The sequence below is a fragment of the Pseudohalocynthiibacter aestuariivivens genome (assembly GCF_018457175.1).
Taxonomy (GTDB): Bacteria; Pseudomonadota; Alphaproteobacteria; order Rhodobacterales; family Rhodobacteraceae; genus Pseudohalocynthiibacter; species Pseudohalocynthiibacter aestuariivivens.
Genome location: NZ_JAGFNU010000002.1, coordinates 282,505 through 397,847, shown reverse-complemented (window position 1 = coordinate 397,847; position 115,343 = coordinate 282,505). Strand labels below are relative to the sequence as shown.

Here is a 115,343-nt window from a genome sequence, read left to right as displayed (position 1 = left end):
ATAATGAAATTTTATCAAAAAGTTATGCTGTCCCTCGGGACGGCAAGTGCACTCGTAAGCCCAGCAGTCGCGCAAGAGGCAATGACCCTGGATGAAAAAGTGAACGAAGCATTTGCTGCCTTTACCGGGCCATTTGTGAACCTGATTTTCGCACCGTTTCCAGGCACGAGTTTTCCATGGATTGTTATGTGGCTGGTTATAGCAGCTACGGTCTTCACGATTTATTTTTCATTCGTGCAGCTTAAGTTCTTCAAGCACGCGATATCGCTCGTCAAAGGCGACTATTCCGACCCGAACGATGCGGGCGAAGTCAGCCACTTTCAGGCGCTGGCGACCGCGCTTTCGGGCACTGTTGGCTTAGGAAATATCGCAGGTGTTGCTGTTGCAGTCGGCATTGGTGGACCGGGTGCTACATTCTGGATGATCCTTGCCGGTTTGATGGGAATGGCTTCGAAGTTCACCGAATGTACGCTTGGTGTGAAATATCGAAACGAATACCCAGATGGCACCGTTTCAGGCGGGCCAATGTATTACATTTCCAAGGGTTTTTCTGAACTTGGGCTGCCTGGAGGTAAGATACTCGCGATCCTGTTTTCGATCTTTTGTATCCTTGGCGCCCTTGGTGGCGGCAATATGTTTCAGGCCAATCAGGCACATGCTCAGATTTCAGGTATCACTGGTGCGTATCCAGGTTGGATTACGGGCGTGATCTTTGCTGCTGTCGTGTTCATTGTCATCGTCGGCGGTGTTAAATCCATTGCGCGGGTTACTGAAAAAGTCGTTCCTTTCATGGGTATCCTCTACGTTGGTGCATCGCTAGTTATCATTTTGATGAACTACGATCAGATCGGCTGGGCCTTTGGTCAGATCTTCAGTGGTGCATTCTCTGGTTTGGGCGTCGCTGGTGGTATGGTCGGTGCTTTGATCCAGGGTTTTAAACGTGCTGCATTTTCAAACGAAGCAGGCGTTGGGTCGGCAGCAATCGCGCACTCTGCGGTAAGAACGAAAGAGCCTATAACTGAAGGTTTTGTCTCTTTGCTCGAACCATTTATTGACACGGTCGTAATCTGCACGATGACAGCGCTTGTCATCACCATATCGGGTCAACTTATCTCGGATCCGGCTACTGGGCTTTACGTACTTGACGGTGCGCATATCGCAACGGTCGACGGGAATACGGGTGTCGCGCTGACATCTGCGGCCTTCGCATCGGCGTTTAGCTGGTTCCCCTATGTTCTGGCTGTGGCTGTGGTGTTGTTTGCCTTTTCCACGATGATTTCATGGTCCTACTATGGGTTGAAAAGCTGGACTTATCTGTTTGGTGAAGGTCAAACATCCGAGTTGGTGTTCAAGGTCATTTTCTGTGTCTTCATCGTTATCGGCGCGGCCGCCAATCTTGGTCCTGTGATCGATTTCTCGGATGCTGCGATATTTGCGATGGCAGTCGTAAACATCACAGCGCTTTACTTCCTGATGAAGCTCGTCAAGCAAGAGCTTCTGTCATATGTAGCGCGGCTTGCATCTGGCGAAATCAAGAAGTTTACACACTAAAATTAAGTGACAAGGCGGCTAGATTGCCGCCTTGTCACATACGGGAATTGTCGCAAACTGCCGGCATGAACGGCAGGGTATGCACAGTAAATGTGAATTCCGCTCCCTTCGGCCTGAAAGAGCAAATTCTGCACCCGTGGCACGGCTATTTCTGTTCTGTCTGGCAATGCCTATCAAGAAACCTTGAACAAACCAGCCGCACCTATGCCCCAACCAACGCACAACTTTGAGAAAAATGCCCGAGTTTCTTTTTCGTTGCGATTTGAAAGTGTTATTACCTAAGGCAGATTAGAAAAGTCTTTGGAAAACGGAGAGGGGCAGGAACCGCCCTATGCGAAAAAGCCACGCGAATGGTGCTGGGAAGCTCGTTGAAAACCGGCCATTCGTTATTGCATTCGCAACCTGTCGTGCGGCCGTTTCCGGGGTCATGATGGACGGCATTTTAAAATCATTTTTCTCGGTAAGGCGGGTTTTTATAAAGCCGGGGTTCATGCATTGAACGCTTATCTTAGTGTGTTTAAGATCTGCCCGAAGGTTTTCGGCCAGATGCATAAGTGCGGCTTTGCTGGCGCCGTAACCAATTGCGCCGGGAAGCCCCCTGAATCCGGCAAGAGAGCCGATAAGAATGATATGGCCCTGATCCTGTTCCAAGAGTTTTGGAACAGCTTGCCCTAGAACCCGCAAAGCACCTGTAAAATTAACATCAGCCATTGTGACCGCAGCGGCGCTGTTCCAATCCGTTGCTTTGACTGGTTCATAAAACCCGGCACAGTACACAACGCCGTCAAACTGGCCTATTTGCTCTGCCGCCGATTTAATGGAAGCCTCGTCCGTGACGTCAAGGGCGCAGACTGAAGCGTTCGGAAGTTCTTTTGCAAGCTCAATAAGCCGCTCTTCATTTCGGGCAGACAAGATGACAGACGCCCCTGAGTTCGACATTTCGCTGGCCAGAGCACGCCCCAGACCTTCGCTCGCGCCGATGATCCAGTATTTTTTTCCGTCAAACATTCAAGGCATTCGCCGGGCGCATAGTAGCGACAAGTTCAGCAACTTTTACACCAAATTTCCGCATTTCCGACTTGTTCAGGATGCTGCCGTTTTCCATGAGATACATCCAATCCGTTACATTCAGCACGTGGCCGCCAGCGTCTTCGGGAAGCCGAATGCGGTATCGCATGCGAACGGTTGCGCCGCTTTGTATGCCGTCTGCTGTTCCGATAACATCGTCAGCGGTTGCCCTAAACGATCCGTCGTTTCCTATTGTCAGATTCCACTTGCGAAGTTGTGTGTTGCCGCTGGAATAGTGAAATGACTCTGTCAAAGTTCCTGTTGCCCGATCCCACACGCCGTTCATGTCGGCGACGAAACGCGAATTGACGCGCCCCATAGGGCCATAGATGATGCCTTCGCACAGGATTGGTCCTGAAAGATGTTTCCGCAGGTCAAATGCGGGTGACGTTGCATTGTAATCTTGCGGTGATTGCGCAGAGAAGCCCAGCTTCTTGCTTATCACATAGACAAGTACGACTGCGGCAAAAGCCGCTGAAATCAGCTCCAATGCCATTGTGATTATCCTGTGCTCTGAATGGCAAAGTTGCCGGGGATGTTTGCGGTGCGATGTGTATGTTCGAGTTGCACGGCGATCAGAATTAATACGGTTAGAAGACTCGCTTTAAGCATGTACCAACTCCACTTGAACAACGTTTGTTTGGTCTACGGCGAAGGACGCAGCGCAGACCCCCAAATAATAGCGCCAGTTCCGGATGAACCTCTCGTCATGTCCGAGCTTCATGATCCGTGCGGACTGTGCCTCCAGACGTTCTGTCCACGCCCGGCATGTTTGGGCATAGTCGGCCCCGAAGGAAAAACTTTCTCGCACCCGAAGTCCCGCGCGATTCGCCTGTTCAGAAATCACTGCATTTGACAGCAGCATACCTCCGGGGAAGGTGTAGTGCCGGATATAATCAGAGCTTTTCGCGTAAATGTCGAAATAAGTGTCAGATACCGTGATAGCCTGTACGACGGCTTTGCCCTGTTCAGAAAGGCGATCTTTAAGGGTTTTGAAGTAAGTTGGCCAATAAGACTGGCCAACCGCCTCGATCATTTCGATCGACACAATGTTGTCGAATGTACCTTTGCAATCGCGATAGTCCTGAAGGCGAATTTCAGCACGCCCATCAAGGCGTGCATCTGCATAGCCTTTTTGACTTGGCGATATTGTAAGGCCTGTTACTTCACGCCCGGTTTCGGCTGCCCGCTCTGCAAAACCACCCCAGCCACATCCTATCTCAAGGGTTTTTTCGCCCTGTCCCAATTGCCCAAGAATTCGGTCATATTTTCGGTTTTGCGCGCGATACAGATCAGTGTCATCCGGGCTGAACAAAGCTGAAGAATAGGTCATACTAGGGTCGAGCCATAGCTGATAAAATTCGTTTCCAACATCATAATGCGCACGAATATTGCGGGAGGCGCCTTTGGTTGAATTTGCGCGCAGCAGATGATTGACCATGCGGAATTTCAGATTGTTCCAGAATCCTGCGTAGGCGTAGTTCTGGAACTGGTCGAGGTTAAGCAACGCGACCTTGATCATGTCTTCGATGCTCGGGGTGTCCCAAAGACCGGCAACATAGGTTTCACCAAGGCCGATATCCCCACGTGCGGCCGCCGCTGTTACAACGGACCAGTCGTGAATTTGCATTTCGGCATCGGGTGCGCCGGCTCCAAAGTCATAGATTTCACCTTCCGGGGTGTGCAGTCGCAGGCTGCCCGTGGATATCTGTGCGCAAGTTTCGAGAAAATCGTGTTTCACGCGTTTGGTCAAAAACAGCATTAGGAAACCTCCTCTTTTGGTGGTGCGGGACGGGTTCGGTAAGGCGCCGCCTTAAGCTTCAGCCGTATGGCCTGCAGGTAAATTAGCACAATTGTGCGTATCGCTCCAAAGGGGCGCCGCAGGTTTGAGCGCAGTATTGATAGGTTCGTTAAAGGTGTACGCGGTCCTGTCAGGGTTGCCGTTACGCCTTCTGGCCCGTTTCGATGAATAATCCGGATCGCGATCCGGTCCGGTTGAATGTCGAATGTAAAGGTGTAGTCACCGGCAATTTCCTGAAACGGTGAGACGTGGAAAACTTTTTCTGCGTGCAGTTTGTCAGTCTTTAAAATGGGTGCAAAATCAGGAAGGTGGCATAGGTAGCTGTGGCGATCCCCGAAGGTGTTATTCACTTCCGCGATTGCCGCCAGAAGATCATTCCCCTCCATCACAAGCCAGAAACTGACCGGGTTAAATATATATCCTAGAAAGCGCGGCTGGGTCAGTAAAAGCAAATCGTGCCCGTTTTTGAATTCAAAACCAGCTTTGGCAAGAACATCCCGGGCCCAGACAGCACCACGCCCATTGTTAGGCGTCCCGCCATGCGCGCTGTCATGAACAGATGCCAGATTGAATTTGTTCCGAGAGAAAAGCACGGGCCCGCATCGCGATTCAGGGGCGATCAACACAAAATCAACCCCATAGCGAAAGGCATTTTTGATTTGTCCCAACCGCGTATGGGTTGTGAATCCGGGGATATGTTCGGGTGACATGTTCATGCAAACTGCCGTTCTATAGATCGCGCGATGCGCACCGCGCTTGCAAAACCATCTTCATGAAATCCGTGCCGGGTGTACGCGCCCGCAAACCATGTGTTGTTTGCACCCTGAATGTTTCGCAGCACCTGCTGCGCAGCCAGCGCCGAACTGTCAAAAACCGGATGGCGAAAGGTTTTTTGATCATAAATCAACTGCTCGGGTACGTCGCGCGACGGGTTCAGCGAAACAAACAGCGGGTCAGCCTCGGGAATATTCTGAAGCCGGTTCATCCAGTAAGTTACACCAATTGCGGGTTCGGGCCGGGTTGTGTCGGCTTTGTAAACCCAGCTTGACCAGACGGCCTTTCTTTGCGGCATCTGCGCTGTGTCGCAGTGCAAGATCATCTGGTTGTTCTGAAACCTGACTGCAGAGAGTGCTGATTGCTCCGTTATTGTCGGGCGTTCCAGCAGTCGCAGTGCCTGATCTGAGTGACACGCAAAAATGACGTGGTCAAAGTTTTGGATCGGCGCATTTGCACAAATGATATGGCTTTGAATTCCATTGCGTGAAACAGCTTTCACAGGTGTGTTTTTGCGCAAAACGACACTTCTGGAGCGTAAGTGCCGCTCTAACCGACGCACGTATTCGATGCTGCCACCGTCAACGGTCCACCATTGATGCTGCCCGGAAGTCGACAAAAGCGCGTGATTGCGAAAAAACTGAACCAGTGCGCGCGCCGGAAAGCTTCTTATCTGGTCCGGGGAGGTCGACCAGATAGCGCCGCAGAGGGGCATCAGGTAGAATTTTTGAAACCACTGGCCCAAGCGCAGCTCATCCATCAACTCTCCGATTGTTGCACTATCGTCCGTTGCCATGGCTTCGGCATGGTTGTTGAACCGCACGATGTCCCGAACCATGCGCATGAAAGGTGGGCGCAGCATGTTTCTGCGTTGGCTGAGCAGTGCGCGCGTATTCTGAAGCCCGTATTCAATTCGCCCATTGTCGATTGAGGCGCCAAAGCTCATGCTACTTTTGGCAACGGGTACGTCCAGTTCGTTAAACATACGGGTGAGATGCGGGTAGTTCGCGTAGTTGAAAACGATAAACCCTGTATCAACAGGCTGGTCATTGTTTTTGCCTGCAATCACGGTTCGGGCATGACCGCCAAATTGCGGCGCTGCTTCAAAAACTGTGACGGCATGATGTGGTGCTAACAGATAAGCGGCGGCAAGGCCGGAGATACCCCCGCCAATAATGGCGATGCGCTGAGGTTGTGGTGGTGTTGCGTCAAGGGACATTTTATCTCCGTCGGGTGTTTCAAGACTATTACGGCGCAAAAAATAAAACAGATCAAAAATTGATCCATCTTTTCGCGGTGGCCGTAATGTGTGTATGCTGACGTTAACACATGACCCTTCTCCACCTGCATACAGGCCTCAAATATTAGAGGATAAAGCGGGTATTCGCCTTTATAAGGACAAAGCAAACGTGTCTAATCAGTCGACTGTCCAGTTTTCCGAACAGACGACATTGATGCTGGCTGTTCGTGACAATCGGGACAGGGCAGCTTTTGCTGCTTTGTTCGATTTTTTTGCTCCAAGGCTGAAAGGGTTTGCAATCAGGTCAGGTGCCAAAGGGGGACAGGTCGAAGATATCGTACAGGACGTCATGTTGACCGTCTGGCGCAAGGCCGATCAGTTTGATCCGCAGCGTGCACAGGTATCTGCCTGGATCTACCAGATCGCTCGCAATCGCCAGATTGACGTCATGCGAAAAGAAAACAAACCGGTTCCCGAAGAGCTGCACTACGAAGTTGAAGATGAACCCGACGCAGGTCAAATCCTCGCTGTAGAACAGGAAGCCGAACACCTTAAAAAGGCGATATCACGCCTCAAACCAGAGCAACGCGCTATGATTGAACAAGCTTACCTGGGCGAACTGTCCCATCAAGATATTCGCGAGCTGACCGGATTGCCACTGGGGACCATCAAGTCCCGAATTCGGCTTGGCCTTGAAAAATTACGACACGAGTTAAGGGGGATACGATAGTTATGGCTGATATCAATCATCATATCCCTGAATCGCTTTTGCAAGCCTATGCGACAGGGTCGCTCGTGCATCCATTTGCATTGGTTGTCGCTGCGCATATCTCGCTGTGTACAGAGTGCCGGGCAGGGCTTGAGGCGCATAATGCGGCAGGCGGAGCAATTCTGGAAAGCCTGCCTGACGAACCGGTGTCAGATGATCTGAAAGTCAGGATACTTGATCAGTTGGATGCGCCTTTCAAGCAGAAACCGGTCTATGAAAGGTCCGGTGTTTATCCGGGCCCAGTAATGGAAGCACTGAAAGGTGCAGCACCGCGATGGCGCCGCGTTGGAATGGGGGTGCGCCAGAGCATTCTGAGTGCGGGACAGGATGGCAGTGTAAGGCTTCTGTTTATTCCGCCGGGCCAGGCTGTGCCTGATCACAGCCACAATGGACTTGAACTTACTTTGGTCCTGCAAGGAAGTTTCAGTGACGAAACCGGCCGTTACGGGGTCGGTGATCTGGAAGTTGCTAATCAGGACCTCGAGCACACACCAATTGCTGATGCGGGCGCGCCGTGCATTTGCCTTGCGGCGACCGATGCGCCGCTTCGTTTCAAAGGTTTGGTTCCGCGAATTTTGCAGCCTGTCTTTCGGATATGAATGTGCAGCGCAGCAAGTTAAAAACCTGTCAGAAGCTCTGGCGCGTTTTACGCGTGCAGAACACTTTTAAATGAGGCGTGGAATTTGATTTGATCACAGGGCAGGGCAGCCGCTAAGCTTTTGGCGGGAGGACCCATCATGAAACCCCGCGATCCAATTTCACGCCTGCCGACACATGACGTAACGAATATGCCACCACATATGAGGGATCAGGGTCTCTGGGTGGATGACACTGCGTTGCGTGACTGGTTTGACGTTCAGGGCGGTGGTTCCCATGAGAAACACATGGCCCGTGTCGGGTCGTTGTGCGGGGCGGACGAAATCTTTGAAAAAGCCAATCAGGCAAACCGTTTCGGACCAGAACTTCGCGCATTCGACCGCTACGGGATGCGGATAAATCAGGTTGAATTTCACCCGGCCTACCACGACCTGATGAAGCTTGCGGTCTCGACCCAGATGCATAATTTTGCATGGCATAACGAGGGGAATGCCGGCCATCTGGGGCAGGCGGCGCTGACCTATATGTTCAGCCAGGTCGAAGGTGGTGTCATGTGCCCAATGGCAATGACCTATGCAGCGGTACCAAGCTTGCGCACCACCCCATCCATCAAAGCAGAATGGATGCCGCGCATCCTGTCGACGGATTATGACGCACGCGACATACCGGCACCCGAGAAAACGGGTGCGATGATCGGGATGTTCATGACGGAAAAACAGGGTGGCTCTGACGTAAGGGCCAATTCAACCGTTGCTGCGCCGGCCGGGGAAGAAGGCATAGGTCAGGCGTATTTGCTGACGGGCCACAAGTTTTTTTGTTCGGCACCGATGTGTGACGCTTTCCTGGTGCTGGCAAAAACACAAAGCGCAAGCATCTCTTGCTTTCTTGTTCCGCGCTGGCGGCCTGATGGTACGCGCAACAACCTGTTCATTCAGAGAATGAAAGACAAACTTGGCAACAAGTCAAACGCTTCAACCGAGATGGAGTTTCAGGACACTTACGGTGAAATGCTAGGCGAGGAAGGGCGTGGCATTCAAACCATCATAGAGATGGTTACCGGCAACCGTATCTATTGCGCAATGGCATCCGCAGGGACGATGCGACAGGCGCTTGTGCAGGCTTTGCATCACACGACACACCGCAGTGCGTTTCAAAAGCGTCTTATTCAGCAACCGCTTATGCAAAACGTGCTTGCAGATATGGCGCTAGAGGTTGAGGCGGCACTTGCGCTGGGTCTGCGTGTTGCACGTGCGATGGACCATGCAAGTGACACCGCAGAAGGGGCGTTGGCCAGAATTGGCACGGCTGTTGCTAAATACTGGAACTGCAAACGCTGCCCCGGTCTTGTTGCAGAGGCGCTCGAATGTCATGGCGGCCCCGGTTATGTCGAAGAAAGCATCATGCCGCGGCTCTATCGCGAAGCACCGCTAAATTCCATCTGGGAGGGGTCCGGAAATGTTGTCACGCTGGATGTTTTACGCGCGATCACGCGCGAGGCGGATGCGGTTCCTGCACTTTTAGACGAGTTGGAAAAGGCGCGTGGCAATGACCAGAACCTTGACAGTGCGATTGATCGCTTGCGCGCAGAATTTGATGACCGGGACGCGATGGAAAGCCGGATGCGCACCATAACGGAAATGATAGCGTTGACGCTGCAGGGCGCTTTGCTGACCCAACATGCTCCGACTAAAGTGGCAGAGGCGTTTTGCGCGTCTCGTCTTGCCCCGGGCTATCGCGGCGCTTTCGGAACGCTGCCGAAGGGGTGCGATACTGATGCCATTATAAGTCGCGCATTGGGTCGCGAAACGTGCTGAACCTTCGCTGTCTTGCTAACCCTTTCGAAATTTACATTTATTTTTGTTGTCTGAGCTTGAATTGCATCCGGTTTTCCAGTTCTTTGCTTAAACTCAGGCGAGGTGACGTTCTGGTTGCAGAAATTGGTCAGTGCCAACTTTGTGCAGTAAAATGTAAAGGCTGGGCGGGATGAAAGACTTCGGATCATTCGACTATATCGTTGTGGGGGCAGGTTCCGCCGGATGTGTTGTTGCCAACAGGCTTTCCGCCAATAAGCGCAACAAGGTTTTGTTGCTCGAAGCGGGGGGCAACGACAACTACATCTGGGTTAATATCCCGGTGGGCTATCTTTACTGCATCGGCAATCCGCGAACAGACTGGATGTTTTCAACGGCGGCTGAAAAAGGTTTGAACGGCCGCTCCATCGGGTATCCGCGTGGGCGCCTGCTCGGGGGCTGCTCGTCGATCAACGGTATGCTGTATTTGCGCGGGCAAGCGCGGGATTATGACGGATGGCGACAACTTGGCAATACTGGCTGGGGTTGGGATGATGTCTTGCCGTATTTCAGGAAATCCGAAGATCATTTTGCCGGGGCAGATGAGCTGCACGGTGCGGGCGGGGAATGGCGCGTTGAAGAACAGCGGTTGTCGTGGGAAATTCTGGATGCCTTCGCTGATGCGAGCGAGGCCGCGGGCATACCGCGCACCGACGATTTCAACCGTGGCAACAACGAAGGTGTGGGATATTTTAAGGTCAATCAACGCAGCGGTTGGCGGTGGAGCACATCAAAGGCGTTTTTGCGCCCTGCAAAAGGCCGGGACAACCTGACTGTCCTGACAAATGCGCAAGCTGAAGGCCTGATTGTGGCAGATCGAAAAGTAACCGGTATCCGGTTCAGGCAGGGTGATCAGCCTTGCATTGCGAACGCAAACGCAGAGGTGATCCTGTCGGCTGGCGCGATCGGGTCGCCGCAGTTGATGATGTTGTCAGGCATTGGCCCAGCCGCGCATCTCAAGGAACATGGGATCACTGTCGCGCATAATCTGGAGGGTGTAGGCGGTAATCTTCAGGATCACTTGCAACTGCGATGTGCCTACCGCGTAAGTGGCGTGAAGACATTGAACCAAAAGGCCAGCACGCTTTGGGGGAAGGCGATGATTGGCCTCGAATACGCGCTTTGGCGCAGCGGGCCAATGTCGATGGCGCCCAGTCAGCTTGGGGCCTTTGCAAAATCGGATGCATCGCTGGAAACCCCGGATCTGGAATATCACGTTCAGCCGCTGTCCTTGCCAAAGTTTGGCGAGGATTTGGACCCCTTTCCAGCATTTACCGCAAGCGTTTGCCATCTAAGGCCAGAAAGCCGCGGGCAGGTGCGTCTGAAGTCATCTGACCCGTTTGCGCATCCCCATATCGCGCCAAACTACCTGTCAACAGAAGGCGACAGGTTGGTCGCCGCACGGGCGATCCGCCTGACCCGTAACATCGTGTCACAAGCGCCATTTCAAAAATATCACCCGGAAGAAATGCGCCCCGGACCGGATTATGATGACGATGATCTGGTGCGCGCAGCCGGTGATATAGGGACAACCATTTTTCACCCGGTCGGAACAGCCAAGATGGGAAGTGATACGCAGGCTGTCGTCGATGCAGATCTGCGGGTGCACGGTATCGGGGGCTTGCGTATTGTCGATGCGTCAGTCATGCCGACAATCACGTCGGGCAATACCAATGCGCCAACGATCATGATTGCCGAGAAAGCATCAGACCTGATCCTGAAGGGGTAAGGTTGCGAACCGAACTGCGCAATCGTGCTTAAGCGGGCTATATCTGGATACCTATCCATCTCGTCGCGAGACATGAACCCGCAACACAAAGGACCGGTATTTTGCAGCTTAACCTTAAACAGCTTGAGACCTTTGTCTGGGTTGCCAATCTCGGAAGCTTTCGCAGAACCGCCGAAAGACTGAACACAACGCAGCCAAATATTTCAGCACGAATTTCAGCACTGGAAGCCGTTCTGAAAGTAAAACTTATGGAACGCGACGCAGGCTCTGTGCGACTGACAACCAAAGGTCAGGAATTGCTGGAACACGCGCGGCGCATACTTCGTGCCACGGAAGATATGATCGAGGCCTCAAACAATGCAGCACTTTTTGATGGTGTGCTAAGGCTAGGTGTTACCGAAATGGTCGTGCACACTTGGTTGCGCGAATTTCTTAAAACCCTGAAAGAACGATTTCCAAAAATTGTCGTTGAACTGACGGTGGATCTTTCGGTCAATCTGGAAAAAGAACTTTTTGAACGCTCGATTGACCTCGCGCTGCAATACGGTCCTTTCAAAGGTATGACCAGCGGCAGCGAAGACCTTGGAACTTACGCCATGATTTGGGTCGCCTCGCCCGCGATAGGTTTGAATTCCAAAACGCGTGTCACGATGAATGATCTGGCGAGTTATCCGATTCTGACCCATTCACGCGACACGCAGTCCTTTCTGGAAGTCACCGAACATTTTGCCTCTCGCCATGATCTTTCTGCGCGTCTGGTACCCTCCAGCAACCTTGCGGCGTGCCTTCACATGACGATGAACGGAATGGGCATCGCAACGATGCCGGAAGTTATGGTCGCGGGTGAACTTGCTTCTGGTGAGCTTTGTCAGATCGAATATGAATGGGTTCCCGAAAGCCTGCGTTTCCTTGCGCGTTATGATACCAAGAAATCACCAAAATACGTTGCAACAGCAGCGAGTATTGCGAACGAAGTCGCGACAAGATTCATCGACGACTTCGAACAGAAAAAGCATAGGAACAAAAAAAAGTAGGATAGATTTTTCTTATCCTATTAATTCAACAAAATAATTGGATTTTATTTATAAAGCTGTCTTACCCTGAAGCATACACTTCTTGAAAAGCTGGGTGAGTCTGTAAATGAAAAAACCATCAGTACGTATGGGCGTTGATATCGGCGGCACCTTTACCGACGTCATGCTCGAGGTTGGCGAAAAACAGTTTTCAACCAAGGTTCTTACGACATACACCGCGCCCGAAGATGCGATCATCGATGGGTTGACGCAGGTCTGCGATAAAGCGGGTATCCATCCCTCAGCGATCAAGCAGATCATCCACGGAACGACGCTTGCGACAAACGCCCTCATAGAGCGGCACGGCGCAAAGACTGCGCTGATCACAACGCAGGGCTTTCGTGATGTGATCGAGATGCGCACAGAGTCTCGCTTTGAGCAATATGATCTGAATTTGACCCTGCCGGAGCCGTTGCTACCGCGCCAGGCGCGATACACGTTGAAGGAACGCATCAGCGCGAAGGGTGAAGTTCTGATCCCTCTGAACCGTCCTGACATTGAAGCGCTGGTTGATGAAATCCGCGAAGCGGGCTTTGAAAGCATCGCGGTTGGGCTGATCCATTCTTATCTGAATGATACGCACGAAAAACTTGTCCGCGACGTTCTGGCTGAGAAAATGCCAAATACTATGGTGTCATTGTCCTGCGAAGTATCCCCGCAGATGCGCGAATATGAGCGTTTCAACACGGTCGTTGCCAACGCTTTTATTAAACCCTTGATGAAAAGTTATCTGGGGCGTCTGGAAGGGCGTCTTCAGGAACAGGGTGTGAGATGCCCAATCTTCCTGATGCATTCGGGCGGCGGAATTATTTCAATTGAAAGTGCCGCTGAATTTCCGGTGCGTCTTGTTGAATCCGGCCCCGCAGGTGGCGCCGTTTTTGCCGCGAACATTGCCTCGCGATATGGTCTGGACAAGGTTCTGTCTTTTGACATGGGTGGCACCACAGCCAAGATTTGCCTGATCAAAAACCAAACCCCTAAAACCAGCCGGGTGTTCGAAGTGGCAAGGACCTACCGTTTCAAGAAAGGGTCCGGTATGCCAATTTCGATCCCTGTGATCGATATGGTGGAAATTGGGGCAGGCGGCGGTTCGCTCGCGCATGTTGACGCGATGCACCAAATCCGTGTCGGGCCGGAATCTGCCGGGTCAGAGCCCGGGCCAGCCTGTTACGGGCGAGGGGGTGACAAACCCGCTGTAACGGACGCAGACCTTGTTTTGGGAAAGCTTGATCCGGATAATTTTGCAGGGGGGTCGATTTCGCTTAGCATGGCCAGTTCAGCGGCAGCGCTGGAAAAGGTTCTTGGCGAACCACTGGATATGGATGCCCAAACAGCGGCCTTTGGCCTCGCGGAGGTTGTTGATGAAAACATGGCAAACGCTGCGCGTGTGCATGCCGTCGAAAACGGTGAAGATTTAGCGAACTACACGATGATCGCCTTTGGCGGGGCAGCACCGCTTCACGCAGGCCGGCTTTGCGAAAAGCTGGGTGTTGAACGGTTGCTTGTTCCACCGGGGGCAGGCGTTGGATCAGCGATCGGATTTCTTCGGGCACCATTCAGTTTTGAGGCGAACCGTAGCGTCTATATGAAACTATCGGATTTTCAGCCGGATGTGATCAAATTGCTGCTTTCTGATTTACAGAACGAGGCCAGAAGCTTTGTGCGATCCTGTGATGCAGAGTCCGATATCCTTTCAGAGTTCAAGGTCTACATGCGTTACACGGGTCAGGGTTGGGAAATTCCAATCATCCTGACTGAAGAGCAAGCCATGAACCCAAACGCGGAAACCTTTCAGCATCTGTTTGAACAGGACTATGTGACGCTGTTTGGTCGTGCTGTCGAAGGTATGGACGTTGAAATTACAGTTTGGGCTGTGAACGCCACAACACCGCCAATGAAAGTCGCAGTGACCAAGGCGGCTGCAGAGGGTTCAGAAGCAAAGAGCCACAGCCGCCGCAGGATGTTTGATTCGGCACTTGGGGAAACGGTCGACGCTTCGGTCGTTTTGCGCAAAGACATGCTACCTGGGCAAACGACAGAAGGCCCGTCCGCGATAACGGAAGATGAGACAACGATCATCCTTCCGGTCAGCCGTCGTGCAATCATGCAGCCTGATGGTTGTGTTGATGTTGTCGCGAAAGCGTAGAGGGATACTATGACAAACAGATCAACAACAGTTTTGAATCAGGTCATGTGGAACCGCCTGATTTCAGTCGTTGAAGAGCAGGCACAGGCCCTTGTTCGCACGGCCTTTTCCACTTCTGTGCGCGAAGCGGGCGATCTTTCGGCTGGTGTTTATGACACAGAAGGTCAGATGCTGGCGCAGGCGGTTACAGGGACACCCGGTCACGTGAATGCCATGGCAGATGCGGTTGGGCATTTCATTCGTCGAATTGGTCGCGATAACATCTTTGAAGGCGACGTTTATATCACCAATGATCCTTGGGAGGGTACGGGCCACCTGCACGATATCACGGTAGTTACCCCTTCCTTTTACAAAGGTAGCCTCGTTGGTTTTTTTGCTTGCACAGCGCATATCGTTGACATTGGTGGTCGGGGCTTTGGGGCGGATGCCGCTTCGGTTTATGAAGAAGGGCTTTACATCCCGATCATGAAATTCGCCAACAAAGGCGAAGTTGACAAGACACTGATAAAAATTGTTCGGGGCAACGTGCGCGAACCCGATCAGCTTGTCGGAGATATCTACGCGCTTGCGACCTGTAACGAGATTGGGCATCGCCGCCTTGTCGAGATGATGACTGAGTTTGATTTAGCAGACCTGAATGGTATTGTTGCATTTATTCTTGAAAACTCACACCGCGCGACGATTGAGCGGATTGCAGCGCTACCGCGCGAGTCGGCCACGGGTGAGATGACTATTGACGGGTACAGCAAACCGATTGATCTGAAGGTGAAACTCGAAATCTTTGCGGACAAAATCACTTGTGATTTCACCGGAACGTCGGGTTTAGACAAGAAAGGGATTAACGTGCCTTTGGTCTATACCAAGGCCTACGCCTGCTACGCGTTAAAATGCGCCGTCGCGCCGGAAATTCCGAATAATGCGGCTTCGCTTGCACCGTTTGAGGTGACCGCCCCGGAGAATTCTATCGTCAACGCGCTTCATCCGGCACCCGTGGCGCTTCGGCATGTGATCGGTCATATGATCCCCGACACGGTCTACGATGCACTTGATAAGATTCTGCCAGATACGGTTCCGGCCGAAGGGGCAGGGACCCTGTGTAATTTTCAGGTTTCGCTTCGCCCGCGGACTGACGAGATGGCGCCAGATACAGCCGTCCGGGCAGAAGTCTTAACATTCAATTCAGGTGGTTCGGGGGCACGCCCCACTTCAGATGGGCTTAATGCAACTGCCTTTCCTTCAGGTGTCATGACGATGCCGGTCGAGGCGACAGAACACACAGGCCCCGTCATCATATGGCGCAAAGAACTACGCCCCGGCAGTGGTGGCGCAGGCAAGTATCGCGGGGGTTTGGGGCAGTACATGGAAGTTGGTGCAGCCGAAGGGCACGAGTTTGACTTTCAGGCGATGTTTGATCGGGTAGATCACCCCGCGCGCGGCCGTCAGGGCGGCGAAAACGGAAGCCCGACCACAATAGCGCAGGACGATGGCACCCCGATGAAAGGTAAAGGCAAGCAGTTTGTGCCACACGGGCGGCGGGTCATGCTCGCGTTTCCGGGTGGGGCGGGGTACGGCAATGCAAAAGAACGTGCACCCGCGCTGGTTCGCAGGGATATTGCCAGAGGGTATATTTCGCCTGAAGCTGCCAGGAACGACTACGGCCTGAGCGATGACGAGATAAACTCAGTATTAGATGCTGTGAAACGGGGGGAAGTTGTCTGATGGCCCAAAATGCGAAATTGGAAACCCCAAAAAAGAGCAGCTATGACGTTGTGATTGTAGGGGGCGCGATGCTTGGGTCGTCTGTCGCGTGGTTCCTGTCCAACAATCCCGATTTTGACGGTTCCATTCTGGTGGTTGAAAAAGACCCGACCTATGAGTTTACGTCAACATCGCACACGAACAGCTGTATGCGGCAGCAATTTTCAAATGAAATAAACGTGCGTATCTCACAGTTCGCAGCCGAGTTCGTGAAAAATTTTCGCGAATTCATGGGGGATGATCCACGTGTGCCAGATGTCCCTTTGCAGAGCTACGGATACATGTACCTCGCGGACAACGAAGATTTTGCAAATATCCTTCGGGAAAACCAAAAACTGCAGGCCGCATGTGGCGCAGGCACCAAATTTATGACCGTTGAAGAAATCAAATGTGATTATCCATTCTACTATTTGGATGACATTATTGGCGGCAATCACAACCTGATTGATGAGGGTTACTTTGATGGCAACACCCTTTTTGATTGGTGGAAACGGTCAGCACGCGAAAAGGGCGCTGAATACCTGACAAACGAAGTTGTCGCGATGACCAAAAACGCGGCTGGTACACGCGTTGAGAGTATTACCCTGAAATCCGGCGACGCGGTGACTTGTGGCACTGTCGTAAACGCATCCGGGCCGCGTGCCGTTCTGACATCACGGATGGCTGGCATCGAAATACCGGTGGAACCGCGCAAACGCTACACCTTTATCTTTGATGCAGAACAGCCGCTTGATCGTGATCTGCCACTTACGATTGATCCGTCTGGTGTACATATGCGAACGGACGGGGCGTATTACCTGGCGGGTTGTCCACCGGACGACGATCCGGCGGTCGACTATGATGATTTCGTTCAGGATTTCAGCATTTGGGAGGAAAAGGTCTGGCCCACCATCGCAACACGTGTTCCGCAGTTTGAAGCGATTAAGCTGATCAATTCCTGGGCAGGTCATTATTCTTTCAACACGCTGGATCAGAACGCGATAATCGGGCCGCATACCGAGGTCGGGAATTTTATTTTTGTGAATGGTTTTTCCGGGCACGGGTTTCAGCAATCTCCCGCAATGGGGCGGGGCACCGCAGAACTGATTGCCTATGGAGAGTATCGTTCGCTTAATCTTTCGCCATTTAGTTTTGAGAGAATTGTGCAAAATAAGCCGTTCGAAGAAAAGGCTGTGATCTGATGAAACTGGCGGCAAATCCTTTTACCCGCGCAATCCGCGAAAAGAAAAAACAGATCGGTCTGTGGATAAGCCTTAGCAGCAATTTCGCGGCAGAGGTTGTCGCGTCTTCTGGTTATGACTGGGTGTTGGTTGACATTGAGCATTCCCCGAATGATTTCTTTTCAGTTCTGGGGCAGTTGCAGGTTTTTGCAGCAACTAAAACAACCGCGATTGTCCGACCAGACTGGAATGATCCTGTTCAGGTGAAACGTCTGCTTGATCTCGGCGCCCCGGGGTTGTTGTTTCCCATGATACAGACGGTCGAGGAAGCTGAAAAAGCCGTGGCCTCGACTCGCTATCCACCGCGTGCAATTCGCGGTGTAAGCGGGGGAACCCGCGCAACCAAATTTGGCCGAGTCACCGATTATGTAGATCGGGTGGAGGATGAAACCACAGTGATCCTGCAGCTAGAAACCGCAGCCGCAGTTGGCCGCGCGGAAGAGATTGCTGCCGTGGATGGTGTGAGTGGCATATTCTTTGGCCCGGCTGATATCGCGGCTGACCTTGGCAAGGTTGGCAAACCAATGGACCCCGAAGTATGGGGCATCATCAAACCGGCAGCAAAAAAGTTGATAGAAATGGGCGTTCCAGTTGGTACCTTGGTGCTTGACCCGAAGTTTGCCGCTGAACTGCTTAACGACGGGTTCACATTTGTTGCTTGTGGAGTAGATACCTCGTTACTGGCAAACGCCGCTGATGACCTGCTGGCGCAGGTGCAGGGTGAATTGTCGTGATGTATGAATCACATGAAGTATGCATGGCAAGTTTATGTTAAACAAGAAAAAATAGAAGGTGCACATCGAATGAAAAAGATCGTTCTTACAGGTGCCGCTGGCCGTCTTGGTTCGTATTTGCGTGAACCACTGTTAAAGATGGCCGATGAACTGGTTAGTACTGACCTTGTTGATGACATCGGAACACTTTACGAGGACGAAACCTACGTGCGCGCAGATTTGGCAAATCTCGACGAAATACTACCGCTGCTTGAAGGTGCGGATATGGTGGTCCATTTTGGGGCAATTGGCGATGAATCCCCATTCGAGGTCATTCTTGGCCCAAACATAATCGGGGCTTACAACATCTGGGAAGCAGCGTTCAGAAACGGGGTGCGGCGGATTGTTTATGCAAGCTCTATTCATGCCGTTGGCATGCACCCTAAAACAGAATTTATCGGAACGGACGCCCCACATCGCCCTGATACGTTTTACGGCCTGGCGAAGTGTTTCGCTGAAGATCTGGCCAGCCTCTATTGGGATAAACGAGGTGTCGAGGCGGTTTGCCTACGCATCCTGTCATGTGCACAGGTGACAAACGCGCGTGCTGTTGGAAGCTGGCTGTCCTATGATGATCTGATCCATTTGGTTGAACGTGCAATATCAACGCCAGTGACAGGCTTTTCAGTTGTGTATGGTGTTTCAAACAACGACAGAGCGCCGGTCGACAACGCGAAAGCCAGTTTTCTCGGGTACCGGCCAAAGGACAATGCAGAGCAATTTGCTGCGAAGATTTTTGCAGAAACGCCACCGTTGGATATTCACGATGCAGGAAACATGTGCCACGGAGGTCCCTTTGCGTCTGTTGAGCTTGGGAATAGTGGCATGGCAGCACTAAACATCGTGGACGACAAGAAAACGAACTAGTCTTTAAATCGTCGCTTGCCGGAGGTCATGTTTTTGGCGAAGCTAGAACGGTTTCGCTCTAAGTTGGTTTTTCGTTAAAGATCCGCGTGAAATTCCTCTGTCAGATGCCGCACGACTTGCACGAGCGCCTCTTTCTCAGAGGCACCCGCCAGTAATGCCGCATCGCGAACCGCGCGTTGTTGGTCTGCGCTCGTTCCGTTCGCTAGAATTTGGCGCGCCGCTTCGATTTCGGCAACGCAATCCAGCACCTCTGCATCCTCGCGCACCAGTTCGATAAGTTCATCGATCAGTGTTTCAAAGGATATGACTTCGCGCCGCCCAAAGTCGATCAGCCCTTCGGATACGCCATATCGCTGCGCGCGCCAGCGGTTTTCCGCGAGCAGGAAGTTATCATAGAGACGCCATCGTTGGTTCCGGCAAGACAGGCGCCATAGCATCCGGGTTACGCATTGGGTGATTGCCGCAAGCGTGAGTGTGACCTCAAGGCGAGGGCAAACATCACATATTCTGGATTCAATCGTCGGAAAGCGGGCAGAGGGCCGAAGGTCCCACCAGATTTTTGAGCTGTCCTCTATCAGTTTCATATCGACCAGAGTCTGGACGGATCGCTCATATTCCGACCAGCTGTTAACCTTTGGGGGCAAACCGGTGCGGGGCAGGTTGTCAAACACCGTCAACCGGTAAGAGTTAAGCCCGGTATCGTCGCCCTGCCAAAAGGGGGATGACGTCGACAGTGCCAACAAGTGTGGCAGAAAATAACTGAGCTGGTTCATCAGATCGATTCTCAATTCCTGAGATTCGATTCCGACATGAACATGCATTCCGCAAATCAACATGCGTCGCGCAACGCCGCCTAAGTCGCGTCGCAGATCATTGTAACGTTCTTTGTCCGTATGGTGCTGTTCCTTCCAATCGGCAAACGGGTGGCACGAAGCTGCGATAGGTTTTAGCCCAAATTTGTCAGCGTGTTTGGCAACGGTTGATCGCAGATGCCGCAGGTCATCGCGCGCTTCACCGATTGTGTGGCAGACTTGGCTTCCGATTTCGATCTGACATTGAAGGAATTCAGGACTGACCTTGCCTTCAAGGTCGGATTTGCACGCTTCCATCAACCCGTCTGGTGCGACAGCCAGATCCAAGGTTTCGGCGTCGACAAGAAGATATTCTTCCTCGATGCCAATGGTGAATTCCGGGTCTTTGACGTTCATATTGCGATGCCTTTCTTGTGGTTTAGGCAGCAAAACAGGAAGACGCTGTTCAGGCAAGGACTAAGGCAAATAGAATATGAAACCAGCCAAGCAGGCTGACTTGATTTTTGCGTGTGTTTCCGAATTTTGACAAACCGGTTTATGCAGAACCGAGTTTTCACAATATTTGTTATCTAAATCAAACACTCCGGTGGGTGTCTATTGTAGTTTTGTTAGTTTTTGAGGAAGATTATTTTCTTCTCAGCATTCAACCGATGGAATATTCGAGAACTGTGATCTCGAAAACAGAATTTCAGAATTGCTAAAAGAAAAGATCAGAAAAACTTAAACTGTTTATATTGCTTTCCGTAACGTAAACTAACACAACTTAAGCGCGAAAAAGTAGGCTAAAAAACAACAAATTGTACATTTGTTTCCGATTTTCTAATAATTACAAAAAAAACGACTAATTGTTGCCCCAATTATAAGGCACAATCTTAAGGAGAAAGAACAGGGGAAATTGAGCACCTTCGGGTGTGGGTAGGCGAAGTGTATTTAAGTGGTTCTTGTAGCACTATTTTGATGAACAATATATGAGTTTGCGGAGTGTCCAATGAAGATTCTTGCAGTTGATGATGACGAAATTGCTCTGGAGCTGTTAACCGAATCTCTGAAGTCCGTCGGCTACAGCGATATCACCGTTGCAACCTCCGGGCTGTCAGCACTTGAAGAAATCGACGCCGCAACACGACCCTTTGATTACTTCCTTTTAGACATTCAAATGCCTGAGATGGACGGCATCGAATTATGCCAGCGCATCCGAAGAATGGCGAGCTACAAGACGTCTCCAATCATTATGATCACTGCGATGTCAGATCGGTCCTTTGTTGATGCAGCCTTCTCGGCAGGCGCAACCGACTACGTCACAAAACCATTTGACACGTTAGAGCTGAGCGCACGTGTTCGAATGGCAGAAAACCTCGTTCGCGAAACCCGCGTTTCAACAAACAATGTCTTCGCTGTTCAGTCGTTGAAAGCCAAGGTCGAAGACGCCCTGCGCTTTTCAATTGGGGACGCGATTACGATCGAAGATGTCCCGGGTATGATCGGCAAGCTTGCAATGGAAAATTATCTTCTCCAGCTCTCTCGAGGTAAAGTCTATCAGTCAATCGCGATTGGTTTTGCCATTGTTGAGATCGAAACAATTTTTTCACGGTCTTCACCAACAGAAATGCTTTACACCCTTACAGATGTTGCAGACGCGATAGCAGACAGTTTGAAGCAGTCTAACTATCTGTTGACTTACTGTGGGAGTGGCAAATTCGTCTGCGTCGCCGATAGGGGAAGCAGGGCTATTTCTCCGGATCTTGAAATAGCAATCCAACTCAGCATTGAAGAGATGGAAATTGCATATGACTCCGGGGCGCCTTGCGAGATAACGATTGCGATGGGGGAGCCGGTTACGTCTTCACTCTGGTCTTCTGGTAACGCGACTCAGCTTATGGAATCCGCACTGATATCTGCCGAAGACAAACGCCGCGCCTTGCAATTGGAAGCTGCAGGTGTTTCTGTTAGCAAAACTAAAAAAGGCTTTATGAAAGCTGGCTAACAGTGAAGTGCGAATAATGGATAGTTTCGAGGCCGATAAGCGACAGCAGCTTGACCGCGCGATTACGAATATTCGAGAGAAGTTTCTTCTTAACATCGATGATCGTATCGCGCTTTTTGATGATCTTCTTGCGCAGATCGAAACAGGCGAAGATACGGAAGATGCGCTGAAACAAATCAGTGCAAATGCTCATAAGATCAGTGGCGTCGCACGAACGCTCGGCTTTGCTGATCTTGGTCTGATGACCTCCAGGATAGAAACTGATTTTGGTAAGGCGCTTGCCGGCACCCTTTCAGAGAACACGATTAGTCCGCTGATCTCACAGGTGGAAGAGATGCTGGATCATCTGGTTTCTTTGAGTTCCGGAAACCGTGCCTGAAGCATAGTAAGATTTAGGCTCTAACGTAATCAGCCACTATTTTGATGTCGGTCCCAGGCTGACCTGATCTGGCTGCAAAGTTCCATTGGGTCAAACGGTTTTGTAATGACAGCAATTGCACCAAGTTCGATCAGTGCCCCTGTCGCAGCGTCCTGAGCTTTTGCGGTCATAAATATTGCCGGCACGTTTTCCATACCAGGAATATTGCGAAGTTTTTGCCAGGTTTCTTCACCGCCCATGACAGGCATCATAACATCCAGCAGAAACAGATCGGGCTTGTATTGTGGTGCAATTTCAAGTGCATCCATACCAGAGCTGCATTGTTCGACATTTAAGTTGCCTACGACCTCCAAAGCCATTTTCGCGATGATCCGAATATCATCATCATCATCGACATGAAGTATTTTTTGCAACTCGGCCATGTACGAGACTCTCCTATAACATTGCTGGTTAGAGACTAAATACCAGCGAGGCTCAACGCAAGCTAAGTTGTCATATCCAGAGGGTTCGGGCGCGAAAAGTTACTCTGCGGCAAGCTGAGCACGATCCTTCGGATTCTCCAACTCGGGGCTCTCGATTTTTGGCAGTTCAAAATAGAATGTTGAACCTTCTCCAACTGTGCTCTCAAAGTCGATTTTGCCTGCATGACGCTCAACAATTTCTTTCGCGATCGGAAGGCCAAGACCTGTGCCTTTACGAATGATGCCATCAACCGGGTCTGATTGTACAAAGCTATCAAACATTGATGCGCGTGCCGACTCTGGAATTCCTGGGCCATTGTCACTGACAGAGATGCGCCATTTGCGGCCCGTGTCTTTGAGATTGACTACAACCGTTCCATTCTTGGGCGAGTACTTCACAGCATTCGACATGAGGTTTGAAATCACCTGCATCAAGCGGTCAGAGTCACCAGATACGAAGGCGTCGTTCTCAATCCCGGTTGCAACGAATTTAACCTGATGCTCGTCACCATAACCTTTGTTCATAGTGGTGGCGTCCATAATGAAGTCCGAAAGCTTAACCGGACGCTTGTTGATATCCATTTTACCGGCGCGAATTTTTTCGAAATCAAGGATGTCGTTGACAACCTTCAGCAACCGTTCGCTGTTCCGGTCCGCGACATCGACAATTGCGGCGGCGCCTGGCTCAAGCACACCGGCGGCACCAGACTGCAAAAGGCGTAACGCACCCTTGATTGATGTAAGTGGCGTCCGCAACTCATGGCTAACGACTGAAACAGATTCCATTCTGGCGCGGTCTACTTCCTTACGCTCGGTGATGTCGCGAAGGACCGAAACAAAAACTGGAACATCGTCAGGGCCGACATAAAGACGTGTGTTGATTTCCACAAACCCCTTGTCGTGCAAGGTTTCGATAACAACAGATTCCTTTTCTCCATTGAAAAGGGGCTCGACATGTTTGCGGAACAAACCTTCTTCAAAGTTAGACGCTGTGTGCGTAATGCGTTTTGTGCGCGCGAGTTTAAGTGTCCACTCACACCGGTTCAGCGCCGTTTCGTTCATGTAAGAGATCCGAAGATCGTCGGTGTTGTAGATGTACACTTCGTCCTGAAGCTTATCCAACATAGATGTCAGATAACGATCTGCCTCAGCAAGGCGTGTTTCTGTTACGTCCGTTCGCATGGAGACATTTTTAACGTGATTACCATCTTCGTCATGAAGCGGTACAACAGTGCATTGCATGAACAGCGTTTTGCCTGTTTTCGTGATAGCTTTATGCTCGCCGCTCCAAACTTTGTTTTGTTTGACGGCTTCAAAAATATCGTTGAACACCGAAACCGCGCCGCTATAGGGGCTTGGGTGGATAAGTTCGTGCGTTTGGCCAATTATTTCATCGCGTTCGTATTCAAACGTTTTAAGGAAGTTGTCGTTCACGCTCAGGATTTTTGAATCCGGATCCGTGATGCTGACGATCGCATGTGCGTTCAGTGCGCGATCCTGAAAATAAATTTCCCGAGCCTGTTTATCCATTACCAGCGATTGAAGTTTTGCAATTTTTCCCCGGCGGGTCAGGGCAAGTACCAAGGACCCCAGCAACAAACCAAGAAGCGCAGCCGTTCCTATTGGAAGCTGGCCGCTGTAGAAACTCCAGGTTTCTGCTGCGACAAGAACGCTCCCAAAGCCTAGCGAATAAATTCCAAACGCAACACCAATAGCGAGCATTAAGACCCCAATTGCTATCTGATTTCGCCTGATGCTCTGTAACATTTTTTTTCCCATCGTCGCGTTTAGCCGAATGTTTCAAAACCCGCATTCGGTTATGCTCAAAACCTTTGATGTACTATCAGGTGGGAAGTCGTATTATTTTTTGACCCAATTGTGATTTTCTTTGGGCAAACGTCTTATTTAATTTGATCATGTTGGCTGGCAAAACCTTTAGAAATAAGGTTTTAGAAAAAATCCAAACCAATCAGCCTTGCAACGCTTCTTCGGCAACGCCTTTTTCGCCGATCTCGGTCCAGGACGGAATAGAAAAACTGAACGTGCTGCCCACGCCATATGTACTTACTACACTGATCTCACCGCCGTGTATTTCGACCAGGAATTTGCAGATCGAAAGCCCCAAGCCCGTGCCTCCAAAAGATCTTGTGACTGAAGAGTCGATCTGGCTGAAACGTTGGAACAAAGTTTTTTGATCTTTCTCGGTTATGCCGACACCGGTATCTTCAACGTAAAAATGGACAAAGTCACCCTTGGCCTTTGTGTAAATTTTTACAAACCCTCGGTCCGTAAATTTGATAGCATTTCCAACCAGATTAATGAGCGTCTGCCGCAGCCTTGTTTCATCTGCTAGTACGAATTCATTGTGGGTCTCTCTGAAAATTTCGATTTTCTTCGCACCGGAATGATGTTTGAACTGCTCTGCAACGGATTTAACGATCGTATCAACATCAATCCGTTGTCGATTGAGTTCCATCTTACCTTCTTCGATTTTCGAGATATCCAAAATGTCATTGATCAGAGCAAGAAGATGCTGGCCAGCGGTGTTCATTTGGCCAGCGTAATTTACGACATCATCAAGAAAGCCTTTAATAGCTTGTTTCAAATCATCTTTTTTAGATCGCGAATTTTCCAGAGCCGCGCTTAGTATTTTGTGAGATGGCAGGAACTCGGGCTTTGCCAAAAAGGAATTATATCCGAGTATAACTGTTAACGGGGTTCTCAGTTCGTGGCTGATATTATTAATAAAGTTCGTTTTTTCATTATTCGCTCGTTCTGCAGAATTTCTGGCGAGCATGAGTTCCGAAATATCAACCCGGAACCCAACGGTACTTCCGTTAGGTGTTTTACGTTCTGAAATTTTCAGCCAACGCTCGTTTTCAAGTTGTTGAACGACGACCGAGCTGGCGGCCCTGTGATCTTCTAACCTTTTTCGTATCCACTCTGTTTCATTTCCAATCGCATCAGAATATTGCCCGCGCCTGACACCTTCCCGGATAATGTCTTCAAACGGAACACCGGGTCTGAACATGTCGGCAGTTTTTGCATAGATCTGGCGATATTTTGAGTTGCACATTACAAATCTGTCTTGCTCATCATAAAGGGCGAATCCGTCATCAATTGATTCAATTGCCTGAACCAACTGTTGCTCTGCTTCTTCCTTGCGCACCCAAAAATTCCGCAAAGCGACCAACAGAAATAAAAACAAAGAGCCAAACAAAATGACGTCGCGCCAGGTTTTCAGATAGTTGTCCGCGTGAAGAGGCCAGCCACCCTTGGGTGCCAAAGCAAGTTGCCAAGACCCATAAGGAAGCGCGACAGGAAGGATGACCGGGTCGGTTGAAAACGTAGCTTCATCTCCAAAAATAACAGCCCCTTGTGCGCCTTTACCATCATGGCCCCGCAAGGCAATGTTTGCTGTTGCGATACCGTCAAGCAAGCCGGCGTTTTTGTAAAAGAGGGTATCGTCTACAACGATGGAAACAATCCCCCAAAAAGATTCAGAGTCACTTTCCTCATCAGAAATGAATACCGGTGTCCGTATGATAAAACCCGTTCCACCCTGTATGAGGTTGACCGGACCTGAGACAATTGGCATCCCTGTTTCCTGGGCCATTTCCACACTGGTTAATTGTGCTTCGGAACTACGGTAGTCAAACCCGATTACCGCAGAATTCTCGGCATAGGGATATACAAGTTTGACGACCATATCCGGTGCTGCAGCAATGTTAATAATATCCGGATTGTTACGCTTAAGTTGTTCGGCAATTTCAGAAAACTGTGATTGAGAAATGCCGGGGTTCGTAATAACTGCGACGACAAGCCCGCGCGACATCAATATCTTTCCGATAAGCTCACGCTCAAGCTGAGCGCGCAGTGTCGCGCCTTTTTCGATAAGAGAAATTCGAAGATCAACAACGGCATTTTTGGCATTCAACCTGTCAAGCGCAAAGCCAAAAGAAAGGATCAGACAACAAACAACAAAATAGAGCAGTAGATGCCCCCGTTTTCGCAAAAATGATCCCAGTGAACTCTTCATTCTTCCCTTTGCCGATACCCGCCTCTGGGTTGTAGAGCGATTGTTTCGAACTACGCTAGCATTAAAATATAAATCGGGGAAACAGTCTTAATTTTACCCCTCCTGAGGTTATTTTATGACCGTTTTGTTTTTTCCGCCTTTCTTTGCCACAATTGAGTTGGCAAAAGATGTTACGAAGATCTGTGAATTTCGCCTGTCATGCCCCGCTAAGTTGCAGAAATTTTGTACTATATAGATTTAAGTTTCGCAGAATTGGCTCACATAAATCCGCAAATTTTAATCTAGCCTTGCAAGGGCGAATGGAAGAAAAAGCCCGACACGCAGTGCGTACCGGGCCTTGACCAATTGCCGAATTTTGCAGCTATAGATTTGTATAAAGCAATTTCTGCGATTACTCCATAACGGGAATAGAGAATTCGCCGCCTTCTTTAATGCCCGATGGCCAGCGAGAGGTCACTGTTTTCGTACGGGTGTAAAACTTGAACGCATCCGGGCCATGTTGGTTCAGATCACCAAAACCGGATTTTTTCCATCCACCAAACGTGTGATAGGCAAGAGGGACAGGAATCGGAACGTTAACGCCGACCATGCCGACGTTGATCCGGTTCGCAAAATCACGTGCCGTATCACCATCGCGGGTGAAAATTGCTGTACCATTGCCATATTGGTTATCCATGGCGTAACCGATTGCTTCTTCGTAAGTTTTAGCACGGACAGTGGACAGGACAGGTCCAAAAATCTCTTGTTGGTAGATATCCATGTCAGTTGTCACGTTGTCGAAAAGATGCGGTCCAACAAAAAAGCCATCTTCATAGCCTTGCAAGTTGAAGTTACGACCGTCGACGACAAGTGTCGCACCCTGATCAACACCGGTCTCAACGAGGCGCAGAATGTTTTCTTTGGCGGCAGCCGTCACGACAGGGCCGTAGTCCACATCATCGCCAGCGGTATATGGGCCAACTTTGAGCGCTTCGACGCGTGGAACCAGTTTTGCGATCAGCTTGTCAGCCGTTTCATCACCAACCGGGACCGCCACTGAAATGGCCATGCAGCGTTCGCCTGCGGCCCCATAACCAGCACCCAACAGTGCATCCGCCGCCTGATCAAGGTCAGCGTCCGGCATGATGATCATGTGGTTTTTCGCGCCACCGAAACACTGGCAACGCTTGCCGTTCGCCGTGCTGCGCGAATAGATGTACTGCGCGATTGGGGTTGAGCCCACAAAACCGACAGCCTGGATGGTTTCGTTGTCAAGAATCGCGTCAACAACTTCTTTGTCACCATTCACAACCTGCAGCACACCATCTGGCAGTCCAGCTTCTTTACAGAGTTCTGCCAGCATAAGCGGAACTGAAGGGTCACGCTCTGATGGTTTCAGGATCATTGAGTTGCCGCAGGACAGGGCAGGGCCCATTTTCCAGAGAGGGATCATTGCAGGAAAGTTGAAGGGCGTTATACCGGCGACAACACCCAATGCCTGTTTCATCGAATACATATCGATGCCAGGACCAGCACTGTCAGTGAATTCGCCTTTCAGCATTTGAGGCGCACCAATGCAGTATTCAATTACTTCGAGGCCACGCTGAACGTCACCCTTGGCGTCGACAAAGGTTTTCCCGTGTTCGCGGCTTAGTGCCTCGGCAAGCTTGTCCATGTCGCGATTGATGAGTTGTACCAGTGCCATCATGACGCGTGCGCGTTTTTGCGGGTTCTGGGCGGCCCAGCCGACTTGTGCTTTGGCTGCATCAGCGACGGCGGCATCAAGTTCAGCTTTGGATGCAAGCGGCACCTTTGCCTGTACTTCGCCAGTGGCCGGGTTGAAAACATCAGCAAAACGTCCTGACGTGCCTTTAACGTGTTTACCATTAATCCAATGCGAAAGTTCCATGGAGCCCTCCTCCTTTTTAAATTTCAGTTGAGGATAGGCTTGCAATTTTGTAAGGAAAAGAGGTAGTTTTACAAAAGCGTTTTGCAAATTTGTTGGTATGGCGGTGAAACTACACTGGGATGACATGCGAATTTTTCTGGCGGTGGCGCGAACAGAAAGCCTTTCGCGTGCAGGAGCCGCCCTTAAAGTCGATCCTGCAACTGTTGGTCGGCGTGTTGCAAGATTGGAAGAAGATCTTGGCGCAACCCTTTTTGCGAAGTCGCCGCAAGGCTATCGGTTGACCGAAGATGGGGAGCGGCTGCAACACCACGCTGCGCGCGCCGAGCAAAGCCTGACAATGGCGGTCGAGGATTTACGCGGGCAGGCGGGGCAATTGACCGGTAGCATCCGCATCGGGGCGCCTGACGGCAGCGCGAACTACCTGTTGCCCCAGGTGTGTGCTGAAATTTGTGATGATAATCCGGGGCTTGAGGTGCAGATCGTTGCGTTGCCAAGGGTGTTTAACCTGTCAAAACGCGAAGCGGATATGGCCGTTACGGTGTCACCTCCAACAGCCGGTCGGCTGCTTGTTCAGAAAGTCTCAGACTATCGCTTACATCTTGCTGCCTCGGAAAGCTATCTTGGGACGCACCCACCAATCAACGCTGTGGCTGACCTGAAAAATCACCGTGTCATCGGGTATATTTCGGATATGATTTTTGACAAGGAACTGGATTATCTGGGCGAGTTGAAGACGAACACTGCGACGCTCACCTCAAACTCATTCTCGGTCCAGTTCAACTTCGTTCGGCAAGGCGCAGGGGTGGCGATTGTGCATGATTTTGCGATTCCCTCGACCACGGGAATACGGAAAATATTGACAGACCAGATAAGTTTAACGCGATCTTTTTACCTTGTGCGCCACGCTGATGACCGCCGGGTAGAGCGATTAAACCGTTTTGCAGACCTTTTAGGGCAGGGGATTCGGCGCGAAGTGACGCGATTAGAAGCGCTTACTTGACAGATCACAAATGCGCGGCGACGCTGAGGTAAGAATTTTTGCATCAGGAGGTTACGAATGCTTGTTCATCAGATACTCAAATCCAAAACCGGACAGGACGTAGTTTCTATCGAACCGGGTTCAAAAGTGTCCGATGCTGCAACCATTCTGTCAGAGCGAAAGATCGGGACGGTCGTGGTGTCCAAAGATGGCAACAAAGCCGAAGGCATTCTTTCAGAGCGAGATATAGTGCGAGAGTTGGGCAAAAGAGGGCCGAGCTGCATGTCTGACAAGGTGGACGACTTGATGACCCGCGATATCGTAACTTGCGCACCCGGTGACAAGGTGGATGCGATTTTGCAGATGATGACCGAAGGCCGGTTCCGCCATATGCCTGTTTTGGAAGGCGGCAAAATGATCGGAGTAATTTCGATCGGCGATGTGGTCAAAGCGCAATTAGCAGAACTTGCAATGGAGAAGGAAGCGCTTCAGGGCATGATTATGGGTCACTGATTTACAACGTTTTTGCTGCGTTGCCGAATGCTCTTGCAATCCTGTTCGCAATATTGTTGCGTGCGGCGAGCAATAAAGGGGCGCCACTATGCGTATCGGTCTTTATCCTGGAACGTTTGATCCGGTCACACTTGGCCATCTGGATATCATTCGGCGCGCGGCGGCTTTGGTTGACCGCCTGGTGATTGGTATTGCCATTAATCGTGATAAAGGGCCTTTGTTTACGCTTGAAGAGCGTGTGGTGATGATTGAAGCGGAATGCGCCGAGTTGATGAAGACAACGGGAATTGAGATTGTTGCGCACCCTTTTGAAAACCTTCTGATTGATTGCGCTCATGACGTTGGTGCGCAAATCATCATTCGTGGCCTGCGCGCTGTCGCTGATTTTGAATATGAATACCAGATGGTGGGCATGAACCGTGCACTGGATAACACCGTAGAAACAGTTTTTCTAATGGCAGAAGCGCGCCATCAGGCGATTGCATCGAAACTGGTCAAAGAGATTGCCCGTCTTGATGGTGATGTTTCGAAATTCGTTCCGCCCGAGGTGAATCTGGCATTGAAGTCAAAGTTTAACAATGGCTAACAGAATACTGTTTTGAAAAGGAAAAGTGGAAATATCGTTCCATTTTGTAGGATGCTTTTCAGGTTAGAGATATTTTCCCATCTCAACAGCAGTGTCTGCCATACGGTTGGAAAAGCCCCATTCATTGTCGTACCACGCGAGAACGCGCACCATATTGCCGTCCAAAACCCGGGTTTGATCTGTCGCAAAAATAGATGAGTGCGCGTTATGGTTAAAATCCATTGATACAAGCTTGTGATCGGTAATATCCAACACACCCTTGAGCGGCCCTGCAGCGGCATTGCGCATCGCTTCATTGATTTGATCGGGTGTCACGTCTCGTCCCGCATCAAAGGTAAAGTCTACTGCGGACACATTTGGTGTCGGCACACGGATTGCGACGCCATCAAGTTTTCCGTCGAGTTCGGGCAGGACCAACCCGACCGCGCGTGCAGCCCCCGTGGTCGTTGGTATCATTGAAAGCCCGGCCGCGCGCGCACGATAAAGATCGCGGTGCATCGTATCCAGAACGGGTTGGTCACCGGTATAGCTGTGCACCGTTGTCATGAACCCGCGTTTGATACCAAAGGCTTCGTGAAGAACTTTCGCGACTGGAGCAAGGCAGTTCGTGGTGCAGGACGCGTTTGATACGATCTCGTCATCGCCGTTCAGGGTGTTGTGATTCACGCCATAAACGATTGTTTTATCGGAACCCTTTGATGTGGTGGATACCAGCACCCGGCTTGCGCCATTCTTGAGATGGACCACCGCATCGTCTTTGTCGCTAAATAGGCCTGTGCATTCCAGAACGATATCAATATGCCCCCAAGGCAAGTCTGCCGGGTTTCGCAACGCTGTGACTTTGATTGGGCCATATCCAACGTCAATGGAGCCGTCTGTTGTTTTAACTTTGACTGGGAAACGGCCGTGGACCGAGTCGTACTGTAAAAGATGTGCATTGGTTTCGACCGGTCCAAGGTCATTGATTGCGACAACTTCGATGTCAGTACGGCCGGATTCAACAATTGCGCGAAGAATGTTCCGGCCAATTCGCCCAAAACCATTGATTGCTACTTTAACTGACATGACGCGATCCCTTTTCTTGTTGGCATCGCAGTTCCGTGCGCTACCTGAAAATGTTATCGCTAACATGTGTATTTAATTCAGAAGGTCAACCGCAAAATGAGCGGCTTATCGCCAGAATGCTACAAATTCAGAAAGTTCAGCGAATTTTTTGCCGACAAAAAGCGGGATGCCCCAATGGAGGAAAAAGTAATCAACGACAAAAAGCGCGATTATCAGGAAACCCAAAACCAAGGCTATAGAATTAGTCATAGGCATTTTTGGAGACAGATATTGCCCCCGTCTCCTCTTTTTAGAGGCGCCCCATTGCCGCTGCTACGTCTGCCATGCGGACAGAAAAGCCCCATTCATTATCGTACCAAGCCAAAACACGAACGGTGCGCCCACCGATCACTTTGGTTTGTTCCGGTGCGAAGATACAGGAATGGGGAGTGTGGTTGAAGTCAATAGAGACCTTGGGTTCCGGATCATATGACAGGACAGATCGCATATGACCCTCCGCAGCTTCACGCATGACTTCGTTCACATCGTCAACGGTGACGTCTTTGCTTGCCTCAAAGGTCAGATCAACGGCGGATACATTCGGTGTCGGCACCCGCATTGCTGTCCCGTCAAGCTTACCTTTCAGGGCTGGCAGGACCTCGCCAAGTGCAGCGGCTGCACCAGTTGATGTCGGAATTATTGCCATCGCAGCAGCGCGTGCGCGATAAAGGTCTTTGTGGCGTCGGTCCAGCGTGGGTTGATCACCGGTATAGCTGTGGATTGTGGTCATGATACCGCGTTCGATACCGATCGCTTCATGCAGTACCTTAGCCAATGGTGCGAGACAGTTCGTTGTGCAGGATCCATTTGAAACTATGGTGTGTTCGGCAAGCAGATCACGGTGGTTTACGCCAAAGACAACGGTTTTATCGACATTTTTAGCAGGGGCCGAGATCAGGACTTTCTTGGCGCCGCGCTCGATATGTGCGGCCGATTTTTTACCATCGTTAAAGTTGCCTGTGCATTCCAGCACAACATCGACACCCGTCCAGTCAAGCTCGTTCAGATCATAGGTGGAAAACATCTTGATTGGGCCACGCCCAACATCAAGCATGCCTTCGTCGGTTTTAATCTCGTTTGGAAAGCGCCCATGTACAGAGTCGTAGCGCATCAGGTGCGCCGCAGTTTCAAGCGGGCCGGTGGCATTCACTTTGACAACCTGAACATCGTTGCGCGCGCTTTCGGCAATATGAGCCAGGGTTGAACGGCCAATCCGGCCAAATCCATTGATACCTACGGTGACAGTCAAAGCACGCTCTCCTTATTCAGTCGCGCAAAACATTGGTGCGCGGGCCAGAAGTTGCGTCTGATATAGACGCGCGAAAGAGGCGCGCCAAGGGAAAATCCGTTGTGTAACAGACTGTTAGCGCAAACCTATGCGGATGGGTCTCCTGTTAGCGATACCGCTTCGGATGGAATGGAACCAAAACGCGACGAGAAAAAGGAATGTTTCTGAAATAACAGTGCGCCAGCCCCGGAACGACTCACTTCGCTAGAAACAAGTACGGCACGCGATTTTGGCGCGTGCCGTACTGTCGATTGAACTGATTAACGTCAGAGAAGTGACTTAACTTTTTCGGCCACGGCTTCTGCTGTGATGCCGAATTTTTCGTACAGCACCTCTGCAGGGGCGGAAGCGCCGAAACTGTCCATACCTACGAATCCGGCTTTGTTGTTTTTACCGCGTTCTCCTGTCAGCCACTTGTCCCAGCCCATTTGGACACCCGCTTCGACAGCAACACGTACGGGACCACCGGGAAGCACGCGTTTGCGATAGCGTTCTTCCTGCGCCTCAAACAGCTCCATGCAGGGCATAGAGACGACGCGGGTGCCAATACCTTCGGCTTGTAGCAGGTCACGCGCGTTCAACGCGATTTCCACCTCAGAGCCGGTCGCCATGATGATCGCCTGACGCTTACCCTCGGCATCAGCAAGAACATAAGCGCCCTGAGAGGTCAGGTTCTTGGTTTTATGCTCTGTCCGAACGGTTGGCAGGTTCTGGCGAGACAGAGCAAGGACAGACGGCGTTGTTTTTGTGCTGATTGCGACTTCCCATGCTTCTGCTGTTTCTATGGTGTCAGCAGGGCGGAATACATAGGTGTTCGGTGTCGCGCGTGAAATTGCCAGATGTTCAACCGGCTGGTGGGTTGGTCCGTCTTCGCCAAGACCGATAGAATCGTGGGTCATAACAAAAACGGTTGGAATTTTCATCAGCGCAGCCAGACGCATTGCCGGGCGGGCGTAGTCTGTAAAGCACATGAAGGTGCCGCCGTAGGCGCGGATACCACCGTGCAGCACCATCCCGTTCATTGCCGAGGCCATCCCATGTTCACGGATTCCCCAGTGCAGATAACGACCTGCACGATTTTCAGGAAGGAAAACCCCAAGATCGGCGGTTTTCGTGTTGTTGGACCCGGTCAGGTCGGCCGATCCGCCAACAGTTTCGCCCATGATTGGGTTGATCACGCCCAGGGCCAGTTCACTAGATTTCCGCGTAGCGACCTTTGGCTGTTCTTCAGAAATCTTCTTTTTGAGCGCTTTGATCGCCGCTGACAGTTTGTTCGGCACATCCAGCGCGTAGGCGCGGTTGAATTCATTTTGCTTATTTTGCGAAACAGAGGCGAAACGCGCCTCCCATTCAGCGCGTGCTGCACCGCCGCGGCTGCCGATGGTTTCCCACTGAGATTTGATATCTGCGGGGACTTCAAATGTACCAGCGGTCCAGCCATAGGCGGCTTTAGCGTCAGCGACAACTTTTGGGTCGGTCAGTGCGCCGTGCCCTTTTGATGTGTCCTGTGCGGCGGACCCAAGTGCGATATGGGTCTTGCAGGCAACCAGGGCAGGTTTGCCAGTTTTCTTTGCGTCGGTCAGGGCGCGGTCAATCGCATCAGGATCATGGCCGTCACACTCATGGATAGACCAGCCAGACGCGGCGAAGCGTTTCAGCTGATTTGTACGGTCCGCGATGTCCACGGTGCCGTCGATGGTGATGTTGTTATTGTCCCAAAGCACAATCAGCTTAGAAAGTTCGTGTCGTCCAGCTAGGCCGATCGCTTCCTGGCTCACACCTTCCATCAGACAACCGTCGCCAACGATGACATAAGTATGGTGGTCTACGATTTTCTTGCCGAAACGCGCGCGCTGGATTTCTTCTGCCATAGCGAATCCAACGGCGTTGGTTATGCCTTGGCCTAACGGGCCAGTTGTGGTCTCAATACCTGATGCGTGGCCGTATTCCGGGTGGCCAGCAGTGCGTGCGCCCCATTGGCGGAAGTTTTTGATTTCTTCCAGCGTCATGTCGGAATAGCCGGTCAGATGCAGCAGCGAATAGAGCAGCATCGAACCATGCCCTGCTGACAGGATGAACCTGTCACGGTCGGGCCAGTTTGGCGCGGATGCGTCGAACTTCAGATGCTTTTCAAACAGAACAGTGGCCACGTCGGCCATGCCCATCGGCATTCCTGAATGGCCCGAGTTGGCGGCGGCAATGGCGTCCAATGTCAGCGCGCGGATTGCGGCAGCTTTCATCCAATGAGAAGGGTGTTTGTCGCGAAGGGCGGAGATATCCACGGTGCGCTATCCTTTGGCTAGAGCGAGATTGCGCTCGTTTCTTAGCAGTGTTCCCACGAAGTTCAAGCTAGGCAACTACGGCTAAGGGTGATTTAGGGGCGAAATTCACAACTTCCTTGGCTAAAATCTAATCAGACAGGCCGCATGTGCGATTCGGGAGCCATCCCGGTTGCATCCGTTTCGTACAAACGGCACAAAGAATAAAAAGGGGATTGGCAGTATGAGCGACATAGCAGATCTCGAACGCCGTATCACTGCGGCGCTGGACAGGATCGGACAAAGCGTTGAGGCGATTGACCAGTCAGAGCCTGGCACGACAGATGACACCGAAGAAGTGGCACGTCTGAGTGAAGAGCTTGAGGCTGAAAAAACAGCGAATGCCCAATTGCAGGAACGGTTGCGTACAGTACATGAAAAGCTGGAAGCCAAGATTGCAGAGCTTGAGACGAGCAACAGTCAGTTAACAGAAGAGCTCGCCGCCCAAACCACCGGTTTGCAGCAAATGAAGCAGGCAAACGCCCAGATGCGTGAGTCAAACCAAAAGCTTCGTGACGCAAATCAGGAAGGTGTCGGGGATTCGCATCTCATCAACAAAGCTATGATGGCCGAGCTTGAGGCGCTGCGCGCGACACAAAGCAGCGACCGCGCAGAAATGGATGCAGTTCTGAACGAGTTGAAACCCTTTGTCGGGGAGGACGCGTAATGCCAGATGTAAATGTTTCCATTGGGGGTCGTAATTTTGAGGTGGCCTGTCAGGAAGGCGAAGAGCATTTCCTTCAATCGGCAGCCAAGCTTTTGGATACTGAAGCATCGGTTTTGACCGATCAGATTGGCCGGTTGCCAGAATCCCGTATGCTATTGATGGCGGGGCTTATGCTCGCTGACAAAACAGCAGGTGTTGAAGAACAGCTCAGAAGCCTGAAAGAAAAACTGGAAACCCAGGATATCTTGCTTGAGGAACTGCGCAATAGACCTGAACCAGAACCCGAACGAGTAGAGGTTGCGGTTATTCCGCCCAACGTAGTGGATACGCTCGCAGAAATTGCTGCGCGTGCAGAAGCGCTTGCTGAACAGGCAGAGGAAAGAGTTGGCTGATCTTCCGTTGATTGCTCTGAACGCGTTGCCTGCGACAAAGCGGGAATGATCCAATAGAAAAGCCCGCCGGGAAGGCGGGCTTTGTTCTTTTCAGATTTTTGCGCAATCAGGCGTTGGCTTCGCGGATCTTTTCTGCCGCTTCCTTGTTGAAGGTGATACCTTCTTTAGCGAAAAGCGCGTCCAATTCGCCCGACAGGGTCATTTCTGTCACGATGTCGCAACCGCCGACGAATTCGCCCTTAACATAGAGCTGCGGAACGGTCGGCCAGTCAGAATAATCCTTGATACCCTGGCGGAGCGCTTCGTCTGCCAGAACATTCACATCGGCAAACTCAACACCCATGAAATTCAGAACGCCCGCAACGCGGCTTGAGAACCCGCATTGCGGCATTGATTTTGTGCCCTTCATGAAAAGGACAACTTCGTTATCTGTAACGGTTTCTTTGATTTGCGTGTTTGTGTCTGTCATGTTCTTCTCCGATGTCGTCGGGGTGTTTGGTGTGTAAGTCGCGCCCTAATTGCGATTACGGCGGTTTTTTGGGTTTTTGTGCGTGTCATCATCTTTCGAGATAGGTTCTGCAATGCTCAGATCAACAGATCCTGTTCCAAGTCGTTTGCTAGCAGGCGGTGTGTCTACGTGGTGGCGGGACAGGGGGCGGTAGATTCCCCGTTTTGCCCAGATTTCGTAGAGCGCTGCCGCTGCAACCATCAGGATCAGAACAATAAAGAACCAACCCCAACTCATTTCTTAGTCCTTGGTGTCTTAGGAGCAAACGCCTCTGCGTATTTTTGCGGATCGCGGGTCACATGTGTGATGTGTTGTTGTCCACCTTCGAAGGTAGCAGAACCCCCGCCTTCTGCGATAATATCACCTTGACCGGACTTTGTTCCGCGCCGCGCCAATCCTGATTTAGGTCGTGTGAGTGCGTAGATAAACGTCGCAACTACGGCTGCTCCAAGTCCAAGGAATATGATCCAAAAGGTACTCACTCTGGCGCTTTCGTCGTCAGCGCAAGTGCATGCAACTCGCCATTCGCCCCATCCATTTTACCCTTCAGCGCTGCATAGACAGCGCGTTGCTGCTGCACGCGGTTTTGGCCACGGAAGCTTTCGTCGATAACCTCGGCGGCATAGTGATTCCCGTCGCCGGCAAGATCAGTGATTGTGATCTTGGCGTCTGGAAAGCTAACGCGTATCAGGTCTTCGATTTCCTGAGCTTGCATGGCCATGTGTCGTGTCCTTTGTGTTCTGCCTCAAGATGTAGAGATGCAATCGCGCCCTTGCAAGGTCAGGCGACTGCGCTTGCGAAAGCAGACCGATAAATTCCTGACAATTCTGAAAGCGGCGCAGAGGTGCCGTCAATAGAGACATTGTGGCCACCAAACCGGCCAACGGCCTCTACGTGTACGCCTGTTTTTCCTGCTTCGGTGATCAATGCTTCGGCCTGATCAAAGTTGCAGGCAACCAGATAGCGCGCCTGATCTTCACCAAACAACTTTGCCGTATCAGCAGCATCCAGAGAAACACCAACGCCTGCCGTCTCGGCTATTTCAAAGGCTGCAACAATCAGGCCGCCATCGGAAAGGTCAGTGCAAGCTTTGATGTAATGGCGATTGTCGCGGATGAAATCACCGTTACGTTTCTCGGCATCCAGATCAACGTGCGGTGCGTCTCCGTCTTTGCGGTGGAAGACCTCGGCAAGCAGTGCGGATTGTCCAAGGTGGCCTTTGGTTTTGCCAACAAGCAGCGCAACGTGACCTTCCCGCGCTTCGCCTGCGATGATGTGATCAATATCATCAATCAGGCCCACGGCACCGATCGTTGGTGTCGGCAAGATGCCAGTTCCATCCGTTTCGTTGTAGAGGCTGACGTTTCCGGATACGATCGGCATATCAAGTGCGCTGACTGCTTCACCAATACCTTTAATCGCGCCCACGAACTGGCCCATGATTTCCGGTTTTTCCGGATTACCAAAGTTCATGTTGTCCGTCGTCGCCAAAGGCTTTGCGCCAACCGCTGTCAGGTTACGGTAGGCTTCGGCCACGGCTTGTTTGCCGCCTTCCGTCGGATTGGCCATAACATAGCGTGGCGTCACGTCAGAGGTGAAAGCCAACGCTTTGCGGGTTCCGTGAACACGGATTACACCTGCGCCAAGCCCCGGCAATTTTATCGTGTCGGCCATGACCATTGTGTCATACTGTTCAAACACCCAGTTTTTCGCGGCATAGTTTGGCGAAGCGAGCAGCGCGCGAAGCCCGTCAATCGGGTCAATCTCGGGCACATCGTCCAGCGGGGCTGCGCGCGGCGTTTCGACCCATGGGCGGTCATATTCGGGCGCTGTTCCGGACAGGGCCTTAAGCGGCAGGTCTGCTTTGACTTCGTTGTTCAGCATCACGACAAACCGGTCTTCGGCGATAGTTTCGCCGACAATCGCAAAATCAAGGTCCCATTTGTCGAACACGGCTTTTGCTTCGGCCTCAAGTTCTGGCTTCAGAACCATCAGCATCCGTTCCTGAGATTCTGACAACATCATCTCATAGGCGGTCATGTTTGGCTCGCGCGTTGGTACTTTTTCCAGATCAAGCCGAACGCCAAGATTGCCTTTGTCACCCATTTCCACGGCGGAACACGTAAGACCAGCTGCGCCCATGTCCTGAATGGAAATCACGGCTCCCGTCGCCATAAGTTCCAGTGTTGCTTCCATCAGGCGTTTTTCGGTGAACGGGTCTCCCACCTGAACGGTTGGGCGCTTTTCCTCAATCGTGTCATCAAATTCGGCAGAGGCCATTGTGGCGCCACCAACGCCATCACGCCCGGTTTTAGCTCCAAGATAAACAACCGGCATTCCAACGCCGGACGCAGCAGAGTAAAAAATCTTATCCGTATCAGCGAGGCCTGCAGCAAAGGCGTTGACCAGACAGTTGCCATTGTAAGCGGCATCAAAACGCACTTCACCCCCAACCGTGGGAACGCCAAAACAGTTACCGTATCCACCGATGCCCGCAACAACACCATTCACCAGTTGCCGTGTTTTCGGATGCGATAATTCTCCGAATGAAAGGGAATTCATTGCCGCGATTGGTCTTGCGCCCATGGTAAAGACATCACGCAGAATGCCGCCAACTCCGGTAGCAGCCCCCTGGTAGGGCTCAATATATGAAGGGTGGTTGTGGCTTTCCATTTTGAACACCACGCATTGCCCGTCACCAATATCAACAATTCCGGCATTTTCGCCAGGACCGCAAATAACTTGTGGGCCAGTCGTAGGCAGGGTGCGCAGCCATTTCTTTGATGACTTGTAGGAACAGTGCTCGTTCCACATGGCAGAGAAAATACCAAGTTCTGTAAAACTTGGTTCTCGTCCGATTGTTTTTAGAAGCCGCTCGTATTCATCCGGTTTCAGACCATGTGCGGCGATCAGGTCTTTGGTGATGGCTGGCTCTTGCATGAAAAGGTTGTCCCCTAACGGCATTGGATGGCGCATCTCATAAGGGAATGCGCCTGACGGGGAAAGAGCCAAAGAAGCACAGGGGTTTTGTAAGGGCGAAAAAAAAGGCCGAGCTAAAAGCTCGGCCGAAGTCCAACAGGGAGGTTGAAGTGATGAGAGAATGCTCAATCACCGACTTCGATGCTTGATTTATGGGCGGAGTGTGTTTCTTTCAAGGGAAAAAATGCCGCACAGCAGCAATGCCGCTATGCGCCTATTGCATAGCGGCGTTTTCAGCGATTTTTCGTTGGTTCTTGCGATAGGTGATAATTTCATCCTGAACAAAGTCACGAAACGCAGCAATGCGCTGTGATTGGCGCAGTTCTTCCGGGTAGGCCAGATAGACTGGAATCTCGTTTGATTCGATTTCGGGCAGTACTGGAATAAGTGCTGGAAAATCTTCAATCACATAGTCCGGCAAAACGCCGATACCAAGATGATGCAATACCCCTTGAAGAACGCCGAAGTAGTTATTCACAGTTAAGAGCGATGGAATATCATAAGTCAAAAGACGCTGAACAAAGCTTGAGCCAGCGGAAACCTGAGCGCTTGTCGTGCTTTGACAAAGCAGTCGGTGCGCGTGCAGATCCTCTAGTTTTTCAGGAACGCCAGTTTTCTCCAGATATTCTTTGGAGGCATAGAGTTTCATTTTTACCGTCATCAGACGTTTGCGAACGAGGTCAGCCTGACTTGGTTCTTTCATCCGGATCGCAACGTCTGCTTCACGCATCGGCAGATCGAGCACCTTTTCCTCAAGCATAAGGTCGATTTTGAGTTCGGGGTACTTTCTGTAAAGATGGGGCAGGCGCGGCGCGAGCCAGAGCAAGCCAAATCCGGTGGTGGTCGTGACACGCAACTCGCCAAACACTTCTTCTTCGCTGTCGCGAATGCGCGCGGCCGCTGCGTCAAGCCGTTTGTTCATGGCATTGGTCGCATCAAACAGGAGTTCACCTTGCTCGGTAAGAATCAGCCCACGGGCGTGGCGATGGAAAAGAGTAGCGTTCAGGCTTTCTTCCAGAGCACGAATCTGCCGGCTAACCGCAGATTGAGACAGATGAAGAGCCTCACCAGCATGGGTTAGGCTGCCTGCGTCTGCTACCGCGTGAAATATTCTTAGCTTATCCCAATCCATACTTTCCGAACCATATACAAAATCGGCCAAAATGTTGGCCAGAGTTTCAAACTGCGACTTTTAGCGCCAAAACACCAAAATCGAAACAAAATTCGCTTTGTAGGTCACTAATTATGACCTATTATCCGTGTTAGAATATATCCGATGGAGGTGCGCGATGGGTCGCCAAAATGTAAGTCTTAAGGACCGCTTTGATCTGAATAAATCGCCCGTGTTGCTAAATGGGACACAGGCATTGGTTCGTCTGGTTTTGACTCAAAAAGCACGGGATGCGGCCGCAGGGTTAAAGACTGCTGGTTATGTCACCGGATATCGTGGCTCCCCTTTAGGAGCAGTTGATCAGCAGATGAGCAAGGCCAAAAAGGTTCTTGATGCGGCTGACGTTCGGTTTGAGCCGGGCCTTAACGAAGACCTCGCAGCCACTGCGCTCTGGGGAAGCCAGCAGGCCGAATTGCGTGGCGAAGGCAAATATGACGGCGTTTTTGGGCTTTGGTACGGCAAAGGGCCGGGGGTCGACCGTTCCGGCGATGTGATGCGTCACGCGAATATGGCCGGTACATCACCAAACGGCGGTGTGCTGATGGCAATGGGTGACGACCATACCGGCGAAAGCTCAACCACATTGCACCAGTCTGACTGGGCGATGGTTGATGCCTATATGCCAATCGTATCCCCTGCGGGAGTGCAGGAAATCCTGGACTACGGGCTTTATGGCTGGGCGCTTAGCCGGTTTGCAGGTGTTTGGGTTGGACTCAAGACAATGAAAGACACTGTCGAGGCGACCGCCGTCATTGATGGAAATCCAAACAGAATGAATTTTGTGATACCAGAATTTTCAACACCCGATGGTGGTTTGAATATTCGGCTGGCTGACACACCGGTTGCCCAGGAAACCCGGATGATTGATTACAAGAGGTTCGCTGCAGAAGCCTTTGCTAAAGCGAATAAAATAAATCACCGTGTCTGGGGTAAGTCCGGCGCAAAAATAGGTTTTGTCGCAGCAGGTAAAAACTGGCTTGATCTGGTTCATGCGCTTGATCTGCTGGGCCTGGATGCCAATGAGGCCGAAAGACTGGGTATTACGACATACAAGGTCGGGCAGGTCTGGCCGCTGGACATGGACGGTTTTCATGATTGGGCCGAGGGGCTCGACCTGATTGTTGTGGTAGAGGAAAAACGTAAACTGATTGAAGTGCAGGTTAAAGAGGCGATCTTTGATGACCGGCAAGGGCGGCGCGTCTATGGCTGGCACAAAGAGGGAGAGGAACTGTTCCCAACGCGTTTCGCGCTTGATCCGATCATGATCGCTGGAAACCTCGGAAAAATACTGGTCGAGGAAGGCCGGGGGACAGATCGAATTAAGGCCGGTCTTGAAATGCTGAGCGATGCAAAAAAGGCCGACAATGCCAAGGAAATCGCCTCGCGCTTGCCGTATTTTTGTTCAGGTTGTCCGCACAACTCTTCGACCAAACTGCCAGACGGAAGCCGTGCATATGCGGGTATCGGCTGCCACTACATGGTGCAATGGATGGACCGTGACACCGTGGGTTTCACGCAGATGGGGGGCGAGGGTGCGAATTGGGTTGGTGAAGCGCCATTTTCAAAACGCGAACATGTGTTTCAGAATTTGGGCGACGGTACCTACAATCACTCAGGCATTATGGCGATCCGGGCAGCTTTGGCGTCAGGCACGAACATTACATACAAAATCCTGTTCAATGACGCGGTTGCAATGACCGGTGGCCAGACCAACGAAGGTGGGCTGACTGCGCAAAGAATTGCCCGCGAAGTCATGGCAATGGGTGCGAAAGACATCGCATTGGTCTATGACGAGAAAGAGGATGTTGATTTTGCGGCATTCCCAAAAGGCATACGCATTCACCCGCGCGAAGAGTTGATGCAGGTTCAGAAAAAGCTACGCGAAGTCAAAGGTGTATCCGTCATCCTTTATGTGCAAACCTGTGCTGCTGAAAAACGCCGCCGCAGAAAACGTGGGCTGTTTCCAGATCCGGATAAGCGCGTCTTTATCAACACAGATGTATGCGAAGGCTGTGGGGACTGCGGAGTGCAATCAAACTGCGTGTCAATTGTTCCGGTCGAAACCGAACTCGGCCGTAAGCGGGCGATTGATCAATCGTCCTGCAACAAGGATTTTTCCTGCGTAAACGGGTTTTGCCCGTCTTTCGTGACGCTTGAGGGAGCCAAACCGCGCAAACAGGCAGCAGCAGAATTCGAGATTCCGAGTCTGCCGTTACCAAAATTGCCCGAGATTGAGCAAACACATAACGTGGTGATCACAGGCGTCGGCGGCACGGGCGTTGTAACGATCGGCGCAATCATGGCGATGGCGGCACATATCGACGGAAAGGGTGCCGGGATGATGGAAATGGCCGGTCTGGCGCAAAAAGGCGGGGCAGTCCACATCCATTGCAGGCTTGCCAACACCCCGGCAGACATCAGCGCGATCCGGGTTGCGACCGGTGAGGCAGACGCGGTCATTGGCGGCGATCTGGTTACCACAGCCGGGGCAAAAACACTTGGTTTGATGAAAACCGGCCGCACAGGCGCTGTCGTCAACAGCCACGAAATCATGACGGGGGATTTCACGAAAGACACAGAATTCCGCTTGCCGACAGATCAGTTGCAACTTGCACTGGAGGCGCGCCTGCAGGGAAACCTGCACCTCTTTGATGCGTCTGAAATTGCAAAACGCCTGCTGGGGGATTCGATCTTTTCAAACATGATGATGCTTGGTGCCGCGTGGCAGCGTGGCTTGGTGCCACTTAGCTATGAAGCAATACTCGACGCAATCGAGTTGAACGGCACTGCGGTTGAGGGCAATAAACGTGCCTTTGAACTGGGTCGCTGGGCCGCTCACGCCCCTGACGAGGTGGCAAGCTTGGGCAAAAGCGATATTGTTGAACTTCCAAAAACACTGGACGAAAAGATAAATTTTCGCGCGGATCATTTGATAGCGTATCAGTCTGCCCAGCTGGCAAGGCGGTATCGCAAGTTTGTTGAAAGAGCGTCCGAACCAGCACTGAAAGAAGCTTTGGCTGAAGGATATTACAAATTACTGGCCTACAAGGACGAATACGAAGTCGCGCGTCTGCTGCTGGAAACTGAAGCCAAAGCAAAGACTGAATTTGAAGGCGATTTCAAACCGCAGTTCCATCTCGCACCGCCAATATTTGGCGGTAAGGGTGCGAACGGGCGGCCAAAAAAACGCGAATTCGGGGGCTGGATGGTGCGGGTCTTCGGCGTTTTGGCACGCCTTAAGCGGCTTCGAGGAACTCCTTTTGACCCTTTCGGTTATGCTGCAGAAAGAAAAATGGAACGCGCCCTGATCCGCCAGTACGAGGCGGATATAAAAGAAATTCTGGAAAAAGTGACTTCAGAGACTCTGGAAGTTGCCATCGCGCGCGCGCGCCTACCATTGGATATCCGTGGTTTTGGGCCGGTCAAAGTAGCAAATGAAGCGAAGGCTGCGAAAAGACGTGAAGAGCTTTTGGCAATGTTCAGGGCAGGTGGGGCCCCGATGGAACAAGCAGCAGAGTAGATCAATCTGATTTGCCAACGTCCTCAGATGCAATTGAAGAAAAGGCACAGTGGATTTCCTGTGCAAAGCGACGTATGAGCTATCTTAAATCGGGCTCAGACCCAGAGTGATTAAGTTTGAACTCCGAAAGACGCAAACACGAGGCTGAAATGGCGGTCGGCATATTTGATTCTGGTCTGGGCGGGTTGACCGTGATGGAAGCTGTGACAAAACGGCTGCCAGATGTTCCGTTTGTTTACTATGGAGATAATGCCCATGCACCTTATGGGGTGCGGGATGCCGACGATGTTTATGAATTGACCTGTGCCGGGGTCCAACGGCTGTGGGATGCCGGGTGTGACCTTGTGGTTTTGGCCTGCAATACGGCCTCTGCGGCGGCGTTGCGGCGGATGCAGGAAAGCTGGATCCCCACAGATAAACGTGTACTGGGCGTTTTCGTCCCGTTAATTGAAGCGCTGACGGAGCGGCAGTGGGGTGACAATTCGCCCCCACGTGAGGTCGCGGTGAAGCACGTCGCATTGTTTGCAACACCAGCAACCGTTTCAAGCCGTGCGTTTCAGCGTGAACTTGCGTTTCGTGCGATTGGTGTTGATGTCGAAGCACAGCCCTGCGGTGGGCTGGTCGATGCCATTGAAGAAGGTGATGAAATTTTGGCGGAAGCGCTGGTCAGAAGCCACGTAGAGGCGCTGAAACGCAGAATGCCAAACCCCGAGGCCGCAATTTTGGGCTGCACTCATTACCCGCTTATGGACGCCGCGTTTCAAGAGGCATTGGGGCCGGATGTCGCTGTTTATAGCCAGGCAAATCTGGTCGCGGAAAGCCTTGCAGATTATCTGACACGGCACCCAAAGATGCTTGGGGAAGGGCAGGAGTCCGCCTTTCTGACCACAGGGGATGCGGCGCGTGTTTCTAACAAAGCCACGCAATTCCTGCGACGAAAAATCGCGTTTCAACCCGCGTGATTGCGGACCCGCCTTTTTATCCCTAATTCTCTACAGAATGCGCAATTTAGAAATGCATTTTGTACAAAACGCACGAAAGTCCGACATGACTCATAAAATCGCTATTCTTGGCGCTTCTGGTTACACCGGTGCAGAACTGATCCGGTTAATCGCAACCCATCCCAGCATGGAAATTACTGCGCTATCTGCTGATCGTAAGGCGGGCATGCAAATGGGAGATGTTTTTCCCCATCTACGGCACTTGTCATTACCTAAACTTGTCAAAATTGACGAGATTGATTTTACGCATGTCGATCTCGTGTTTTGCGCTTTGCCGCATGCAACGAGCCAGGCCGTCATAAAAAAATTGCCAAGTAAAATTAAGGTTGTTGACCTGTCCGCTGATTTTCGGCTGCGCGATCTGGCGGAATACGAAAAATGGTATGGTAAACCCCATTCCGCACCTGAATTGCAGGGCGAAGCGGTTTACGGGCTGACCGAGTTTTACCGTGATGACATTTCAGCGGCACGCCTTGTGGCCGGAACCGGGTGCAATGCGGCAACCGGGCAGTTTGCACTGCGGCCATTGATTGCGGCCGGGATAATAGATCTCGACGAGATTATTATTGATCTGAAGACCGGTGTCAGTGGTGCGGGAAGGTCACTGAAGGAAAACCTATTGCATGCCGAGTTGTCTGAAGGCGCGCATGCTTATGCAGTGGGTGGGGCGCATCGGCATCTGGCAGAATTTGATCAGGAGTTTTCGGCAGTGGCCGGACGGCCTGTCAAAGTCCAGTTTACGCCACATCTATTGCCTGCAAATCGGGGAATTGTCGCGACGGTCTATGTAAAAGGCGATCCGAAGGTCATCCACAAGACGCTCGCAGACGCTTATAAGAATGAGCCCTTTATCGTAATGCTGCCATTCGGCGAACATCCGTCGACACGCCATGTACGGGGTTCAAATTTCTGCCACGTCGGCGTTGTTGGTGACCGTATTGCGGGGCGGACGATTGTCATAGCTGCACTGGACAACCTGACCAAAGGGTCATCTGGTCAGGCGCTTCAAAACGCAAACCTTATGCTTGGAGAGGATGAAACCGCCGGGTTAATGCTGGCCCCGGTTTTCCCATAAAGATATGAAATCACTTAAAAAAACACGCAGAATTCAGGTTATTTTGGTCGCGGTCGTGGCGCTGGCGTTGTCGACTGCCCTGATCGGTTACGCAATGCGAGATGGAATAAATTTTTTCCGATCACCTTCGCAGGTGGTCGAAACGCCTCCGGTTGAGAGCGAAGTGTTTCGCCTAGGTGGCTTGGTCGAAGAAGGTTCGATTGAACGCGGACAGGGCGAAGTCATCCGGTTCCGTGTGACCGACGGTGGTGCAACGGTTGACGTGGTTTACAAGGGTGTGTTGCCTGATCTTTTCTCGGAAGGTCAGGGTATGATTGGCACCGGCACATACATGAATGGTGTCTTTGAAGCCACTGAAATATTAGCGAAACACGACGAAACCTATATGCCAAAAGAAGTTGTTGATGCACTGAAGGAGCAGGGCGTTTACCAGGAACCGGAGTAAACGGAGTCTAACGCAGCGAACTGTGAAAAAGGCGTTCGTTAACCCAGGTTGAACATCCTCTGATGCGAATTTAGCAACGGAGGCACTATGCGAACCGCCAAAGAAATTGCAGAAAGCATCGTCGCCCGTGAAGGCGGCTATGTGAATGACCGGGATGACCCAGGTGGCGCGACCAAATTTGGCGTAACCCTTCACACGATGCGCAGACTTGGCATTGATCTGACTGGAGATGGGCAGGTCACAAGTGTTGACGTTGCGCAGTTAAGTCGCCGTCAGGCGGTTGATATTTTTCTGGAACACTACTTCAAACGCCCCGGGATTGATAACCTACCTGCGCAAATTCAGGCCAGCGTGTTTGATATGCATGTGAACGCAGGCGCAAATGCGGTTAAAATCCTTCAACGTTTGCTCGTCGAAATGGGGCATTCTGTACAGGTTGATGGGATTATTGGCTCAGAAACGTCACGCGCCGCAAATGCAGCGCAACAGTCCGCACAAAACTTCCTTAATGAGGCCTACGGGATCGCCAGGCGAAATTACTATTACAGCCTTGCTGACGTGCGCCCGAAAAGCCGCAAATACGCGCGTCGAAGGGACGGTGGAAAAGGGGGATGGATCGTCAGGGCCGAAGAATTCATTTCCGCAAAATACCACCTTTCGGCACAGAAACATCAGGAAAGGACAGCAGCATGGGACTGATTGGAAATCTGTTAGAGCTGGTTTTTGGGGGAGGCCGAAACGTTGTTCGTGAAACGGCTGAGGTGTTTCGCGAAAATGCAGAGGCCGGTGCTAAAAGAGATGCCGAAGCGCAAGAGCGCGCATTAGACCAACTTGCGAAAGAATTCTCGGATCGTGAAAAGGGGCGGTTTGACAGGGTTATGGACGGCGTGAACCGGATGCCACGTCCGGCTATGGCCTTTGGAATACTGCTCCTCTTCACCCTGTCGATGACAGACCCTGTTTGGTTTGCTTCCCGAATGCAGGGCCTAAGCCTGGTGCCAGAACCGCTATGGTGGCTTTTGGGCGCGATTGTGTCGTTCTATTTCGGTGCACGGCATCAGTTTGTCGGGCAGGAGTTTCAGCGTTCGATAGCACAATCTCTGGCCCGCGTGCCGCAGGTTGTCGAAAACAACCGCGCATTGCAGACGCTTGCAACGCAAACCAACGGTGTCGCCAAAACCGATTCAGAGCAAAGTTTCGAATTAGGGGCTATTGTCGCGTCAAATAATCCCGCCCTCGAAGAATGGCGCCGCCTGACAAAGTTGTGACATTTCGCGCCATTTGGTGTTGCGCAATTCGGTTGGCCCGCCTGTCAAAGCCGCCTATGATCGCCTCATGTTTATTGAACTTGGCCATTTCGCACTGATACTCGCCTTCGCCGTTGCTATCGTGCAAACGATTGTTCCAATGATCGGGGCGCAAAAGGGATGGTCAGGCTGGATGGCGCTGGCGGAACCGGCTGCGACGGTTCAATTCTTGCTGATTGCATATTCCTTCGCTGCATTGACCTACGCTTTTGTCAGTTCGGATTTTTCATTGTTGTTGGTGGTCTCAAATTCCCACACAGCAAAACCGCTGCTTTACAAAATTTCGGGCGTTTGGGGGAACCACGAAGGGTCAATGCTTCTTTGGGTGCTTATCCTGACGCTATTCGGGGCTTGTGCTGCTTGGTTTGGAGGGAATCTTCCGCCAAGTTTGCGAGCACGGGTTTTGGCGGTGCAATCATCAATTGGGGTCGCGTTCCTCGCGTTCATCTTGTTTACCTCAAACCCGTTTATGCGTCTTGCGGTTCCACCGATGAATGGTCAGGATCTGAACCCGCTGCTGCAAGACCCTGGTTTGGCCTTTCATCCACCGTTTCTGTATCTCGGCTATGTTGGGCTATCGATGTCCTTTAGCTTTGCCGTCGCGGCACTTATCGAGGGCCGTGTTGACGCCGCTTGGGCGCGTTGGGTGCGTCCCTGGACACTTGCAGCCTGGGTTTTTCTGACCATCGGCATAGCGCTAGGCAGTTGGTGGGCATATTATGAACTGGGTTGGGGCGGTTTCTGGTTCTGGGACCCGGTTGAAAACGCGAGCTTCATGCCATGGCTGATCGCGGCGGCGCTGTTGCATTCGGCGATCGTAGTGGAAAAGCGTGAAAGCTTAAAAAGCTGGACGATTTTGTTGGCGATCCTTGCCTTCGGTTTTTCATTGATTGGTACATTCATCGTACGTTCGGGCGTTCTAACCTCTGTCCATGCTTTCGCGAATGACCCGGAACGTGGTGTCTTTATTCTGATCATTCTGGGTGTTTTCATGGGGGGCGCGCTTACCCTTTACGCGGCGCGCGCGGGTGTCATGGAAGCGAAGGGTGTCTTCTCCGTCGTTAGCCGGGAAAGTGCGTTGCTGCTAAACAACATCCTGCTGGCCGTTGCGGCCTTTGTGGTGTTTGTAGGAACGATCTGGCCCTTGGTGGCAGAGCTTTTGTTTGACCGCCCGCTTTCTGTTGGCCCACCCTTTTTCAATCTGGCTTTTACACCGTTTATAGTAGCACTTGCCGTAGTTATGCCGATTGGTGCGATCTTGCCATGGAAGAGGGCCTTGATTGGTCGCGCAATGCAAAAACTATGGGGCATTCTGGCCCTGTCTTTTGCTATTGGTGCTTTGGTCTGGGTTATGCAGACTGAAAGGTCGATGCTGGCACCGGTTGGGATTTTCCTGGGTGTCTGGTTGGTCTCTGGTGCTTGCGTGGATTTATGGCTGCGCAGCGGGCGTGGTGCGATTGGGGCGCGTTTTGCACGGATGTCGAGACTGCCGCGTGCGGATTGGGGAAAAGCGGTGGCGCATGCCGGGATGGGAGTCACGATCTTTGGAATTGCGGCGTTGACAGCCTGGGATATCGAAGACATTCGCGTTGCGAATATTGGCGAGGGTTTCACCGTTGGGAAATATGAGATCACACTAGAAAAGGTGGAGCAGGTTCAGGGACCGAATTATTTCAGCACCCAGGCTGAAATGACGGTGACTCGGAATGGTAAGCATGTCTCAACACTATTCCCCGAAAAGCGAGTTTATCCTGTGGCGGCGATGCCAACAACAGAAGCTGCAATCGACAACGGTGTGCTGCGCGATATCTATCTGGTGATTGGGGATGTGCAGGACGGCGGAGGCTATGCGGTGCGAACCTATATTAAGCCATTCGCAAACTGGATCTGGGCTGGCGCAATTATCATGGCGCTTGGTGGCTTTCTCAGCCTGAGTGACAGGCGCTACCGTGTGGCTGCGGGGGCACGCAAATCAGCGGTACCCGTCGCGGCGGAGTAGGTATATGAAACGGATCATTCTTGTATTGGTCTTATTGGCGAGCCCGATCTGGGCTGTGGAGCCAGACGAGATGCTTGCTGATCCGGTTTTGGAAGAACGTGCACAAGCGCTTGATCATGAAATCCGTTGCGTACAGTGCCAGTCTGAAAGCATCGCCTCTTCTAACGCCGATTGGGCGCGGGACGCACGCTTGATGGTGCGGGAGCTTGTTTCAGGCGGCAACACAGATACAGAGGTTCTTGATTTCTTTTTGGCGCGTTATGGTGATGTTGTCCTGATGCGCCCCAAAAGTGACGGTGCAAATATTATTCTATGGATTGCAGGCCCTGTGATGCTTCTTTTGTCGCTTGGCGTAGGCGGCCTGTATCTGCGTCGTAGGCGTCAAACAGTGGTGCAAGCCCCCCTGTCAGAAGCAGATGAAGCCCGGTTACGGGAAATACTGGAAGAGTGACGTCAGGTAACTGTTTCTAGGGCCGTACGTCTGGATATAAATCCAATCAGATATGGGAGATTGCTGATGAATTACCAAACCATTCGTCTGACAGTGCGTGATGATCTGGCTGTGCTGACTCTCAATCGACCCGACGTCATGAATGCGCTGAACACGCAAATGCGTGCGGAAATTACCCATGCGGTGAAAGAGGCGGAAAAAAATGCGCGGGTGCTTGTGATGACCGGCAAGGGACGCGCCTTTTGTTCCGGCCAGGATCTTGGCGATGGTGGAAGCGCGGCCAATATCGATTTGGAACGGACCTTGAGGGACGAATATGTACCGATGCTAAAGGCGATCTTTGACTGCGCGATTCCCACGATCGCCGCCGTAAACGGTGCGGCGGCAGGGGCAGGGGCCAATCTTGCCTTGGCCTGTGATGTGGTCATCGCAACGGAAAGCGCTGTATTCCTACAGGCCTTTGCACGGATCGGGCTTATCCCGGATGCTGGTGGCACATATTGGTTGCCGCGTCAGATGGGTTCCGCCAAGGCAATGGGTGCCGCACTATTTGCAGAGCCGGTTACAGCACGTCAGGCCAGTGACTGGGGCATGATCTGGGAAGCGGTGTCAGACGAAGAGTTTGCAGATCATTGGTATGGGCGCGCTGCAAAGCTCGCGGCGGGGCCAACTGTGGCCTACTCAAACGCTAAAAAGGCAATCCGCGGGTCATTTGACAACAACCTTGATGAACAACTGGCTCTTGAGGCGCATTTGCAAGGGGAATGCGGTGAGACCCGGGATTTCAAGGAAGGTGTTCTCGCATTTCTGGAAAAACGGCCAGCACGCTACGAAGGGCGTTGAAAATCGGTCGGTCACTGAAAGAATGAGCCAGGAAGAAAACGGGTTTTAAAATGATTTTCTGGACATTCGCAGGCCTACTCTTTTTCTGTGTGGTTCTCGAAAGCCTGACATCGTGGATATTTATAACGCGCTCAAGGAAAAACCATCCAAAGCTTTGGCACCATGCAGGATGCCCGACAGTGATGGGGAATGGTGATTTGGTTCGCGCCTGGCCGTTAAACAAGTATCTTCTGTTCAAGCGTTTTGAGGAAATACCAGATCCTGGCGCCGTTCAGTTTGCCCGAAAAATGCGGCTTCCGGTTGTCGGAACCTATCTCGCTGCCATCGGGTTGGCCCCAATCGCTATTGCTATCATGATCGTTTTTCACCCCTAGGAGCGGGTTCGGTGCATAGCAAGGAACGCAGAGTCATCTGTAAACTTATAGAAACAGAAATGAAAAGGCCGCCAGAAAGGCGGCCTTTGTTCTATCAACGTTCTTCGACATCCACATAATTACGCTTTGTGTCGCCAAGATAAAGCTGGCGTGGCCGGCCGATCTTCAGTTGTGGATCGCCAAGCATTTCTTTCCACTGCGAAATCCAGCCAACGGTGCGCGACAAAGCGAAAATTGGCGTGAACATCGAAGTGGGGAAACCCATCGCATCCAGAATAATGCCAGAATAGAAATCAACGTTGGGGTAGAGCTTTTTCTCGGCGAAATAGCTGTCTTCCAATGCAATCTTTTCCAGTTCCTTCGCGACTTTCAGCGTCTCGTTGTTTTCAACACCTAGAAGCTCCAAAACTTCGTCAGCGGATTGTTTTAGCACTTTGGCGCGCGGGTCAAAGTTTTTGTAAACCCGGTGACCAAAGCCCATTAGGCGGAACGGATCATTCTTGTCTTTTGCCCGCGCGATAAATTCCGGAATGCGGTCAACTGTGCCAATATTCCTTAACATTTCAAGACATGCCTGGTTTGCGCCACCGTGCGCTGGCCCCCAGAGACATGCGATACCAGCAGCAATACAGGCAAATGGGTTCGCGCCCGAAGACCCGGCCAGACGCACTGTAGAGGTCGATGCGTTTTGCTCGTGGTCGGCGTGCAGTGTGAAAATCCGGTCCATTGCGCGCGCCAGGATCGGATCTACTTCATAGTCTTCCGCCGGAACGGAAAAACACATCCGCAGGAAGTTTGACGCATAGTCCAGGTCGTTGCGCGGATAAACAAAGGGTTGTCCAATCGAGTATTTAAAAGCCATCGCCGCAATTGTCGGCAGTTTTGCGATCATCCGGACTGAGGCAACTTCGCGTTGATACTCGTCGTTGATATCGGTTGAGTCATGGTAAAAGGCAGACATCGCGCCAACGACCCCGACCATTGTCGCCATTGGATGCGCATCGCGCCGGAACCCACGGAAAAAATTGTGCATCTGTTCGTGCACCATCGTGTGGTTGGTGACGCGTGCCTCAAAATCTTCAAGCTCGTCGGCGGTTGGCAGTTCGCCGTAGAGCAGCAGATAACAGACCTCTAGGTAATGCGATTTTTCTGCAAGCTGATCGATAGGATATCCGCGGTGCAGCAGTTCACCTTTGTCACCATCGATGAAGGTAATTGTTGAATCGCAAGACGCGGTCGAGGTGAAGCCAGGATCATAGGTGAAAACATTGCCCTGCGCATAGAGCTTGCGAATGTCGATTACATCTGGTCCGGCAGTGGGGGAATAGATCGGTAATTCTAATGTCTTGTCGCCGAAACTCAGCGTTGCGGTTTTCTTATTTTCGGCCATGTAATTCCCTCTCATATCGCCCAGACCGCGGATCGGGTGGGCTCTTTGTTTATCATTTAGTGCGCTTTTGCGCTTATCGCGTCTTGCAACCGCGCAAGGGTTTCTTCGCGCCCTATCACGAGCATAATATCGAAAACGCTCGGCGACACAGCCCTTCCGGTTAGTACCGCCCGAAGAGGGGCTGCTAGCTTTCCAAGTGTAAGGTCATGCTGCTCAGCGGTATGCGTCACTGCGGCTTCCAAGTCGTCTCGGGACCATGTAGCATTTTGCAGCTGCGGCGTCAATTCAAACAGTATACTATGGGATACATTATCAAGCGATTTCTGTGCTTTTTCATCGGGGATAAACGGACGTGATCCTAAAACAAAATGAGCTTTATCAATGAGTTCGCCAAAGGTTTTGGCCCTTTCCTTTACACAGTATAATGCACGACTGAGCGCAGTCATTTGATCCGCTGTGAGCGGTTGCTCTTCTTTTGCGTCCAAATAAGAGGCGATTTCATGCAGCAGTGCAGCATTTTCTGTTTTTGCGATGTGCTGACCTGAAAGATTTTCAAGTTTTTTGAAATCAAAGCGGGCAGGGGATTTGCCAATTCCCTCCAGATTGAACCAGGATATTGCCTGTTCGTCTGTGAAAAACTCGTCATCCCCATGGCTCCAGCCAAGGCGCGCCAGATAGTTGCGCATGCCAGCGGCAGAATACCCCATCGCCTGATACTCTCCGACACCTAGTGCGCCGTGGCGTTTTGAGAGTTTCTTGCCATCGGCACCGTGAATAAGCGGGATATGCGCCCAGACAGGCACATCCCACCCCATCGCATTGTAGACCATCGTCTGACGCGCAGCGTTAGCCAGGTGATCATCCCCGCGTATGATATGGGTCACTCCCATGTCGTGATCATCAACAACAACTGCCAGCATGTAGGTCGGTGTGCCATCTGAACGTAAACAAATCATGTCGTCGAGTGTGCTGTTTCGAAAAGTGACACGGCCCTGCACCCGATCATCGATCACGGTTTCCCCTTCGCGGGGCGCTTTGACGCGAATGACAAATGGCGCATCCGGGTGCGTTGATGGATCTGCGTCCCGCCACGGGCTTTGAAACAGCGTTGATGTCCCTGCTGCTTTTGCCTGTTCACGAAAGGCAGCGATTTCTTCCTGGGTAGAAAAACACTTGTAAGCATGGCCGGAGGCAAGCATCGCATGTGCAACTTCGGCGTGGCGGTCTGCGCATTCAAATTGGCTAACGGCTTCACCGTCATAATCCAGCCCAAGCCATTCCAGCCCATGTAAGATTGCTGCGGTTGCTTCTGGGGTAGAGCGTGCCCGATCAGTATCTTCTATGCGAAGCAGAAACTTTCCGCCGCGACCACGCGCATATAGCCAGTTAAACAACGCCGTTCGCGCACCACCGATATGCAAAGATCCAGTGGGCGACGGGGCAAAACGGGTAACGACTGGGCGCTCTGACATTGGGCGTTAACTTTCTGGAAACCAAAAGGAGATTAGCGTTCAGGCTGTTTTAGTGAGACCGGAGGCTTAGGACAAGGGTGCGCCGCGTTCTCAACCCCTTTCATCTGTTGGCGACGCAAAGGGGGTATTTGTTTCCCTGGACCCCGGTTTGTCTGGGTGTTGGAATTGGTACTTACTTTGGTTTGTCAGAAGAGCCACAGGGTATCGCCTTTCTTTTGCTCACCCTCGGGGTCCTGTTTTTGCTGGGCCTGGCGCGCCTGTCAAACGAAGAAATGTCCCCCGTAATCCTCAGCCTTGCGTTGATACTTGCCGGTGTGGTTGTGGCGGGGGTTCACGCCCACAGAGCAGACGCACCAAAACTTGGATTTCGGTATTACGGACCGATTGAGGGCCGGGTCGTTAACATCGACCGATCACAAAGCAATAAGTTACGGATAACACTCGATCATGTTGTTCTGGAAAACGTAACGCATACCCCGCACCGGGTGCGTGTATCGCTCCATGACAGAAACAGCATCTTTCTTGGCGAAATTGGCGCAACAGTCATTTTGACGGGGCATCTTTCGCCACCACAGGGTCCGGCAGAGCCGGGTGGTTTTGACTTTCGACGCAAGGCGTGGTTCGAGCGCCTTGGTGCGGTGGGATACACGCGCAGCCCAGTTCTGGTTCTTAGCCCGCCGACGCCCGGGAATGCCGCACTGAAGATCAGAAAGCTTCGGCAAGACTATTCGCACGCCATCCAGAACGCGGTTCCAGGTGAGGCGGGCGCGTTCGCGGCTGCGATCATGACCGGGGACCGAAGTGCTATCAGCACCGAAACGATGGAGAACCTGCGCCGCTCGAACCTTGCACATCTGCTCGCGATATCGAGGCTTCACATGGGTTTGCTTACGGCTTTTGTATTTGCGTTCCTACGGTATGGGTTGGCACCGTTACCATTCTTAGCGCTGCGGCTGCTGGTCAAGAAAATCTCGGCGGTCGCGGCACTTTGCGTTGCGACAGGGTATCTTTTGCTTTCGGGCGGAAGTATTGCAACGGTGCGCGCCTACATTATGGTCGCGGTTATGTTGACTGCCGTTTGTTTTGACAGGCGTGCGCTGACGTTGCGGGCTGTGGCCGTTGCAGCGATGATCGTGCTGGTTCTGTATCCCCAAAGCCTGATTGGCCCGGGTTTCCAAATGTCATTTGCCGCGACAACCGCGCTGGTCGCTGTTTTTGGAACACTACAGAACTGGCAGACTTGGAAGATTCCAAAAGCGTTGCGTCCTGTTCTGGCGTTGCTTGTGTCCTCGGCCGTTGCTGGCGTTGCAACCGCGCCAATTGCGGCCGCGCATTTCAACCAAATTGCGCAGTATGGGCTGCTCGCCAATCTGCTTACGGTTCCGATGATGGGTAGTGTTGTGATCCCGTCTGCGGTTGTTGCGTTGCTGCTAACGCCATTTGGGCTTAGTTGGGTTGGCCTTGTCGTCATGCGGCTTGGGATAAAGTGGATTCTTGCTGTCGCGGATTGGGTGGCAAATCTGGAAGGCGCGGCCATTCAAATCGTAACGCCGGACCCTATCGTTCTGCCGCTCATTGTACTTGGTGCATTGTTTCTGGTTCTGTGGGCTGGAAAGCCGCGCTTGCTCGGAATTTTGGGCCTTGCCGCTGGCTTTTTCCTTTGGGCAGAAACTGAACGACCTCAGTTGTTAATATCAGAGACGGGTGGCTTGATTGGGCTGATGACCGATCAGGGGCGCGCACTGAACAAGCCGCGAGGCGACGGTTTTACTACGCTAAGCTGGCTTGAGAATGATGGCGACGCCGCAGATCAGGACGCGGCATATGCGCGTAGAGGTTTTGAATTTTCTGAGAATGGGACACGCTTTACGCTTGGCGGTGTGGCGTTTCTTCATCTCCCTGGTAAAGCGGCAACACCGCATATTGAAAGCGCATGCTCTGGCGGTCGATGGGTAATAACCATGATTGCCCAGGAAAAGCCGGGCGGAGATTGCGAATTTCTGGATGCGGGTTACTTTGCTCAGAACGGCAGCATTGCGATTTATGTAGAGCCGACTGGCGTAAGGCGCGTCACGGCAGCAGAACGCGCTGGAAACAGGCTTTGGACCCGGCGTTGATGTGCCTAGTAGGTGCGGATCAATCCGACGAGCCGTCCCTGAACTTTAACCTGGTTCTGCGGCAGCACACGCGTTTCATAGGCTGGGTTCGCCGCTTCAAGCGCGATCATATTACCTTTGCGACGGAACCTTTTGAGAGTCGCCTCATATCCTTCGATCAACGCGACAATGATATCCCCATTATCAGCGGTGTTCGTTTCCCGAATAACGACAACATCACCATCGTTGATCCCGGCGTCGATCATCGAGTCGCCTTTGACTTCAAGCGCGTAATGCGGGTCTTTGCTTGTTAGCATCTGGCCCGGGACCGCAACACTGCGGGACGCTTCGCTTATCGCTTCGATCGGGACACCTGCAGCAATACGCCCTAAAACGGGCAGCTCAAGGGCATGTGTTTTTTCAATTTGCATCGCCAAAGCGGGTGTCGCTTCAGGTTTGTCACCTTCGATCACCCGAGGTTGAAACCCTGTTCCGCCAAGAGTTTCGGGCAGTTTCACGATTTCTATTGCACGGGCACGGTGGGCAAGTCGCCGGATAAAGCCACGCTCTTCCAGCGCGGTGATCAAACGGTGAATACCTGACTTTGATCGGAGGTCCAGCGCCTCTTTCATTTCGTCAAAAGAAGGTGGAACGCCATCGCGCTGTACCCGCTTGTTGATAAAACTGAGCAATTCCAATTGCTTCTTGGTAAGCATCTCAATAATCCTCTCGCCCGAATACCCCATGTTCCTCATGGGTGTTCAGGACATGTTCTACCCATGTTCCCTTTTTGTGTCAACATTTCTAATGGAAATACGCTAGAGCAGCAGGTAGCTGACCATTGCTCCAACTTCTTTTGCCGGATCATGGGGTTCACGTACCAAAAGCGCATTGGCGTCTGCCAGAACTGTTAGCAGGGAACTGTCCTGACGCGCAAAAGCGGTGATTTCTCCGTCACTTACCTTGGCACGCATATAATGTTCCCGAGGGCCGTTTTGGCCCAAAGGCGCGGCGAGCTCTGCTTTTAACAATGCTGCGGGTTGTTCCGGAAGCCCCTGTAGTTTGCGCAAAGCTGGTAAGATGAAGATATGACCACAAACCATTGACGAAACCGGGTTTCCCGGCAAGCCAACCATTGGGGTGCGAGAAAGTTTACCCGCCATCAGGGGTTTTCCGGGGCGCATGGCCACCTTGTAAAATGCGCGTTCCATTCCAAGATCGGTTGCAACTTTCCCAACAAGATCGTGGTCACCGACCGAGGCTCCACCGATTGTGACGATAAGATCAGCACCTTTGGTCAATTCAAATGCTGTGCGGAGCGAACCTTCTGTATCGCTTGCAATCGGAAGCATACGAACCTCAGCACCGTGCTGTTCGAACAACGCTTTCAACCCGAAACTGTTCGATGCGATGATCTGATCCTGATTTGGAACATCGCCTGGCATGACCAGTTCATCACCTGTCGCAATCAGCGCTACGACAGGTCGCCGTGCCACAGGAACAGCAGGAAGGTTCATCGATGCAAACAGGGCAACATCGCTGGGCGAAATGAGACGGGGCGCCTTGATTGTATCACCTTTGCTGAAATCAGCACCGGCAGGGCGAATATAATCTTTCTGATCCAGTTCGTGTTTCAAGGTGATGACATCACCGCTTCGATTGACATCTTCCTGAATGATGACGCGCGTCGCACCGGTTGGAAGCGGAGCGCCGGTAAAAATACGCACTGCCTGACCCGCTTTAACGACCCCGTCAAATCCGTGTCCGGCCGCAGATTCCCCGATCACTTTGAACATTGCGTCTGGTTCTGCCTCAACACCCATAAGGGCGTAACCATCCATTGCCGAGGCTGCGAATGGCGGCTGACTACGGTTTGCGGTTACCGGCTGGGCAAGAACGCGTCCACAGGTTGCTGCCAATGGTACGATTTCAGGTTCAAGCGGTTCAAAAAGAGATAAGACCCGTTCAAGCGCCTCAGCGACAGTAATCATTATTTTGCCTCGTAACGCCCTGATTTTCCGCCTTCTTTCAGGATCAGGCGGACATCGGAAATGACCATGGACTTATCAACGGCTTTTACCATGTCATAAAGGGTCAGCGCGGCTGTCGTAACCGCTGTAAGGGCTTCCATTTCAACGCCGGTCTGGCCGGTTGTTTTTACGGTTGCCTCGATCATTATACCTGGCAAATCACTGTCTGGTGAAAGCTCAACCGCAACTTTCGTTATGGGCAAAGGGTGACAGAGCGGGATCAGTTCAGAGGTTTTTTTCGCCCCCATGATACCGGCAAGTCGTGCGACTCCAAGAACATCGCCTTTTTTCGCTCGACCTTCTATAATAGTTTCAAGGGTTTCACGTGACATCTTAACGTAACCAGCCGCAATAGCAACGCGCGTTGTGACGGCCTTTTCAGACACGTCGACCATATGGGCGTCACCCTTGCCATCAAAATGGGTCAATCCACTCATCTACATCCCCCCGGGCATTAACGGGTTCGCGAGCAGCGCACGAGTCGCCGTAGCCACATCTTCCTGCCGCATCAGGCTCTCGCCAATCAAAAACACGCGCGCCCCGTACCGCGCCATATCTGCAAGATCAGCGGGCGAATTCAGGCCGCTCTCAGACACAAGAACCTTTTCGGCTGGCGCGAGACGCGACAGGCGCCGTGTTGTGTCGAGCGATGTTTCAAATGTTTTGAGGTCTCGATTGTTAATACCCAACAGCGAAGATTTAAGCGTGGCAGCGCGGTCAAGTTCTTCCTCGTTATGAACTTCGACGAGAACGTCCATATCCCAGCCTATGGCTGCATCTTCAAGTTCGGTGGCCTGGGCGTCACTTACGCTGGCCATGATGATCAATATACAGTCCGCGTGGAGCGCGCGCGCCTCTGCGACCTGATACGGGTCATACATGAAATCTTTGCGCAAAGCGGGCAGGGAGGTCGCATTTCGCGCGGCCGTAAGAAAGGCGTCAGCCCCCTGAAAGGACGGTGCGTCGGTCAGAACACTCAAACAGGTCGCGCCGCCCGCCTCATAGGCTTTTGCAAGCGTAGGCGGGTCAAAATCCGCGCGGATCAGGCCCTTGGACGGGCTCGCTTTCTTAATTTCGGCGATTAAACCATAACCAGTGTGCGTTGCCCGTACCAACGACTGCGCAAATCCGCGCGTTGGCGAAGCTTCGCGTGCGGCTGCCTCGACCTCGGCAAATGGACGCTCGGCCTTGCGCGCGGCGACTTCTTCAAGCTTGTAAGCTTTGATCTTATCAAGAACGGTTCCTGTCATTGGGGCTCCGATGTAATGTGCGCAAGGCCAATAACCTTGGATTTGGCCGCGCCTGAATCGATAGAAGCCCGGGCCATATCGACCCCTTCTGGGAGATCATGCGCCACTCCGGCTACAACAAGTGCTGCGGCGGCGTTAAGCAAAACGGCGTCGCGATACGCGGAAGGCGCACCATCAAGCAGCGCGTTAAACGCCCGCCCGTTTTCTTCGGGCGTGCCGCCAAGGATTGCTTCAAACGGATGAAGAGGTAACCCTGCTTCTTCGGGGTGTAATTCACGGTCAAATACCGCGCCATCCTCAAGCGCGGCGACCCAGCTTGTGCCTGCGATTGACAGTTCGTCTGTTCCGTCAGCGCCATGCACGAGCCATGCCTTTTCAGATCCGAGTGCTAACAATGTTTCGGCCATTGGCCGAATCAGATCGCGCGAAAAGGCCCCGGTTAACTGGCGTTTCACCCCGGCAGGGTTGGTCAGCGGGCCAAGAATGTTGAAAATTGTGCGCGTGCCAAGTTCTGTGCGGGTCGGCATAACATGCGCCATTGCCGGGTGGTGCATCGGGGCCATCATAAATCCGATGCCGACCTCCTTCAGGGCGCGCTCTACAACTGGCGGGCCAACCATGACATTGATGCCAAGCTGACCAAGCGCATCAGCAGCCCCTGATTTGGAGCTCAGGTTGCGGTTGCCGTGCTTTGCAACACAGACACCAGCACCAGCCACAACAAACGCTGTCGCAGTGGAAATATTCAGCGTGCCTTTGCCATCCCCACCGGTACCGACAATGTCCATCGCACCTTCGGGCGCATTCACAGCAAGGCATTTAGAGCGCATTACGGCGGCGGCAGCGGCAAATTCCTCAACCGTTTCGCCCCGCGTACGCATCGCCATTAGCAACCCGCCAATCTGGCTGGGCGTTGCTTCACCTTCAAATAAAATCTGAAAGGCGATCTCTGCTTCGGCGCGCGTCAAAGCCCGGTCAGCGGCAGCGCCGATAAGAGGTTTTAATGCGTCGCTCATGCGGCCACCTTTACCGTGTTTAGAAAGTTTTGCAGCAACTTATGGCCATGTTCTGAAGCAATTGATTCCGGGTGAAACTGGACACCGTGGATTGGTAGCGACTTGTGCCTGAGTCCCATGATCGTCCCATCTTCAAGCCATGCGTTCACCTCGAGGCACTCTGGCAGGCTTTCACGTTCAACGACAAGGGAATGGTATCGTGTCGCTTCAAACGGCGAGGGTAGCCCTGCAAATACGCCTGTTCCAGCGTGGTGCATCGTGCCCATCTTCCCATGCACGATTTCGTGGCAGCGCACAACTTTGCCACCGAAGGCTTCGCCAATCGTCTGATGGCCAAGACAAACACCAAGTAATGGGATTTTGGTTTCTGCTGCCGCCTCGGTCAGGGCAAGGCAAATGCCTGCCTGCGCGGGATCGCAAGGCCCGGGTGACAAGAGAATCGCATCAGCGCGCATGGCCATCGCCTCTTGAACATCAAGAGCATCATTTCGGCGTACAACAACTTCGGCACCAAGTTCGCCTAGATAGTGAACAAGGTTGTAAGTAAAGCTGTCATAGTTGTCGATTAGGAGCAGCATTGTCCGGCTTTCATCAATTAGGGGTGAACACCCGCTTCAGTCGAGGTATACATGTTCAGAGTGCTGCAATAGGGTCAAGACCTGAGCGGTATGTGAATTGAGCAGAAACAGACGGAGAATGCTGTGGGACGCGGATTTATTTCAGGTATTTTGTGGGGAACCGCAATCGGTTGCTTTTTGATGGTGATCGTTTCTCAGTTGGCAGATTTACCACCCGGCGTGGCCGGCGCGCCGCAGGCGCGCGAGGTGGAAGTGCCCGCAGGGTCCGAATTTGATCAGGCAAAACCCGAGACGGAACCAGTGGTTCCGCAAACCGAACATGTGGAAGATATTGCTACCGGGCCAAGCCTGTCGCCTCCATTGGTAGAAGAAGATCGAAGCGCGCCAAGCCTGGAGCAGGAGTCTGTCGCCGCTCCGAGTGAAGTGAGCAGTCCTCAGGCCAGCCTTACGGTGCCTGAAGAAGGAGCGTCTGAAACCGGCGTAAGTGTTGAACAGGATAATGTTGCAAATCAGCCGACGGTTTCTGCGGTTCCGGTGACACCGGCAGAAACTGCGGTTCCGAATGTTTCGAACGAATCTTCTGAACCGCCATCTGTGACGCAAGTTGAAGAGGAAATAGATCAGGAAACCGTACCAGCCCCTGAAGTTCAAGAGGCTGTGATTCCACAGATCGAGGAACCTTCCGTTTCGGAAGAAGCTGCAAGCCAACCTACGGATTTGCAAGAAGGCGAAGACATCGCCGTCGTACAGCCTGAGATCAGTGAGGAGCCGGCACCTGAAATTGCTGAGCCTCAAACCCCAGAGGTGAGCGAGGCACCAACTGTTGTTGATCCTCCCGTTATCCGTATGCCAGTCCCCGAGATCAGCGATCTGGCGCCAAACGTGACAACAAACAGACTGCCTCGTATCGGAGAAGATGCGGACAACACAGATGAAACAGCCAGCGAAGCAACGGAAGAATTGCCGAAAAGCGCTTTGGAGGCAAACTCAATTCCTTTTGAGAACCCGGACAATAAACCGCTATTCTCTATCATATTGATAGACGACGGGAACGAAGGCATCGACGCGGATCTGGCCGCGCGTTTGCCGTTTCCCGTTAGTTTCGCTGTGGATGGCGCGCTGCCCGATGCGGGCGCACGTTCTGCACGCTACAGAGAGGCTGGTTTCGAGGTGATGTTGTATCTTCGGTTGCCCGAGGGTGCGACCAACAGCGATGTGGAAATTGTCCTACAAAGTGCGCTCTCAGCCCTGCCTGACGCGGTTGCGGTGTTTGACGCGGGACAGATCGGGTCTGACCGAAACCGGGCACAGCAGGTTGCGCAGATACTTGCCGAAAGCGGCCATGGTCTTGTTGCCCTCAGCAAGGGTTTGAATGCGATCGAACAGGTCGCAGCGCGAAACGAAGTTCCGGTGGCACTTGCCTTTCGGGAATTTGACAGTAACCGCGAAAGCGGCCCGGTCATCCGGCGCTACATGGACAGGGCAGCGTTCCGCGCTCAGCAGGAAGGTTCGGTTATTATGGTTGGACATCTTTACAGTGACAGCATTTCCGGGTTGCTGTCCTGGGGCTTGGAAGACAAGGCTGCCAACATGGCAATCGCACCCATCTCGGCTATCCTGAAGTCACAATCTTAGACTGGCGCGGAATGGCGTGAATGATGCGGCTATGAGGTGTTGCTTGGACAGTTAATCGCGCCAGAACAATGCGCTAATCAGTTGTTTGTGGTGCGGGTAAAGCGGCCTGCGTCTTCAGCGGCCTTACGTATGGCTTTGGATTTGTTGACGGTTTCCTGATACTCGGCCTCCGGGTCGCTGTCGTAGACAACGCCGCCACCTGCCTGAATATAAAGCTTTTCGTCTTTCACCACCGCTGTTCGCAATGCGATACACATATCCATGTCACCATTGGCGGCGAAGTAACCGCAGCCACCACCATAGACACCACGCTTTTCAGGTTCCAGCTCGTCAATAATTTCCATTGCGCGCACTTTAGGGGCGCCTGAAACTGTGCCTGCTGGCATCCCGGCGAAAAACGCGGAAAGCGCATCCTGGTCATCGGCCAGTTCACCCACAACGTTGGAAACGATGTGCATGACGTGGCTGTAATGTTCAACGATGAATTCTTCGGTGGGGCGTACCGTACCAACCTTGGCAACGCGGCCCACGTCATTACGCCCAAGATCCAGCAGCATCAGATGTTCTGCCAACTCTTTCTGATCTGAAAGCAAGTCGGCCTCGAGCGCTTTATCTTGCGCTGGCGTGGCCCCGCGCGGGCGTGTTCCTGCTATGGGGCGGATCGTAACCTCACGCCCAAAAACCCGGACGAGAATTTCGGGGCTGGCCCCGACGACCTGAAAGCCGCCAAAATTGAAATAGAACATAAAGGGCGACGGGTTGGTGCGGCGCAGACTGCGGTAAAGCGCAAAAGGCGGCAGTGGAAAGTCCTGGGTCCAGCGCTGTGCTGGCACAACCTGAAAAATATCCCCCGCACGGATGTATTCCTTGGCCTTGTCGACGGCTGCCAAATACCCATCGTGGGTGAAATTCGAAGTGAGGGGGCCAAGTTCTGCTTCGCCCCCCAGATTGCGAGTTTCACCAGATGCCGTGCGTTCAAGGTCGCGCACGGCGTCCATCACGCGTTCAGCGGCTTGTGCATAGGCTGCGCGCGCGCTCATGCCAGACGCGACCCAGGCGGGTGACACCACGGTGACCTCGCCCTTAACACCATCCAGCACCGCCACAACAGACGGACGCAGCATCATAGCATCGGGCAGGCCAAGCGGATCAGGATTGACGTTGGGCAGATGTTCGACAAGCCGGATCATGTCGTAACCAAGGTAGCCAAACAGCCCCGCCGCCGAAGAGGGCAGATCATCAGGCATATCAATGCGGCTTTCGGCAATCAGCGACCGAAGGCTTGCAAGCGGTTCTTCGGGTATTTCCTGAAAATTATCTGTCTCAAAGCGCGCTTCGCGGTTTATGCGTGCAGATGTTCCGCGACATTCCCAGATCAGGTCCGGTTTCAAGCCAACGATCGAGTAACGCCCGCGAATTTCGCCACCTGTCACGCTTTCAAGCATAAAGCTGTCTTTGCGCGCACCAGCGAGTTTCAGCATCAAAGACACAGGAGTATCGAGATCTGCCGCAAGCCGTGTGTAGACCACCTGATTGTGGCCTTCGTTATATCCGGTTTCGAAGTCCGAAAAAGAGGGTGTCAGCGTCACAATCAGTCCTCTACGGAAACTGTGCGTTCACGGCGGTGATTGCCGTTTGGTTAAGGCTTAGACCAGCAGAGTTTTGCAAGGCACGCGCGTAAGCCTCGAAGATGTCCTGTGAAACGGATTGCACAATTTGCTGATCAAGGTTTGCCTGCAGCGACTCGGTATCGGGTGATGTCTGATCTGGCGGGTCGATCGAATCAAGCCGCACGATGTAAACCGCGCCAAAACCCTCGATAATCGTTACATCACCTTTTGCCATACCGAAGACATCGGTCACAAAGCTGTCGGGCGCACCTTCAATGAAACCATCGCGTGTGAGGTCGCTGGCAAGGGTCCCGCTCAGGCCAAGGCTTTCAGGAAGAACACCTTCTGCAATCTGGCCGCTCAACTGTTCTGCAAGCTCGAGCAAGCGCGCTTCTGTCTGTTGGTTTTCCCAACCGCTGACAACCTTGTCACGCACTTCATCAATAGGGCTTAGCGTTGGGTCGATAAGGTCATCCAGACGCAGTGCGAAATATCCGCCATCTTCCAGTTCGAGGAGTTCTGGGAAATCCCCGTCGTTCACGTCTCTGGCTGCATCGCGAAAGCTGTTGTAGGAGGCGATCCGTTCACCCAAACCATCCCACCAGTCGATTTTTTCCAAGCGCATTTCGGTTTCTTCCGCAATTTCCTCGAGCGAGGCACCGCCTGCCAACAGATCGTCGATGTTGGTGGCGCCATCAGCAATGATCCGTCTGGCACGATCAAGCGCAAATTCGTCGACCAATGATCTGCGGGCTTCTTCAAAGGTCGTTTCTTGCGCCGGAAGAATTCCGTTCATGCGGAAAATCGCTGGCCCCAACGATGATGACAGGGGATTCGTAACACCCGGTTCCGTCAGTTCAAAAAGGGTTTCTCCTGCTGCGCCGAGTTCGCTTTTTGTAACGTCCCCAAGGTCAATATCCGTCAAGGAAAGGCCGCGTTCTGCGACCAAATCGTCGAAACTGATTTCGCCGGAATTCAAGCGTTGGTCTGCTGCATCCGCGTCAGATTGGTTTGCAAAAACAAGGCGTTCTATCAGGCGGCGTTCTGGAATGACAAATTCCTCGATCCGCGAGTCGTAAAGCGCGCGCAATGCTTCATCATCAATTTCGATTGTGTCCAAAATCATATCAGGCGCAATCCAGACATAACTGATGCGCTTTTTCTCGGGCTCGGTAAAATCGGCAGTGTTCGCCTGATAGTAGGTGGTAAGATCTTCTTCTGACGGTTCTTGTAAAGGCGAAACCAAAGACGACTCGTCCAGTCTGATCCACGTAAAGGTCCGTCTTTCAGCAACGTAATTCAAAATGCTGTTCGCAAAGGTCTCTGACGGTTCGACCCCGCCAATCACGGCGCCTTGCAATAAGGTACGCGCGGTTTCTTCTCTTATTCTGGTTTCGTATTCCCGCTCGTTCAGATTCGACTGTTGTAAGGCAAATCTATACGCGTCGCGGTCAAACTGCCCGTCGATCCCTTGAAACGCGGCAATATCAAGTAACTGGCGGCGTACTTGCTCATCTCCGACTGATAAACCGATCCGTGCTGTTTCGTTATCAAGGGCGGCAGTTGCAATGAGCCGCTGAATGACGTTCTGATCAAGGCCAAAAACCCGGGCTTGTTGAAGCGGCAGGGTCTGGCCTGTTTGTGCTTGAAAGGCGCGCAATTCCTGCTGGAGTGCCCGCGCATAGTCATCAACGCTGATTTCTTTGTCTCCAACAGCCCCGATACTGCGCACAGAGCCGCCGAAGTTACTGACGCCAAAGCCACCTAGCCCAACAATCAGAAGAAGAAGGATGATCCAGACAAATAGTTTGGAAACACTGCCTGTTTTACCGCCCGTCATAAGTCACTCCTGCAAAATCGATTGAGGTTGTTTAGGCGGTTCAACGCAGGGGGGCAAGGCTCAGAGTGCGACCGATTTCAGCCTGTCGAAAAGAGCACCTATTCCGGCACGGTCTATATTGGCAAATGCGATACGCAATTGGCGCTTTCCCGCAGGATTATTTTCGGGCGTAAACATCGTGCCGGGCAGCAGCAAAACAGCGGCGTCTTCTACCAATTTTCGCGCCACAACATCTGAATTCATTTCAAAAGGATGCTCAACATAGGCGAAATATGCGCCACATCCTAACAAACGCCAGCCCGTCAAAACAGAAAACCCCTCCGTGATCGCCGTGCGCCTGTCAAGAATCTCGAGCCGCTCACCCGCGAGCCAGTCTCCAAGATTGCGCATCCCCCAAAGGGCCGCAATCTGGCCAAGCTGGTTTGGGCAGATGGTAACGGTATCGAGAAATTTTTCCGCCTCGGCCAGGCGTGAAGGCGCAGCGACCATCGCGCCAACCCTGTGGCCGGTGAGTCGATAGGCCTTAGAGAATGAATAAAGTTGTATCAGCGTATCCTGCCAGTCCGGGTCAGTGAACAGATCATGCGGCGCGCCGGTCCGGGAATCAAAATCGCGGTAGGTTTCGTCGACGATCAGTGCGATGTTGTTCCTGCGGCAAAGGTTTGCATAGGCACGCACTAATGCCGCGGGGTATTCAACGCCGCCCGGATTGTTCGGTGTGACAAGCACAATTGCGCGGGTCCGCGGCGTAACAAGTTTGGCCGCCTGATCCGGCTCAGGCAACAGGGTTTCACCTGTGGGCAGCGGCACCGTTTTTACCCCCTGCATATCGAGCCACATTTTGTGATTAAAATACCAAGGGGTCGGAAGAATCACCTCGTCCCCTTCGCCGGCCAGAGTGGTAATTGTTGCTGCAAAGGCCTGATTGCACCCTGATGTAATTGCAACTTCGTCGGCACGAATGTCTCCGCCATAGGCAACCGACCATTGGTTAGCAACCTCCGCTCTCAGTTCCGGCAATCCAAGAACCGGGCCATAGAGATGGCTTTCGGGTTGGGTGAGCGCGGCTTCCGCAATCACCTTGCACAACGCGGGTGGTGGCGCATCCACTGGGGCGGCCTGGCTCACATTGATGAGGGGACGATCTTTGCTGAAGGTTGCCGCCTCTAGCCAACGGCGTGCTTCCATCACGGGCGGGGGGAAAGTTGCGGCAAAACGTGGATTGAGGGGGAGCGACATCATTTAATACTCCTTAAAGAGTCCACCGTATTACGCAGGCCAGTTCGGGTAGAAGGTAACTGCATAAAGTCTTAGAGCAACTATGCTCCGCGGTAAGGTTCTACATATTGCAAAGCCATATCCCACGGGAAGAAAATCCATGTGTCCTGGCTAACCTCGGTGATGAATGAATCCACCATTGGTCGGCCTTTGGGCTTTGCGTAAACTGTTGCGAAATGCGCTTTTGGCAGCAGGTCGCGCACAACTTTCAGTGTTTTTCCGGTATCAACCAGATCATCGATGATCAGAATACCTTCGCCATCCCCCACCAGTTCCAGATCAGGAGATTTCAAAACTTTCGCATCTGCCTGTGTCTGGTGGTCATAAGATTTAACTGAAATCGTATCGACGGTCCGAACATCGAGTTCACGCGCGATGATCATTGCAGGGGCCATACCACCGCGGGTGATTGCGACAATCGCTTTCCAGGCTCCGTCAAAAGGGCCTTGCCCATCAAGCCGCCAGGCAAGCGCGCGCGCATCCCGGTGAATTTGATCCCAGCTGATATGAAAGCCTTTTTCGTGGGGCAAACGTTCGGTCATCTCTGTCTTCCTTATTTGCGGCCGGAAACAGCATCAATATCGGGCGCGTCGACAGCTTTCATGCCAACAATGTGATACCCGGCGTCGACGTGCAGGTTTTCGCCAGTCACCCCCGACCCAAGATCAGACAGTAGATAAACGGCTGATTTGCCAACTTCGTCCTGTGTTACATTCCGGCGCAGAGGAGAGTTCAGTTCGTTCCATTTCATGATGTAACGGAAATCACCAATACCGCTTGCGGCCAGGGTTTTGATTGGCCCGGCAGAGATTGCATTGACGCGGATATTGTCCTTACCCAGATCTTCAGCCAGATATTTGACCGAGGCTTCCAGCGCGGCTTTTGCAACACCCATGACATTGTAATGTGGCATGACCTGCTCTGCGCCGTAGTAGGTCAGCGTTAGCATGGAGCCCCCGTCAGTCATCAGTTTTTCGGCGCGTTGGGCAACTGCCGTGAAGGAATAGACTGACACATCCATCGTCATTCTGAAGTTTTCCGGGCTTGTATCAACATAGCGGCCGCGCAATTCGTTTTTGTCAGAAAAACCGATAGCGTGTACAAGAAAATCCAGCTTGCCCCACTCGCGTTCAATCTGCGCGAAGGCCGCATCGATTGAGTCGGGGTCCGAAACGTCACAGTCAATGAGTTGTGTAACGCCAAGTTCGGCACCCAAAGGTTCGACCCGTTTCTTGAAGGCATCGCCCATGTAAGTCAAACCAAGTTCCGCACCATGTTCCGCACAGGCCTTGGCAATACCCCAGGCGATTGATTTATCGTTCGCCACGCCCATAATTAGGCCACGTTTGCCTTCCATTATTTTTTTTGCCATTTCCGGTCCCTTGCCACGCAATAAACTATAAGGGAAGACGTGTAGGCGATTGCGTTTGGCGCTTCAAGCCTCAGTCCGACTCCGAAGAGAGGTTCTGACAAGGTGAGGTGAGAAACTGAAACTAGATTAAAGAGGCCGCTTATGACCGATAGAACGGGAATTTTTGCTGGGGACGACCCTTTTGAAATAGCGCGAAGCTGGCTGGAGGAGGCTGAAAAGCAAGAGCCAAATGATGCAAACGCAATTGCACTGGCAACCGCGGACCAGAATGGTTTGCCAAACGCGCGTATGGTGTTGCTCAAGGACATCGAAACAGATGCCTTTGTTTTCTATACGAATTATGAAAGCCAGAAGAGTTCTGAAATCAAACATTCGGGCAAAGCGGCCTTTGTGATACACTGGAAATCACTGCGACGCCAAATTCGGGTGCGCGGGTTGGTTGAGAAGGAAGAAGGCCCCAAGGCGGATGAATATTACGCCTCACGCTCACTCAAAAGCCGACTTGGGGCTTGGGCATCTAAACAATCACGGCCACTGAGTTCCCGAACAGAACTGGTTGGGGAAGTTGCAAAAATGACCGCGAAGCACGGCATAAACCCAGAGCGCCCGCCATTTTGGGGCGGTTTCAGAATTTTGCCGGTTGAAATTGAATTCTGGGCCGATGGACCGTTCAGGTTGCATGATCGTTTCAAATGGACCCGCCCAGACGGGAATTCTGAGTGGAAAATAGCGCGTCTGAACCCCTGAATTTCGCGCTTCGTGAATCACAATGGTGTAAAATCTACGTTTTGCACCTTGCAACTACAGATTTGTGTGGCCACAACTTGGATCGCGGTGGGTGTTTTTAGAATACGAAGAGCGTAACGGGTATGACTGAAGAAAATCCAGAAGGACGCACCGTTCAGGGTACGATAAAGTGGTTTGATCCGACAAAAGGGTTCGGGTTTGTTGTCGCCGATGAAGGTGGCCCTGATATTTTGCTCCATGCAAATGTCCTGCGCAATTTTGGACAAAGCTCTGTTGCAGATATGGCAAGCATTATTGTTGTTGTGCAAGAAACGGAGCGGGGCATTCAGGCCGTAGAGATTACAGATATTCTACCGCCTGAATCGGGTTATGAGACTGCGTTTTCAGAGCAAGATGCGTTGTTGCAGGCTGACAATATGTCTGCACCACTCGAACCGGCGCGCGTCAAATGGTTCGATAAAACCAAGGGTTTTGGATTTGCCAATGTTTTTGGCCGACCGGAAGATGTTTTTATCCACATTGAGATTCTGCGACGCTCCGGTCTTGCAGATTTAATGCCGGGCGAGGCTGTCGGTCTGCGGGTGACAGATGGCAGTCGTGGCCGGATGGCGACTCATGTTGTCTCATGGGAGAATGCTTTGCGTGAAAACGAATGAGGCGTGCTTTCCTTTGCTTCCTTGCGTCTTCGGTTTACGCTACCGCAGCAATCGCTGACTGTTCGGACACTCAGGTCGATTTGCGAGGCGACTGGGGAAAAGCGCGATTCACGGTGGAAGTCGCGGATGATCCCGCCGAACGGGCGCAAGGGCTGATGCATCGCTCGCAGATGGCATCGGGCGCGGGAATGTTGTTTTTGTACGACTCTCCGCACCGGGCAACCTTTTGGATGAAAAACACTCTGATTCCGTTAGATATGCTGTTTCTCGATGCAACGGGACGCGTGAGCTATATTCATGAGGACGCCATTCCGCAGGATTTGACACAAATTGATGGTGGCGAAGGCGTTGTCGCGGTTCTGGAAATTAATGCCGGTTTGGCGCAGGCGTTTGGAATCACAGTCGGATCTGAGCTTAGGCACCCATTTTTTGCCGGAGACAAAATTAGTTGGCCTTGTGATGCACCTTAGGGCTTTTCTTTATCTTCGAGTGATTGTAGAGAGACCCTCGTTCGGGGCGTAGCGCAGCCTGGTAGCGCGACGGTTTTGGGTACCGTAGGTCGCAAGTTCGAATCTTGCCGTCCCGACCATAAATTCCAATAACTTAGCTATCATCGACTCTACCTTAGGTGGTGTGGTTTACAGTTTTCGGTTTTTTCGAACCGTTCTATCTTGGCTCCAAAGCGATCTGTCATGTCTGGATGAAGCCTCATATAGGATTCGATTGTCTCGTATCTGACTGATGAGGATGTCTTGTTTGCGCCCTTTGCTGAGTTTGATCGATGGCTGGGAACCTCTGTAGAGTTTCCCTCTCCTCACAGCATATTCTCCCGTGATGCAGCGACGCCTTTCCTCGTCAGTGATCATGTCGAATTCCTAAGCGAATCCTTGGCTCTGAACCTGTAAATAGCCGGTAACCCCAACGAATGTTCTTAGTGTAGCAGACGTTGGCCGAGTACCGGGCAATGCCCGCACTGCGGACGAAGTGGACTTCGAAAATTATTCGATGGTTTGTGGTGCATTCCAAAACACCAATTCAAATAGCCATAGTCTGCTAAATCGATCTTGCCTTGTCTGCTGCTGCCAGAAGCCCATCACTGATTGTCTTGGACAAGGTTGAACGCTCCATTGCAATTAGCCCAGCGGCAGTTGTCCCAGCATATTCAATCATCCAACGAACGTGATCGGCAGGGCTGGCTCTGTCGGCAGCTAACATTGTTCCGCCAGCAACGAAAAGTTGACGAATGGCCCGGTCCGCGACATCAGGTGCAATACCTTGGCTTGTGGCATGATCCACCATGCATTGGGCAAAATAGGCGACAAAACCGGGTACCGGGCCAGTCATTGCGGTGAAGTGATCGAGCTGTTGCTCGTCGAAAATCTCATCCGTTGTCCCGCACGCCCCAAAGATTTTCCTCACGATATCTCTGTCGTCCGACACGATTTCTGTGCTTGCTATCCAAGGTGAATACGCCATGGACAAAGAAGCGGCAGGACTGCTCATGGCCCGTACAACACGAACAGATGCTGTCTTGGATTTCATTTCATCAATCGTCACACCGGCCACAACTGAAATTACCAACCTGTTGGCTGCGTGGATGTCGATGTCAGGAAATCGAGCAGGCGGAACGCATAGAATGATGACATCGCAGGCGTCCACCAACTCCTGATTGTCTTTTGTGAAGTGAATGATTGAACTTTGTTCGACGTTAGAGGCATTGCCACTTCTGTTCGAAACCCAGAAATTCGATTGTTCAAACGCCTCGCTTCCAAGAAGTGCACTCAAAATCGTCGATCCGAGCATTCCTGAACCACCGATGATACCTATGGTATTGCCTGTAGTTTCCATTGAAAATCTCCCTTTGTGCTCAAGTCACAGCTTCTGAGAAATCATCGGTTCATGTCAATTGGTCATAGAAGAGAGGTGGTCACTAAGGGCTCGTTGCGGTCATCTGACCGTATTTGTCGGATGACTGGTTCGCCCTGGTAAGCGGACATTGTGATGGTTAACTCCATTCGTTATGGCAACGTGATTCATGGGCGACAGGAGGATTGTCCATGTTGCTTTTGTTTTGCCTTAAGGAAGAGTAATCTCCAAAAGTGAGTCATTGGGCATCCATCAAAAAACGTAAAAACGCTTCGGATGCAACCTATGGTTTTGCTTTGGGATGAAGGTTGTTTTGTAACTCGGTTTACAAAAAACCCGTAAGCTGTTGATAGTTACCCCCCGTTTAGTGTGTAGGTTTACAAATTTGTCTTTACGACTCAGTGAAATCTTATGGCTTTGGGTACCGTAGGTCGCAAGTTCGAATCTTGCCGTCCCGACCACTTTAAAAATATATTATTTCGTCAGACATGCTGTGATCATGTTCACACAGTCGTGTTTTGATCTTTTGATCTAATTTTTCGACGACTTCTTCGTGTGATTCTTCAAGGTCGCTGGCTAAACCCGCTGACATAAAGAAAAATTCACAGCGGTTAATTTGTTGATGAATCAGTTGATGCGAGCTCGGTTCAGAAAGACCGGTTTAGGTCAATGAAAATTACCAGTGGATAAATCAATTTTAGGCATTGACCAGTTGTGTGTTTCTACGTCACCTTGTGCAGACCGATCAAAACGCCACAACATATAGTGGCCGGGACGATCGAACAGGGACAAAAGCACAACTTAGGCTGATCTGAATAATAACAGCTGTTTTCGGAAGAATATCTATTTTTCCGAGCTGCGAAGTCTGTCCGTTCGACTCTGCGATTGGTGAAGGGTGCGATGCATTGATTGGTCAACGAACCAAACGTTGCGTTGAATATTTGAAGAACGACGAGGCAGAACAAAAATGAAAATCGAACGCAAGTTTACAGCGAACTCCACGGATGCCTATTCCGATCTGGAGTTCGTGACGACCACATCCGAAATCAGAAATCCCGATGGAACCATAGTATTCCGTCTGGATGATGTTGAAATTCCAGCAAGCTGGAGCCAAGTGGCGTCAGATGTAATTGCGCAAAAATATTTCCGTAAAGCGGGCGTTCCAGCGCGTCTGAAAAAAGTGAAAGAAAAGGGCGTTCCTGAGTTTCTCTGGCGTTCGGTTGCAGATGAAGCAGCGCTAAAGGACCTTTCACTGGAAGACCGTTCCGGTGGCGAAACGAGCGCGAAACAGGTGTTTGATCGTCTGGCAGGTGCCTGGGCTTATTGGGGCTGGAAGGGTGGTTACTTTACAAGTGAACAAGACGCACGCGCCTATTTTGACGAGATGCGTTATATGCTGGCGACACAGCGCGCCGCACCCAACAGCCCTCAGTGGTTTAACACGGGTCTGCACTGGGCCTACGGAATCGATGGGCCGGGGCAGGGGCATTACTATGTTGATTTTAAAACAGGCAAGCTGACCCGTTCAAAATCTTCTTATGAACACCCACAACCACATGCCTGTTTCATTCAGTCCGTGAAAGACGATCTTGTCTCTGATGGCGGTATCATGGATTTGTGGGTTCGTGAGGCGCGGCTCTTTAAGTACGGTTCCGGTACCGGAACAAACTTTTCCTCGTTGCGTGCAGACGGTGAGTCGTTGTCAGGCGGTGGTAAGTCGTCTGGCCTCATGGGATTCCTGAAAATCGGTGATCGCGCTGCCGGGGCGATTAAATCTGGTGGCACAACGCGGCGCGCTGCAAAGATGGTCATCATTGATGCAGACCATCCGGATATCGAAGACTTCATCAATTGGAAGGTGATTGAAGAGCAGAAAGTTGCCTCTATCGTCGCTGGTTCCAAAATGCATGAAGAAAAGCTGAACCTGCTTTTTGAGGCCATAAAAGCGTGGGATGGAAAAGTCGAAGACGCTTATGACCCAAAAATAAACGAAAGCCTGAAATCAGCGATCAAGGCGGCGAAAAAGGTCGCGATACCAGAAACTTATGTGAAAAGGGTCCTGGATTACGCGCGTCAGGGTTACGACAAGATCGAATTCCCGACCTATGATACAGATTGGGACTCAGAGGCCTATAGCTCTGTGTCGGGTCAGAATTCGAACAACTCGATCCGTGTAACAGATGCGTTTTTGCAAGCCGTCAAGGATGATGCAAATTGGGATTTGATCCGCCGCACGGACGGGAAGATATCGAAAACCATCAAGGCGCGTGATCTCTGGGAACAGGTTGGTCACGCGGCATGGGCCTGTGCTGATCCGGGCATTCAATACCACGACACTGTCAACTCTTGGCACACGTGCCCCGCAGATGGTGAGATTCGCGGCTCAAACCCTTGTTCTGAGTACATGTTCCTTGATGACACCGCATGTAACCTGGCCTCGATGAACCTGCTAACCTTCTATTCAGACGGTGCATTTCAGGCAGAAGACTACATGCACGCCTCGCGGCTTTGGACGCTGACGCTGGAAATTTCCGTCACAATGGCGCAATTCCCGTCAAAAGAGATCGCTCAGAGAAGCTATGACTTCCGCACCTTGGGGCTAGGGTACGCCAATATCGGCGGATTGTTGATGAATATGGGCTATGGTTACGATAGTGACGAAGGCCGCGCGTTGTGTGGCGCCCTGACCGCGATCATGACGGGCGCTGCCTATGCCACCTCAGCAGAAATTGCGAGTGAGCTTGGTCCGTTCCCAGGTTACAAGCGCAACGCAGACCATATGCTGCGGGTTATCCGGAATCACCGCAACGCGGCCTATGGCAACAGCGACGGTTACGAGGAACTTGCAGTTAAACCTGTCCCTCTTGATCACACGAGCTGCCCTGACGAATGCCTTGTTTCCCTCGCAAAATCGGCCTGGGATGAGGCGCTGAGCCTTGGTGAAAAACACGGCTATCGCAATGCGCAGACCTCGGTCGTCGCACCGACAGGGACAATCGGTCTGGTGATGGACTGTGACACAACCGGGATTGAACCTGATTTTGCTCTGGTGAAATTCAAGAAACTCGCAGGTGGTGGTTACTTTAAAATTATCAACCAGTCAGTTCCTGCAGCGCTGGAGATGATGGGCTACGGTTCAGCACAGATCGAAGAGATCATCAGCTATGCTGTTGGTCATGCTTCGCTCGGCAACGCACCGGGAATCAACCATACATCACTGATCGGCCACGGGTTCGGTTCTGCAGAGCTTGAAAAAATCGAAGCCGCGCTTGCGAGCGCCTTTGATATTCGGTTTGTCTTTAACCAATGGACTTTGGGACAAGAATTCTGCACGGGACCATTGGGTATTCCACTCGAAAAACTGAGTGATCCGACTTTCGACCTGCTGCGTCACCTCGGGTTCTCCCGGGCGGATATCGATGCGGCCAATGACCATGTCTGCGGCACCATGACGCTCGAAGGGGCGCCTCATCTGGATCCGCAACACTACCACGTCTTCGACTGCGCAAATCCTTGCGGCAAAAAAGGTAAAAGGTTCCTGTCGGTGGATAGTCATATCTACATGATGGCAGCGGCACAGTCGTTTATTTCAGGGGCAATCAGTAAAACCATTAATATGCCCAATGACGCTACTATCGAGGACTGTCAGGAGGCATACGAGCTTTCTTGGAGCCTGGGTGTTAAGGCTAATGCGCTCTACCGTGATGGCTCGAAACTCTCCCAGCCTCTGGCAGCAGCGTTGGTCGAAGACGACGAAGAAGCAGAGGAAATCCTTGCAAGCGGGTCATCGCACGAAAAGGCGACTGTGTTGGCCGAAAAGATTGTTGAAAAGATCATCGTCAAAGAGGTGATGAAATCTCACCGTGAAAAGATGCCTCAACGACGCAAAGGCTACACCCAGAAAGCCATGGTTGGCGGCCATAAGGTCTATCTGCGCACGGGCGAATATGAAGACGGTAATCTTGGCGAAATCTTTATTGATATGCACAAAGAGGGTGCTGGCTTTCGCGCAATGATGAACAACTTTGCGATCGCGGTGTCCGTTGGTCTGCAATATGGTGTGCCGCTGGAAGAATTCGTTGATGCCTTCACTTTCACCAAATTTGAACCGGCCGGCATGGTTCAGGGCAATGACAGCATCAAAAACGCGACCTCCATTCTGGATTATATCTTCCGCGAACTGGCGGTCAGCTATCTGGACCGGACAGATCTTGCGCATGTGAAACCAGAGGGGCATTCGTTTGATGACATCGGAAGCGGTTCTCATGGGGGAGAGCCCAATATCTCATCCGTCAGCGAAACGGCGGCGAATAAATCGCTGGAAGTCCTAAAGCAGATTTCTTCTACCGGGTATCTTCGCAAGCGTGTTCCGCAAGAGTTGGTGGTTCTGCAAGGCGGGGGCGCCGGGGGAACCGCGTTTTACAGTGCAAAAGATCCGATTTCGGCGCTGCAAACACTGGTTCCAGAAGTCGCGAATACCTCTGTTCAAACTACGGCTACGGCAACGCTGTCTGCATCGACCAGCACGACACAGACAATGGATGCACGAACGAAAGCGAAAATGCAGGGCTACGAGGGAGATCCCTGTGGTGACTGTGGAAACTACACATTGGTGCGCAACGGCACCTGCATGAAATGCAACACCTGCGGCGGAACAAGCGGGTGTAGTTAAAAGAACACGGGACGGGTGCGCTCGTCCCTGACGCGGGTCAGGCCGCAGGCAGAATACCGGGCGGTACATATAATGAGCCTGATTAGCGAAACTGGGGAAGCTTAGGCTTCCCCTTCTTCTTTTTTATCAACGTATTACGGTGAAAACCTCGTGTCAGATTTATGGGCATCCGCTGCTACCCCTCAAATCCCCATTCTTAGCGAGGTTGGAAGTTACAAGTTCAAAGGTCGACTGAACTAAACGTTCAGCTTTCCCGGCCGCGCGCTTTCAGGCGCGCATGCAGTTCAGGTGTTTCCGGGTGTGCCGTTTCAAGGCCAAAGATATAGGCGTGAACAAGGAAAAAACAGGCGGCATCAATGTCTCCTGTTTCTTCTGCCAGGTCTGCTGCTTCGCGATAGAGCAAAACCAAAACGGTTTTGTCGTCGCGCGCATGTGCGGCGAGCAGTTCTTCGTCAAGTGGTTTTGTCACTCTGCGGCCTGTACCTTGGCACGATGCGCCAGCAGGCGTCCGGCGACCCAATCGTGAAAACAATGGGTTGGACCATCCATTGCGGGGGAAAACCGCCCACCATCAAACTTTGGCGCGTGACGACCTTTTTGCATACCTTGGACAACAAACACGTCTTCGTAGAAAACCTCTTTCCATTGCGCGGTGTTCTTGGCGCGCATGGCGTCGCTTGTTTCGGCTTGGGCATAATAGAGATGAATGTGCTCTACCGTCGCTTCGGTGCTTTGGGGTTCCAAAATAATTGCAAAGGCGTGGTCCCGTTGCGCGCCGAGCAACACGTTTGGGTAGACCGTGATGTATTCTGCCCCTTCATTCCATTTATCAGAAAGCCCTGCGAAATCAGGGAAGACTTCACCAGTGTCACCTTTAAGCTGGCGGTAAACCAGTGTGCCTTGGCCGGAATACTGATTGTACTCTGCAATGTTGTAGTGGTCTTCCAGCCGCGAATAGCTGTTTAAGCCCGGGTGAACCCAAGGCAGGTGGTAGCTTTCGCAGAAGTTTTCGACCGCAAGTTTCCAGTTGGTTTTGACCGCAAGTTCAAACCTGCTGTCCGCGCCACCATGGTACAGGGATTGCTCAAATTCGGCCCAGCGTTTCAGAAGGTCAGCATGAACAACCTCAAAAGGTTCTGCGTCGCCTGAAACATTGATGAAAACAACGTCACGCCAGATATGGCTGCGGATTTCCGTTAGGCCAAGCGTGGATTTGTCGATCGCGTCATGCACGTTGGTGCCTGGTCCGCCAACATGAGGCGTGGAAACCAGCGCGCCTTTGTGATTGTAACACCAGCTGTGGTAGGGGCAGCGGATCGCACCTTCAATCTTTTTGGGTTCTTCCACAAGAATCATGCCCCGATGACGGCAGGTATTCTGGAATACGCGAACGATGTCGTCTTTGCCGCGGATCAGAAGCAATGGGATTCCAAGGAATTCGACTGGTTTTGCATCGCCTGCTTCAGGCACATCCGCAGCAACCGCAAGCCCTGACCAAGTGGCAAAAAGCACGGCGTTACGCTCTTCAGCAAAAACCTCGGGATCAATGTAATGCGCGTTCGGCAGGCCCTGAGCATTTTCAATTGAGGTGCGAACGGATTGCAGATTCGTTGTCATGGCAGACTCTCGGGTGGGTGTAAGTTTAAACTCGACACTAGCGTCAATTTTGCTTTGATTCCTATCTCAGAGCGACCATGATTGCTTAAGCGCGACATTTTCCTTCATTTTGGCATATGTCACGCAGGTTCGTCCTCTAAAAGGCTTTCAACCGCGTGGCTGGCCGGCAAATCGAGATCAGCACGCAGACGCGCACGCGCCCGGGCGACGCGGGACATAATGGTACCAACAGGGATGCCCATCACATCGGCCACCTCGGCATATCCTTCGCCGTTGAAAGCGACTTTAACAAGCAATGACGCGTCTTTTTCAGGCAAGCGTGCCAAAGCAAGCAGAACATCGCGGGTGGCTATCCGGCGCGGTGCTTCTGCCATCGTACAGGGCATGTTTTCATCCGTGAGTTGACTAAGTGCGCGGGCGGGGCGACGCGAAAGGTTGCGCAGGGTTGTCATCAAGTACGGGCGCAATTCGTCAATTGGCTCACCCGCGTCAATCCGTGTCCATACGCGAAGCAGCGCTTCCTGCATCAGATCATCGGCAATTGCTTTACTGGGCGCTATCTTCCGGGCAAGGCGGTGCAGAGCTGGCATCAGCGCTGTAAGTTCCTTTCCGGTCGGATTTTTTTCTGTTGGCATGATGACTGTTCGATCTCCGTTTGATCCAAAAGCCACCACAACGGGGCAGGGAGCAAGCTGGGGGAATTTCGCCTAGCAGGTGTTTGGGGCCTTTTTCGGCAACTTCCCGCGAAAACCACAGGGTTCTGTCGGCGGCGAAGTGTAAATCGTCAGAAAGCCAGATAAGCGGAGGGAATAAACCTGCGGTTTCAGCGTCTTGTTAGGTGAAGGACGCAAAAATGCGCCTTTGAAACAAATGTTTTAAGGTGACACCGAAAATGAAACCGACCAAAATGATGCTTGGATCAATTGTTCTTGCCACTCTGACAGCAACTGCAGGCATGGCCGCAACAGAGGTGGATGCCGATGGTGACGGAATGCTGTCATATCCTGAGCTGACCGCCTTTTTCCCAACACTGAGCGAAGAAAGCTATCTCGCCCTGGATGCTAACGCTGACGGGATGGTCGACACGGATGAGCTGAGCGCTGCGCAAGAAGCAGGGATGCTACCGGCGACGGATGGCTAAGGACAGGGCCTGACATCCAGCACTCGGTTCTGAGAGTCTCAGCTCCATCCCCACCTCAGGACCGGGATGCCCTGAGCCTGAAAGCGGCCCGCAGATGCGGGCCGCTTTTCTGTTTGAACGTTCAGACGCCGCGCGAAAGTGCAGCGACTCCGGTACGGGCGATCCGGCCCAGACCCAGCGGCCGCATCAGGTCGGCAAACGCGTCGATCTTGGAAGGGGCGCCTGTCAGTTCAAAGACAAAGCTTTCCAGTGTCGAGTCAATAACCTGTGCGCGGAAGATATCTGCCAAGCGCAACGCCTCGACCCTTTTATCGCCGGTGCCGTGTACCCGCATCAGAGCAAGTTCACGTTCCACCGAGTCACCTTCGACGGTGAGATCGTGAACCTCGTGCACGGGCACGATCCGACCAAGCTGAGCCTTGATTTGTTCAATCACCGAAGGTGTTCCTGTGGTCACGATGGTGATGCGTGATTTGTGACCCTCGTGGTCGACTTCGGCAACGGTAAGACTGTCGATATTGTAACCGCGCCCCGAGAAAAGCCCGATGACGCGTGCCAGAACACCTGCTTCATTGTCGACAATACATGCCAATGTATGGGACTCCAAAGCTCCGGCATTTGGGTCGCGAAGGTCGTAGGCTGAGTGCTTTGAAGCGCCTTTTTTAATTCGTAGAGCAGACATGTAATGACCTTTCTTAAACCAAAACTGCGCCGGAAGAACCGATAGCGTCCTGTGTGTCCGCTTCGCCCATCAGCATTTCGTTATGAGGTGCGCCTGACGGAATCATCGGGAAACAATTTTCGTGTTTCTCAACAAGGCAGTCGAAAATCACCGGACCATCATATTCGAGCATTTCCATAATCGCGTCATCAAGATCAGCCGGGTCCGAACATCGGATACCTTTGCCACCGAAGGCTTCGGCAAGCTTCACAAAATCCGGCAAGCTTTCGGACCAGGAATGGCTGTAGCGTTCACCATGCAACAATTCCTGCCACTGACGGACCATGCCAAGGCGCTCGTTGTTGAGGATAAACTGCTTTACCGGCAGGCGGTACTGAATAGCGGTTCCCATTTCCTGCATGTTCATCAGCCAGCTTGCTTCACCCGCAACGTTGATAACCAAAGCATCGGGGTGCGCAACCTGAACACCAACGGAGGCAGGTAATCCATACCCCATCGTGCCAAGCCCGCCGCTGGTCATCCAGCGGTTCGGGTCCTCAAAACCCAAGTACTGCGCGGCCCACATCTGATGCTGACCGACTTCTGTACAGATATAGCGGTCTTTGTCTTTTGTGAGGGCCTCAAGACGCTCAAGCGCGTATTGAGGTTTGATGATGTTATCGCTGTTTTTGTAGGTAAGGCACTTAACGGCACGCCAATCTTCGATCTTTGCCCACCATTTGCCTAATGCTTCCTTGTTGGTCTTGCGGCCACGCGACTTCCAGACTTTCAGAAGATCTTCAAGAACATGGCCGACGTCGCCAAGAATTGGCAGATCGACATGGATCACCTTGTTGATCGAGGAGGCATCAATATCGATGTGCGCCTTTTTTGATTTTGGGCTGAAATCGTCAAGCCGCCCGGTGATACGGTCATCAAATCGGGCGCCTATATTGATCATAAGATCGCAACCATGCATCGCAAGGTTTGCTTCGTAAAGTCCGTGCATACCAAGCATTCCAAGCCAGTTTTTGCCTGACGCCGGGTATGCGCCAAGGCCCATCAGTGTTGATGTAATCGGAAAGCCGGTCGCATCCACCAGTTCACGCAACAACTGGCTTGCTGCAAGGCCGGAGTTTATGACGCCACCGCCAGAATAGATGATAGGACGTTGCGCCTTTTCGATCATCGCAGCGAGTTCGGTAATGTCGGCAATATCCCCCTTCACCTTGGGCGCGTAATGTTTTGTTACGGTTTTTACCTTAGGTGTGTAGGTGCCGTTTGCAAACTGAACATCCTTTGGGATGTCGACAAGGACCGGACCTGGCCGCCCATGTGTAGCAACATGAAAGGCCTGATGAATTGTCTCTGACAGTTTATCCGTCTCTTTCACCAGCCAGTTGTGCTTGGTGCAGGGGCGGGTGATGCCAACGGTGTCGGCTTCCTGAAAGGCGTCATTGCCGATCATGAAGGTAGGCACCTGACCCGAAAGAACAACAATCGGGATTGAATCCATTAATGCGTCTGTCAGGCCGGTAACGGCATTTGTCGCGCCCGGGCCAGAGGTTACCAGAACAACACCGGGTTTTCCGGTTGAGCGGGCATAGCCCTCGGCAGCATGCACAGCGCCCTGTTCGTGCCGGACAAGAATGTGGCGAATATCATTTTGCAGAAAAATCTCGTCATAGATCGGTAGCACTGCACCACCGGGATACCCAAAGATCGTGTCCACGCCCTGATCTCTCAAAGCCTGAACTAACATTTTTGCGCCGGTCATCTGGCCTGCCATCTTACTCACTCCGTTTCGCTCGCCCGGTGGGGCATCGTTCTCGCATAAAAAAGCCCCCGTTCTGGCGGGGGCGCATGGGTCCAATTATGGCGTCCGGTTACCGGTCCATGCGCATCTTGTTTACCACGACGACTAGAATGCAATGCATCCGAAGACTCCTTTAAGCGTTCGCGGAGATTAGGGGCGGGATCAGAGGTCGTCAACAGGGAATGCACTGTATTTTATGTCGCAGGGCGAGGGAATTCTTTGCTATTGTTGCGTTCAGGCGTGAATTTGGGGACATTTTGGAAAAAAGAGAGGCTATTGAGGTTATTTTTTACCAAGCTCAGAGCCCGACGCCGGTCCCTTGCAAAACTCCATGCTCCATTGCATAGCGTGTAAGACCTGCTGTTGAGCTGATCCCGAGTTTTCGTTTGATGTTCTTGCGATGCGTTTCGACTGTGCGAACCGAAATATCGAGATTTGCCGCCACCTCTTTGTTGGATTTGCCCTGTGCCAGTTCAAGCAGAATGGTCTGCTCTCTGCTGGTAAGAGGTTCGCGACCATCCTGAGTTTTTGGAGACAAGGATTCGGTTGCGCCCGTACAAAGATATCGGCTGCCTTGCATGACGGTATCAATCGCTGTCTTGATTTCTTCAGTTGGCACGTCTTTCAGGATATATCCAAGCGCGCCATGCGAGAGCGCGGAAGAGATGTATTCGCTGCTGTCATGCATCGACAAAATGACAATACGCGTCTGAGGCAGGCGTTCCAGAATGATTTCGGTGGCTGAGAGGCCATTAAGAACGGGCATGTTAAGGTCAAGTAAAATAACATCGGGATTCAGGTTTTGCACCTGATCGACCGCTTCTTGCCCGTTGGTCAGCGATCCGATGACGTCTATATCAGAATAGGTTTCCAGTATGGACTGAATCCCTTCTGCGACCATTGGATGATCGTCGACGATCAAGACGCGCGTTGCACCTGTCATGCTGTTGCCCTTGCTGTGCCTTGCGGTGGTAACATTCTCGACAATGGAACACGTGCTTCAATCACCGTTCCCTGGCGTGTGGAAAGCACCAGCAAGGTTCCGTTCAGTTGTTCCATTCTTTCTTGCATGTTTCGGAGCCCGAGACCACTGTCAGCCTGCTTGTCTTTGCTTTGCCGTTCGATCCCGCGGCCATTGTCGGCAATCCGCATCGTCGCACCGCTGCTGTGGCCGTAAACCTTTAGTGATACAGCAGTCGCGTCCGCGTGGCGTTCAATATTGGTCAGAGCTTCCTGTGCAATTCTGTACAAAGCAATTTTAGCGTCAGCCTCAAGCCGGTTGCTGAAAACAACTGTTTCGAATTCTGTTTCGATACCGGTTCGGTTGGCAAATTCAGCGATCAGACCTTTTAGGGCAGGGCCAAGCCCAAGGTCATCCAGAATTCCCGGGCGCAAATCCCGGCTGATCCGGCGCACTTCTTGTATCGCGCCATTCAGATGGTCGATACCGCGCTCAAGGTGTTCGCCCGCACGCTCGTCACCTGCAAGCAGCCGTTTGCGGGCGAGTTCAAGCGCGTAGCGAACGCCGACCAGAATTTGGCTGATGCTATCATGCAGTTCGCGTGCAACGCGTCCGCGTTCCTCTTCCTGTGTGTCAATAATCCGCTGTGTCAGTTCCTTGAGCTTTGCATCGGCAAGCCGGCGTTCACGAATGTTAATGAACTGGCCGCTTAGAAAGACCAGGAACAAAGCCGCGAGTGTAATACCACCAATGTAGATGAATGTGCGTTGAATGCGGGCTTCAACCTCTGCTCGCGCTGCGGCAACGGTATCAAGCACTTCGTCGATAAAAATACCGGTTCCCACAACCCATCGCCAATCCTGAAGCCCAATGACAAAGGCAACCATTCGTGCACTTTCACCGGTCGATGGTTTGGTCCAGTCGTAACTGTGGTATCCGCTGCCAGATTTCGCAATCCTGATCAACTCGTCAACAATCGGAACTCCGTTCGGGTCTGTGAGGCCGATCCAGTTTTTGGTGATCAAGTCTGTCTGGCGAGGGCTGACAAGATTGTTGCCGTCATAGTCGTAGACAAAGAAATAGCCATCCTGACCATAAAGCATTGCCGACAAAAGCTGGGTCACCAGCAGCTTTGCCTCTTCATCGTCGGGCAAAGCGCGACCGTAGATGTTTACAAACGCGGTCCTCGTGATCGAAAGGTAATTTTGAAGCTCGGCCTTTTTTGCTTCAATCAACTGACGCTCCAAAAGCGCGATTTCACGCTCTGCCGTTTCCCGCGACTGATTTGCTACAATGGCGGATATTGCGACGGCAGCCAGCAACAGGGGGATGGTGGCCAGAAAAAAAATCTTCTGTCCGTAATTGAGTGTCAGGATATTTCTTAACCCGGACATCCATCTGCCCATTGGGTGATTCCCTTCGTATTCTCGCGCAGTGATTGCCAAAATGTAGGACGCGCCGGTGCCCGTCAATTCCCAATAAATGGGCCGGATAATTGGAAAAACCTACAATCTTCGCCGAGAAAAATGATCAATCTACGCATAATTTGGTATTTCCTGATTGTATCGGCCTGTTTAGGGTTCGCCTACTTTAACGACCCGTCTGCACGTTTGTTCAGACGCTAATTCCATGGGAGGATTACTATATGGATCGTCGCTCATTTTTGAGAACATCCGCGCTCGGCGGAACCGCAGCAGCAGCTACGACGCTTGCGGCACCTGCGTATGCACAAGGCAAACGCACACTGACTTTGGTTACAACCTGGGGCCGCGGCCTTGCAGGTGTTCATGATGCAGCTCAGCGCGCTGCTGACAGCATCACCGCCATGACTGATGGCGATCTTACAATTGATTTGAAAGCTGCTGGCGAACTCGTCGGTGCTTTTGAAGTATTTGACGCTGTGACCTCTGGTCAGGCTGATATGTATCACGGTGCTGATTATTACTTTGTTGGTCAGCATCCTGGATTTGCGTTCTTTACTGCCGTTCCATTTGGGATGACAGCTCAAGAGCTCACCAACTGGTATCACCACGCTGGTGGCCACGAACTTCACGACGAACTTGGCCAGATTTTCGGTCTGAAATCATTCCTCGCCGGTAACACTGGCGCACAGGCTGGCGGTTGGTATCGCAAGGAAATTTCCGGACCAGAAGATTTCAACGGTCTGAAATTCCGTATGCCGGGTCTGGGTGGTAAAGCCCTTGGCAAGCTGGGCGCATCTGTTCAGAACCTTCCTGGTGGCGAAGTGTATCAGGCGCTTGCATCTGGTGCGCTTGACGGAACCGAGTGGATCGGCCCTTGGGCTGATGAAAAAGCTGGTTTCCAGGAAATCACCAAGTTCTACTACACTGCTGGTTTCCACGAGCCAGGCGCAGCCTTGACGCTTGCCACCAACCGTGAAGTTTTTGAATCGCTCTCGCCTGCGCATCAGAAAGTGATCGAAATTGCTTCTGGGGAAACACACCAGTGGAACCTTGCTCAGTTCATGTCCAACAACGGTGAAGCGCTTCAGCGTCTGTCGTCTTCCGGCGTGAAAATCCTTGAGTTCCCGGATTCAGTTTGGGACGCTTTCGGTGCCGCGTCACAAGAAGTGCATGACGAAAACATGGGCGATGAACTGTACAAGAAGATTTACGACAGTATGCAGTCTTCGATGAAAGCATCATCCGGCTGGATCAAACGGTCTGAAGGTACATACCGTGTACAGCGCGACCGAGTAATTGGCTAATCGTTAAAACGAGTACAACTCTGGTCAGGCCCTTCGAATACGCGGGGCCTGATCAAACATCTGCCAGATAAGGCAGGGTCTAATCGGAAAAGTGGGGGATGGGATGCTGGATGGCATAGTTTGGTTCGCGCAGAACCTATTGATGTCTTTCTATAACCTTGGTTACGCGGTGACACATCCGGGGCTGTGGCTGGACTGGTCAAATAAAGAATCGATCATGCGCTTTATCTATTACGGCGCCTCGGTCGAGTTTCTATTCGTCATTTTGACAACCTTCATCGTGATCACGGCAATTGGCTTTGTCAAAAACAGCTTCATGTGGGGCTGCGTACGTGTTTTAGAAGGTTTTGCAAATTCCATAGGCCGCTTTGTGGCATGGGCGGGTCTGTTGATGGTTCTTCAGCAGATCATTATTGTTTTCATGCAGCGGATATTCACGCAGGCAACGATTTCGTTTGGTTTCGGAACCGGGCTGACCTTTGACATCAGCTGGTGGGCTGAAGAGCTGAAACTTTACAACGCGCTGGTGGTGACACTTTGTGCCACCTACACCTTCGTGCAAGGCGGCCATGTCAGGGTCGACCTCGTCTATTCCGTTGTAAGCTTCCGCACAAAGCGGGTTATCGACATGGTCGGGTCTCTGTTGTTCATGATGCCGGTTTCCATGCTGACATGGCTCTATGGCTGGTTTTTCATGTGGCGGCATCTGGTCGTGCCAAACCCTTCAGCGTCAGACACGCTGGACAAGCTTATGCTCAAGTCGCGAGCGTTGCGCTGGAATGTCGAAACCATCGGCTTTTCACCCAGCGGTTTCAACGGCTACTTCCTCTTCAAAATATTGCTTGTGAGCTATGCCGGGCTGGTCTTTCTGCAAGCTGTAAGCTTCTTTTACCGCTCATACCTTGAGTGGAAAGAAGGCGAAGCAAGCGCTGGCAAATACCTTGACAAAGACAGCCTTGGTGAAGGCGAAGAAGCCTTTGAAGGCACACACTAATATTAGGGGCAGAAACTATGCTATTTGGACTTGATGGCGTCGAAGTCGGGCTGATCATCGTCTTCCTTTGCCTCTTTGGAGGCATCTTGTCGGGCTTTCCGGTGGCGTTTGCCATCGGTGGTGCGGCTGTTATCTCATTCTCGATCATTGCGTCGCTCGACAGTGCCGGCATTCTTGTGCATCAGGCGATCGATACGACATCGCAAGGGTTCAACGATATCGTTGCAACCGGTATCCACCCGGACACGATTTCGCATTTCCGATACCCGGATTTGCCAACAGTTGCAGTGCCATTGTTTGAACGCGGTTGGGAAGTTGCGCTTGACCGCAACATCAGCTTCATCGTCAACCGCATGAACGAACGGGTTCTGGCGGGGCAGTCAATTGAAACGCTGTTGGCGGTTTTGATGTTCGTTTTGATGGGGATCACGCTTGAACGGTCCAAGATCGCAAATGATCTGCTGACAACCATGGCTCGGGTCTTTGGGCCATTGCCCGGTGGGCTGGCAGTTTCGGTTGTTGTTGTGGGTGCGTTCCTTGCTGCATCGACTGGTATCGTTGGTGCAACCGTTGTTACGATGGGTCTTCTCAGCTTGCCGACCATGTTGCGCAACAACTACTCACCGGAACTTGCAACTGGCGTTATTGCAGCGTCCGGAACACTGGGGCAAATTATTCCGCCCTCGATTGTGATTGTTCTGCTCGGCACGTTGGCGGGAGACCTTTACTCCGCAGCGCAAGAACAACGCGCTGCAGAGGCAGGATGTTCTGATGCTCTGACCTATCTGGGCGAAGCAGCGGTTGTTTCGGTCGGTACGTTGTTTCAGGCCGCGATTCTGCCCGGTATCCTGTTAGCGGTCCTCTATGCGTTGTACGCTTTTGGTTATGCAATGATGCGCCCGCATAATGCGCCGCCCGTTGTTGCTGAATCAATTGAAGGCGAGGTCATCACCCGCAACGAAGCTTTAACCTGGTTCCTCATTGCACCAGCTGGCCTGATCGGTGGCGCCATTCTGGCCGGTTACCTTGGCGTTGTCGGCTCGCAAAATGTTATCGTAGATAGCTATTCGGATGCATCAACTTCGGCAGTTTTGCGTACAAGTGTATCCGACCAGTGTAAATCAGCGATGATTGATCTTCATGGCCAGGAAAAATGGGATATTGCTACTGAGCAGCAGTCCGTTATTGACGCGTCTGGAGGTGCTCAGGAAAGCCGCCAGCTGAGCGAAGAAGAACTTACGCAAGGACTGATCGACAAAGTCGCATCTGCCGCACCGGTCGGAACCGGCATTGCAATAATGTTCCTCATGCTCGGGTTAATTCTGGCTATCGCGCGTGGTGTTGCACCTTCTGCTGATCCGCGCCCATTGCTGATTGGGTTCGGAGGGGTGGTTCTGGCGATCTTCGCGGATATCGCCTTTATAGGACCGCTTACAACGCCGGGGGCAGCGTTGCTTATTCTGGCGATCCCATCGATCATTGCGCTTTATGGGTGTCGCTACGCCGTTGCCCATCTGGGGCGCAATCAACTGATCAAAGTGGTTTTTCCGCCGCTTGTTCTGATTGTTGCTGTTTTGGGGTCTATTCTTGGCGGTATAACAAACCCGACACCTGCTGCGGCCTTGGGCGCTGGGGGTGCTATTCTTCTGGCAGCGTTCCGTAAGTTGCAGGACGAGGGTGGATCCGGAAAGCTTATCATTCAAGCGGCGTTCGCTGTTGTGATCCTGATCCTGATCGGTGTGAATTTTGATCTCAGGATAACCAGAGACTCGGTCCCGTTTGAAGATTGGGTTGCGTTCTTTGCTGCTCAGGCCGCATATCTATTCGCGATCTTTGGGATATTTTACGCCTGCTGGGTTCTGTTCAAAGGCGGCGTGCTTAGCCCTGTTGTGCGGGAAACTGCAAAAGTGACCTCGATGGTCTTTACCATCCTGATAGGGTCGCAATTGCTGAACCTCGTTGTCATCTCGTTTGGCGGCGAACATTACATTCAGCAGTTCCTCAAGAGCTTTGACAATGAGTTTAAGGTTTTCCTGATCGTGATGCTGGTGCTGTTCGTATTGGGTTTTGTGCTTGATTTCCTTGAAATCATTTACATCGTGATCCCCATTGTCGGACCGGTCATCTATGGCGGAACGATGGACCCAAAATGGGTCACGATAATGATTGCCGTTAACCTGCAAACATCGTTCCTGACGCCACCGTTTGGTTTCGCGCTCTTCTATCTCAGGGGGGTTGCGCCGAAAGAAGTGACGACTGGGCATATCTACAGGGGCGTTTTGCCATTCGTGTTGATTCAGGTCTTTGGGCTTGGATTGCTGTGGTTGTTCCCGGCTGTGGTTACGATTGTACCTAACCTGATTGGGCATTAACCTACGGAAAAATAAAGGCCGCGCCAAAGAATGCGCGGCCTTTCTCATTTAGCGAAACGAGACATTTCGCCAATTGTACGTCATGTTTTGAGGTTAGTTTTTCATTTGTCTAACGCGTTGTTGGCATACCGTCCGGCAACTTGATCTTCGCAACCTGTTCGGCAATCGGATCAACAGACAGGGGGTGCGTATCTGCGTTGTAAGTATCGGAAACTCTCAGATCGCTCCAAACTCCATTCCGGTAAATTTCCACTGCGCTGAAATTCGCTTTGTATCCCATCTTGGAACTGCCGGGCACCCAATACCCAAGGTAGACATAGGGCAGGCCAGCCTCGCGTGCGATCTGGATATGATCGAGAATAACGTAAGTCCCAAGGCTGTCTTTTACCCTATCAGGGGCGTAAAAAGAATAGACCATAGACAGGCCATCATCGAGCACGTCTGTCAGGCATACGGCAAGCAAATCGCGAGTTTGGGATTTCCCTTCGCCGCGCTTTGAATATTCAACGACCCTGCTTCTGATCGGGGTTTCTTCGACCATCGCGGCGAACTCGAAAATATCCATATCGGCCATGCCCCCGTCAGCGTGGCGTGTGTCCAGATACTCCCGGAACAGCATGTACTGTTCCTCTGTCGCCCAAGGAGATGTTGCCTCGCGGTTAAGGTCTGTATTGCGGCGTATGATGCGGCGCTGGCTTTTTGTGTATTTGAAATCAGCGACTCTTATACGTGCAGACAGACATGCGGAGCAATCGGCACAGGAAGGTCGGTACAAAACGTTTTGCGACCGGCGGAACCCTTGCTTTGACAAACTGTCATTGAGCTTGTCTGCCGAGTCGCCCTGAAGCGCCGTAAACAATTTGCGTTCCATACGCCCGTCAAGATACGGGCATGGCTGCGGCGCAGTCACATAAAACTGGGGGGCAATGGGCAGGCTATGACGCATCTGTGTTTTCGGCTCTTGTTTCAATCACAAACGCAGACTAGCAACAGGTTTGCCTTCCGCCAAGCCCTTTGAGATTTAGAGGGTTAAACCCAGAATGTCAGAAACGCGCAGACCTGTTAATCGCGGCGCAACCAAGCACGAGGTCCGTAAGACCCTGTGCGCGGGCACCCGTGAGCATTAAAATGACCGAAATCACCTGTGGGAAGACCAGTGAAACAGAAAACAGGAACCCCGCAGTGTGCAGCAGCGCCATCGAAAGATCAAAACGCTCACCATTGTTTGTCCGGAATTCTATTGCAGCCAGCCGCATTCCCGGTGTTGCGGAATTGCGCGAAAGTGAAACTGTGCGGTAAATAAAATTAACCGTCAAAAAGACAAGGGGTAGGATCAAAAGAGGAATGAAGACCCCTAAAACAACTATGAGCGCCGTTATCAACGCTGTCAAAATCGTGTCGATGACCCAGGCAATCAGTCGTTTTGTCGGCACGTCCTGATAAAATTCTGCTTCGCGGTCCGGGTCCGGCAAACCCCAGGCTGTATGCGTCGTTTGCATTTTAGCGGTCTCTTTCGTCAAAGAATAAAGCGGCCCCCGTTAAAGAGACCGCCTTGATTATACATATCAGGTTTCGATGGGTTCGTCTTTATCCATCGTTTCCTTGGCTTTTTGCGCGCGCTCGTCCATGAAATCGTCGAATTCAGATTTGTCTTTCGCTTCGCGAAGACGTTCAAGGAAAGCTTCAAAGTTGCTTTGTTCGTCTTCAAGACGACGAAGCGTTTCGGATTTGTAAGCGTCAAATGCAACGTTGCCGGAAGAGCGGAAACTGTGACGTGTGTGGGTGCGGTTGCGCCGGGCGCAGGTGCCTGAAAACATGCGTTTACTCCAGATCATGTATGCAAGAAGAGCCAGACCAACTGGCCAGAACAAGATGAAGCCAAGAACCATGACTGCTATCCATGCGCCTTTGCCACGCGCATCGAGCCAAGTTTCTGCTTGGTTGGGCCAAGAGGCAACAATGCTCATTTGAAAACTCCGTATAAGGTTATGTTCGAATGTGAAAGCCTTTCACATTAACAAGATCGGAACATCTGTTCCTTAAGTCAAGAGTAAATGTTAAACTAATTTACATTATTTTGATAAATCAAATAAATTCTGATACTAACGCATTGGTTATCTCATGTAATTTGGTCGAATTTATCGGAAATATGTGCCGAGGCGTGCCAGCGGCGGCCCAGACGGTATCGAAGTCAAGCAACCTTGGATCCAAAAACGCCCGAATAGGCGAGAGGTGACCGATGGGTGCAACCCCGCCGATCGCGAAACCGGTCTGAGCCCGGATGAGCGACGCATCCGCTTTGCCCAATGCTTCCCCGGCGATAGCAGACGCTTTGTCCTTACAAACCTGATTGCCACCAGCCGTCAGAAACAAAACGGCAGTTCCACTTGTTTCACCTCGAAAAATGATTGATTTCGCGATCTGATCTAATGCGCAGTTTGCTGCATTTGCAGCTTGCAATGCCGTTCGGGTTTCGCCGGGCATCTCAAGAATCTCGGTTTCCACACCCGCTTTGATCAAGGCATTTCTGACGCGTTTCAGGCTCTTGCTCATAGTAATCTCCCTGCCGCTACTTATTCTGAACTTTTTCGAATCCTTTCGGTTTCTTACTCAGAACATTTTCGGAGACGCAAGCAGACATGAAACCAAAAACATCGACTGTAATGTTGTGTTAAGTGTGGTTGACGCCCGCCCGTCTGACGCCGCATCTTCGTCAGATGACTTTTGCATCACTCATTACCCGCTGCTCGATTCCCTACGAGCCTGACAGAGGTCAGGAAGCAGCGGCGTTGTTTCCGGACTCTGGCGCAGACATCCAAAACCTTGTCGCTGGCGCGGCGGGCAACAGCCCGTATCTTGCAGGCCTCATTCAAAAAGAAAAGGATTGGCTCTGCGCTGCATTCGCGCGCACACCTGACGCGGTCTTTAACGAGATTCTGGGAAGCCTTGAGGACTTGCCGCTGGAACAACTAGCCACGGCATTGAGGCAGGGAAAACATCGTGTTGCTGTTTTCACGGCGCTTGCTGATCTCGGGGGCATCTGGACGCTGGAAGAGGTAACCGGCGCGCTGACGCGCTTTGCGGATATGTCTGTCGATGTTGCGATGAAATCCTTGGTAGCTGCTGAAATCCGCCGTGGCAAATTGCCGGGTATGAGTGAGGAAGACATAGAAACCGCCGGCGGTATGGTTGCGCTCGCAATGGGGAAGATGGGGGCAGGGGAGCTTAACTATTCTTCCGATATTGACCTGATTTGCCTGTTTGATGAAAACCGGTTCGACACAGATTCCTATCACGATGCGCGGGCAAGTTTTATTCGCGTAACACGCCGCATGACAGCAATGCTCAGCGACCTTACCGGGGATGGATATGTCTTCAGAACAGACCTGAGGCTGCGCCCGGACCCGTCTGTCACGCCGGTATGTCTGTCTATGGACGCGGCAGAGCGATATTACGAAAGTGTTGGCCGTACCTGGGAACGTGCCGCCCACATCAAGGCAAGGCCCTGTGCCGGCGACATTCAGGCAGGGTGGCGCTATCTGGAGCGGCTTCGCCCGTTCGTCTGGCGTAAACACCTTGATTTCGCGGCGATCCAGGACGCGCATGACATGCGTTTGCGTATTCGGGACCATAAAGGTCTGGGCGGCGCGATTGATCTTTTTGGCCACAACATGAAGCTTGGCCGTGGCGGCATTCGGGAAATAGAGTTTTTCACCCAGACGAGACAGATCATTGCTGGTGGTCGCGATGCAGAGTTGCGTTCGCGCGAAACCGTTCCGGGGTTAAAGCAATTGGCGGAAAAGGGTTGGGTTCCCCCAGACGTGACGGACGTCCTGATTGCGAATTATCGGTCACATCGCGAGGTCGAACACCGGCTGCAGATGGTGAATGATGCGCAGACCCATGATTTGCCTAATTCGGACGAGGGATTTGACCGGCTGGCCCGGTTTATGGGCGAAAGCGATACCGGGGCTTTTAAAGACGCGCTGATGCAGCGTCTTACGAAGGTGCATGAACTAACGGAAGGTTTCTTTGCGCCCGTTGAAAGCTCTGCAGAACCGGAATTATCCGAAGCAACGAAGGATGTGGTGGAACGCTGGCGATCCTACCCTGCACTGCGATCCGACAGGGCGGTCACGATATTTGGACGCCTGAAGCCCGAAATCCTGTCTAGGCTGCAAAAGGCGGCAAAACCTGACGAAGCATTGTATCAGTTTGATGGGTTCCTGGCCGGGCTTCCAGCGGGTGTACAACTCTTTTCACTCTTCGAAGCCAACCCTCAACTCATTGACCTGTTGATTGATATTTGTGCGACGGCACCGGCACTGGCGCATCACCTTTCACAAAATTCCAAGGTTCTGGACGCTGTGATCGGCGGGTCCTTTTTTGACGAATGGCTGGGGCCGGAACAGCTTTCCCAAGATCTCATTGGAATGCTCGCCGACCTTTCGGACTACGAGGCAAAGCTTGATACGGCACGTCGTTGGGCCAAAGAATGGCATTTCCGGATAGGTGTTCACCACCTGCGTGGGCTGATTAGCGGCAGAGAGGCGGGGCAGCAATACGCAGAACTGGCAGAAGCGGTGCTTGCTGCGCTTTGGCCTGTAGTCGTTGATGAATTTTCTGGAAAACATGGCGATCCGCCCGGCTATGGCGCGATTGTGCTTGGTATGGGGTCTTTGGGCGCGGGTCAGCTCAATTCAGGGTCTGACCTTGATCTGATCGTGATATATGACGCGAATGGCGTAGATACATCTGACGGGCGCCGACCGCTTTTGACACGGTTGTATTACGCACGGTTGACGCAGGCTCTCGTCACGGCACTGTCAGCACCGATGTCAGAAGGGCGGCTTTACGAGGTTGATATGCGTCTGCGTCCTTCGGGGCGACAGGGGCCTGTTGCAACATCCTATCAGTCTTTCACGACCTACCAGCAAGAAGAAGCCTGGACCTGGGAGCACCTCGCATTGACCCGCGCGCGGGTTGTTGCAGGCGACAAAGGTTTGGCAAAACGAATAGAGTCGTTTCGGGCGTCCCTATTGTCGGAGAAAGGCGCGCCAGACATTGTCGTCCGCGATGTTCTGGACATGCGTGCGCGTCTGGCAGAAGCCAAGCCCGCAATCGAAACTTGGGAGGCAAAGCTTGGACGTGGACGGCTTCAGGACATCGAATTGCTTGCGCAGGCGGGTGCGCTGATGGCTGGCGATACCGCACCTGATATTCAAGGCCAGCTCAAGGCTGCCTGTAAGCTTGGTTGGGTGTCCGAGGCTGACATGATGACGCTTCGTGAAAGTTATGAACTGATGTGGCGGGTGCAGATTGGCGCAAAACTACTTTCTGACCGTCCGCTTGACATGGATGATATCGGCGAAGGCGGGCGCGTTTTTATGTTGCGTGAAACAAAACAGACCGAAATCAGCCAGTTGAGAGCGGATATGGAAGAACGCGGCACTATTGCCGCAAGCATAATTGACCATGCTCTGGCAAATGTACCGCATGGAAAGGCAAGACGATGAATATGAAGCAAATTGATCCGCGTGGTTTGTTCGAAGACAGCTATCTTATAGAAGGCATCACCGAAGGCGAATGTCGCTCAATCTTTCTGGATTGGGCAATCGGTATACCTGTTGGTCAAGACCCGAAGGCGTGGATTAAGATCGTTCTGCATCAGTACCAACCGAAAAACCCGGATCATCCGATGACCAAAGTCTTGTCTGAGGGGCTTGGTGCCGTGAACAAGAAAGGCAGACGCGGGGGTCGCAAAGGTCGGGAAATCGACGGCTAGTCATGTTGTTTTTCAACGTGGAAGAATTGCAGATTCCTTGGCAAGTTCAGTGATCTTACTCCAGTTTTTCCCAATGATCAGTTGTTGAGGGGCGACCCAATTCCCGCTCACGCAAAGTGTATTTGAGAGTGACAGATGTCTGCGTGCCAGTTCCAGAGATGCGACGCCTGTTGGAATAAACCTGATCAGAGGGGCTGAGACGCCAAGCTTTTTCATTTCGTTCACACTGGTAGCGGTAATGGCGGGTGCAAACCTCTGAATAGCAAAACCGCGGACGTTCAGGTGCCGGGCATCCTCTTCACATGTTGTTGTAGGCAACAAAGCTAGGTTTATAAGTTCACATGCGCTCTGCAATCTGGCTGAAGGGATGGCCGAAACGCCGAAGCTCGCACCGGCAGCCTTTACGGCATGGGCGTCGCTGGGGTGAACCAAAGGTCCGGCGCCTATTCGGGTGGCGGGAACTTCCGCCATTTCGGCGATAATTTCCAGCGCTGCTGATGCGCGTGAAGAAACTTCAAACACTGGTAAACCGCCCATTATCAGCGCCCTAGCCAGCGGCTTCGCCGAAGAAACATCATCAATCGATATTTCCGGAATAACCGGTGCCAAAGCACACAGCATTGCAACAGGCTGACGGGTGTTCGCAGGGAACATTGAACTAACCCCTAAGTTACGATGAACACGCTCTTAAAATCGCCAAAGGAAGAACGTCTCCGAATCAATTTCATTTTGTTTTTGTTGACGGTCTGAACATTGGTGTTGGAAAATTGCATGGGATAAAAACCTCTCTAAAGAAATCTGCGCATTTTCCTTTTCTGATATGATGCAAATCGATCCTTTTCTCGTCAAACGGTAGGAGATTTTGTCTACAATGGAATTTAGCAACCAATGATTGTTTCCAAATTGGGGAAAATCATTGAATCGCTGCAGTATTATCTCAATCTTGCCCTATTTTGTAACGATATTCCGCCTCAACACAAAACAGAAATCGTTTCGAGGTTGGGATAATGAAACCTATCAGAGCAATTGTTCTTCTTGCACTCGCACTTGGCCTTTCGGCTTGTAGCGCAGTTGATACTGTTACACGCGGCCTTCCATTAGGCGAACCGACGATGGCGCGCGCGGTAACCGCTCCGTCCTATGCGGTTCAGGATGTTCGGGTCGTTGTACCCACGAACCTGCGGGTAAGCGAAGCAAACGGGTATCGCCCTGTCGCCGATATCGTCTGGCGCGGAGACCCCAACGGTAATCGTTACGAACAGATTACCGCGATTTTTGAGGATGGCATGTCACGTGGTGCGGCGCAGCTGAATGGCCAAACACCAGTAGTTGTCGATGTTCAGGTCGCACGCTTTCACGCTTTGACAGAACGTGCCCGCTACACTGTTGGCGGAACGCATTCTATCAAGTTTATTTTAACTGTTCGCCATGCCGAAACGGGTGCAATAATTGACGGGCCACGTTTGGTGAAGGCGGATCTTAAAGCTTTTGGTGGCACTGCAGCGATCAACGCTGAACGCCGGGGACAAACGCAGAAAGTGCGTATCACCCAGCATCTGGCGAATGTTATCCAGCAACAACTTGTCATGGCACCGCGACCGACAAACGCCTCTTAAAGGCTTTCGTCTGTTGAAATAAACCTCTAAGGGGAAGACATGATGTCTTCCCCTTATCCTGTTGTCCGCATGAAACCTAAATCCGAAGCCCGTGCCATTCGTCACGGGTTTCCCTGGGTTTATGCAAACGAGGTGGTCACGGACCGCCGAACGAAAAATATTCAGCCCGGCGCGATTGCGGTTCTCGAGGATGAAAACCGAAACCCGATGGGTGTGGTCGCGGTCAATCCGAATTCAAAGATATTCTGCCGGATGCTGGACCAGAATCCAGAAGCCGTAGTCAATCAGGCATGGATGGAGGCGTGTCTATCACGCGCACTCTGCCACCGCGAACGTCTGTATGACGCGCCATATTACCGGTTGATCCATGCGGAAAGTGACGGGTTGCCAGGCGTTGTGATCGACAGGTTCGGCGACGCAGCCGTCGTTCAGCCAAATGCGGCCTGGGCTGATGTGATGTTTGAGGAACTGGCTGCGGCGCTCGCATCGGTCACCGGGGTCACAACGATTGTCAAAAACGGCACCGGTCGCGCACGTACGCTTGAAGGGCTGGCCGAGGAAACGACATGCCATTCTGGCAAGCTTGACGGTCCTGTTCCTGTCGAGATGAACGGCGCCATTTACATGGCAGATTTACTGGGCGGTCAGAAAACAGGCTTGTTTCTTGACCAGCGTCAAAACCATGCCTTTGCTCAACGCCTGACAAATGGGGCCAAAGTGCTGGATGTATTTTCCCATGTTGGTGGATTCTCCCTGGCGGCTTTGGCGGGCGGTGCCGCTGGTGCAGTCGCCGTGGACGGGTCCGCTGCGGCCCTTGAGCTTGCATTGCAGGGCGCAGAGGCAATGGGTGTGCAAGACCGGTTTTCGACGATCAAGGGCGATGCGTTTGATGTATTAACCCGCCTTGAGACCGAAAAGGCGCAGTTTGATGTCGTGATTTGCGATCCGCCCGCATTTGCACCCAATAAAAAAGCGCTTGAGGCCGGGTTGCGTGCCTATGAACGCATTGCAAAACTCGCTGCACCGTTGGTTGCACCCGGGGGCTATCTCGCGCTCTGTTCCTGTTCGCACGCAGTAGACCTTGCGCGGTTCCGCAATGCCTCGGCCCGCGGAATAGGACGGGGCGGGCGGCGGTGCCAGCTTATCCACACCGGGTCTGCCGGGCCGGACCATCCGCTTTTGCCGCAGCTCGCAGAGAGCGGATACCTTAAAGCGCTGTTCTTCAGGTTGGATGGCTGATGCGAGTTCTGTGCGACGCTTGCGTGCTTTACCCAACGGTGATGCGCGAAGTGTTGATGGGGGCAGCATCTGCGGGGTTCTTTAAACCGTTCTGGTCTGAGCGCATTCTGGAAGAATGGGCGCGCGCCGCGCGCAAGATCGGGCCAACCGGTGATATGCAGGCGCGCGGTGAAATCGCGTTGCTACGTGCAAATTGGCCCAATGCAAGTGTTCAGCCGCATGAAGGTGATTTGGCGCGGCTCTGGCTGCCGGACCCGAATGATATTCATGTTCTGGCGGCGGCAATCGCCTGTTCTGCAGACATAATTTTAACGTTGAATGCCAAGGATTTTCCGCGCCATACCCTGTCTGAAGAAGGGTTGGGACGGACAAATCCTGACGATTTGCTTTTCCAGTTTTACTGCGAGGCGCCAAACGAGGTAGCGCATGTCGCGCAGAAAGTGCATGCAGAGGCCGAAAGACTGGCCGGAGCCCCTCAGGAGTTAAGAAAACTCTTGAAAAAAGCCCGTCTGCCAAGGCTGGCCAAAGCACTTGCGCTGAGAGGTTGTTAGCCTCCGGCGGGGTTATTTTAGGGAAAAAGAAAGCACTTAGTCTATTTAAGAGCGGCCCAGTCGGCCTCGAGTTTTTCAATTGCCTTTATACGTTCTGCCGTTTTTGGATGGCTCATCATCCAGGCGGGAACTGCACCTGCGCGTGATTTTGTAAGCGCTTCCAATTTGTTGAACAGGGTTTTTTGAGGTGCGGTCCCGATGCCGGATTTTGTCAGTAAGGCCGAAGCGTAGGCATCTGCCTCATATTCATCTTTGCGCGATATACGGGCGGCCAGAAGGCTCGTCAGCGCATTTGCGATCCAAACGCCAAGACCGGGAATGAATCGGGACAAGACCATTGCCAAAGCCGTTCGCAATGCATTCTGCCCTGAAAAATCAATCATGCGTCTGCGCGAATGGCCCAGAGCTACATGACCAAGCTCGTGCGCGATGACGCTTGCCAGTTCGGGACCTGTCACTTCTCCGTTTCGGTATTTCTCAAAAAAACCGCGTGTGATGAAAATACGCCCGTCAGGCGCGGCCAGACCATTTACAGGATCAATTTCGTAAATATGCACGTTGATTCGCGGCAATTCGAGCGCCTCTGCCATTTTGTTGGTCAAGGCTTTCAATTTTGGATCGGCCAGTTCGGTTGAACGTGCGTCAAGTTCCCGAGCCGTACGCCAGGCCGAGAAACGGTACATGACCAGTGCATAGAGAATGGCGAGCAGGATTGGGGTGAATTTCAACATGATAAAGATATGGGGCAGGGAAGGTCAGTGGGCAAGCGCAAGAGGTGATGTTTCCTAGCGACTGAGCGCACGCATGCCCCGTTCGATACCTTCCAGCGTCATTGGGACCATCTGGTTATCGAAGATTTCCTGTATCATTTTGACTGAATGCGTGTAGCGCCAATGGGGTTCAGGCAAGGGGTTGATCCACAGGTTAGACGGCCACTGGGTGCGGGCGCGGCCCAGCCAGACTTGCCCGGCTTCCTGATTCCAATGTTCATTCGCCCCGCCTGCGTAGGCGATCTCGTAGGGAGACATGGAGGCGTCACCGACAAATATGCATTTGTAGTCCGATCCGTAGGTTCGCAGAATTTCTGCGGTAGAGACCTGGGCACCCCAGCGGCGCGCGTTATCACGCCACACACCTTCGTAAAGGCAATTGTGAAAATAGTAATATTCCAGATGCTTAAACTCTGCTCTTGCAGCAGAAAACAGTTCTTCAACAGTGCGGATGTAAGGGTCCATCGAGCCACCAACATCAAGGAACAAAAGTACCTTTACGGCATTACGGCGTTCCGGCCGGGTCTGTACGTCAAGATACCCATGTTCGGCAGTGGCGCGGATGGTACCATCAAGATCAAGCTCTTCCGCCGCACCATCACGCGCCCAGCGGCGCAATCGTTTCAGCGCAACCTTGATATTGCGGGTTCCCAGTTCAATCTTGTCGTCTAAGTTCTTGAACTCCCGCTTGTCCCAGACCTTTACAGCGCGTTGGTGCCGGCTTTCATTTTGGCCGATGCGCACCCCTTCCGGATTGTAGCCATGAGCCCCAAATGGCGACGTTCCCGCCGTGCCGATCCATTTACTTCCGCCCTGGTGGCGGCCTTGCTGTTCTTTCAGCCGTTCTTTGAGCGTTTCCATCAGTTTATCAAAACCGCCCGAGGCCTCTACTTCTGCGCGTTCTTCGGGGCTAAGGTGTTTTTCCGCCAGTTTTTTCAGCCATTCGCCGGGGATGTCGACCCTGTCCATAACGTCCTGAAAGGTTATATTTTCCAATCCTTTAAAGGTCTTGGCAAAGGCGCGGTCGAACTTATCGAGGTTTCGTTCATCTTTGACCATTGCGGTACGGGTAAGATAGTAAAACCCCTCGATATCGTAGATCACAAGGCCTTTCTGCATACCCTCAAGAAAACTAAGGTATTCTCGCAGTGATACCGGTATACCTGCCTCTCTGAGGGTTTCGAAAAAGGGCAGAAACATTGCCTATAACATCCGTTCCACTGCAATCGTTGCAAAGAGACCTATGATTGCGAAAATAAGCGCAAAAACAGCGGCATATTGCACTTTGTCGAGCCTGTTTCCCTGGCGTCTGCCAGCCAGCACAACGCCAAAGATGGCGCCGATAATCAATCCCCCGATGACCAGCATTTCAGCCTCCGCTCGTTTGTCTGCGAGGGACAAGCGACATGATATTTTCAAGGCGCGCCCGAACCTCGGCTTCGGAACCAAACCCATAACGCGCCCAACCCAGACTGTCGAGCCGGACGCTCGCGGCATCTTGCGTGCGACCAAGCTGTTCCAGCGCCTCGGCCTTTATCATCAGAAGTGTCGAAAGGAGCGCCGCGTTCTGTGCTTGTGAGACAACCGGCAGGTTTTTGTCCGCGAGTGTGAGGGCGGCATCTGGCCGTCCGGATGAAAGCAAGTAGACTGCAAGATGCATTTCGACATGTGCGGCCTGAAGCTGTGTTTCAGGGTTTGCCCGATAGATGGTTCCGGCTTCAAGAAACGCGAGCAGGGCAGCATCTGGGTTTGTCCGTGCAACAAGACGTCCATAGGCAAACAAACTGAATGCAAGGCGGTTATCCGTCCATCCCTGCGCACGGGCGATATCGATGGCCTGTCGCGCCGAACTTCGCCGCCGCGTACTGCCAGCGACTGGTCCAAGCGCGGTTTCAAGCGCGTTGATCCAGGCGCGTGGTGTTGGAGATTGGGGTGTAAAGTTACCTGCGCGCCCTGCCGGGTTCAGGCGTGACAAAATAGCGGGTAGTTTCTGTGCAACCTGATCGCGGGACATGCCGTTTTGTAGCTCTGGTGCGTAGTAAATACGCAGCATTAGCATGTCAAAACCCGTCAGGACCGTATGAAAGTTATCATCATTGAAAACGGAATTAGGCAGCCGATACATATCGTTAAGCGGGCCGAGCGCCTGTGCGATCTCTTCATGCAAACAGTCGCGCAGTTCTTGTGGGCTAACGTTGCTTGGAACAAAAATTGCGACTTTGTCTCTATGGGTCAGAGTGGTCCAGTCTGTTACGTTGCCGCGACGGTTTGCTCGAAACTCCGCCCAGTTGGAAACTCTGGGAACAACAAAACAAGCCGCCTGCGGAACGAGCCCTTGCAGTTGTCTTTGTGGAATCGCCTGAATCGTGATGTTCGCATCCCGGTTGCGTGGAACCTGAGAAATATCCAGACCTGCTTCGGTACGAAGCCGGCTGATAAGACGGCGCAAGTCCGGTGCGAGATTTGCAGGTGCATCACCGGTGACACGCAGTGTTATTGGACCCTGGAAACGGGTCATAACGGGAACGGGCCGTCCGCTTTCCATCTGAAATGAGAGTTCCAGAAAGTCTCTGGCAAGTGAGCTGTTGGATTGCCTTGTGGGGAGGCTGCGTTGATTTGAAAATACCTTCATAGGTGGCAATACTAGATCGGCTGGCGCGCGCCGTTCCGGTACCTCGCTGCGGGGTAGAGGAGAGCAGGCCGCAAGGGCAAGGAATGCAAATGTTAAAATGCGGAATGTCAAAGTGTTAAGGCCTTGCATATTCTATAAACGGCGTTTTGACGCCAATGCGGTCGTACAACTGCCGCGCAACTGTATCGAAATCTCGCGTGGGCCAGCAAATAGAAGGCGCGCCTCGTTTTGCCGGCTTCGTCTGATGCGTTAAGGGGACGAATGAAAAGCGTCATCTCTGCCCTCGGGCCATAAACGCGAGCCGCTCAAAAAGATGTACATCCTGTTCGTTTTTCAAAAGCGCGCCGTGCAGTTTCGGAAGCGCATTCGCGCCATCCCGTCTCAGATCTTCGGGGGTCAGGTCTTCGGCAAGCAACAGTTTCAACCAATCCAGTACTTCTGAGGTAGAGGGCTTTTTCTTTAGCCCCGATGTTTCACGGATTTCATAAAATTGCGTCAAAGCTGTGGTTAAAAGCTGTTCTTTGAGGCCTGGAAAATGGACCTCGACGATTTCTTTCATCGTGTCCATATCCGGGAAACGAATATAGTGGAAAAAACAGCGACGCAAAAAGGCGTCTGGCAATTCTTTTTCGTTGTTTGATGTAATGATCACGATTGGGCGATGCTTTGCAGAGATCATCTCGCCGGTTTCGTATACGTAAAATTCCATCCGGTCGAGTTCCTGTAGCAAATCATTTGGAAACTCGATGTCGGCCTTGTCTATTTCGTCGATCAGCAGGACTGATTTGCCATCCGCGTGAAAAGCCTGCCAAAGCTTGCCTTTGCGGATGTAGTTTTTGACGTTGTGTACACACTCTTCACCCAGTTGACTGTCACGCAAACGGCTGACTGCGTCATATTCGTACAGGCCTTGTTGCGCTTTGGTGGTCGATTTGATGTGCCACTCAATCATTGGCAGACCCAAAGCCGCACTGACCTGCCGGGCCAGTTCGGTTTTTCCTGTTCCCGGTTCACCTTTCACCAAAAGCGGCCGTTCCAATGTTACAGCGGCGTTTACAGCCACGGTGAGGTCTTCGGTTGCGACGTAAGAGTCGGTTCCGTTAAATTTATCGGTAAAATTCATAATGTTCTTCAGTGCCCGGTTATGGATTTAAACGTGACATTACCACACAAGACAGCCGCTTCAACTCTGTGTAATCACCTAGTGACAATCCTTTTAGATTGGATTAGACGACGGGTCATAAAGAGGGAGCCGGATGTCAGACTCACATTCAGAGCCAGTCACAGGCAAAGTTAAGGGAGCAGGTATGAAAGCCGAAGTTTTCCTACCAGACGACTATCGCCCAGCAGAAGATGAATCGTTTATGAACGAACGTCAGTTGGCGTATTTCCGACGCAAGCTGACCAACTGGAAAAACGAACTTATGGCCGATAGCAAAGATACCATCGAAGGCTTGCAAGATGGTTCACGCAACATCCCAGATGTCGCAGATCGTGCCTCGGAAGAGACAGATCGTGCATTGGAGCTGCGCACGCGTGACCGTCAGCGTAAGCTGGTTGCAAAAATTGACTCAGCACTTCGCCGTATCGATGAAGGCGAATATGGGTATTGCGAAGAAACAGGCGAACCAATTTCGTTGAAACGTCTTGATGCGCGCCCGATCGCGACGATGAGCCTCGAAGCGCAAGAACGCCACGAGAGGCAAGAAAAAGTTCATCGCGACGATTGATCGCCGTGAACAAAAATTTAGGGGGGCGCCGGGGCTGAATAGCTCTGGCGTCTTTCGTTTGAGAGGCTGGATTTGACGCTTGCGGATCAAAAAATAAAAGTTCTGGGCGCTGGCATTGGTGGGCTGGCAGCAGCGACGGCCCTTGCACGCGCTGGCGCTGACGTTACCATTCTTGAGCAGGCTGACAAAATAAGTGAAGTCGGCGCAGGCCTTCAAATCAGCCCAAATGGCGCTGTCGTGCTTCAATCGCTTGGCTTGGGAGACGCGATTCGAAAGAAAGGTTTTCGGGCCAAAGGGGTGCAGCTACGTGATTTTCGTGCAGGCAAGCTTGTCTTTGAACTTGATCTGACACGACAGGATACGCCGCAAAACTATTATTTTCTGCACCGTGCCGATCTGGTTGAAATGCTGGCAGAGTCTGCGCGCGATGCTGGTGTTAAAATCCGACTGCTGCAATGCGTTACAGAGGTTTCCTTCACTGAAAAGGGGCGTGCGTGGTTGCAGACAGCGCAGGGCGCAACCACGAAATCGGATATTTTGATTGGGGCGGATGGTGTCAATTCACCGACGCGTATCGCCCTGAATGGCGTCTCCAAACCATTTTTCACGCGCCAGGTCGCGTGGCGTGCCGTTGTGCCCGCATTAGGAAACGAGCCAGCGGTCGCAACAGTTTACATGGGCCCGGGTCGTCATTTGGTTTGCTATCCTTTGCGTGGGGGATCGATGATAAATATAGTCGCCGTGGAAGAGCGCAGAGACTGGGCGGCAGAAGGCTGGAATCATCCCGATGAGCCAGCAAATCTGCGCGCTGCGTTTGCGGAATTCTGCCCGGAAGTTCAGGCGTTGCTGGAGCGCGTCGAAACATTGCACCTTTGGGGACTGTTCAGGCATCGGGTCGCGCCAAAATGGTTCAAGAATCACACCGCGATTCTGGGTGATGCTGCGCATCCTACTTTGCCGTTCATGGCCCAGGGGGCATCAATGGCGCTGGAAGATGCCTGGACGCTCGCAGATAGTTTGCAGAAAACGACCGAGGTCGAGACAGGGCTTGCAGCGTATCAAAACCGCCGTCATGCACGCGCGACCCGTGTAATAAATGCAGCAAGTAAGAATGCCCGTAACTACCACCTGCGTCTGAAACCATTGCGTTTCGCCGCGCACACGGCTTTACGGCTGACAAACCATATCGCGCCAGATATGGCGTTGAAAAAATTTGACTGGCTCTATGGCTACGACGTGACAAAATCCAGTTAACTTTGGTGTCAGGCCGCGATATCGACCCAGACCGGCACGTGGTCAGAGGGTTTTTCACGTCCTCGTATCGCAGAATCGATCTGACAATCTCGCAATAAATCAGCGCATTGCGGCGTCATAAGGAAGTGATCAATACGAATGCCGTTGTTCCGGTTCCAGGCCCCAGCCTGATAGTCCCAGAAACTATATTGCTCGGGCAGTTGATTGCGCGCGCGAAATGCCTCGGTGAAGCCAAGGTTGACGATCTTGCGCCACGCGGTCCGGCTTTCGATGCGAAACAGGGCGTCATCAACCCAATCTTCCGGTTTTTTCGCGTCTTCTGCTTGCGGAATTATATTGTAATCCCCTGCCATTAAGGCCGGTTCTTCGCTTCTCAGTAACTCTTGCGCGCGTTTGTAGAGTCTTTCCATCCAGGCCAGTTTATAATCATACTTCGGGCCCGGTACGGGGTTGCCATTCGGGAGGTACAACCCGCAGATGCGCACCGCCTGCTCCCCGACAACTGTTGCTTCAATCCAGCGGGCTTGTTCGTCGTCATCATCGCCCGGCAGACCGCGCGTCACATCCTCCAAAGGGAGCTTGGAAAGGATCGCCACGCCATTGAAGCTTTTCTGACCATGCGTTTGAACATTGTAACCTTTGTCTTCAAACATCTCGCGAGGGAAATTTTCATCGATTGATTTAATTTCCTGCAACAGGGCAACATCAGGTTGTGCTTCATCCAGCCAATCTGAAAGTGCGTTGATCCGTGCCTTGATCCCGTTGATGTTAAATGTGGCGATTTTCATCCGGATGTCCTCACAGCGATTTCCACTTTAGTAGCTGGGGGAAAGGGGCGGGTACAAGTCTTATGATGATTTGATCATGGTAGAGAAAATATCTGTCAGACGGCGGCAAAAACAAAATGTTCGACAAATTAGCGTCGCCGGCGCAAGCGGCCGAGAACCTGATAACGCAGAACAGGCGATTACATTGAAAAACTTGTCCCACAGCCACAGCTGCTGGTCGCGTTGGGGTTTTCAATGATGAACCGCGCTCCGATCAGTTCTTCGGTGAAATCGATGACTGCATTGCTCAGAAACGGCAGTGAAATTGCATCAACCACGACTTTTTGCCCATTCTCTTCAAGGATCAGGTCATCTTTTGCTGGTGCGTCCAGTGTGATTTCGTACTGAAAGCCGGAACAACCACCGCCTTCGACCGCTACGCGCAGCGCCTTTACCTCTTTTGAGGACGCATTGATTTCTGCTAAACGCTGAAATGCGCGGGGTGTGACCTTTGGGGGCAGTGTAAGTTCCATTTTATCGCCTTATGCGCGTTTTCATATTCGTTCAAAAGCAATATAAGGATGCGAACAACAGGCGACAACAGGCAGAACCATGCGAAACGCATATGCCTCGGACCCTGCTTCAGCCCGGGGACGGCTGTACGCAGAAGAAGAGAGCGCATTTAGGTCATGTTTTCAACGTGACCGGGACCGTATTATTCATGCGTCGGCGTTTCGCCGGCTAAAGCATAAAACGCAGGTTTTTATCGAACATGAGGGCGATTACTACCGCACGCGCCTGACCCATTCGATCGAGGTCGCCCAGGTGGCACGCACGATTGCGGGTGCTTTGGGGTTAAATCCGGAACTGACCGAGGCGATCGCACTGGCGCATGATCTGGGCCATACACCGTTTGGCCATACGGGTGAAGAGGCGATGCATGTGCTGATGAAACCCTACGGTGGGTTTGATCACAATGCACAAGCGATCCGCATCGTAACATCGCTAGAACGACATTATGCCGAGTGGGACGGTCTGAATCTGACGTGGGAAACGCTTGAAGGCATCGCCAAACATAATGGCCCTGTTGTGGGTGATCTGCCCTACGCTTTGGCCGACTACAATACTGTGCATGATCTGGAACTGCATACCTACGCAAGCGCCGAAGCTCAAGTTGCGGCTTTGGCGGACGATGTCGCCTATAACAACCATGATCTACATGATGGTTTGCGTGCAGAATTGTTTTCGACCGACGAGCTTGCAGAGATGCCGCTGTTGGACGGGTGTTTCAAAAGGGTCGATGATAAATATCCCGGCCTGAACTACTACCGTCGCCGACACGAGGCCTTACGCCGTTTCTTTGGTCTTTTGGTAGAGGATGTGATCAACGTAAGTCGCGCGCGACTGGGCGATCTTTCACCTGAAACGGTGATCGACATTCGACATGCGGGCCGCCCGATGGTTCAGTTCTCTGACGATGTTTTTCAAAAGCTGAAAGTGATCCGTGAGTTTTTGTTTCACCGGATGTACCGCGCGCCAGAGGTGATCGAGATGCGCAAGGTTGTAACGCGCGTCGTGATGGAACTGTTTCCGCTTTTCATGGAGCAGACTGATCTGCTGCCAAAGCAGTGGCGCAAAGATGTTGCAGAGGCCGATGGAGAAACGGCGCTTGCCCGGATTGTTGCGGATTATATTGCCGGAATGACCGATCGCTTCGCGATCCAGGAACACGCGCGCATGATAGGCGGGGCAGAATTGCCCGACCGGTAAAAGGCGGGTCAATCGGCGATCATTGCGCTTTTTTAAACGGATAGATTGCTGGAAGACCAACAAGTCACTTTGTGAGCGTTGACCTTTGGGGGCGGCGTGGTAAACCCGCGCCAATACCTTGAGGAAACCGACATGAACCTATTCGCCGAAATCAGAACATTGGTTCTGGACAGCCTTGCAACCCTGACCGCCGAGGGCGCGCTGCCTGAGGGGCTGGGTTTTTCGAATGTTGCTGTAGAGCCACCGCGCGATGCAGCCCATGGCGATATGGCGACCAATGCGGCGATGGTTCTGGCGAAGCCTGCGGGGCTCAAGCCACGTGATATCGCGCAAAACCTGGCGGAAAAACTGTCGCAGGATCCGCGTGTTGTTCTGGCAGAAGTGGCTGGGCCGGGTTTCCTCAACCTTCGACTGGCCCCGACGATTTGGCAATCTGTCGTTCATGCAGCGCTTGTCGAAGGTGACAAATTTGGCCGCTCGAATGTGGGGCAGGGCAGACGGGTGAATGTTGAATATGTTTCCGCCAACCCCACAGGCCCGCTTCATGTTGGTCACACGCGGGGTGCGGTTTTTGGTGATGCTCTGGCGAGCCTGCTTGATTTCGCTGGCTATGACGTAACGCGTGAATATTACATCAACGATGGTGGCGCGCAGGTCGATGTGCTCGCCCGGTCTGTCTATCTTCGGTATCTCGAAGCGCATGGTCAGGACGTTGCCTTTGAAGACGGAACTTACCCAGGCGATTACCTCATTCCGGTTGGTGCCGAACTGAAGGAAAAGGTCGGTGATGCATACGTCGGAAAGGGTGAAGACGTCTGGCTGGCTGACGTGCGGGAATTTGCCACCGAAGCAATGATGGGCTTGATCCGCGACGATCTAAAGTCGCTTGGCGTTGAGATGGATCGCTTTTTTAGCGAAAAATCATTGTATGGCACCGGCTTGATCGAAGCTGCATTGGCTGATCTGGAAAGCAAAGGGCTACTTTACGAAGGCGTTCTTGAGCCGCCAAAGGGCAAAACCCTGGAAGACTGGGAACCGCGTCAGCAGACGCTTTTCAAATCAACGGAACACGGGGATGATGTTGATCGGCCTGTCAAAAAATCTGACGGAAGCTGGACCTATTTCGCACCGGATATAGCCTATCACTATGACAAGGTGCAGCGCGGGTATGATGCGCTGATCGACGTCTTTGGCGCTGACCACGGCGGTTACGTCAAGCGGATGAAAGCGGCGGTGTCCGCACTGTCTGGGGGCAAGGTCACGCTTGATATCAAGCTGACGCAACTGGTGAAACTTTATAAGGACGGCGAGCCGTTCAAGATGTCGAAACGGGCAGGGACCTTTGTGACCCTGCGCGATGTCGTGGATCAGGTCGGCCCTGGCGTGACCCGCTTTGTGATGCTGACACGCAAAAACGATGCACCACTTGATTTTGATTTCGCCCATGTGCTCGAGCAGTCTAAAGATAATCCTGTGTTTTATGTGCAATATGCCCATGCGCGGGTGAATTCCGTTTTGCGCAAAGCGCGAGAGGCGGGAATTGCGGTTGATGATGCAACCCTTGCATCTGCGGACCTGAGCCAGTTGTCTCATGACTCAGAACTGGAAGTGGCTAAAAAATTGGCCGAATGGCCCCGTTTGATAGAGATCGCTGCACGTACGAATGAACCTCACCGTGTTGCGTTTTACCTTTATGAATTAGCGTCTGATTTTCATGCGCTTTGGAACAAAGGCAATGAATTGCCGGAATTGCGGTTCCTGCAAGAGGGTAAAACAGAAACGTCACAGGCAAAAATCGCCTTAATACGCAGTGTTGCCGTTGTTATTTCTGCAGGTCTTGGTATCTTAGGTGTAGAGCCAGTCGAGGAAATGCGCTGAAAACAAGTGCAATCGACGCTCTCATGAGGCAGCAAGACAGACCGATCCGCGTGGCGGAAAGGGCAGTGAGGCAACAATGGCAGACGTTGAATACAACGCATATCGGCGTACGGAAGACTCCGATGTCGGCAATGAAATGACATTTTTGGCAAATTGGACAGGCGCGCTCCTATCCGTGGCCCTGATTGTGGGGCTCGCGGTATGGGGGTATCGTTTGGCGGTACGTGACGTAACTGGCGTTCCTGTCGTGCGCGCTTTGGAAGGGCCGATGCGGGTTCAGCCTGAAGATCCTGGGGGGCGGCAAGCCTCTCATCAGGGCCTATCCGTCAACTCTGTTCAGTCAGAAGGACAGGCGGCCCCAACGGCTGATCGACTGATCCTTGCGCCAAGCCCAATTGAACTGATTGCGGCGGATCGGCCGGTTGCGCGTGCTGATGCCGCTTCGCCGGTCAGAGCTGACGTGACAGAACCCGCTGAAGATATCCCCGTTCTGGTCGCTATGACCGATGTTTCTGACGAAACAAACGCTGCGGTTCAGGAACTGGCCGAGCAGATCGCCGCGACAGCGACAGAGACAGAAGCCGCACAACAAACGCCAGCCCGCAAAGATGTTGTCGATGCATCGGTTCCGGGTGTGTCGCGTTCGCTTCGGCCCATTGCACGTCCCGAAGATGCGGTGATCCATCAGGCGGTTGCCTCCGCCGAGGCGGCAGTGACAGCCGCAGTTGCCTCTGCTAACGAAGATGCGCCCCTCGAAATTGCGCCCGGCACGCGGCTCGTCCAACTTGGCGCTTTTGACAGTGCCGAGCAGGCCGTAACTGTTTGGATGCAACTGGCTACAGATTTCGATGAATATTTCGAAGACAAATCGCGCGTCGTTCAGGAAGCAACCAGTGGTGGGCGAAAGTTTTACCGTCTGCGTGCCTTGGGGTTTGCTGATATCAATGATGCGCGCCGGTTCTGCGCAGTTTTGCTGGCAAAAGACGCAGCCTGTATTCCAGTGGTTGTTCGCTAAGGATGGGGCAGGGCGCCTATATTTTTGGCTGCAGCGGAACAGTGTTGCAATCAAAAGAAATCGCGTTTTTCAATGAATCTGACCCTTGGGGTTTTATTCTCTTTGCTCGAAATGTTGAATCGCCGGTTCAGCTAAGAAAACTCACCAATGATCTGCGTTCATCAGTGGGGCGTGATGCCCCAATTCTGATCGACCAAGAAGGTGGCCGTGTGGCCCGGTTAACCCAACCGCACTGGCGGCAATGGCAAGCACCGCTCGATCAGGTTGCATCTTACCCTGATCAGGCAGAGCGCAGCATGTATTTGCGGTACAGGGTAATTGCGGCAGAGCTTCGTGATGTTGGGGTTGATGTAAACTGCGTGCCATGTGCCGATATCGCATTTCCGGATACTCACCCGGTCCTGCACAACCGCTGTTATGGCAGTGATGCAGAAACCGTTGTTCGGGTGTCCCGCCATGTTGCGAACGCTAGTCTTGATGGCGGCGTGTTACCTGTTGTGAAACATATTCCGGGACACGGGCGTGCGACCCTGGATAGCCACGTCGATTTGCCTCGCGTTGGAGCTGGCTTGTCTGAGCTTGAGGAAACAGACTTTTCAACATTCCGGCAGCTATCTGACTTACCGCTCGGGATGAGTGCCCATGTCGTCTATGATGCGTTGGACAAGGACCCCGCAACGACATCCAAGGTGATGATCAATAGAATCCGAGATGACATTGGTTTTGATGGCTTGCTGATGACAGATGACATCTCGATGCAGGCATTGTCAGGGGATGTTAAAAGCCGCACGCAGGCCTCTCTGCGCGCTGGATGTGACCTGATTTTGCACTGCAATGGTGAGAGGGCTGAAATGGAACAGATTGCTGATACAGCAGGTCATCTGGCCCAGAGTGCGCAGAAACGGGCCGACGCGGCGATTCTGGCGCGCAAAACGCCTAAACCGTTTGACATTACAGCCGCAGAAGCAGAGCTTGAATCGCTGTTAGGCGAGCGGATAAATGGCTGAAGACGGATTTGACATGGTAGAGGCTGACGTAAAAGAAAGCGTCGAGGAACGGTTGGCCGCCGAAGCCCTTATCATTGACGTCGACGGATACGAAGGACCACTTGATCTGCTTCTGACCCTGTCGCGCACTCAAAAGGTTGATCTGCGTAAGATATCTGTTCTTGATCTTTCGCGTCAGTACCTTGCTTTTATCGAACGCGCCAAAAGCCTTAGGATCGAACTGGCGGCAGATTACCTTGTTATGGCGGCGTGGCTCGCGTTTTTGAAATCGCGGTTGCTACTGCCGCCCGATCCGAACGAAGAGGGGCCGTCGGGTGAAGAACTGGCCGCGCATTTGGCGTTCCAGCTTGAACGTCTGCAGGCTATGCGCGATTCCGCCGCACGGCTTATGGCGCGGGACCAGTTGGGGCGCGACTTCTTTCGCCGTGGTTTGCCAGAAGATGTTTCACGCGTGCGCCGCACGACATATAAAGCGACCTTGCTGGATCTGATGCAGGCCTATGCAAGAATTCGCACGAAGGATGAGTTTCGCCCATACCAGATGGATCGCGACGCTGTCTTCACTATGAAACAGGCGCTTGAACGCATGCGCGGCCTGATCGGCTATTCCGTGGACTGGACAGAGCTTGTGAGCTACCTGCCGGAAGGATGGGAAAGTGATCCGGCCCGACGCCGTAGTGCAACGGCATCCACCTTTGCCGCTTCGCTTGAATTAGCGAAAGCTGGTAAGATTGAAATGAGACAGGGCGCGATGTTTGAGCCCATTCAGATACGTAAGAAGGCCGGCGAAAATGGCTGATACCGACGAAATTGAGAACGAAAGCCTTTTCGAAGCGCCACCAATGGCTGAGCAGGAACGCATGGTTGAGGCGATCCTTTTCGCGAGTGCTGACCCCGTTACGGTGAAAGAACTTGAAGCGCGGATGCCGCATGGCAGCGACGCCGCCGAAGCGTTGGTTTACCTGCGTAAACGCTATAATGGCCGGGGTGTTGCAATATCAAAAGTCGGGGATGCCTGGGCGATCCGCACCGCGCCCGATCTTGGGTTTCTGATGCAGAAAGAAACGGTTGAGACGCGCAAGCTGTCCCGTGCAGCGATAGAAACGCTTGCGATTATTGCCTATCACCAGCCTGTCACACGGGCAGAGATTGAAGAAATTCGTGGCGTTTCCGTCAGCCGTGGTACAGTTGATCAATTGCTTGAACTGGAATGGATCCGGTTCGGACGGCGCCGCATGACGCCGGGCCGGCCTGTCACTTTTGTTGTGACGCAGGAATTCCTGGATCACTTTGGTCTGGAAAATGCGCGCGACTTACCCGGCATAAAAGAGCTTCGCGCCGCCGGGTTACTGGAAAACAGACCACCACCAGGACTTATGCTGGGTTTGTCCGGTGAAACGGACGATGAAGAAGAAGCCGAAGAAGGCCAAAGCGAATTGTTTGAGGATTAAAGCAGAGGTGCGATATGAACATCAACCAGATCATTAACATGATCACCAGATTGGTCATGAGAAAACTGATCAATAAAGGGATTAATAAGGGAATTGATTTGGCCGCCAACCGTGGCAAGGTGCCTGCGGATATGACGCCGGAAGAACAACAGCAAGCAAAACAGGCCCGCGAAACGGCCAAGCGCGCCAAACAAGCAGCGCGAATCACCAGACGGATCACAAGGCTTTAAAAAAATACTACAAAGTCTTGAAATGTTTAGATAATTTTAGTCCCTGACCCTGATAGTTGGACGCGATTCCCGCGCCATACAATTGGGTCGGAACATCAGACATCTGTTCGTAAACCAATCTGCCAACCACCTGCCCGTGTTCCAGCACAAACGGCGCTTCGTGACAGCGCACTTCAAGTACCCCGCGTGACCCGCTACCGCCTGCTGCATCATGCCCAAAGCCCGGGTCAAAGAAACCTGCGTAGTGAACGCGGAACTCACCAACCATTGCGAGGTAAGGCGCCATTTCCGCGGCGCAATCGGGGGGGATATGAACCGCTTCGCGGCTTACGAGTATGTAAAACGCGCCGGGGTCTAGGATGATGCGCCCCTCGCTCGTGTGGATCGGCTCCCAATATTCAGCTGGATCGTAGTGCCCGATAAGGTCAAGGTCGATCAACCCGGTATGCGGTTTGGCACGAAATCCGACCAGATCGCCATTCTCCGGCCTGAGGTCAACCGAAAACCCTAATCCCTGATCGATGTGGGCGTCGCCTGAAACCAGGCCAACATCGGCCTGACGGGCACGAAGTTCCTCGTCACTTAGCACAGCTTGCCCGCTACGAAACCTGATCTGGTTCAGACGCATTCCGGGCCGTACCAGTACAGAAAACGATCTGGGGCATATCTCTGCGTAAAGTGGGCCAGTGTAACCCGGTGTGATCCGGTCAAACTCGACCCCACCGTCCGTTATGGTTCTTGTCAGAAGGTCAAGCCGCCCTGTCGAGCTTTTGGCATTCGCAACCGCCTGAATGTTGTCGGGCAGATTCAGCTTTTCCATCAAGGGCACAACGTACACGGCACCCTTTTCCAATACAGCACCAGAGGTGAGGTCAATCTGATGCATTTCAAATTCACCTAGCCGGTTCGCAACGGTAGCACCTGAACCCGCAAGAAAAGAGGCACGCACACGGTAAGCAGTGTTCCCAAGACGCAAATCAAGCGACGCAGGCTGGATTTGTTCAGCCAGGATGTCGGGGCTTGCAGAAATTATGCCCTCTTCGATCATTTGTTGAAGCGCCTGATTTGGAAGTACGCCAGGTTTTGTCATGCTTTGAAAGTTCCTTTGGGCCTTGGCAATCCGGCTTTTTAAACAAAACCGCCCGGCGCCAGATTGGCACGGACGGTTTTAAGTATGGTCGGGCTAGCAGGACTTGAACCTGCGGCCTTCCGTCCCCCAGACGGACGCGCTACCAGACTGCGCCATAGCCCGACATGCGCGCATTCATACTGTTTTTGTTGACGGGGACAAGGTGGAATACGCATATTTTTGAGGTCAGCCACGCGCCGCCTTCGCCATTTTTTCGCGAATAGCCAGCAGCTTGTCGTGGATTTCCGTCAGACGGACCCGATTTTGCTTCAGACGCTCTGGATTCGCTGCGCGCAACAAAACAAGGACAGGCTTTTCTTCGGGTAGGGGGCCTGCATCTGGCGGGTCCTCCGGGACAGTAACGTTTCTGGCCTTTGGTGCCTTTGCAACAGGGGCCGCCTCTTTAGCTGCGGGCTGTTCTG

Annotated in this window: 106 protein-coding genes and 2 tRNA genes (1 of these 108 running past the window's edge); 53 read left to right on the top strand and 55 right to left on the bottom strand. The window is 52.3% G+C overall.

The annotated features are described in order from the left end of the window. The first annotated feature begins 3 nt into the window (after positions 1-3). On the top strand, positions 4-1,551 hold the full coding sequence (locus J4E70_RS05835) for an alanine/glycine:cation symporter family protein (protein ID WP_213888140.1): 1,548 nt from the start codon (positions 4-6) through the stop codon (positions 1,549-1,551). Positions 1,552-1,839: 288 nt separating this feature from the next. Here J4E70_RS05835 and J4E70_RS05830 read toward each other — a convergent pair whose 3' ends face one another. From J4E70_RS05830 to J4E70_RS05810, 5 genes are all read right to left on the bottom strand, one after another. After that, entirely contained in the window at positions 1,840-2,559 is a 720-nt protein-coding gene (locus tag J4E70_RS05830) for an SDR family NAD(P)-dependent oxidoreductase (RefSeq protein WP_213888139.1), read from the bottom strand. Next, positions 2,552-3,115, bottom strand: coding sequence for a DUF3833 domain-containing protein (locus J4E70_RS05825; RefSeq protein ID WP_213888138.1), 564 nt, complete (start codon positions 3,113-3,115; stop codon positions 2,552-2,554). Before J4E70_RS05825 ends, J4E70_RS05830 begins: the two co-directional genes overlap by 8 nt. A gap of 108 nt (positions 3,116-3,223) precedes the next feature. Further along, positions 3,224-4,381, bottom strand: coding sequence for an SAM-dependent methyltransferase (locus tag J4E70_RS05820; RefSeq protein ID WP_213888137.1), 1,158 nt, complete (start codon positions 4,379-4,381; stop codon positions 3,224-3,226). Continuing rightward, positions 4,381-5,136 (bottom strand): DUF1365 domain-containing protein, encoded by a 756-nt coding sequence (locus J4E70_RS05815; protein WP_213888136.1) that lies wholly within the window; start codon positions 5,134-5,136, stop codon positions 4,381-4,383. The genes J4E70_RS05820 and J4E70_RS05815 overlap by 1 nt, the downstream gene beginning before the upstream one ends. Continuing rightward, the gene (locus J4E70_RS05810; RefSeq protein WP_213888135.1) at positions 5,133-6,413 is read right to left on the bottom strand and encodes an NAD(P)/FAD-dependent oxidoreductase; all 1,281 of its coding nucleotides are present in this window, start codon (positions 6,411-6,413) and stop codon (positions 5,133-5,135) included. Before J4E70_RS05810 ends, J4E70_RS05815 begins: the two co-directional genes overlap by 4 nt. A 94-nt stretch (positions 6,414-6,507) precedes the next feature. Between J4E70_RS05810 and J4E70_RS05805 the strand changes: the two genes are divergently transcribed. The 10 genes from J4E70_RS05805 to J4E70_RS05760 all read left to right on the top strand — a co-directional run bounded on the left by J4E70_RS05805 (position 6,508) and on the right by J4E70_RS05760 (position 19,216). After that, a complete protein-coding gene (locus J4E70_RS05805) occupies positions 6,508-7,164 on the top strand; it encodes a sigma-70 family RNA polymerase sigma factor (protein WP_377608991.1) in 657 nt (218 codons plus the stop codon). 2 nt (positions 7,165-7,166) lie between these two features. Beyond that, positions 7,167-7,802 carry a ChrR family anti-sigma-E factor gene (locus J4E70_RS05800; protein ID WP_213888134.1) on the top strand — a complete coding sequence of 212 codons (636 nt, stop codon included), beginning with the start codon at positions 7,167-7,169 and terminating at the stop codon, positions 7,800-7,802. Positions 7,803-7,940: 138 nt separating this feature from the next. After that, positions 7,941-9,614, top strand: a complete 1,674-nt coding sequence (locus tag J4E70_RS05795) for an acyl-CoA dehydrogenase family protein (RefSeq protein WP_213888133.1) — start codon at positions 7,941-7,943, stop codon at positions 9,612-9,614. A gap of 169 nt (positions 9,615-9,783) precedes the next feature. Next, positions 9,784-11,379 (top strand): GMC family oxidoreductase, encoded by a 1,596-nt coding sequence (locus J4E70_RS05790; protein WP_213888132.1) that lies wholly within the window; start codon positions 9,784-9,786, stop codon positions 11,377-11,379. A 101-nt stretch (positions 11,380-11,480) separates the two neighbouring features. Beyond that, positions 11,481-12,413, top strand: a complete 933-nt coding sequence (locus J4E70_RS05785) for a LysR family transcriptional regulator (RefSeq protein WP_213888131.1) — start codon at positions 11,481-11,483, stop codon at positions 12,411-12,413. A gap of 106 nt (positions 12,414-12,519) precedes the next feature. Further along, positions 12,520-14,598 (top strand): hydantoinase/oxoprolinase family protein, encoded by a 2,079-nt coding sequence (locus J4E70_RS05780; protein WP_213888130.1) that lies wholly within the window; start codon positions 12,520-12,522, stop codon positions 14,596-14,598. Positions 14,599-14,607: 9 nt separating this feature from the next. Further along, positions 14,608-16,317, top strand: coding sequence for a hydantoinase B/oxoprolinase family protein (locus tag J4E70_RS05775; RefSeq protein ID WP_213888129.1), 1,710 nt, complete (start codon positions 14,608-14,610; stop codon positions 16,315-16,317). Next, positions 16,317-17,537, top strand: a complete 1,221-nt coding sequence (locus tag J4E70_RS05770; protein WP_213888128.1) for an NAD(P)/FAD-dependent oxidoreductase — start codon at positions 16,317-16,319, stop codon at positions 17,535-17,537. Before J4E70_RS05775 ends, J4E70_RS05770 begins: the two co-directional genes overlap by 1 nt. Beyond that, on the top strand, positions 17,537-18,310 hold the full coding sequence (locus J4E70_RS05765) for an HpcH/HpaI aldolase family protein (protein ID WP_213888127.1): 774 nt from the start codon (positions 17,537-17,539) through the stop codon (positions 18,308-18,310). The genes J4E70_RS05770 and J4E70_RS05765 overlap by 1 nt, the downstream gene beginning before the upstream one ends. A gap of 69 nt (positions 18,311-18,379) precedes the next feature. After that, complete coding sequence (locus J4E70_RS05760; RefSeq protein WP_213888126.1) at positions 18,380-19,216, top strand: NAD-dependent epimerase/dehydratase family protein; 837 nt, start codon at positions 18,380-18,382, stop codon at positions 19,214-19,216. A 74-nt stretch (positions 19,217-19,290) separates the two neighbouring features. On the opposite strand, the gene J4E70_RS05755 is transcribed toward J4E70_RS05760, so the two are convergent. Continuing rightward, complete coding sequence (locus J4E70_RS05755; protein WP_213888125.1) at positions 19,291-20,424, bottom strand: carboxylate-amine ligase; 1,134 nt, start codon at positions 20,422-20,424, stop codon at positions 19,291-19,293. Between the two features lie 592 nt (positions 20,425-21,016). On the opposite strand from J4E70_RS05755, the gene J4E70_RS05750 reads away from it, so the two are divergent. Together J4E70_RS05750 and J4E70_RS05745 are read left to right on the top strand one after the other, a co-directional pair. Next, the gene (locus J4E70_RS05750) at positions 21,017-22,012 is read left to right on the top strand and encodes a response regulator (protein ID WP_213888124.1); all 996 of its coding nucleotides are present in this window, start codon (positions 21,017-21,019) and stop codon (positions 22,010-22,012) included. Between the two features lie 16 nt (positions 22,013-22,028). Then, a complete protein-coding gene (locus tag J4E70_RS05745) occupies positions 22,029-22,391 on the top strand; it encodes an Hpt domain-containing protein (RefSeq protein WP_213888123.1) in 363 nt (120 codons plus the stop codon). A 29-nt stretch (positions 22,392-22,420) separates the two neighbouring features. Here the strand turns inward: J4E70_RS05745 and J4E70_RS05740 are convergent, their stop codons facing one another. From J4E70_RS05740 to J4E70_RS05725, 4 genes are all read right to left on the bottom strand, one after another. Continuing rightward, the gene (locus J4E70_RS05740) at positions 22,421-22,813 is read right to left on the bottom strand and encodes a response regulator (RefSeq protein ID WP_343229445.1); all 393 of its coding nucleotides are present in this window, start codon (positions 22,811-22,813) and stop codon (positions 22,421-22,423) included. Between the two features lie 99 nt (positions 22,814-22,912). Further along, entirely contained in the window at positions 22,913-24,619 is a 1,707-nt protein-coding gene (locus J4E70_RS05735) for a PAS domain-containing sensor histidine kinase (RefSeq protein ID WP_213888122.1), read from the bottom strand. Between the two features lie 202 nt (positions 24,620-24,821). Further along, positions 24,822-26,891 (bottom strand): sensor histidine kinase, encoded by a 2,070-nt coding sequence (locus J4E70_RS05730; protein ID WP_213888121.1) that lies wholly within the window; start codon positions 26,889-26,891, stop codon positions 24,822-24,824. A 391-nt stretch (positions 26,892-27,282) separates the two neighbouring features. Beyond that, the gene (locus J4E70_RS05725) at positions 27,283-28,779 is read right to left on the bottom strand and encodes a CoA-acylating methylmalonate-semialdehyde dehydrogenase (RefSeq protein WP_213888120.1); all 1,497 of its coding nucleotides are present in this window, start codon (positions 28,777-28,779) and stop codon (positions 27,283-27,285) included. A 124-nt stretch (positions 28,780-28,903) separates the two neighbouring features. Between J4E70_RS05725 and J4E70_RS05720 the strand changes: the two genes are divergently transcribed. The 3 genes from J4E70_RS05720 to coaD all read left to right on the top strand — a co-directional run bounded on the left by J4E70_RS05720 (position 28,904) and on the right by coaD (position 30,857). Next, entirely contained in the window at positions 28,904-29,779 is an 876-nt protein-coding gene (locus J4E70_RS05720; protein WP_247076679.1) for a LysR family transcriptional regulator, read from the top strand. 57 nt (positions 29,780-29,836) lie between these two features. Then, positions 29,837-30,271 carry a CBS domain-containing protein gene (locus J4E70_RS05715; RefSeq protein WP_213888118.1) on the top strand — a complete coding sequence of 145 codons (435 nt, stop codon included), beginning with the start codon at positions 29,837-29,839 and terminating at the stop codon, positions 30,269-30,271. An 88-nt stretch (positions 30,272-30,359) separates the two neighbouring features. Next, positions 30,360-30,857: a pantetheine-phosphate adenylyltransferase gene (gene coaD / locus J4E70_RS05710; protein WP_213888117.1), complete on the top strand. Its 498-nt coding sequence runs from the start codon at positions 30,360-30,362 to the stop codon at positions 30,855-30,857. Between the two features lie 63 nt (positions 30,858-30,920). On the opposite strand, the gene gap (J4E70_RS05705) is transcribed toward coaD, so the two are convergent. The 3 genes from gap (J4E70_RS05705) to tkt all read right to left on the bottom strand — a co-directional run bounded on the left by gap (J4E70_RS05705) (position 30,921) and on the right by tkt (position 35,531). After that, positions 30,921-31,922, bottom strand: a complete 1,002-nt coding sequence (gap, locus tag J4E70_RS05705; protein WP_213888116.1) for a type I glyceraldehyde-3-phosphate dehydrogenase — start codon at positions 31,920-31,922, stop codon at positions 30,921-30,923. Between the two features lie 289 nt (positions 31,923-32,211). Beyond that, complete coding sequence (gene gap / locus J4E70_RS05700) at positions 32,212-33,210, bottom strand: type I glyceraldehyde-3-phosphate dehydrogenase (protein WP_213888115.1); 999 nt, start codon at positions 33,208-33,210, stop codon at positions 32,212-32,214. Positions 33,211-33,515: 305 nt separating this feature from the next. Continuing rightward, on the bottom strand, positions 33,516-35,531 hold the full coding sequence (gene tkt / locus J4E70_RS05695; protein ID WP_213888114.1) for a transketolase: 2,016 nt from the start codon (positions 35,529-35,531) through the stop codon (positions 33,516-33,518). A 220-nt stretch (positions 35,532-35,751) separates the two neighbouring features. On the opposite strand from tkt, the gene J4E70_RS05690 reads away from it, so the two are divergent. Both J4E70_RS05690 and J4E70_RS05685 read left to right on the top strand, forming a co-directional pair. Continuing rightward, a complete protein-coding gene (locus tag J4E70_RS05690; RefSeq protein ID WP_213888113.1) occupies positions 35,752-36,234 on the top strand; it encodes a hypothetical protein in 483 nt (160 codons plus the stop codon). Continuing rightward, positions 36,234-36,626: a cell division protein ZapA gene (locus J4E70_RS05685; RefSeq protein ID WP_213888112.1), complete on the top strand. Its 393-nt coding sequence runs from the start codon at positions 36,234-36,236 to the stop codon at positions 36,624-36,626. The genes J4E70_RS05690 and J4E70_RS05685 overlap by 1 nt, the downstream gene beginning before the upstream one ends. A gap of 106 nt (positions 36,627-36,732) precedes the next feature. Here J4E70_RS05685 and grxD read toward each other — a convergent pair whose 3' ends face one another. The 6 genes from grxD to J4E70_RS05655 form a co-directional block, all read right to left on the bottom strand. Beyond that, positions 36,733-37,095 carry a Grx4 family monothiol glutaredoxin gene (gene grxD / locus J4E70_RS05680; RefSeq protein ID WP_213888111.1) on the bottom strand — a complete coding sequence of 121 codons (363 nt, stop codon included), beginning with the start codon at positions 37,093-37,095 and terminating at the stop codon, positions 36,733-36,735. A gap of 45 nt (positions 37,096-37,140) precedes the next feature. Next, positions 37,141-37,371, bottom strand: a complete 231-nt coding sequence (locus tag J4E70_RS05675) for a hypothetical protein (protein ID WP_213888110.1) — start codon at positions 37,369-37,371, stop codon at positions 37,141-37,143. Continuing rightward, positions 37,368-37,616, bottom strand: a complete 249-nt coding sequence (locus J4E70_RS05670) for a hypothetical protein (RefSeq protein ID WP_213888109.1) — start codon at positions 37,614-37,616, stop codon at positions 37,368-37,370. The genes J4E70_RS05675 and J4E70_RS05670 overlap by 4 nt, the downstream gene beginning before the upstream one ends. Next, entirely contained in the window at positions 37,613-37,855 is a 243-nt protein-coding gene (locus J4E70_RS05665; RefSeq protein ID WP_213888108.1) for a BolA/IbaG family iron-sulfur metabolism protein, read from the bottom strand. Before J4E70_RS05665 ends, J4E70_RS05670 begins: the two co-directional genes overlap by 4 nt. Before the next feature lie 59 nt (positions 37,856-37,914). Further along, positions 37,915-40,074, bottom strand: a complete 2,160-nt coding sequence (gene purL / locus J4E70_RS05660) for a phosphoribosylformylglycinamidine synthase subunit PurL (protein ID WP_213888107.1) — start codon at positions 40,072-40,074, stop codon at positions 37,915-37,917. 253 nt (positions 40,075-40,327) lie between these two features. Further along, on the bottom strand, positions 40,328-41,245 hold the full coding sequence (locus J4E70_RS05655; protein ID WP_213888106.1) for a LysR family transcriptional regulator: 918 nt from the start codon (positions 41,243-41,245) through the stop codon (positions 40,328-40,330). Positions 41,246-41,402: 157 nt separating this feature from the next. On the opposite strand from J4E70_RS05655, the gene J4E70_RS05650 reads away from it, so the two are divergent. The 10 genes from J4E70_RS05650 (at position 41,403) to J4E70_RS05605 (ending at position 52,299) form a co-directional block, all read left to right on the top strand. Continuing rightward, on the top strand, positions 41,403-44,804 hold the full coding sequence (locus J4E70_RS05650; protein WP_213888105.1) for an indolepyruvate ferredoxin oxidoreductase family protein: 3,402 nt from the start codon (positions 41,403-41,405) through the stop codon (positions 44,802-44,804). Between the two features lie 149 nt (positions 44,805-44,953). After that, positions 44,954-45,766 carry a glutamate racemase gene (locus J4E70_RS05645; protein WP_213888104.1) on the top strand — a complete coding sequence of 271 codons (813 nt, stop codon included), beginning with the start codon at positions 44,954-44,956 and terminating at the stop codon, positions 45,764-45,766. Between the two features lie 85 nt (positions 45,767-45,851). Then, on the top strand, positions 45,852-46,880 hold the full coding sequence (gene argC / locus J4E70_RS05640) for an N-acetyl-gamma-glutamyl-phosphate reductase (RefSeq protein ID WP_213888103.1): 1,029 nt from the start codon (positions 45,852-45,854) through the stop codon (positions 46,878-46,880). A 4-nt stretch (positions 46,881-46,884) separates the two neighbouring features. Next, positions 46,885-47,325, top strand: a complete 441-nt coding sequence (gene ccmE, locus J4E70_RS05635; protein ID WP_213888102.1) for a cytochrome c maturation protein CcmE — start codon at positions 46,885-46,887, stop codon at positions 47,323-47,325. 87 nt (positions 47,326-47,412) lie between these two features. Next, the gene (locus tag J4E70_RS05630; protein ID WP_213888101.1) at positions 47,413-48,024 is read left to right on the top strand and encodes a holin-associated N-acetylmuramidase; all 612 of its coding nucleotides are present in this window, start codon (positions 47,413-47,415) and stop codon (positions 48,022-48,024) included. Beyond that, positions 48,015-48,593, top strand: coding sequence for a holin family protein (locus tag J4E70_RS05625; RefSeq protein WP_213888100.1), 579 nt, complete (start codon positions 48,015-48,017; stop codon positions 48,591-48,593). Before J4E70_RS05630 ends, J4E70_RS05625 begins: the two co-directional genes overlap by 10 nt. 67 nt (positions 48,594-48,660) lie before the next feature. Next, complete coding sequence (locus J4E70_RS05620; RefSeq protein WP_213888099.1) at positions 48,661-50,631, top strand: heme lyase CcmF/NrfE family subunit; 1,971 nt, start codon at positions 48,661-48,663, stop codon at positions 50,629-50,631. A gap of 4 nt (positions 50,632-50,635) precedes the next feature. Continuing rightward, positions 50,636-51,082: a cytochrome c-type biogenesis protein gene (locus tag J4E70_RS05615; protein WP_213888098.1), complete on the top strand. Its 447-nt coding sequence runs from the start codon at positions 50,636-50,638 to the stop codon at positions 51,080-51,082. Between the two features lie 66 nt (positions 51,083-51,148). After that, on the top strand, positions 51,149-51,925 hold the full coding sequence (locus J4E70_RS05610; protein ID WP_213888097.1) for an enoyl-CoA hydratase-related protein: 777 nt from the start codon (positions 51,149-51,151) through the stop codon (positions 51,923-51,925). Between the two features lie 50 nt (positions 51,926-51,975). Beyond that, the gene (locus J4E70_RS05605; protein ID WP_213888096.1) at positions 51,976-52,299 is read left to right on the top strand and encodes a hypothetical protein; all 324 of its coding nucleotides are present in this window, start codon (positions 51,976-51,978) and stop codon (positions 52,297-52,299) included. A 94-nt stretch (positions 52,300-52,393) separates the two neighbouring features. Here J4E70_RS05605 and gltA read toward each other — a convergent pair whose 3' ends face one another. After that, positions 52,394-53,689, bottom strand: a complete 1,296-nt coding sequence (gltA, locus tag J4E70_RS05600) for a citrate synthase (RefSeq protein ID WP_213888095.1) — start codon at positions 53,687-53,689, stop codon at positions 52,394-52,396. A 56-nt stretch (positions 53,690-53,745) separates the two neighbouring features. Beyond that, the gene (gene gltX, locus J4E70_RS05595; RefSeq protein ID WP_213888094.1) at positions 53,746-55,161 is read right to left on the bottom strand and encodes a glutamate--tRNA ligase; all 1,416 of its coding nucleotides are present in this window, start codon (positions 55,159-55,161) and stop codon (positions 53,746-53,748) included. A 128-nt stretch (positions 55,162-55,289) separates the two neighbouring features. Between gltX and J4E70_RS05590 the strand changes: the two genes are divergently transcribed. Further along, entirely contained in the window at positions 55,290-57,278 is a 1,989-nt protein-coding gene (locus tag J4E70_RS05590; RefSeq protein ID WP_246531619.1) for a ComEC/Rec2 family competence protein, read from the top strand. A 5-nt stretch (positions 57,279-57,283) separates the two neighbouring features. On the opposite strand, the gene lexA is transcribed toward J4E70_RS05590, so the two are convergent. The 6 genes from lexA to J4E70_RS05560 form a co-directional block, all read right to left on the bottom strand. Further along, positions 57,284-57,973, bottom strand: a complete 690-nt coding sequence (gene lexA, locus J4E70_RS05585) for a transcriptional repressor LexA (protein WP_213888092.1) — start codon at positions 57,971-57,973, stop codon at positions 57,284-57,286. Positions 57,974-58,075: 102 nt separating this feature from the next. Further along, positions 58,076-59,248 carry a molybdopterin molybdotransferase MoeA gene (locus J4E70_RS05580; protein WP_213888091.1) on the bottom strand — a complete coding sequence of 391 codons (1,173 nt, stop codon included), beginning with the start codon at positions 59,246-59,248 and terminating at the stop codon, positions 58,076-58,078. Further along, the gene (moaC, locus tag J4E70_RS05575; RefSeq protein WP_213888090.1) at positions 59,248-59,724 is read right to left on the bottom strand and encodes a cyclic pyranopterin monophosphate synthase MoaC; all 477 of its coding nucleotides are present in this window, start codon (positions 59,722-59,724) and stop codon (positions 59,248-59,250) included. Before moaC ends, J4E70_RS05580 begins: the two co-directional genes overlap by 1 nt. Beyond that, on the bottom strand, positions 59,725-60,537 hold the full coding sequence (gene trpC, locus J4E70_RS05570) for an indole-3-glycerol phosphate synthase TrpC (RefSeq protein ID WP_213888089.1): 813 nt from the start codon (positions 60,535-60,537) through the stop codon (positions 59,725-59,727). Next, positions 60,534-61,553: an anthranilate phosphoribosyltransferase gene (trpD, locus tag J4E70_RS05565; RefSeq protein WP_213888088.1), complete on the bottom strand. Its 1,020-nt coding sequence runs from the start codon at positions 61,551-61,553 to the stop codon at positions 60,534-60,536. The genes trpC and trpD overlap by 4 nt, the downstream gene beginning before the upstream one ends. Continuing rightward, positions 61,550-62,131, bottom strand: a complete 582-nt coding sequence (locus J4E70_RS05560; protein WP_213888087.1) for an anthranilate synthase component II — start codon at positions 62,129-62,131, stop codon at positions 61,550-61,552. The genes trpD and J4E70_RS05560 overlap by 4 nt, the downstream gene beginning before the upstream one ends. 123 nt (positions 62,132-62,254) lie before the next feature. Between J4E70_RS05560 and J4E70_RS19595 the strand changes: the two genes are divergently transcribed. Continuing rightward, complete coding sequence (locus J4E70_RS19595; RefSeq protein WP_213888086.1) at positions 62,255-63,766, top strand: divergent polysaccharide deacetylase family protein; 1,512 nt, start codon at positions 62,255-62,257, stop codon at positions 63,764-63,766. Between the two features lie 77 nt (positions 63,767-63,843). On the opposite strand, the gene trpE is transcribed toward J4E70_RS19595, so the two are convergent. The 5 genes from trpE to fabI all read right to left on the bottom strand — a co-directional run bounded on the left by trpE (position 63,844) and on the right by fabI (position 69,866). Next, positions 63,844-65,355 carry an anthranilate synthase component I gene (trpE, locus tag J4E70_RS05550; protein ID WP_343229444.1) on the bottom strand — a complete coding sequence of 504 codons (1,512 nt, stop codon included), beginning with the start codon at positions 65,353-65,355 and terminating at the stop codon, positions 63,844-63,846. Positions 65,356-65,365: 10 nt separating this feature from the next. Beyond that, the gene (locus tag J4E70_RS05545; RefSeq protein WP_213888085.1) at positions 65,366-67,216 is read right to left on the bottom strand and encodes a peptidyl-prolyl cis-trans isomerase; all 1,851 of its coding nucleotides are present in this window, start codon (positions 67,214-67,216) and stop codon (positions 65,366-65,368) included. 60 nt (positions 67,217-67,276) lie between these two features. Further along, positions 67,277-68,455: an aminotransferase gene (locus J4E70_RS05540; RefSeq protein ID WP_213888161.1), complete on the bottom strand. Its 1,179-nt coding sequence runs from the start codon at positions 68,453-68,455 to the stop codon at positions 67,277-67,279. An 80-nt stretch (positions 68,456-68,535) separates the two neighbouring features. Further along, positions 68,536-69,036: a xanthine phosphoribosyltransferase gene (gene gpt / locus J4E70_RS05535; protein ID WP_213888084.1), complete on the bottom strand. Its 501-nt coding sequence runs from the start codon at positions 69,034-69,036 to the stop codon at positions 68,536-68,538. Positions 69,037-69,047: 11 nt separating this feature from the next. Continuing rightward, positions 69,048-69,866 carry an enoyl-ACP reductase FabI gene (gene fabI / locus J4E70_RS05530; protein WP_213888083.1) on the bottom strand — a complete coding sequence of 273 codons (819 nt, stop codon included), beginning with the start codon at positions 69,864-69,866 and terminating at the stop codon, positions 69,048-69,050. Between the two features lie 141 nt (positions 69,867-70,007). Between fabI and pdxH the strand changes: the two genes are divergently transcribed. From pdxH to J4E70_RS05510, 4 genes are all read left to right on the top strand, one after another. Continuing rightward, on the top strand, positions 70,008-70,613 hold the full coding sequence (gene pdxH, locus J4E70_RS05525; protein WP_213888082.1) for a pyridoxamine 5'-phosphate oxidase: 606 nt from the start codon (positions 70,008-70,010) through the stop codon (positions 70,611-70,613). Between the two features lie 122 nt (positions 70,614-70,735). After that, positions 70,736-71,269: a cold-shock protein gene (locus J4E70_RS05520; RefSeq protein ID WP_213888081.1), complete on the top strand. Its 534-nt coding sequence runs from the start codon at positions 70,736-70,738 to the stop codon at positions 71,267-71,269. After that, positions 71,266-71,739, top strand: a complete 474-nt coding sequence (locus tag J4E70_RS05515; protein ID WP_213888080.1) for a DUF192 domain-containing protein — start codon at positions 71,266-71,268, stop codon at positions 71,737-71,739. The genes J4E70_RS05520 and J4E70_RS05515 overlap by 4 nt, the downstream gene beginning before the upstream one ends. 42 nt (positions 71,740-71,781) lie before the next feature. Then, positions 71,782-71,858: transfer RNA gene (locus tag J4E70_RS05510), tRNA-Pro, on the top strand. 464 nt (positions 71,859-72,322) lie between these two features. Here the strand turns inward: J4E70_RS05510 and J4E70_RS05505 are convergent. Continuing rightward, entirely contained in the window at positions 72,323-73,117 is a 795-nt protein-coding gene (locus tag J4E70_RS05505; protein WP_213888079.1) for a pyrroline-5-carboxylate reductase family protein, read from the bottom strand. Positions 73,118-74,102: 985 nt separating this feature from the next. Between J4E70_RS05505 and J4E70_RS05500 the strand changes: the two genes are divergently transcribed. Further along, the gene (locus J4E70_RS05500; protein WP_213888078.1) at positions 74,103-77,807 is read left to right on the top strand and encodes a vitamin B12-dependent ribonucleotide reductase; all 3,705 of its coding nucleotides are present in this window, start codon (positions 74,103-74,105) and stop codon (positions 77,805-77,807) included. Between the two features lie 244 nt (positions 77,808-78,051). Here the strand turns inward: J4E70_RS05500 and J4E70_RS05495 are convergent, their stop codons facing one another. The 3 genes from J4E70_RS05495 to J4E70_RS05485 form a co-directional block, all read right to left on the bottom strand. After that, positions 78,052-78,276 (bottom strand): hypothetical protein, encoded by a 225-nt coding sequence (locus J4E70_RS05495; RefSeq protein ID WP_213888077.1) that lies wholly within the window; start codon positions 78,274-78,276, stop codon positions 78,052-78,054. Then, a complete protein-coding gene (locus tag J4E70_RS05490) occupies positions 78,273-79,424 on the bottom strand; it encodes an aromatic ring-hydroxylating oxygenase subunit alpha (RefSeq protein WP_213888076.1) in 1,152 nt (383 codons plus the stop codon). The genes J4E70_RS05495 and J4E70_RS05490 overlap by 4 nt, the downstream gene beginning before the upstream one ends. A 119-nt stretch (positions 79,425-79,543) precedes the next feature. Next, complete coding sequence (locus tag J4E70_RS05485) at positions 79,544-80,059, bottom strand: RNA polymerase sigma factor (RefSeq protein WP_213888075.1); 516 nt, start codon at positions 80,057-80,059, stop codon at positions 79,544-79,546. Positions 80,060-80,316: 257 nt separating this feature from the next. On the opposite strand from J4E70_RS05485, the gene J4E70_RS05480 reads away from it, so the two are divergent. Further along, positions 80,317-80,565, top strand: coding sequence for an EF-hand domain-containing protein (locus J4E70_RS05480; RefSeq protein ID WP_213888074.1), 249 nt, complete (start codon positions 80,317-80,319; stop codon positions 80,563-80,565). Between the two features lie 121 nt (positions 80,566-80,686). Here J4E70_RS05480 and ilvN read toward each other — a convergent pair whose 3' ends face one another. The 4 genes from ilvN to J4E70_RS05460 all read right to left on the bottom strand — a co-directional run bounded on the left by ilvN (position 80,687) and on the right by J4E70_RS05460 (position 85,409). Continuing rightward, positions 80,687-81,247 (bottom strand): acetolactate synthase small subunit, encoded by a 561-nt coding sequence (gene ilvN / locus J4E70_RS05475; protein WP_213888073.1) that lies wholly within the window; start codon positions 81,245-81,247, stop codon positions 80,687-80,689. Between the two features lie 13 nt (positions 81,248-81,260). Continuing rightward, entirely contained in the window at positions 81,261-83,015 is a 1,755-nt protein-coding gene (locus tag J4E70_RS05470) for an acetolactate synthase 3 large subunit (protein ID WP_213888072.1), read from the bottom strand. A gap of 325 nt (positions 83,016-83,340) precedes the next feature. Then, positions 83,341-83,985 carry a response regulator transcription factor gene (locus J4E70_RS05465; protein ID WP_213888071.1) on the bottom strand — a complete coding sequence of 215 codons (645 nt, stop codon included), beginning with the start codon at positions 83,983-83,985 and terminating at the stop codon, positions 83,341-83,343. Next, on the bottom strand, positions 83,982-85,409 hold the full coding sequence (locus J4E70_RS05460; RefSeq protein ID WP_377609040.1) for a cache domain-containing protein: 1,428 nt from the start codon (positions 85,407-85,409) through the stop codon (positions 83,982-83,984). The genes J4E70_RS05465 and J4E70_RS05460 overlap by 4 nt, the downstream gene beginning before the upstream one ends. A 239-nt stretch (positions 85,410-85,648) precedes the next feature. Here J4E70_RS05460 and J4E70_RS05455 point away from each other — a divergent pair, with 239 nt between their 5' ends. The 3 genes from J4E70_RS05455 (at position 85,649) to J4E70_RS05445 (ending at position 90,097) form a co-directional block, all read left to right on the top strand. Then, a complete protein-coding gene (locus J4E70_RS05455) occupies positions 85,649-86,731 on the top strand; it encodes a TRAP transporter substrate-binding protein (protein ID WP_213888070.1) in 1,083 nt (360 codons plus the stop codon). Between the two features lie 103 nt (positions 86,732-86,834). Beyond that, on the top strand, positions 86,835-87,725 hold the full coding sequence (locus tag J4E70_RS05450) for a TRAP transporter small permease subunit (RefSeq protein WP_213888069.1): 891 nt from the start codon (positions 86,835-86,837) through the stop codon (positions 87,723-87,725). Positions 87,726-87,742: 17 nt separating this feature from the next. After that, the gene (locus J4E70_RS05445) at positions 87,743-90,097 is read left to right on the top strand and encodes a TRAP transporter large permease (RefSeq protein ID WP_213888068.1); all 2,355 of its coding nucleotides are present in this window, start codon (positions 87,743-87,745) and stop codon (positions 90,095-90,097) included. A gap of 109 nt (positions 90,098-90,206) precedes the next feature. Here the strand turns inward: J4E70_RS05445 and J4E70_RS05440 are convergent, their stop codons facing one another. The 4 genes from J4E70_RS05440 to J4E70_RS05425 form a co-directional block, all read right to left on the bottom strand. Beyond that, complete coding sequence (locus tag J4E70_RS05440; RefSeq protein WP_213888067.1) at positions 90,207-91,043, bottom strand: arginyltransferase; 837 nt, start codon at positions 91,041-91,043, stop codon at positions 90,207-90,209. Between the two features lie 97 nt (positions 91,044-91,140). Further along, positions 91,141-91,596, bottom strand: coding sequence for an RDD family protein (locus J4E70_RS05435; protein WP_213888066.1), 456 nt, complete (start codon positions 91,594-91,596; stop codon positions 91,141-91,143). Positions 91,597-91,662: 66 nt separating this feature from the next. Beyond that, positions 91,663-92,064, bottom strand: a complete 402-nt coding sequence (locus J4E70_RS05430) for a DUF2852 domain-containing protein (protein WP_213888065.1) — start codon at positions 92,062-92,064, stop codon at positions 91,663-91,665. 118 nt (positions 92,065-92,182) lie between these two features. Further along, the gene (locus J4E70_RS05425) at positions 92,183-92,650 is read right to left on the bottom strand and encodes a YbaK/EbsC family protein (protein WP_213888064.1); all 468 of its coding nucleotides are present in this window, start codon (positions 92,648-92,650) and stop codon (positions 92,183-92,185) included. 164 nt (positions 92,651-92,814) lie between these two features. Between J4E70_RS05425 and J4E70_RS05420 the strand changes: the two genes are divergently transcribed. Further along, a complete protein-coding gene (locus J4E70_RS05420; protein ID WP_213888159.1) occupies positions 92,815-95,613 on the top strand; it encodes a bifunctional [glutamine synthetase] adenylyltransferase/[glutamine synthetase]-adenylyl-L-tyrosine phosphorylase in 2,799 nt (932 codons plus the stop codon). Then, on the top strand, positions 95,610-95,882 hold the full coding sequence (locus tag J4E70_RS05415; protein ID WP_213888063.1) for a hypothetical protein: 273 nt from the start codon (positions 95,610-95,612) through the stop codon (positions 95,880-95,882). Before J4E70_RS05420 ends, J4E70_RS05415 begins: the two co-directional genes overlap by 4 nt. Positions 95,883-95,894: 12 nt before the next feature. Here J4E70_RS05415 and J4E70_RS05410 read toward each other — a convergent pair whose 3' ends face one another. Further along, positions 95,895-96,536: a beta/alpha barrel domain-containing protein gene (locus J4E70_RS05410; protein ID WP_213888062.1), complete on the bottom strand. Its 642-nt coding sequence runs from the start codon at positions 96,534-96,536 to the stop codon at positions 95,895-95,897. A gap of 353 nt (positions 96,537-96,889) precedes the next feature. Between J4E70_RS05410 and J4E70_RS05405 the strand changes: the two genes are divergently transcribed. From J4E70_RS05405 to J4E70_RS05395, 3 genes are read left to right on the top strand one after another with little or no spacing between them, the layout of a single operon-like run. Beyond that, on the top strand, positions 96,890-97,498 hold the full coding sequence (locus tag J4E70_RS05405; protein ID WP_213888061.1) for a DUF6778 family protein: 609 nt from the start codon (positions 96,890-96,892) through the stop codon (positions 97,496-97,498). 42 nt (positions 97,499-97,540) lie between these two features. After that, on the top strand, positions 97,541-98,737 hold the full coding sequence (locus J4E70_RS05400) for an RSP_2647 family RNA methyltransferase (protein ID WP_377609240.1): 1,197 nt from the start codon (positions 97,541-97,543) through the stop codon (positions 98,735-98,737). Continuing rightward, the gene (locus tag J4E70_RS05395; protein WP_213888059.1) at positions 98,737-99,288 is read left to right on the top strand and encodes an RSP_2648 family PIN domain-containing protein; all 552 of its coding nucleotides are present in this window, start codon (positions 98,737-98,739) and stop codon (positions 99,286-99,288) included. The genes J4E70_RS05400 and J4E70_RS05395 overlap by 1 nt, the downstream gene beginning before the upstream one ends. Before the next feature lie 41 nt (positions 99,289-99,329). Here J4E70_RS05395 and J4E70_RS05390 read toward each other — a convergent pair whose 3' ends face one another. The 5 genes from J4E70_RS05390 to J4E70_RS05370 form a co-directional block, all read right to left on the bottom strand. Next, positions 99,330-100,019, bottom strand: a complete 690-nt coding sequence (locus tag J4E70_RS05390) for a M48 family metallopeptidase (RefSeq protein ID WP_213888058.1) — start codon at positions 100,017-100,019, stop codon at positions 99,330-99,332. 54 nt (positions 100,020-100,073) lie between these two features. Further along, positions 100,074-101,258: a vWA domain-containing protein gene (locus J4E70_RS05385; protein ID WP_213888057.1), complete on the bottom strand. Its 1,185-nt coding sequence runs from the start codon at positions 101,256-101,258 to the stop codon at positions 100,074-100,076. 3 nt (positions 101,259-101,261) lie between these two features. Next, positions 101,262-101,426, bottom strand: a complete 165-nt coding sequence (locus tag J4E70_RS05380; protein WP_213888056.1) for a hypothetical protein — start codon at positions 101,424-101,426, stop codon at positions 101,262-101,264. Between the two features lies 1 nt (position 101,427). Next, positions 101,428-102,690 carry a DUF2927 domain-containing protein gene (locus tag J4E70_RS05375; protein ID WP_343229443.1) on the bottom strand — a complete coding sequence of 421 codons (1,263 nt, stop codon included), beginning with the start codon at positions 102,688-102,690 and terminating at the stop codon, positions 101,428-101,430. A gap of 271 nt (positions 102,691-102,961) precedes the next feature. Next, positions 102,962-103,813, bottom strand: coding sequence for an AAA family ATPase (locus tag J4E70_RS05370; RefSeq protein ID WP_213888054.1), 852 nt, complete (start codon positions 103,811-103,813; stop codon positions 102,962-102,964). A gap of 184 nt (positions 103,814-103,997) precedes the next feature. Here J4E70_RS05370 and dksA point away from each other — a divergent pair, with 184 nt between their 5' ends. After that, the gene (gene dksA, locus J4E70_RS05365) at positions 103,998-104,420 is read left to right on the top strand and encodes an RNA polymerase-binding protein DksA (protein ID WP_213888158.1); all 423 of its coding nucleotides are present in this window, start codon (positions 103,998-104,000) and stop codon (positions 104,418-104,420) included. 72 nt (positions 104,421-104,492) lie between these two features. Then, complete coding sequence (locus tag J4E70_RS05360) at positions 104,493-105,674, top strand: FAD-dependent monooxygenase (RefSeq protein WP_213888053.1); 1,182 nt, start codon at positions 104,493-104,495, stop codon at positions 105,672-105,674. Positions 105,675-105,682: 8 nt separating this feature from the next. Here J4E70_RS05360 and xth read toward each other — a convergent pair whose 3' ends face one another. Both xth and J4E70_RS05350 read right to left on the bottom strand, forming a co-directional pair. Continuing rightward, complete coding sequence (gene xth, locus J4E70_RS05355; protein WP_213888052.1) at positions 105,683-106,462, bottom strand: exodeoxyribonuclease III; 780 nt, start codon at positions 106,460-106,462, stop codon at positions 105,683-105,685. A gap of 179 nt (positions 106,463-106,641) precedes the next feature. Continuing rightward, a complete protein-coding gene (locus tag J4E70_RS05350) occupies positions 106,642-106,974 on the bottom strand; it encodes a HesB/IscA family protein (RefSeq protein ID WP_213888051.1) in 333 nt (110 codons plus the stop codon). Between the two features lie 79 nt (positions 106,975-107,053). Between J4E70_RS05350 and J4E70_RS05345 the strand changes: the two genes are divergently transcribed. The 7 genes from J4E70_RS05345 to J4E70_RS05315 all read left to right on the top strand — a co-directional run bounded on the left by J4E70_RS05345 (position 107,054) and on the right by J4E70_RS05315 (position 113,792). Next, the gene (locus J4E70_RS05345; RefSeq protein ID WP_213888050.1) at positions 107,054-108,211 is read left to right on the top strand and encodes a deoxyguanosinetriphosphate triphosphohydrolase; all 1,158 of its coding nucleotides are present in this window, start codon (positions 107,054-107,056) and stop codon (positions 108,209-108,211) included. 132 nt (positions 108,212-108,343) lie between these two features. After that, positions 108,344-110,089 (top strand): arginine--tRNA ligase, encoded by a 1,746-nt coding sequence (gene argS / locus J4E70_RS05340; protein ID WP_213888049.1) that lies wholly within the window; start codon positions 108,344-108,346, stop codon positions 110,087-110,089. A 76-nt stretch (positions 110,090-110,165) separates the two neighbouring features. Beyond that, entirely contained in the window at positions 110,166-111,104 is a 939-nt protein-coding gene (locus tag J4E70_RS05335; protein ID WP_213888048.1) for an SPOR domain-containing protein, read from the top strand. Between the two features lie 2 nt (positions 111,105-111,106). Continuing rightward, entirely contained in the window at positions 111,107-112,111 is a 1,005-nt protein-coding gene (locus tag J4E70_RS05330) for a glycoside hydrolase family 3 N-terminal domain-containing protein (RefSeq protein WP_213888047.1), read from the top strand. Next, entirely contained in the window at positions 112,104-112,910 is an 807-nt protein-coding gene (locus tag J4E70_RS05325) for a segregation and condensation protein A (protein ID WP_246531618.1), read from the top strand. The genes J4E70_RS05330 and J4E70_RS05325 overlap by 8 nt, the downstream gene beginning before the upstream one ends. Next, positions 112,903-113,562 (top strand): SMC-Scp complex subunit ScpB, encoded by a 660-nt coding sequence (gene scpB, locus J4E70_RS05320; RefSeq protein WP_213888046.1) that lies wholly within the window; start codon positions 112,903-112,905, stop codon positions 113,560-113,562. The genes J4E70_RS05325 and scpB overlap by 8 nt, the downstream gene beginning before the upstream one ends. A gap of 14 nt (positions 113,563-113,576) precedes the next feature. Then, positions 113,577-113,792, top strand: coding sequence for a hypothetical protein (locus tag J4E70_RS05315; RefSeq protein WP_213888045.1), 216 nt, complete (start codon positions 113,577-113,579; stop codon positions 113,790-113,792). Between the two features lie 7 nt (positions 113,793-113,799). On the opposite strand, the gene J4E70_RS05310 is transcribed toward J4E70_RS05315, so the two are convergent. From J4E70_RS05310 to J4E70_RS19280, 3 genes are all read right to left on the bottom strand, one after another. Further along, positions 113,800-114,882 carry a 2'-deoxycytidine 5'-triphosphate deaminase gene (locus J4E70_RS05310; protein WP_213888044.1) on the bottom strand — a complete coding sequence of 361 codons (1,083 nt, stop codon included), beginning with the start codon at positions 114,880-114,882 and terminating at the stop codon, positions 113,800-113,802. 85 nt (positions 114,883-114,967) lie between these two features. After that, positions 114,968-115,044, bottom strand: a tRNA-Pro gene (locus J4E70_RS05305). 63 nt (positions 115,045-115,107) lie between these two features. Then, positions 115,108-115,343, bottom strand: partial view of a MerR family transcriptional regulator gene (locus tag J4E70_RS19280; RefSeq protein WP_246531617.1) — the final stretch only. Its footprint extends 478 nt past the window's final position; 236 of the gene's 714 nt are visible here — the last part of the coding sequence; its start codon lies off the right edge, out of view — the gene reads right to left on this strand; the stop codon is at positions 115,108-115,110.

Bases quoted from the DNA above. Each gene is read 5' to 3' on its own strand.
- J4E70_RS05835 (WP_213888140.1), top strand. From the start codon at position 4: ATGAAATTTTATCAAAAAGTTATGCTGTCCCTCGGGACGGCAAGTGCA.
- J4E70_RS05830 (WP_213888139.1), bottom strand. From the start codon at position 2,559: ATGTTTGACGGAAAAAAATACTGGATCATCGGCGCGAGCGAAGGTCTG.
- J4E70_RS05825 (WP_213888138.1), bottom strand. From the start codon at position 3,115: ATGGCATTGGAGCTGATTTCAGCGGCTTTTGCCGCAGTCGTACTTGTC.
- J4E70_RS05820 (WP_213888137.1), bottom strand. From the start codon at position 4,381: ATGCTGTTTTTGACCAAACGCGTGAAACACGATTTTCTCGAAACTTGC.
- J4E70_RS05815 (WP_213888136.1), bottom strand. From the start codon at position 5,136: ATGAACATGTCACCCGAACATATCCCCGGATTCACAACCCATACGCGG.
- J4E70_RS05810 (WP_213888135.1), bottom strand. From the start codon at position 6,413: ATGTCCCTTGACGCAACACCACCACAACCTCAGCGCATCGCCATTATT.
- J4E70_RS05805 (WP_377608991.1), top strand. From the start codon at position 6,508: ATGCTGACGTTAACACATGACCCTTCTCCACCTGCATACAGGCCTCAA.
- J4E70_RS05800 (WP_213888134.1), top strand. From the start codon at position 7,167: ATGGCTGATATCAATCATCATATCCCTGAATCGCTTTTGCAAGCCTAT.
- J4E70_RS05795 (WP_213888133.1), top strand. From the start codon at position 7,941: ATGAAACCCCGCGATCCAATTTCACGCCTGCCGACACATGACGTAACG.
- J4E70_RS05790 (WP_213888132.1), top strand. From the start codon at position 9,784: ATGAAAGACTTCGGATCATTCGACTATATCGTTGTGGGGGCAGGTTCC.
- J4E70_RS05780 (WP_213888130.1), top strand. From the start codon at position 12,520: ATGAAAAAACCATCAGTACGTATGGGCGTTGATATCGGCGGCACCTTT.
- J4E70_RS05775 (WP_213888129.1), top strand. From the start codon at position 14,608: ATGACAAACAGATCAACAACAGTTTTGAATCAGGTCATGTGGAACCGC.
- J4E70_RS05770 (WP_213888128.1), top strand. From the start codon at position 16,317: ATGGCCCAAAATGCGAAATTGGAAACCCCAAAAAAGAGCAGCTATGAC.
- J4E70_RS05765 (WP_213888127.1), top strand. From the start codon at position 17,537: ATGAAACTGGCGGCAAATCCTTTTACCCGCGCAATCCGCGAAAAGAAA.
- J4E70_RS05760 (WP_213888126.1), top strand. From the start codon at position 18,380: ATGAAAAAGATCGTTCTTACAGGTGCCGCTGGCCGTCTTGGTTCGTAT.
- J4E70_RS05755 (WP_213888125.1), bottom strand. From the start codon at position 20,424: ATGAACGTCAAAGACCCGGAATTCACCATTGGCATCGAGGAAGAATAT.
- J4E70_RS05750 (WP_213888124.1), top strand. From the start codon at position 21,017: ATGAAGATTCTTGCAGTTGATGATGACGAAATTGCTCTGGAGCTGTTA.
- J4E70_RS05745 (WP_213888123.1), top strand. From the start codon at position 22,029: ATGGATAGTTTCGAGGCCGATAAGCGACAGCAGCTTGACCGCGCGATT.
- J4E70_RS05740 (WP_343229445.1), bottom strand. From the start codon at position 22,813: ATGGCCGAGTTGCAAAAAATACTTCATGTCGATGATGATGATGATATT.
- J4E70_RS05735 (WP_213888122.1), bottom strand. From the start codon at position 24,619: ATGTTACAGAGCATCAGGCGAAATCAGATAGCAATTGGGGTCTTAATG.
- J4E70_RS05730 (WP_213888121.1), bottom strand. From the start codon at position 26,891: ATGAAGAGTTCACTGGGATCATTTTTGCGAAAACGGGGGCATCTACTG.
- J4E70_RS05725 (WP_213888120.1), bottom strand. From the start codon at position 28,779: ATGGAACTTTCGCATTGGATTAATGGTAAACACGTTAAAGGCACGTCA.
- J4E70_RS05720 (WP_247076679.1), top strand. From the start codon at position 28,904: ATGCGAATTTTTCTGGCGGTGGCGCGAACAGAAAGCCTTTCGCGTGCA.
- J4E70_RS05715 (WP_213888118.1), top strand. From the start codon at position 29,837: ATGCTTGTTCATCAGATACTCAAATCCAAAACCGGACAGGACGTAGTT.
- coaD (WP_213888117.1), top strand. From the start codon at position 30,360: ATGCGTATCGGTCTTTATCCTGGAACGTTTGATCCGGTCACACTTGGC.
- gap (WP_213888116.1), bottom strand. From the start codon at position 31,922: ATGTCAGTTAAAGTAGCAATCAATGGTTTTGGGCGAATTGGCCGGAAC.
- J4E70_RS05690 (WP_213888113.1), top strand. From the start codon at position 35,752: ATGAGCGACATAGCAGATCTCGAACGCCGTATCACTGCGGCGCTGGAC.
- J4E70_RS05685 (WP_213888112.1), top strand. From the start codon at position 36,234: ATGCCAGATGTAAATGTTTCCATTGGGGGTCGTAATTTTGAGGTGGCC.
- grxD (WP_213888111.1), bottom strand. From the start codon at position 37,095: ATGACAGACACAAACACGCAAATCAAAGAAACCGTTACAGATAACGAA.
- J4E70_RS05675 (WP_213888110.1), bottom strand. From the start codon at position 37,371: ATGAGTTGGGGTTGGTTCTTTATTGTTCTGATCCTGATGGTTGCAGCG.
- J4E70_RS05665 (WP_213888108.1), bottom strand. From the start codon at position 37,855: ATGGCCATGCAAGCTCAGGAAATCGAAGACCTGATACGCGTTAGCTTT.
- purL (WP_213888107.1), bottom strand. From the start codon at position 40,074: ATGCAAGAGCCAGCCATCACCAAAGACCTGATCGCCGCACATGGTCTG.
- J4E70_RS05655 (WP_213888106.1), bottom strand. From the start codon at position 41,245: ATGGATTGGGATAAGCTAAGAATATTTCACGCGGTAGCAGACGCAGGC.
- J4E70_RS05650 (WP_213888105.1), top strand. From the start codon at position 41,403: ATGGGTCGCCAAAATGTAAGTCTTAAGGACCGCTTTGATCTGAATAAA.
- J4E70_RS05645 (WP_213888104.1), top strand. From the start codon at position 44,954: ATGGCGGTCGGCATATTTGATTCTGGTCTGGGCGGGTTGACCGTGATG.
- argC (WP_213888103.1), top strand. From the start codon at position 45,852: ATGACTCATAAAATCGCTATTCTTGGCGCTTCTGGTTACACCGGTGCA.
- ccmE (WP_213888102.1), top strand. From the start codon at position 46,885: ATGAAATCACTTAAAAAAACACGCAGAATTCAGGTTATTTTGGTCGCG.
- J4E70_RS05630 (WP_213888101.1), top strand. From the start codon at position 47,413: ATGCGAACCGCCAAAGAAATTGCAGAAAGCATCGTCGCCCGTGAAGGC.
- J4E70_RS05625 (WP_213888100.1), top strand. From the start codon at position 48,015: ATGGGACTGATTGGAAATCTGTTAGAGCTGGTTTTTGGGGGAGGCCGA.
- J4E70_RS05620 (WP_213888099.1), top strand. From the start codon at position 48,661: ATGTTTATTGAACTTGGCCATTTCGCACTGATACTCGCCTTCGCCGTT.
- J4E70_RS05615 (WP_213888098.1), top strand. From the start codon at position 50,636: ATGAAACGGATCATTCTTGTATTGGTCTTATTGGCGAGCCCGATCTGG.
- J4E70_RS05610 (WP_213888097.1), top strand. From the start codon at position 51,149: ATGAATTACCAAACCATTCGTCTGACAGTGCGTGATGATCTGGCTGTG.
- J4E70_RS05605 (WP_213888096.1), top strand. From the start codon at position 51,976: ATGATTTTCTGGACATTCGCAGGCCTACTCTTTTTCTGTGTGGTTCTC.
- gltA (WP_213888095.1), bottom strand. From the start codon at position 53,689: ATGGCCGAAAATAAGAAAACCGCAACGCTGAGTTTCGGCGACAAGACA.
- gltX (WP_213888094.1), bottom strand. From the start codon at position 55,161: ATGTCAGAGCGCCCAGTCGTTACCCGTTTTGCCCCGTCGCCCACTGGA.
- lexA (WP_213888092.1), bottom strand. From the start codon at position 57,973: ATGCTTACCAAGAAGCAATTGGAATTGCTCAGTTTTATCAACAAGCGG.
- J4E70_RS05580 (WP_213888091.1), bottom strand. From the start codon at position 59,248: ATGATTACTGTCGCTGAGGCGCTTGAACGGGTCTTATCTCTTTTTGAA.
- moaC (WP_213888090.1), bottom strand. From the start codon at position 59,724: ATGAGTGGATTGACCCATTTTGATGGCAAGGGTGACGCCCATATGGTC.
- trpC (WP_213888089.1), bottom strand. From the start codon at position 60,537: ATGACAGGAACCGTTCTTGATAAGATCAAAGCTTACAAGCTTGAAGAA.
- trpD (WP_213888088.1), bottom strand. From the start codon at position 61,553: ATGAGCGACGCATTAAAACCTCTTATCGGCGCTGCCGCTGACCGGGCT.
- J4E70_RS05560 (WP_213888087.1), bottom strand. From the start codon at position 62,131: ATGCTGCTCCTAATCGACAACTATGACAGCTTTACTTACAACCTTGTT.
- J4E70_RS05545 (WP_213888085.1), bottom strand. From the start codon at position 67,216: ATGACGGGCGGTAAAACAGGCAGTGTTTCCAAACTATTTGTCTGGATC.
- J4E70_RS05540 (WP_213888161.1), bottom strand. From the start codon at position 68,455: ATGTCGCTCCCCCTCAATCCACGTTTTGCCGCAACTTTCCCCCCGCCC.
- gpt (WP_213888084.1), bottom strand. From the start codon at position 69,036: ATGACCGAACGTTTGCCCCACGAAAAAGGCTTTCATATCAGCTGGGAT.
- fabI (WP_213888083.1), bottom strand. From the start codon at position 69,866: ATGGCAAAAAAAATAATGGAAGGCAAACGTGGCCTAATTATGGGCGTG.
- pdxH (WP_213888082.1), top strand. From the start codon at position 70,008: ATGACCGATAGAACGGGAATTTTTGCTGGGGACGACCCTTTTGAAATA.
- J4E70_RS05520 (WP_213888081.1), top strand. From the start codon at position 70,736: ATGACTGAAGAAAATCCAGAAGGACGCACCGTTCAGGGTACGATAAAG.
- J4E70_RS05515 (WP_213888080.1), top strand. From the start codon at position 71,266: ATGAGGCGTGCTTTCCTTTGCTTCCTTGCGTCTTCGGTTTACGCTACC.
- J4E70_RS05505 (WP_213888079.1), bottom strand. From the start codon at position 73,117: ATGGAAACTACAGGCAATACCATAGGTATCATCGGTGGTTCAGGAATG.
- J4E70_RS05500 (WP_213888078.1), top strand. From the start codon at position 74,103: ATGAAAATCGAACGCAAGTTTACAGCGAACTCCACGGATGCCTATTCC.
- J4E70_RS05490 (WP_213888076.1), bottom strand. From the start codon at position 79,424: ATGACAACGAATCTGCAATCCGTTCGCACCTCAATTGAAAATGCTCAG.
- J4E70_RS05485 (WP_213888075.1), bottom strand. From the start codon at position 80,059: ATGCCAACAGAAAAAAATCCGACCGGAAAGGAACTTACAGCGCTGATG.
- J4E70_RS05480 (WP_213888074.1), top strand. From the start codon at position 80,317: ATGAAACCGACCAAAATGATGCTTGGATCAATTGTTCTTGCCACTCTG.
- ilvN (WP_213888073.1), bottom strand. From the start codon at position 81,247: ATGTCTGCTCTACGAATTAAAAAAGGCGCTTCAAAGCACTCAGCCTAC.
- J4E70_RS05470 (WP_213888072.1), bottom strand. From the start codon at position 83,015: ATGGCAGGCCAGATGACCGGCGCAAAAATGTTAGTTCAGGCTTTGAGA.
- J4E70_RS05465 (WP_213888071.1), bottom strand. From the start codon at position 83,985: ATGACAGGTGCAACGCGCGTCTTGATCGTCGACGATCATCCAATGGTC.
- J4E70_RS05460 (WP_377609040.1), bottom strand. From the start codon at position 85,409: ATGGGCAGATGGATGTCCGGGTTAAGAAATATCCTGACACTCAATTAC.
- J4E70_RS05455 (WP_213888070.1), top strand. From the start codon at position 85,649: ATGGATCGTCGCTCATTTTTGAGAACATCCGCGCTCGGCGGAACCGCA.
- J4E70_RS05450 (WP_213888069.1), top strand. From the start codon at position 86,835: ATGCTGGATGGCATAGTTTGGTTCGCGCAGAACCTATTGATGTCTTTC.
- J4E70_RS05445 (WP_213888068.1), top strand. From the start codon at position 87,743: ATGCTATTTGGACTTGATGGCGTCGAAGTCGGGCTGATCATCGTCTTC.
- J4E70_RS05440 (WP_213888067.1), bottom strand. From the start codon at position 91,043: ATGCGTCATAGCCTGCCCATTGCCCCCCAGTTTTATGTGACTGCGCCG.
- J4E70_RS05435 (WP_213888066.1), bottom strand. From the start codon at position 91,596: ATGCAAACGACGCATACAGCCTGGGGTTTGCCGGACCCGGACCGCGAA.
- J4E70_RS05430 (WP_213888065.1), bottom strand. From the start codon at position 92,064: ATGAGCATTGTTGCCTCTTGGCCCAACCAAGCAGAAACTTGGCTCGAT.
- J4E70_RS05425 (WP_213888064.1), bottom strand. From the start codon at position 92,650: ATGAGCAAGAGCCTGAAACGCGTCAGAAATGCCTTGATCAAAGCGGGT.
- J4E70_RS05420 (WP_213888159.1), top strand. From the start codon at position 92,815: ATGACTTTTGCATCACTCATTACCCGCTGCTCGATTCCCTACGAGCCT.
- J4E70_RS05415 (WP_213888063.1), top strand. From the start codon at position 95,610: ATGAATATGAAGCAAATTGATCCGCGTGGTTTGTTCGAAGACAGCTAT.
- J4E70_RS05410 (WP_213888062.1), bottom strand. From the start codon at position 96,536: ATGTTCCCTGCGAACACCCGTCAGCCTGTTGCAATGCTGTGTGCTTTG.
- J4E70_RS05405 (WP_213888061.1), top strand. From the start codon at position 96,890: ATGAAACCTATCAGAGCAATTGTTCTTCTTGCACTCGCACTTGGCCTT.
- J4E70_RS05400 (WP_377609240.1), top strand. From the start codon at position 97,541: ATGTCTTCCCCTTATCCTGTTGTCCGCATGAAACCTAAATCCGAAGCC.
- J4E70_RS05395 (WP_213888059.1), top strand. From the start codon at position 98,737: ATGCGAGTTCTGTGCGACGCTTGCGTGCTTTACCCAACGGTGATGCGC.
- J4E70_RS05390 (WP_213888058.1), bottom strand. From the start codon at position 100,019: ATGTTGAAATTCACCCCAATCCTGCTCGCCATTCTCTATGCACTGGTC.
- J4E70_RS05385 (WP_213888057.1), bottom strand. From the start codon at position 101,258: ATGTTTCTGCCCTTTTTCGAAACCCTCAGAGAGGCAGGTATACCGGTA.
- J4E70_RS05380 (WP_213888056.1), bottom strand. From the start codon at position 101,426: ATGCTGGTCATCGGGGGATTGATTATCGGCGCCATCTTTGGCGTTGTG.
- J4E70_RS05375 (WP_343229443.1), bottom strand. From the start codon at position 102,690: ATGAAGGTATTTTCAAATCAACGCAGCCTCCCCACAAGGCAATCCAAC.
- J4E70_RS05370 (WP_213888054.1), bottom strand. From the start codon at position 103,813: ATGAATTTTACCGATAAATTTAACGGAACCGACTCTTACGTCGCAACC.
- dksA (WP_213888158.1), top strand. From the start codon at position 103,998: ATGAAAGCCGAAGTTTTCCTACCAGACGACTATCGCCCAGCAGAAGAT.
- xth (WP_213888052.1), bottom strand. From the start codon at position 106,462: ATGAAAATCGCCACATTTAACATCAACGGGATCAAGGCACGGATCAAC.
- J4E70_RS05350 (WP_213888051.1), bottom strand. From the start codon at position 106,974: ATGGAACTTACACTGCCCCCAAAGGTCACACCCCGCGCATTTCAGCGT.
- J4E70_RS05345 (WP_213888050.1), top strand. From the start codon at position 107,054: ATGCGAAACGCATATGCCTCGGACCCTGCTTCAGCCCGGGGACGGCTG.
- argS (WP_213888049.1), top strand. From the start codon at position 108,344: ATGAACCTATTCGCCGAAATCAGAACATTGGTTCTGGACAGCCTTGCA.
- J4E70_RS05335 (WP_213888048.1), top strand. From the start codon at position 110,166: ATGGCAGACGTTGAATACAACGCATATCGGCGTACGGAAGACTCCGAT.
- J4E70_RS05330 (WP_213888047.1), top strand. From the start codon at position 111,107: ATGGGGCAGGGCGCCTATATTTTTGGCTGCAGCGGAACAGTGTTGCAA.
- J4E70_RS05325 (WP_246531618.1), top strand. From the start codon at position 112,104: ATGGCTGAAGACGGATTTGACATGGTAGAGGCTGACGTAAAAGAAAGC.
- scpB (WP_213888046.1), top strand. From the start codon at position 112,903: ATGGCTGATACCGACGAAATTGAGAACGAAAGCCTTTTCGAAGCGCCA.
- J4E70_RS05315 (WP_213888045.1), top strand. From the start codon at position 113,577: ATGAACATCAACCAGATCATTAACATGATCACCAGATTGGTCATGAGA.
- J4E70_RS05310 (WP_213888044.1), bottom strand. From the start codon at position 114,882: ATGACAAAACCTGGCGTACTTCCAAATCAGGCGCTTCAACAAATGATC.